Here is a 115,343-nt window from a genome sequence, read left to right on the forward strand (position 1 = left end):
CGAGAGGCGCATTATAGAGATCCAAACTGACAGCGCAACCCTTTATTTAATAAAAATGTTTGAATGCTGGTTTTATGTTCAATTTGAGCATTTTTAAGCCACTTCCACTATATAGCAGCTATATAAAGGTGTATTTTGTATAAAGGACTCATATGAAATTTATATATAGCGTCCTACCATTATCTTTATCTAGCGATCGTCACCTGTTTTATCATGACAAAATCTCAGTACTACTTAGGCTTGTTCGTTTTATCTGATCTGACTTGGCTTAGGTAATCCTAGATAGCGACGAAGTGTCCTGACCTCAAATCCTTTCAGCCAATAACAGTCCCTATTTAAGCGATCGTTAAATCACTTAAGATAATTCATCATAAGGATAATCCTTGCTGCCCCCCTTATATTAAGTGACTTACTAAAAGCATATTTAGATATACCTTTATAACGTTGCAGAATACTCGAGGTCCACACATCAGATCTTTAATGACCGCTATTACGCCATGGGCCAGTAACGGACGTAAATAAGCAATGAAAGTGACAACAACCTTTCAGTTGTATTGATTGATCTGAACCATTCGCAGCGCTACATATCTTAAACAGCCACGCTATTGAATATACCTCCAGCTAAGCGTCGAATATATTACCTGCGAACAGGGCTTATTAAGGTTTAGCCTATAACCTGTGTTTTCAGTCACGTTTAATGAAATATCATCAGTAACCAATTAGACTTTTTATATGCGGTTATAAATGAAATGCTTGCCAGCTAGGGTTTTATTTATCCAAATTCGACTAGGACTGCATTCAAGGGGGATATTTTGGTTCAGTTATATATTGGGCTATCAAAAACTGCATAACTGATATTCGGGAGAGATTTGCTATCAGGTCATATGCTCGACCTGATAGCAAGTAAACGTCGCTTACTTAACTGTCTTTATGTAGGCAGATTACTTTAGTGATTTACTGTTCTTTTTTAGGTGATTCTTCCGATTCTGTCGTTTTGTCTTCAGGATCCGTCTCGGTAGGTATAAAGTCCGCATCATTTTCATCAGCGTCACCTACCACATGTTCCAGTTTCACCTTATCAACACTGCGAAAGGTATTAATAGGTCCGGCTAACGCGTATAAGGCAAACACAACAAACAAAACCAATGCAGGCTCTGTGGCAACCACTACGAAAATCAGCATAATTAATAACAAAGCAACAAATGGTACTTTGCCATGCCAATTCACTTCTTTAAATGAATTGTACTTAAAATTACTGACCATCAATAACCCTGCGAAGCTGGTTACTAAAGCGACAATAACGCTATAGTCATCTCCGTCGACACCATATTCACCTCCGACCCAAACTAAACCTGCCACTAATGCAGCAGCAGCTGGACTGGCAAGGCCTTGAAAATAACGTTTGTCTGCCACACCCAATTGGGTATTAAAACGAGCAAGTCTTAGCGCTGCACCTGCTACATAGATAAAGGCGGCTAACCAACCAATTTTACCTAACCCACTCAATCCCCAGTTATAGGCAACAAGAGCTGGCGCCATGCCAAATGACACCATGTCGGCCATGGAGTCATACTCAGCACCGAACTCACTTTGGGTATTGGTCATTCGTGCAACACGACCATCAAGCCCGTCGAAAACCATCGCTACAAATATCGCTACTGCAGCGGCTTCAAAGTGCCCATTCATAGACGCAACAACAGCATAAAAACCCGAGAACAAGCCCGCGGTTGTTAATAAATTAGGTAAAAGATAAATACCTTTACGCTTAGATTCGGGCATAACAGCTCCTCTGATAAAATAACGGCGCCAAGATAACATAAACGGTAAGCTTTGGTTATCGGGCATCATAAAAAACACTAACCTAGGTTAACTCAACAATTTATCCCGTTGTATGAGCAACTATACCTATTATACCCATTTTCTAATATTGGCTAATACAAATAAGGTGTATAATTACGCCATTGTCGACAAATTGAGTCACCTGCTCTTGAAGTTGTCCATTTTTTTTACACCTTAGGTGTTAGTGTCAAAGCAGATGTTTTAAGTCGCTGTAATAGCTGATTTAATTTGATTTGGCACTTTTCTTGCTTTGTCAGAATACATAGTTAATTAGAAGACACACCATATTAAAAGGACAGGAAGATTAATATGAATAATTTATTTACTCTGCGCAACATAGCGCTAGCCGCTTCGCTAATGACATTTTCATTTGCCAGTTTGGCAACAGGCACCACCAATTGGGATTTTAGAACTTCTGGTGGTAACAGTTATGGAAGTGGTAGCAACACCAGTTCTTATGGTAATACGTTAAGTTTTAATTCGGCTGATACTGATTTAACGATTACAGCTTGGGCCGATACTAATGAACAGAATGGCCCAGACACCATTCAAAACGCCACAGCTGCTCAAAATGGTTACGGTTTGTTAAATTACAACCGCAATAATGATGGTCATTATGTCGATAACCGCGGCGATACTGACATGTTGTTGTTTACTTTTGATGATTTGGTAAGGATTACCGGAGTCAATATTGGCTATTACAGTACTGACTCAGATATATCAATCGCTGCTTTTGATACGCTACCAACATTACAAGGGCAAACTTGGGCTAGTGTTGCCAGCAATGCAAGTTTTAGTACAAGTTTTGCTAATATCGGCAGCGGCTGGAGCTCATTTACTAGTGCGACTGCTGATGTAGATGCTCAATATTGGATAGTTGGTGCTTACAATAGCTCATTCGGCCAATCTGGTGCAGGAGGTTTCGGGAGCAATAATGATTATCTGAAGATTGCCGGTATATCAACGATTGCTGGAGCAAGCCCTAAGCCACCGACATCTGACGTGGCTGAGCCTAGCTCATTAGCTATATTGGCATCTTTTGGTTTATTCGCTGCATGGCGTCGACGTAAATCAGCTTAAAGCTAATATGAATATCAAAAAACCTCACTTTGAAGTGAGGTTTTTTTTGCCTAAATTAATACTGAGGTATATTTACAGCAGTCAAATTCCACAAGCAAGAAAGGTAAAAGTAACGTAATATTTTATCTAAGCTTTCTAAGGAAAAGAGTCAATAATTACATGAAATTACCTTTATTTTCATCACTACTAACATCTATAGCCCTTTGCGTAATATTATCCCCCTTGGCTTTAGCTGATACCTCCGATAATTACGAAAAGGCATTATCTGCGTTTAACCAAAAATCGTTTCCAGAGTCATACATTCATCTTAAAAACGCCTTGCAAGAGTCACCTTCTCATTTACCGTCAAAACTACTTATGGGTCGAGTGTTATTAATTGATGGCTATGTGAAAGACGCGATAACTGAATTTGAAGAAGTAATGGCCGCGGGTGCCGATCTAAATTTAGTATTGGTTCCCTTAGCCAATGCCTATCTTATCAGCCGGGACTTAGACGCGCTTTTAGCATTGCCTATGCCGCGCAATTTATCTGCTCAGGTAAAACTGGATGTATTGCTGTTAAAAGCTGCTGCTCACGTACAGCGCAAAAACTTGCAGCAAGCACAGACTATTTATGAAAACGTTCGACTTGAATTTAAAAAAGATGTACGTGCACTAAATGGATTGGCGCAAATTGCTTTTTTAAATAAAGACTACGTATTAGCGAATCAGTACCTTGATACCGGGCTAGTTGAGCATAGCCAAAATCCACAAAGCTTATTTTTACGCGGTCTTGTGCTGCAAAGCCAAGGTAGAAGCGACGATGCAAGAGCGCAATTTGAACTTGCGCACAAATACGATAGCTTCGATCCAACGATTAAGCGCGCATTAGCCAATAGTTACGTTGAAGGGAATATGTTATCTGAAGCACAAGCGATGATAACGCAAATAGAGGAGCAAACCACAGGAGACCTACAAACTCAGTTGCTTAAAGCCCGTCTGTTAGCCATGCAAGAGAAAAATGGCGAAGCTGATGCGTTATTAGCAAGTCTGAGTCAAACCTTGAGCTTAGCCACTGACGAAAATAAAGATCAAACGGCTTGGATCAGCTTAGTCACAGGTATTACTGCTTATATTAATCAAAATTATGACGTTACCGTACGAGAGCTTTCACGCTATGTAAAAACGGAGTCTGCACCACCTGAGCTTTTAGGTCTGTTAGCTGAGGCTCACATTCGACAAGGCGCTCCCAAAAAAGCGGTGAAGCTTTTAGAGCTAAATGAAAGTAGCGTGTTGAAAAGTGTTCCAGTATCTTCATTGCTGTGCGACTTGTATCTCGCCAGCAACAAAGTCTTTAAATGCAATAGCATTGTTGAGGAGCTGAAAAAAACCGATGGCGACAATCACAGTGTCATTCTGTTAGAAGCAAAATTACTGGTGCGTCGTGACAAAGCAGAGCAAGCTATTGCACTTTTAAGCAATAGTGACCTCGACACCAATGCCGAAGATGTTTTGCTATTTAAAGCCTCATTAGAAGCCAACGAACAGCGCTACAGCGAGGCCTTATTATCAGCCAATAAACTTATCCTTTTGCAACCCGATAATTCTCACTATGCGAATTTGAGTGCAGATTTAAACATTCGTTTAGGTAATTTGAAGGACGCTGAGACGACCTTGCATAAAATTTTATTCAAAGATGCCGATAATATAGCTGCGCTGATGAATCTGACCCGTGTGGAATTTGCGCAAAATAAACTGTCAGCATCTCTGACTTCGATAGAAAAAGTTATCGCCCTAGCACCAACCAACACGGCTGCACTCGTTTTACATGCGCAAATATTAGTCAAGAAAAATGAATTAGACTCGGCAATTGAGAGTTTACTCACCGCCAAAGCGCTTGCGCCAGATAGTGCTGGGCCTCATGAATTACTTGTTAATATTTATCGCCAACAACAAAAGTACCCAATTGCACTAAATGAGATAAACGCCTTATTGAAAATCAATCGTTTTAATTCGGCTTATCTATTTGAAAAAGCCAATTTGTTGCTCACCCTTGATGAACCCAAAAAAGCGAAAAAACAGCTTGATATATTATTCAGTCAATGGTCGAACAACGCAGCACAATTAGTCGAGCTAAGCCGCAGTCAACTGCAAGCCAATGACATTGCGGGTGCGCAAATAAGCCTTGAACGCGCAATAGACATTGCTCCTGACTACGCCCTCGCAAAGTTAGAATATGGTCAATTATTATTAACGCAAAATAGGCTTAGCGAGGTAGACGCACTGCTCGCGAATATGCAGAAATCGTTTACTGATAACCCAAATGTATTCGTGCTACAAGGTCATTACTTCAAGGCCTTAGGCGACACACAACAAACATATCAAGCCTATACCCGTGCTTTAACTCTAGATCCTAATTTTACGCTGCCATTGATTGAGCTATATCAACTTGCCAGTCAAGGCGAGCATACAAATGAGTTTACCCAGTATCTCGTTGACTATTTGTCTATTCACAGCGACGCTCATTTTCAGCGTCACCTGCTGGCGGATCTTAATTTCATAGCTAACGATTATGCCAATGCTGAAGCACATTATCTAAAACTTATCGCCATCGATGATTTGCCTAATAAATCTAAGATTTACAATAATCTGGCTATTATCCAGATAGATTCTGACAATAAAAAAGGCTTAGACTACGCGGAAAAAGCGGTGAAACTAGCACCGAACTCGGCCGCTATATTAGATACTAAAGGATGGCTGTTGGTTAAGAATACTCAATACCAAGAAGCCTTAGAAATACTTAGATTAGCGTTTACATTGCGCTCCAATGATCCCTCTATCCGTTATCATTTGGCAGTTGCATTAAAAGAGTTAGGCCGCGCAGATCAGGCTGAAGTACAATTAAAGCAAGCCATTAATAGTGTGAAAGACTTTCCTGAAAAACCAGCCGCGATTGCCTTACTGCAAACTTTATAATATTCGCAGATTAAGCGTATTCGCCTATATCCTTTGTGATTCAACAATCCCCTAAAACAAAAACGGCTACCTAAGTAGCCGTTCTCTATTATCCAATGGATTATATAGTTAGTTACAACCCACGTTTACTCAATTACTTAGTTAATCAATGATTAAGCCATTTTCATCTGCATCAATACTGACGACACTATCTGCCATCAGTGTTCCAGATAAAATCTTCTGCGCTAATGGATTTTCAATTTCCATTTGAATAGCGCGTTTAAGTGGGCGTGCACCGTAAACCGGGTCATAACCAGCTTCTGCAATTTTATGCAACGCCGCATCGGTCAGTTCTAGTCCAATACCTTTTTCTTCTAAGCGTTTGCGCAAGAATTGCAGTTGCTTACTAGCGATAGAGGTTATTTGTTCTAATCCTAACGGATGGAATACCACGGTTTCGTCTACACGGTTTAAAAACTCAGGTCTAAAGTGAGTACTTAATACGTCAAGCACTGACTGCTTCATTTTTTCGTAATCATTTTCACTATGCTGCTCTTGAATAATATCAGAGCCCAAATTAGAGGTCATGATGATCACAGTGTTTTTGAAATCAACCGTACGCCCCTGCCCATCCGTTAAACGACCATCATCGAGTACCTGAAGCAAAATATTAAATACGTCAGGGTGTGCTTTTTCTATCTCATCGAGCAATATCACGGAATAAGGCTTACGACGTACAGCTTCAGTTAAGTAGCCGCCTTCTTCATATCCCACATAACCAGGAGGTGCTCCAACTAAGCGTGAAACTGAATGCTTCTCCATAAACTCAGACATATCTATCCGCACCATGGCGTCTTCAGTATCGAATAAGAAGCTAGCGAGGGTTTTACACAGTTCAGTTTTACCCACCCCTGTTGGGCCTAAAAACAAAAATGAACCAATCGGTTTATTTGGATCCGCTAAACCTGCACGTGAGCGTCGGATAGCATTTGATACTGCGGTGACCGCTTCACTTTGCCCCACCACACGTTCATGCAGTGCGCTTTCCATGCTCATGAGTTTATCTTTCTCACCTTCAAGCATTTTTGATACCGGAATACCAGTCCAACGAGAAAGTACGTCAGCAATCTCATTTTCTGTTACGCGACTTTTAAGAAGCTGATGCTCTGTGGTTTGCGACTCTGATTCTGTCGCTATCTCAAGCTTACTTTCAAGCTCAGGAATACGTCCATATTGCAGTTCAGACATACGACTTAAATCTGACGCACGGCGGGCTATTTCTAAATCTAATTTAGCTTGGTCAAGCTCTGCACGAATACTTTGTGTACCTTGCATGGCTAGTTTTTCAGACTTCCAGATCGTCTCTAATTCAGAAAATTTAAATTCCGCTTGCTCACGCTCAATTTCAATAAGCTCTAAACGTTTATGACTCGCATCGTCTTTCTCTTTTGCTAACGCTTGCTCTTCAAGTTTTAATTGAATGATACGTCGCTCAAGTTTGTCCATTTCCTCTGGTTTTGAGTCCATTTGCATGCGAATACTTGATGCAGCCTCATCGATTAGATCGATGGCTTTGTCTGGCAACTGTCTGTCGCTAATATAACGATGAGATAAAGAAGCTGCTGCAACGATAGCAGGGTCAGTTATTTCAACTGAATGGTGTAACTCATAACGCTCTTTCAAGCCACGCAATATCGCAATGGTATCTTCAACACTCGGCTCGTCCACCAGCACTTTTTGAAAGCGTCTTTCTAGTGCAGCGTCTTTTTCAATATATTGTCTGTATTCATCTAACGTGGTTGCGCCTACGCAATGTAATTCGCCACGGGCCAACGCGGGTTTAAGCATATTTCCGGCGTCCATCGCGCCTTCGCCTTTACCAGCACCCACCATGGTATGCAATTCGTCGATAAATAAAATAACTCGGCCTTCTTCTTTAGCCAACTCATTAAGCACTGCTTTCAAACGTTCTTCAAATTCACCTCGGTATTTAGCCCCAGCAATTAAGGCACCCATGTCCAAAGACAGAACACGTTTATTCTTTAAGCTTTCTGGTACTTCGGAATTAATGATTCGCTGAGCCAAGCCCTCTGCAATCGCAGTTTTACCTACGCCTGGCGCACCGATTAACACAGGGTTATTCTTTGTACGGCGCTGTAATACCTGAATAGTGCGGCGTATCTCATCATCTCGACCAATAACAGGATCAAGCTTGCCCTGCTCGGCTCGTTCGGTAAGGTCCGTGGTAAACTTCTCTAATGCTTGGCGAACATCTTCAGCATTCGGATCGTTTACCGTTTGTCCACCACGAATATCCTCGATTGCTTTTTCAATAGACGCTTCTGTGGCGCCAACCTGACGCAACAAATCACCCAGTTTGCCTTTGTCTTGCACTGCTGCCAGTACAAATATTTCTGAAGTTATATATTTGTCTTTACGCTTTTGAGCGATTTTATCACTCAGGTTCAGCAATACTACTGACTCTTTAGCCAATTGAACGTCGCCACCAACGCCTTCTACACGGGGAATATTATCTACTGCTTCGGCCAGAGCTGAACGTAACGAATTCACATTTACTTTGGCATTCTCGAATAACGCACGCACAGATCCGCCTTGCTGATTCAGCAAAGCCGTCATCACATGTACAGGTTCAATGTATTGATGATCACGCCCAAGCGCTATGGATTGAGCATCGGATATAGCAAGTTGAAACTTACTGGTGAAACTGTCTAAACGCATATACCACTCACTTATAATGGATTAATAATTAACCTATTAATGGTGTGATATTAAGAATATTCAAGCAAAGAATACGATTTTAGTAGACTAATATTGAGCTAGATCAAGTTGCTAAAACAACCTAAGGTTGAAGGTATATACCTGAAACCATTCGACCGGTTTTTGCTAATCCTTGATGGGTAGCACGGCGATGAGAAAAGAGCTGCTTGGCATTTGCATAAGTGCACAGGTCTGCAGTATAAACATTGCTTATCCCGACTGCCGTTAGCTTTTCAAGGGCTATAGTTTGTAAGTCTGCCTGATACTTCCCCCCAGTTTTCCCGCTAGTAAAGCAATGGGCGTATTGGTCAAAGTGACTTAAGACCGTTTCGTTTACTTCATAATTTGCCTGGCTAATGTGAGGACCAATCCACGCGAGTAAATTGTTTGGTTTGCTACGCATGACGTTGCAGCTATTTTCAATTACGCCGTCAGCTAGGCCTTTCCAGCCCGCATGCACAGCCGCGACTTCAGTGCCGTGCATATCACAGAGTAAAATAGGCAGGCAATCGGCTGTCATAACAGCACATACCAATCCCGAGTAAGTTGTTGTCGTCGCGTCAGCATCTTGGTTTTGCTCAGAGTCAGGCGTTACTAATATACAATCGTTACCATGCACTTGATTCAACCATTTCACATGTTGATAGCGAGGTAACCGTTGTCGATTAGCCAGCACAGCGGCATTGTCATCCCCAACATGGGCACCGACGTTAAAAGAGTCATAGGGAAACTGACTAACCCCACCGACTCGCAAAGTCGAAAATGCCTGTACCTTTTTTGGCGCAGGCCAATTAGGTGTTATGAATGATAATGCCGTCATTGTTTAAACCAGATCGTTTGGGTTTTGCGCAGTGTCTTCTTTTAATACCGCTAACAAATTAACAAAGTCGTCAGGCAATGGAGCTTGAAACGACATCCACTCACCAGTAATGGGATGTTCAAGTTCTAACTGAATAGCGTGCAACGCTTGGCGTTTAAAACCACGAATGGTGTCAATCATAATTTCACTTGCCGCTTTTGGTAAACGAGGACGGCCACCGTATGCTTGGTCACCGATTAACGGATGACGTAAATGCGCCATGTGCACACGAATTTGGTGTGTTCTGCCCGACTCAAGCTTTAAACGAAGATGTGTATGAGCACGAAATTTTTGCTTAACACGGTAATGCGTTAAAGCGGGTTTTCCCGATTGAACCACTGCCATGTTTGTGCGCTTAGTAGGATGACGACCGATCGGCTCGTCGACACTGCCACCAGCAATTAAGTTGCCATAAACAACCGCTTCATATTCGCGGCTAATTTCTCTTGCTTGAAGCTTCTCCACTAAATGTGTTTGAGCAGGAATAGTTTTAGCCACGACCATCAAACCGGTGGTGTCTTTATCTAAGCGGTGCACGATACCCGCACGTGGCACACTGCCAATATCAGGAACATGATTAAGCAGCGCATTTAAAATAGTACCGTTGGCATTACCTGCCCCAGGGTGCACGACCAAATTTGTTGGTTTGTTGATAACAAGAATATGCTCATCTTCGTATACGATATTCAAATCAATATTTTGAGCGCTGTGCCGTTCCTGTATTTCGATACTGGCATTAATTTCAATTAACTCTTCACCAAGTAACTTTTCTCTTGGTCTGTTCACTATCTGACCATCTACGGAGACTTGATCGGCTAAAATCCAATCTTTTATCCGTGATCGTGAATAATCAGGGAACATTTCGGCCAAAGCTTGATCTAAACGTTTACCTAACAACGTTTGTGGCACCGCGGCCTGTAGTTGTATTTTTTCATAGCTTGTAGACATGCAAAGGAGACCCTAGTAGTGTTTCGAACGATTTATATGTGCATAGCCCAATACGCTGGGTTAGAATATGCAGCTGTTATCGGTTCTATAAAACCCTATTCTAACGGATTTTTGCCAGCAATGAATCGACGAACGCTTATCGCAAGCATAAATAAGAGTAAATAAGATAAATATGATGAGAAAGTTATCGTTACCCAAGATTTTTCTAGCCGCAGCGATTATCGCGATAAGTGGCTGTTCGTCCTCTCCAGATGATGAAGAAGTAGTTGTAAATAATCGTAGCGCCGCATCTTTATATGAAGATGCGAAAGAAAAAATGGCAATTGGTAACTTCAATGCTGCCACTGCGACCCTTAGTGCATTAGATTCAAGATATCCATTTGGACCTTTATCAAATCAGGTTCAGTTAGATTTAATTTATGCTTACTATAAGTCAGGCAAAGTGAACGAAGCCATTTCAACTATCGATCGCTTCACCCGATTAAACCCAAACCATGCTGATGTTGACTACGCTCTATATATGCGCGGATTAACTAACATGGAATCAGATAAAAATTTATTTCAAGAATTAGTGGGTATTGACCGTTCAGACCGTGATCCCAGTAAATCTCGTGAAGCATTTGAAGATTTCAGACGTTTAATTGAGAAGTACCCTGATAGCAAATACGCCGCTGATGCGCAAAAACGTATGTTGCACATCAAAAGCCGTCTAGCAAAGTATGAAATTGCTATTGCACGTTTCTATATGCGTCGTGAAGCATACGTAGCTGCAGCTAACCGAGGCCGTTACGTGCTTGAGTACTATCCAGATACTGACCATGTGCAAGAAGCCTTAGAAATCATGGTGGAATGTTACGATCAGCTAAAGCTTGATGATTTGAAAAACAACGTGATGAAAACGCTTAAACTTAACTATCCACAAAGCAGTTTTATCAGCTAACGGGATAGATAGCTTAACCATTAAAAAACGCGCCTTGAGCGCGTTTTTTTATAAGTGAATTTTACGTGATACGTTATTTAAAAAACAACTGGCTGAAAGGGTTCAAAAGTCGCGCTAAACCCGAAGTAAAATGTAACGGCTTATCTACCATGGTAAAAACCAAACACCCTTCGTCGGCCTCAGAGAAAGGCATGTGTTTGTTACTGCTATCCATAATAGTAAAATCACCACAATCGTAGTCGGCTAATCCATCACTAAACTGCCCATCAATAACCAGTGTAAACTCAGAGCCTTTGTGGGTGTGCTCAGGTACACGACCGCCTTTTTCCATATAAATAAAGTTAGCTTGACCGTCCTGTCCTAAATCCACCGGTGCCTGCCATAATTTACCCACCAGACGAGACCAATTACCGGTTTTCTGAGTATATCTAGCCAAGGCTCTGGGCAGGGCGAATTGACGGCCGTCGAGTTCAAGTGGGCAATTGACCGGCTGGACGTCTATCGGTTCAAAATCAGTGCCCTGCATAATCTGTAACATCATATCGTTGAGATCTTTATTAACATCAACGCCGGGTGTTTGAATTGTCCGCGATAATTCTTTTACACTTATATCTTCTTGCGCTTGCATTGTTAATGCCTGACAACGAGGGCACATATCAACATGGGCTGAAATGATCAGGGCTAAATTAACTGGACATGTGCCTTCAGCAAAAGCTTGAATATGTGCCAATTCAGGATGGAAATTAATCATTATCTTTTAACATCTCTTTTAAACGCTGTAAGGCAAGGCGTGTTCGCGATTTGACGGTACCAAGGGGGATGGACAATTCGTCTGCCACTTCTTGTTGGGATTTACCTTCCACGTAAATAGCCTCGATCACAGCACGCTGTTTCTCTGGCAGTGCACCAAACAACTTACCGAGTTCTTGCAACGTGACTTGCTCGTCGAGGGGGACTTCGTTAACGTCTGCGGTTTGTTCACAAAGAACAGGCCATAAATCATCTGCGCATATATCTTCTTTACGGTTACGTTGTTTACGCAGCATATCGAAACGGATATTTCGAGCGATAGTAAAAATCCAAGTCGACGGCGCGCCTTTCTCTGAATTAAATAGGTGAGATTTCTGCCATACATTCGACATCGTGTCTTGCACCAACTCCATAGCAAGCGCCTCGTTACCCATTTGCTTAAGAGCGTACGAACGAAGTCGAGGGGCAAAATAATTAAACACTTCTGCAAAGGAGCGTTTACAGCGCATTTGCCCTACTAATTCAAGATATGCTGACATTTCGTTAGCACACTCTTTCGGTACAACTGCATTTGAATGTTTTGTTTCCAAAGGGATTCCGACAAGCATCACTTTTCACCTGTATTAACGATTACAGTTTATACACGCTTAGTTGTGAAAAAGATCATTTGACCAATTGTGTCAAAAAATCGATCGTTTTAACATAGTCCCTTTGCTGAATAAATTGCTGTTTTTGTTCGGCTGAAACAGGCAGAAGTTCTAGCCATCGATGAACCACCCAAATTGGATCGTCAAAATGAGTTTCTGGATACATCTCTTGAATCTCGGGGTACTTATTAAATATATCGACTAAGCGCTGCTGCACCAAAGAAATATCAGTTTCCGGTTCTAGCTGCCATGCAGGAAGCCATGAACATTGTCCGATCTGTAGGCCATCTTTTTCCGTTTCAATGTGTTGAATGGAAAAGCAACGATCACCTTCTACTGTTATCCCAAGTAAACCATCGTTCAATATATCAAAGTCAATAACCTTAACGTGGGTGCCAACATGATGAATGTGTTCATTTCGAGATTTATCCCCTTTGGCATTTAACATGCAAATACCGAAGCCCGACTGGGCAGCACATGCCTCTTTCACCATACGGATATAACGCGGTTCAAAAATGCGCAGTGCCATACGCCCTTGGGGTAAAATGTGTGCTGATAAAGGGAATAAAGGTAATGTAAACATATTCAAGTGTATTACTCAGGTGGTAGATATGGATTGGTACGTGATCATCACTATTTAGATCTGTGACCATTGGAAATCATTCAAATGATGATCTAAAAACCCGTTTATACGTTAAAAATCATAGTAACTTTATAATGACCGTCAACATATAACGAGTGCGACCCTATGGAAGCAGTAGAACGTTTCGTAAACTTTTATAAAAAACTAGATACCCAATCCCTTACAGAACTCGCGGATCTTTACAGCGCAGACATTGTTTTTGTCGACCCAGTAAAGGAACATCGAGGCTTACCAAATGTACGACATTACTTTGCTCAACTACTGGAAAATGTTAGTCAATGCTCGTTTGACATTCAACAAGTAGATGAATTTGATTCCCGCGCAGTGATTACGTGGGTAATGCATTTTAGTCATCCCAAGCTAAACGCGGGCAAAAACATCAGTGTGCAAGGCATTAGCCAAGTGGCGCTTACAGAGAATAAAATTTGTTATCAACGGGATTATTATGATTTAGGCAGCATGTGTTATGAACACATACCGCTTCTTGGCTCGGTTATCAGATACCTTAAAGGACGATTAGCGTCATGAAACAAATTTTAATCACTGGTGCAACGTCAGGTATCGGCGAAGGATTCGCCAAGCTTGCTGCTGATAGGCACTATAACGTCATTGCTTGCGGCCGCAATAAAGAAAAACTCACTGAGCTCGAAACTAGCCACTCGTTATCAACCCTTAATTTTGATGTCACCGACCAACAGCAAACTCTAGATGCATTAAGTAATGTGCAAGCTGATATATATGTTCTCAACGCTGGCGTTTGCGAATACGTTGATATTGATACATTTGATCCAGATATGTTTAAAAGAGTTTTTGAAGCGAACTTTTTTGGCGTTGTTAATTGTATCAATGCTTTATTACCTAATTTAGTAGCGGGTAACCAACTCGTTATCGTCGACAGTATGGCTAGGTTGCTACCCTTTACGCAGAGCCAAGTATATGGCGCCAGTAAAGCGGCTTTACATTACCTGACCAAAACAATGGAAGTTGATTTAGCCGCCAAAGGCATAATGGTGCAGAGTGTTTCACCGGGTTTTGTAGAAACGCCCTTGACCAATAAAAACGATTTCGATATGCCTATGCGAATTTCCGTTGATGAAGCAGTGGCGAGTTTACTTAAGGGCATTGAGAAGCGTTCGAAAAATATTTATTTCCCTATGATGTTTGGCGTAATACTTCGCGTGTTATCACGACTACCCAGCTCGATAAAAGTCGCGCTAAGTAAGAAAATGAAAAATAACAAACAGGAAGCGGACAAAGATGTCTAAGCGAATTGCCATTATTGGCAGCGGAATTTCAGGATTAACATGTGGCCACTTGCTGCACACGAAACACGACATTACCATTTTTGAAGCCAACGATTACATCGGTGGGCACACTGCCACAAAAGACGTCATGGTTAATGGCCGCGAATATGCTATCGATACGGGTTTTATCGTTTACAACGATTGGACGTACCCCAACTTTATAAAGTTGATGGACAGCCTAAAAGTGAAGAGTCAGCCCAGCGAAATGAGTTTCAGTGTCAAAAATACGGCTCTGAATTTAGAATATAACGGAAATACACTTAATAGTTTATTTGCTCAACGGCGCAATCTATTTCGACCTTTATTTTGGCGTATCGTAAAAGATATTTTACGTTTCAATAAGCTGTGTAAAGCACAAGACTTAGCCAACATAAACGCTCAGCAAACCTTGTTTGGCTTTCTAACCGAACATCATTTCAGCGACGCGTTTATTTATAATTATATATTACCGATGTGCGCGGCAATTTGGTCTACCAGTGTTGAAGACATAAAAGCATTCCCTTTTATATTTTTCTTACGATTCTTTAATAATCACGGTTTACTCAACATCACAGACCGTCCTCAATGGTATACCCTTATTGGCGGCTCAAGAGAGTATATTGCGCCCTTATCGAGAGGTTTTAACAATAAAATTCGCTTAAGCACGCCGGTTACACACGTAACGAAAATGGAGTCTGGCTATCAAGTGAATTGGCATGAGGGCAGTGAACAGTTCGATGAGATTATTTTTGCTTGCCATAGTGATCAGGCTCTAGGCATGCTTGATAACGCTAAAATTCCCCAGCGGGAGCTTGTAGCTAATATACTTGGCCAAATAAAATACATTCCTAATGACGTTATTTTGCACACTGACAGTAGTGTATTACCTAAACGTAAGCTCGCCTGGGCCAGTTGGAACTATTCGATCCCTAATGAACGCGAAGCCCATCACTCACCTGCGATACTGACTTACAATATGAATATCTTGCAGTGCCTTAAATCAGATACCACTTTTTGCGTAACACTCAATAATCGCAGAGGTATCGCCGAAGATGCAATATTAGGGACTTACCAATATGCCCATCCTCAATTTAATGAAGCCGCTATCAATGCGCAGTCTCGTCGACATGAAATTTCCGCTGTAGACGGACTGCATTTTTGTGGTGCATATTGGTATAACGGCTTCCATGAAGATGGTGTGCGTAGCGCATTAGACGTATGCCAGCATTTTGGTGAAACCTTGTAATGCAAAGTGCTATGTATAAAGGTCGGGTGTTTCACGCTCGCCACTACCCTAAAAAGAATTCGTTTAACTACGATATTTTTCTTATGTGGTTAAAACTTGATGAGTTGAGTGAAATTGAAAAAAAAGTGCGTTTTTTCTCATCCTCACATTGGGCCCCCTTGCGTTACAAACGCCAAGATTATCTGGGTGATAAAACGGAATCACTCGAGAAAAGTGTCCTCGCGCGGATGAGCGAATTAGCAGGAAAGCAACTTGCTGGTGACGTATACCTACTTGGGCAAGTACGCACGTTTGGTTTGTATTTTAGCCCCGTCAATTTCTATTACTTACGTCAACCAGACGGTCATTACAGCCATATGTTGGCTGAAGTCAGCAATACCCCGTGGAATGAACGGCATCACTACTTAGTAGACTTAAATGACCAACAGGATTCACAAAAAGCATTCCATGTTTCCCCCTTTAACCCCTTGGATATGCAGTATAAATGGGAGGTTATGCAACCGGGTAACAAACTCAAATTAACACTCAAATGTGTCAAAGAGATCACGCATTTAGACACAGGTTTGAATTTAACGCGTATTGAACTGAACTCTGGCTCAGTATTTCGCGTACTAGTATCAATCCCTAGCATGGCCATTAAGACCGTAATCGGTATTTATTGGCAGGCAATAAAACTATTTTTAAAACGTGTGCCCTTTTACGCGCACGCAACACAAGGTAAGAAGTAGTATGGTTAACAGCGAACAGACCCTCCAAGAAGTTAATTCACTTTCTTGGCAAGACAAAATCAGCCGCCAAATCATGTTGAAAATTTTTGCCAGTTTGCCCGAAGGCGAAATGGTCATAAAAGAAAATGGCGTGTTAGTCGATGTATTCGGCGAAAAAGGCTCTGACTTACATGCCGAAATCAACTTCCTAGACTTGCGTTCATACCGCCGTTTGCTATTTGGTGGCAGCGTCGCCTCAGGCGAAACATACAGCGAAGGTATGTGGATTACACCAAATCTAACCAATGTAATTCGAATTTTCGCCCGCAACTTGCCGATGCTTGACCGCTGGGAAGGTAAAATGGAGTGGTTAGCTTTGCCGCTTCGCAAGATCAGTCATTTTGCACGGCGTAACTCCACTAGCCAAGCAAAGAAGAATATTGCGGATCATTACGATTTGGGCAACAAGTTATATACCCGATTTTTAGATGACAGCATGATGTACTCATCGGCAATTTACCCGCACAAAGACGCCAACCTTAGCGAGGCACAGCAATATAAACTGAAAACCATATGTGACAAGTTGCAACTTACAGCAAACGATCATTTATTAGAAATAGGCACCGGATGGGGTGGGCTGGCGGTTTATGCGGCTAAAAATTATGGCTGCAAAGTGACCACAACCACGATTTCTGAAGAACAATACGCGTTTGCCCAACAGTGGGTTGAACGTGAAAACTTACAACAACAAATAACCCTTTTGAAAAAAGACTATCGGTTATTAGAAGGCCAATACGACAAGTTGGTTTCAATTGAGATGATTGAAGCGGTAGGTAAAGATTATTTGCCTACCTTTTTTCAGCAATGCTCTAAGCTCTTAAAGAAAGACGGCGTTATGTTGCTCCAGTCAATAACCATCAGTGATCAGCGCTTGAACAGTTATGCCAAAAGCGTTGATTTCATTCAAAAACATATATTCCCAGGTGGATTTTTACCGTCTCAGTTGTTGATCAATGAGCACCTTAAGAAACACACCGACATGATGATCCGCGATCTTCATGATATTGGATTAGACTATGCAAAAACCCTACAACATTGGCATCAAGCATTTAACAGTAACATTGATGTGCTAGCCCAAGATGGTTACGACGAACGCTTTAGTAATATGTGGCGCTACTATCTTAGCTACTGCGAAGGCGGTTTTTTAGAGCGTACCATTAGCACCGTGCAACTGGTACTAAGTAAACCTGCTTATTGCGCCCCGTTAAGCCGCTAACATGAAGCCAAGCATCCGCTGTATCGTATTGTTGTTAATTCTGTGCTCATCGGTAGCGCAAAGTTCGGCACTGACCCGGGAGATGCAGCCGATAGGAAGCGCCAAGTTATCGGTGTTTTTATGGGATATATATCACTCTACGTTATATAGCGCTGACGGTACTTATAGGGAGAATCAACGACCTCTGGCGCTACAAATTACTTATTTACGAGATATCGATGCAGACGATCTTTTAGCTTCAACCTCGGACGAATGGGACAAGCTCGGCATTGCCCGTGAAGTTTATCGGCCTTGGTTGACGCAACTCGCTCGTATATGGCCCGACATCAAGGAACAAGATGAGTTTTTATTTTTAATCAATGACGACCACAGTGGTGCGTTTTATGTAAATCAAAAACCGGTGGGTAGCATCACAGATAAAGATTTTTCAGCGAGTTTTATACGTATATGGTTAGACCCCAATGGTAGCTACCCAAAACTGCGCAAGCAATTAATCGGTCAGGCAAAATAGGACACAATTATGCACACCCTAAAAGCTCTTTCACTATCCGCTAGTGTAGTGTTGTTAAGCGCTTGTAGTACCGCTATTGATGAATATCGAGGCACGACACCGGCCTTTTCACTCAAAGACTACTTCGATGGCCAGTTATCAGCTTGGGGTATAGTTCAAGACTATTCAGGTAAACTCACTCGGCGATTCTGCGTCGATATCACAGCAACCTGGCAAGGCAATAATGGCCAGCTTGATGAATCATTTTATTTCAATGATGGTTCCCGTCAAACACGGATATGGAACGTCACTGTAGATGATAATGGCGCCGTAACAGGCAGTGCATCGGATGTAGTGGGTCAAGCGAGTGGCGCATCACAAGGCAGCGCCTTTAACTGGAAATACACCTTAACCGTTCCCATTGACGGCACCGAATACGACTTCGCGATTGATGACTGGATGTACGCTTTAGACGATAACCGTATGATGAATCGTTCATACATGAAAAAATTCGGTGTGACCGTTGCTGAATTTTCAATCTTTTTTGATAAGAGCGCAGATGTACCCTTATGCGGTTCTTAAATCTACTCTAGGCTTAGGGCCTAACGTACTGCGCAAAAAAAAGCGACCTGTGGGTCGCCTTGATTTTTGTCAATAAATAAGCGCTTATTCTAACACGGATATAGGCTCTGACACTTTCGCTTTACCCTGCTTAATGGCAATCTCGACACGCCTGTTACTGCTGCGCGCTTGTGCATTATCTTCGCCCAATAAGGGGGCCGTATCCGCTTTACCCACAACCGACATACGACTTTCATTAAAACCAGGCGCTTTGCGTAACTCTTCAGCCACGGCAACCGCACGTTGCGCCGACAAGTCCCAATTAGAACGATATAGCTCGTTAGAAATCACCATACTGTCGCTGTGACCTGATATTTCAATATCACCTGGCATATCAGCCAGTATGGTACCTATCTTACGCAGGATAGGTCGAAATTGAGGTTGTAAAAATGCTGAACCGGCAGAGAAAGAACCATTTTCGCGAATACGAATAATGAGCTGCTGCCCTAATGATTCCATTTCAATTGCTCCGTCGAGAATTTCTTTTTCCAGTTGCTGTGCAACCTTCTTCAATTTCTCGTTGGCTTCTTCTTGGCTTGCTTTACTTTTCGCGCTTGCTTCTTCGCTAGCGGTTTGCTGAGCGGCACCGCCTTTTTGTTCACCACGTTGCTTTTGACGTCCACCAGCCGAGTCTTCATTGCCGGCTTGAAACTCTAACATTTGCTGGGTCATTTCAATGGTTTGCTGCTGAATTGTCTCAATTGGCGTCGGATCTGGGCGCCCTGGTCTAAATTCCATGGCAATAACACTTGTACCTTTGGGAATGTCTTTCACTTCAATTTTGTTCTGCACACCAAAAGCAAACTTCATCGAACCGGCAATTTGCTTAAATTTTAGTACATCCATTTCTGAGAATGACAGCAGCAAAACGAAGAAACACATCAATAAAGACATTAAATCTGCAAATGTCCCCATCCATGCAGGTAGACCTTCGGGGGGACATTTTGGGCATTCGTCTTCCATGACTTATGCGTCTTCCGTGGCGCTGCCGCGTTTACTGGCAGCTAAATAACTTTTGAGTATTCCTTCGATAACTCTAGGGTTTTGCCCGTCCGCTATCCCAATTATTCCGTCTAGGATAAGACTTTGATTGAGCTTTTCTTCGACTGCACGATTACCCAGTTTTTCTGCAATGGGTAAACATACCACGTTCGCTAATACTGCCCCGTAAAGAGTGGTTAAAAGCGCAACGGCCATTGCCGGCCCGATTGATTTGGGATCATCCATGTTTGATAACATGGCAACCAAACCAATTAGCGTACCAATCATGCCCATTGCAGGCGCCACATCACCTAAGCCTTTAAAGATGGTAGCACCGAATTCGTGGCGCTCAGTCGTCATTGAAATATCTTTGCCTAATGTTGCCCGCACGACATCGACATCGTGCCCATCAACCAGCATATCGACACCTTTTTGCATAAATTCATTTTCAATTTGGGCTTCTTCTAACGCTAAGAAACCACCTTTGCGTGCTGCATCGGCCATTTCAACAATTTTTTCGATTTGAGATTCAGGTGATTCTATTTTGAACATAAAGGCTTTACCGGCAATTTTACCCGCACCAAAAAACTGCCCTAAGGTAAACTGAGATAACACCACGAATAAACTACCGCACACGACGATTAAAATAGAGGGTACGTTAAAAAACATCCCCAAATCACCGCCTAGCACCATGGCCATGATCACGAAACCAAACGCGCCGATCATGCCGATAAGGGTTGCTAAATCCACATTGTACTCCCATCAAAAAAGTGTGTTACGTGAAATAAAAAATGGCCTAGCTATAAAACGCCTGCTTTTAATTAGCAAATAACAGGATATATATTTAGCTTATTGACTTGGTTAATCATTTTATCGACTAAGTTGAAATAATCTATAGTCCTTAGGTACAAATCCTTTGTAGTGTAGCCTGAAATATCATCATCATGTTGAGATAAGTATTTAATCATAAGAGAAATAGTTTTAACGGTTCACGCTCTGAAGTATGAAAAAGGTTTGACCACTATTTACCCCTCAGGTAAGGTGCGCTCAACTCGTAAAAGAGCAATACACAATAGAAGCGGACACTATGACCAGTCGTAAAAAAACCGAAAACCTTAGCTTTGAAGAGTCGATGCAAGAGCTCGATAGTATCGTCAATCAAATGGAAGAAGGTGAGCTAAGTTTAGAAGATGCCCTAGGGCGTTTTGAGCGAGGCATTCAATTAGCCCGTCACAGCCAAAGTAAACTAAAACAAGCCGAACAGAAAGTTCAAATACTAATGGGTCAAGATGAGCAATCTATGCTGGTCGACTTCGATCCCTCCAATACCCAAGACTAATGACTTTTGAGACTCAACAAAAACGTGTTCATCAACACGTAGACGCCTTACTGCAAGCACAAATATCAGCTTTGGGAGACCACGCCCCAACGCTAAAAAATGCCATACAATATGCACTGCTGATGGGCGGCAAACGTATGCGACCGTTTTTGGTGTATGCCGTTGGCGAAGCTTTAGGAATTCAAGAAGCAGACTTAGATGCGCCCGCACTTGCACTGGAATGCATTCATGCCTATTCCCTAGTGCATGATGACTTACCAGCGATGGACGACGACGATTTGCGTCGCGGTCACCCAACCTGCCATATTCAATTTGACGAAGCCAACGCTATATTAGCGGGCGATGCCTTGCAAACATTAGCCTTTGAGATTATTAGCCACTATCCGTTGTCAGTATTTGCTAATCAACAACGTATTGAGTTGGTTAAAATACTCAGTCGTGCTTCTGGCTATTCAGGGATGTGCGGTGGGCAGGCAATTGATCTAGATTCAACTAATAAACGTATTAGCCAGTCACAGTTAGAATTATTACATAGCAAGAAAACCGGTGCGTTAATTTTAGCCGCCGTTGAAATGGCTTGTACGTTAAGTACTGATATAACTGATCAGAGCAAAGAATTGTTTCGTCAATATGCCCAAACCATAGGTCTAGCATTTCAAGTACAAGACGATATTTTAGATGTTATTGGTGATTCGGAAACCTTAGGTAAGCCCCAAGGTTCCGACCAAGAACAAAATAAAAGCACCTACCCTGCATTGCTTGGTATAGAAGGGGCTCAGCGTTATCTAAGTGAACTTCACCAAGAAGCGCTTCAAGCTTTGCTAGCTTTACCCTACAATACACAGGTGTTGAGATCCTTTACCGATTTCGTCATTCATCGTAATTACTGATTACGAACGATACATCATCATCAAATAATAATAGTAGAAACGAACCTAATGACCCTGGATTTAGCCCACTACCCTCTTCTGGCTTTGGCGGATACCCCCAAGCAATTGCGCGAGTTACCGCAAGACAAACTAAAGCAAGTTTCCAAAGAATTACGTCAATATTTACTTACCAGCGTAAGCCAAAGTAGTGGTCATTTTGCGTCCGGATTAGGCACAGTCGAATTAACTGTGGCGTTGCATTACGTTTACAACACCCCATTTGACCGTTTGATCTGGGATGTGGGCCATCAGGCTTATCCTCACAAGATTTTAACGGGACGTCGCGAGCGTATGCCTAGCATACGGCAGAAAAACGGCTTACACCCTTTCCCATGGCCAAATGAAAGTGAATACGACACCTTTGCTGTCGGTCACTCATCAACGTCTATCAGCGCAGCGGTAGGCATGGCTGTAGCCGCTGAGAAAGAAGCCTTAGGCCGAAAAGTAGTAGCGGTTATCGGCGATGGTGCAATGACAGCCGGAATGGCATTCGAAGCCCTTAATCATGGCGGTGACATAGACAAAGACATGTTGGTTATCTTAAACGATAACGAAATGTCGATTTCAGAAAACGTCGGGGCATTAAACAGCCATTTGGCTCGATTGCTAACAGGCAACTTCTTTAACTCTATTCGTGATGGCGGTAAAAAACTGCTCAGCACCGTTCCACCAATCAAAGAATTTGCTAGCCGAGCAGAAGAACATATTAAGGGCATGGTTGTGCCTGGCACCATCTTTGAAGAATTAGGTTTTAACTATATTGGCCCAATAGATGGCCATGATGTAAACGGCGTGGTCGAGACACTGAAAAACATGCGCAATATCAAAGGCGCTCAAATCCTGCACGTCGTGACCAAAAAAGGCAAAGGCTACGAACTGGCCGAAAAAGATCCTATTAAATTTCATGCCGTGCCTAAATTTAATCCATCGGCTGATGGATTGCCAAAAGCGGCACCGAGCGATCCGACTTACTCCAGCATATTTGGTCGTTGGTTGTGTGACATGGCACAGCAAGATCCTAATCTAATGGCAGTCACCCCAGCAATGCGCGAAGGTTCTGGCATGGTTGAGTTTTCGCAAAAATATCCTAAGCAATATTTTGATGTAGCCATCGCTGAACAACACGCGGTGACGTTTGCCGCCGGCCTTGCCAAAGAAGGTCAAAATGCCGTTGTGGCCATATATTCAACCTTTTTACAGCGTGCATATGACCAACTAATCCATGATGTTGCGTTACAGAATCTGCCTGTTTTGTTTGCAATTGACCGAGCGGGTTTAGTTGGTGCTGATGGCCCAACACACCAAGGCGCATTTGATATTCCATTTTTACGCTGCATACCTAATATGGTGATCATGGCTCCAGCTGATGAGAATGAATGTCGTCAAATGCTCTACACTGGTCACAAATTGAATAAGCCCGCAGCCGTTAGATACCCTCGAGGTTCAGGCACTGGGGTAAAACCAGACGTTGAGATGCATGCCTTAGAAATAGGCAAGAGTAGATCTATTCGTCAAGGACAAAAAATAGCGATTTTGAATTTTGGTGCATTACTTCCTTACGCGGAAAAAGCTGCTGAGGTACTAAACGCAACCGTTATCGATATGCGCTTTGTGAAACCGTTAGATACTGCCGCCGTTAGTCAGGCAGCAAAAGGCCATGAGCTGATTATGACCCTTGAAGATGGTGCCATAATGGGTGGCGCTGGCGGGGCGGTTGCCGAGTATCTGCTAAGCACAAAATACAGCTGCCGACTGTTGCAAATAGGCTTGCCTGATGAGTTTATTATGCAAGGTACGCAAACTGAGATGTATGCTGAATTAGGCATAGATGATGCGGGTATTATCGCCAAAGCTCAGGCATTTTTTAGCTAGGCGTTACGCACACCAACTGTCAACATCAAACAATCGTATCTAACGTTGCGCTAATAGCCTATCTAGGTTATTGGCGAACGCTTGTTTTTCTTTACTGCCGTAAGCACCTGGCCCACCTGTTTGTACGCCGCTGCTACGCATGGTGTCCATAAAATCACGAATATTCAATATGCTGCCAATACTCTCTTTGGTATATAGCTCACCCCTTGGATTTAGCGCCAAAGCACCTTTGGCTATCACTTCTGCTGCAAGGGGTATGTCAGCCGTAATGACCAAGTCATTGGCCACACATTGCTCAACAATATAATCATCTGCCACGTCAAAACCACTTTGTACTTGAATACTTGTAATATTCTTATCCGGTGGCACGGGTATATGTTGATTGGCCACTAGGGTCATTTCAATTTGTGTGCGCTGGGCGGCCTTAAATAAAATTTGTTTCACAAGAACCGGACAAGCGTCCGCATCAACCCAAATTTTCATGGTGTTCCTTAATCGAAATATAGATAGAGTTGGAATTCGTGCCGCTGTGTGAAATAAAGAATTTATCAGCGCTTTATTCCCATTGTGACAACAATACGCAATACAGCCGCACGCAATGTAAACCGATTACAACCAGCCAAAATAAAGCGTGAGATGCATCAAAATTAGCGCAAAAAAGCCTGCTAATACATCGTCAATCATAATGCCGAATCCGCCATGCACGCGCGCATCCAGATAACTGATTGGCCAAGGTTTAAGAATATCAAATAGCCGAAACAGCGCGAAGCCTAACAATAAACTCTGCCAGCTTAATGGCACAGCAATCATGGTGATAAGTAAACCGGCAATTTCGTCCCACACGATGGATGAATCATCATGCACCATCATGTCTTTCGCCGTTTTACCGCATAACCAAATACCCGCGATTGAGGCAACAAACGTAACCAGTAAATAACCGCTTAGTGAGGTGCTGTAGGCTAATAGGCAAACGAGTGGAATGGCCGCTAGGGTGCCAAATGTACCGGGGGCCTTGGGCGCTAAACCGCTACCAAAGCCCAATGCTAAAAAGTGCACTGGGTTAGCTAACGATACGCGTTTACGAATATGCCTGTCCATTATGCTCGCTTGGCGTTATTACATGGTTCTGACTCGCTAAAGTGCTCAAAACCGGTTTGATTATAGGCGTAGCTTTCGTCATCAATTTTCAAATCGACTTTGCCCACAGCCCCATTAATTTGACCGATGCAAGTAGCCGTTACATTGCTACACGCCAACACGCGATCAACACTGTTCTTCTGCTCTTCGCTGACGGTAAAGAGCAGCTCGTAGTCATCACCGGCACTTAATGCGTAGTGAAAAGCACTGTCTCTATCTACTGATTCTAGCATGGCGCTCGACAAAGGAAGTTTGTCCAGTTGCAAACACGCACCACACTGGGACGCATTTAGAATATGTTTGATATCAGCCAGCAAGCCATCGGATATATCAATACAGGCATTTGCTACGCGACGTAGGCTCGTTCCTGCGAAGACTCTAGCCGTTGGGTAATGTAAACGATTAAGCAAATATTCCCGGTGCTGGGGGTTTTCAACAGCGGTTTTATTTAACAGTATATCAAGTCCTAAACCGGCATCACCAAGGGTGCCTGTTACATACACAAAATCACCGGGCTGAGCGCCAGAGCGTTTTAGGGCTTGGCCAGCGGTAACAAAACCTTGCGCGGTAATCGTAATGGCCAGCGGGCCTTGTACGGTATCGCCGCCAATTAGTTGCACTGAATAGAACTCAGTTAATTCTTTAAAGCCATCAGAAAAAGCTTTCAGCCACTGCTCATCCACGTTCGGAATAGACAATGACAAACTTAACCAAGCTGGCTCAGCGCCCATGGCAGCCAAATCGCTTAAATTAACTGAAATCGCTTTTTGCGCGATCGCTCTAGGAGATGCATCAGGTAAAAAGTGCACACCGCTGATGAGGGTATCAGTTGTAGTAGCTAATGCTTGTCCAGCAGGTATCTGGGTAAGGGCACAATCATCGCCGATGCCCAACAACACATCCTTGCGCTGAAAACTAACATCACGAAAATAGGTATCGATTAACGAAAATTCTTTCACATTAATATTTTAAAAACTCTCAGATTTAAAGGGGCTCACAATTGTGCAACCCCTTCAAATATAACGCTCTTTTATGACAACTCGTGTTTACGAAGGGTCTTGATTGCTTTATCTAGTACGCCATTTACAAACTTATGGCTTTCTTCTGCACCAAACGATTTAGCCAGTTCAATGGCTTCATTGATAACAACCTTATAGGGTACATCAATGCGTTCAACCAGTTCATAAGTTGCCAGTCTTAAAATTGCTTTTTCAACGGGATCAAGCTCTTCAGGCAAACGCCCCAGGTAAGGCTTAATTTTAGCGTCTAACTCAGCCGTTTTACGCACTACGGCACGTAACAACTCTAGAAAATACTCAGTATCGACCTCTTTCATATCATTGCTAGTAACGATACTTAGCTCTATTTGGTCGAGTGGATTCTTAGACATCTGCCAAGAGTATACGGCTTGAACCGCAAGTTCTCTTGCTTTACGACGAGCTGCTGGTTTCACCTACTTTGCCCCTTCGATATTGGCCATTACGTTAACCATTTCCAGTGCACCTAATGCAGCTTCAGCGCCTTTGTTACCGGCTTTTGTACCAGAACGTTCAATTGCTTGCTCGATACTGTCGGTGGTAATAACACCAAAAGAAACAGGAATACCATACTCAAGTGAAACCTGAGCAAGACCTTTATTACACTCGCCAGCCACAAATTCAAAGTGTGGTGTGCCGCCTCGGATAACCGCGCCTAGCGCGATAATGGCATCAAACGTGCCTTTCTCAGCTAATTTTTTAGCGGCAATAGGTAACTCATAAGCACCAGGAACACGCACCAAAGTGATATCTTGGTCGTTGACCTCACCGTGACGCTCTAGAGTATCTAGTGCACCATCAACCAAACTTTCAACTACAAAACTGTTGAAACGTGACACAACTATCGCAAATTTTTTGCCTGTTGCGCGAATATTACCTTCAATGACATTCATGCTTAATGAGCCTTAACTATAAAAAATGGCGCGTATAATAGCACATAGCAATTTGATCCCAAACAGCTTAATGCAGTGATTATAAAAAGCCCATTTTTGTGTAATAAAAACAAACAACGCCTGACAGTCAGGCGTTGTTTAGTAAATGATTAACGTAAAAGAAGTTAATCGACGTATTCAACGACTTCTAGGCCGTAACCTGATAAAGCGTGATATTTCTTAGGTCGACTCAGCAAGCGCATTTCTTTCACCCCAAGGCTGGCCAAAATCTGACTCCCTACCCCGACAGTACGAGAAGTACCACTCCACGCTTCCCCAACGGGTTTTTCACCGTTATCTTCCGCTTGAAATTGCGTGACTTGGGTCAACAAATCTTCGTCTTTGCCCAGCAATACCAACACACCACCTTCGTCAGCAATACGCTTGAGTGCTTGAGGTAAGTCCATGCTGCGCTCTATGGCACGTTGTGAGCCTAGTAAATCACTTAACGTATTGTGCAAATGTACGCGGACCAAGGTGGGCTTATCAGAGTTAATTTCGCCTTTGCACAAAGCGAAGTGAACTAGATTGTCGATCGAGTCTTTATAGGTCACTAAGTCGAACTCACCATACTCAGTAGGTAGCTTGCACTTTGCTACCTGCTCGATGGTGGTTTCGTTTAAGTTACGATATTCAATCAAATCCGCGATAGTACCGATTTTAAGATCATGCTTTTTAGCAAACTCTTTTAGTTCGGGCCCCCGGGCCATAGTGCCATCTTCGTTTAGTATCTCGACAATAACAGAAGCGGGCTCTAAACCAGCTAACCGCGGTAAATCAACACCGGCTTCTGTATGCCCAGCGCGATTCAATACACCGCCTTCTTTAGCAATCAAGGGGAATATATGGCCAGGCTGTACAATATCATTTGCGGTGGCGTCGGTTGCAACAGCCGCCAAGATAGTACGCGCACGGTCCGCCGCAGATATTCCCGTGGTAACGCCTTCTCGGGCTTCAATAGACACGGTGAAATTAGTCGAGAACTGAGCACCGTTATTATCGACCATTAAGGGCAAATTTAAACGCTGACAACGCTCGGCGGTCATAGGTAAACACACCAAACCTCGCGCATGGGTCACCATAAAATTGATGTCTTGGGGGGTTACGTGCTCGGCGGCCATAATTAAATCGCCTTCGTTTTCACGGTCTTCGTCATCCATCAAGATAACCATTTTTCCAAGACGAATGTCTTCAATAATTTCTGCTGTTGTGTTCATTGACATAATATTGTGATTCTTTCTTGTTGATTCTTAGGGTTAAGCAGTTAACTGCGTATGTAATTGTGTGCTACAAACACACTACTTGTCCTTCAGCATGTTTGTTAACGCAAATAGCCATTCTCCGCTAAAAACGCCATGCTGATATCTGATTTTTGTTGACCTGATTCAGCGGCTTTGTCGCCAAGCATCAAGCGTTCAAGGTAACGCGCAACCACATCCACTTCTAAATTGATCTTGGTGCCTTTTTTGTAACCACCAATAATGGTTTCTTGCAGACTGTGAGGAATAAGCGTGATCAAGAATTTAGCGCCGTCGACTGCGTTAACGGTCAAGCTCACACCATCAACGGTTATTGAGCCTTTCTCTGCTAAATAGCGAGCTAACTCAGGAGGTGCTTGAACCCATATTTCAACGTAACGTCCAACAGGGTTGATTGATTGTACTTCGCCCACTCCATCAACGTGACCGCTGACGATATGCCCGCCAAAACGAGATGTCGGTAACATGGCTTTTTCCAAATTGACTTTACTGCCTGCTTTATAGCTGGCAAAACCGCTGCGCTTAATGGTCTCGTGAGATACATCCGCACTGAACCCGCTGGGGCTCATATCTACCACGGTCAAACATACACCGTTGTTGGAAATACTGTCGCCTAACACCACATCAGACATATCCAGTTTATTCACCCGAATACTGAGGCGAATATCATCGCCGGTTGGCGTTAAGGATTCAATGTGCCCAACATCTTCTATTATTCCGGTAAACATATTGTTTTTTCACTTATCTTAAATGTGCTACTTAACGTAAACATACCGATCATTCTAGCTAAACGCAGTCTCGTCGGTATGGGTGCAAATTTATTTGAAGTACGCCGTCAGCTTTAAATCAGGCCCCACTTGACGAACATCTTGCCATTGTAATGCAAAAGCTTGCTGCATTTGGGTTAATTCGTCCACCGCAAATAAATCACGGCCTTTATCCCCTAATAATTTGGGCGCTTGGTACAAAATCAATTCATCGATTAATTTATTCTGCAATAACGCCCCTGCTAGCTTGGCACCGGCCTCTACCCAAATATGGTTAAAACCACGCTGACCAAGGTGTTGCATCACATTATGTAAGTCGAGCTGAGCTCCATTTGATAGCGCCTGATATTGCTCCACATGGGCAGGAAACACACCCCTATTTGGCTGGCTATTTATAATCACAATGGGAGACGATAAGCTAAATAAATGTAAATCAGGGTGCATTTGATTGCGCCCGTCCAGCAAAATGCGGGTGGGCTGGCGAAGTTCGTCTGCTGAAATGTCCTTGCTGGCATAACCCAACTCGCTGTGACGTACATTTAACGAAGGATTATCCGCTAACACTGTGCCCGAGCCTGACAGAATAGCGCAGCTCTTAGCGCGATGTCGCTGCACGTCTTGGCGCGCCAACGGACCTGTTATCCATTGGCTTAGGCCATTATTAAGGGCGGTTTTTCCGTCCAGGCTGGATGCCAATTTAACAGTAATGTAGGGTTGCCCTGTTTGCATGCGCTTAATAAAGCCACGGTTAAGCGCTATAGCTGCGCTTTCAAGCAAACCACTGCTAACATCAACACCAGCGTCGCTTAACGTTTTAAGGCCACTACCTGCCACCAATGGATTCGGGTCAACCATGGCCGCAACAACACGTTTAATGCCGGCTTTTAATAATGCTTGGGAACAGGGACCTGTGCGGCCGTGATGATTACAAGGCTCTAACGTGACATACGCTGTAGCACCTTGTGACTTGTCGCCCGCTTGGGCAAGCGCATGAATTTCAGCATGCGGCGTTCCAGCTTTTTGATGCCAACCTTGGCCAATAATGTCGCCTTCAGGGCGGGTAATAACACACCCCACATTAGGGTTTGGCGACGTCGTATATTGGCCTTTTTCAGCCAAGCGTATGGCCAAAGCCATCATTTTCGCGTCATGGGCAGAGAACTGATTCACGCTAAAACCTTTTAAATTCAATCTACTAAAAGTGAATACTCACGTAGCGAGTTAGTCACCTAATCGGGCAATTTCTTCGCCGAACTCACGGATATCTTCGAACGAGCGATACACAGAGGCAAAGCGCACGTAAGCCACTTTATCTAGCTCTTTCAGTGCGTCCATAATCAAGTTACCAAGATACTCGCTGGTAATTTCACGCTCGCCCGTGGCACGCATAGATGACTTAAGCCGACTAATGCATTGCTCCACTTGCTCGGTGCTAACCGGACGTTTTTCAAGGGCGCGTTGTAGGCCAGCCCGCAGTTTGTCTTCGTTAAATGGCTCACGCGAACCATCACGCTTGACCACACGAGGCATCACCAACTCAGCCATTTCAAAGGTCGTAAAACGCTCTTTACATATAGTACATTCACGACGACGGCGCACTTGATGCCCGTCGGCGACTAAGCGAGAGTCAATCACCTTGGTTTCTTGGACAGAACAGAAGGGACAAAACATAACGTTCTCTTGTACGGTAAATTTCCCCGTAAACTAACAAAAAAACGCTTAAGTTGATAGGTTTAGGCGCAGTAAAAACAGGCTAAAGGTAAATCATCCTAGGGCAGCCTTGAGCTAAACAACCTTAATAAATTACGCTAAATCCGGTATTGTTACTCACAATGCAGTTTGCTCCCATTTTCTTCAGTACGATGCAACCCTGTTTAGCTTGTTGCTGTGAGGAATAATAGCCCGCCTTGATGCGATAAAATGTTACGCCGGATAACTCTACTTCTTGATAAATTGCCTGCATATCATCTAGCTCAGGTGAATAGGTCTTCTGCAATGTGCGCCAAGATTGTTTTATCTTACTCTTATCCGTCACAGCAGTAAGTTGAAGGGTGTACTGGCCCATCGCCGGGGTAACCGTGGGTTTCACCACGTTAGTATCTACCGCCGTAGTTACAACAGTCGGATTATCAATTTCGTCAACGTCAGTTTCAAATGTTGCATCGGTCATAGCATCGACCGTAAGCATTTTATTAGCAACTCCGTTCTTTGCTATCGCCATGTTAAGATCATCGGCATTAGATTCTACATTGTCCTCAGCAGCTAATGATATCTGTGATTCAGTGTCAGTCGTGGCGACATTTTGAGCTTCTTGCATTTCTGCAGCTTCAGCAATTTGGGTTAATTGTGAAATAAGGGCTTTTAACTCCGGTTCGAGTGCAGCAAGCCTTTGCAGACTCGGTTTCATCTGTTCAAACTCCGCCATTTTTGCGTGAAATTCTTCTGCGCTTAGGCCGCTTGGTGCCTCTGCGACCTTGGGTTGACTATGCGTAGCGCACCCACCTAGCAATAATATGCAAATACCGCCTAACAATATATTTTTTGCATTAAAACCAATTAACTTAATTATTTTCATTTTTGGTGTCTCTTAAAAAGCTTAAATATCAAACGTAAACGGCGCAACATTGCATGAAATATTCTTGGCAGCAAATCGTGCACAAACGGCATTGGCGTGGGCTTGCTTAGGATAAAAAGCAACATTTAGTGTGTATTTTTCATCACCCTCAGGTTTGTAATAAAATGGTTTAGGGTCAACGACATACACACCTTTTTTAATCAGTATCTGCCAAAATGCTTTAAGTATTTTAAGTGAATTAAACTCACCAATAGACACCACATACCCCTCTGCGGCTTCACGTTCTTGCAAGGTAAAATCAGCACCATTAACAATTTCACCCGCGCTAGCCAAGCTGACTTCGACGGCTTTACCCGCACGCAAATTCTTTTTGTCTAAATAGCTACCGTCAATACGCATTTTATAATCATCAGGCAATAAGTCGGTAAATAAATAATATCCATCAAATTCTGTCACCGTACTTTTTACTTCATTACCTTTGCTATCGAACAAGCGTATAGGCGCATAGGTGGCAACCTCTTCATCACCACTGGCATTGCTAACGTAAACAACGCCCTCTAACTCGCCTGACTGCACCACAGGAAAGTCCAGCACATCGAGGTGCCCAGCTCTAGGCGTAACCGATACGCCTGGAATCGCATTAACTAAGAAGGGATCTTCAAGGCTTCGCCTATCTAACACGATATCGGTTCGCACGTTATTGGTCATACTGCTAAGCATAGCGACACCTGTTTCGTCAGTAGTGCCATGTCGATAATTTTGCAGTGCTTTTATTTTCGCGTTCTCGATTAACGGTTCATCGGTATCAAACTGACCATTTAAGTTTAAATCTTCAAACACCCTCACCGCCATAGCGCCACTGCTTGCCATTGAACTGCGGTTCATAAAGAATTGCTCGCCAAGAGGGTCGTAACCGAAACTGAAGCGCATGTTTAAGCCAATCGACCAATCACCGTCTTTGTCATATTCAGTGTCGGCAGTGAAGTAAAACAAGTTATGCTGCCAGTTTAAGCCTAACTTTGCTCGGTAATCATCAAGCTGCGGATAGTAGATAATTTCAAGTTGGCTTTGCAGCTCAGTCGTCAACGGCATGTATAGTTCTGTGCTGACTTGCTCTAACTGAGACGTAGGTTTAACAGAATAAATTGCATTTAAGCGCGTAAAAACGCGGCCAAAGCTTTTTTGTAACCTCAAAGTACCGCTAAATACCTCGTCTGTAAGTCCCTCATCTTCGGTCTTAAGCCAATTCAGTTCATGAGACACATAAAGTAAGCGACTATTAATAGATAACTGATTAGAAAATAAATCGCTGCTTAAACCATCTTCGAGCGTGGTATGACGCCATTCATTTTGGTAGTTCACCCCAAAACTATTCGCTTTGTACAGCTCACCTGACATATTTAAAGCGAATTGCTGATATAACTGGGTATCATCTAAGTTGGTTTGTTCATCATGTATTTGCTTGTCTGTGAATAACACACTTCGTTCGTCCATGTAATAATCAGCGCTTAACGCAGTATCACCGATGCGAGTACGAGCGCCAAATTCAGCTTGAGTTTGTTGGTCTTGATTAATTTGCACGATGCCGTCGAGTAACACCCGATCAAACAGAGCTAAATTGGTGCCTAAAGAGAAGTATTGCTGATCTTCTCCTTCGTCTGCTAATAATGAAGACACACCGGCATTTAAGGAAAACCAATCGGTAATACCACGGTTATACACGCCCGAGAATAAGATGCCGGGGTCTTGTGCTGTGCTAACAGTAGAAATCCCAAACAGTGACTCCCCAACATCAGCAATTGAAAAGCGATATTGCCCCTCGCCTTGCTCTACCGAGTTAGTGGTAATAAAATATTGCTCAGTTTTACTTTCGATTTGCCCTTGCGGGCCGTACATAATTAATTCGAACTGGTTATCACCAAATAGTAGATCAACATCGTTAAACTCATAACGGCCGTTTTGTAGGCTCATTTGTTGATCAACTAATATGCCATTACGGTATAACTCAACGTCCCACCCCAATTGGATATCACCAGTTAAGTTAATAGTTTTATTGTCATTAATTTGCGCGAGCTTGCTATTTGTCAAACTAAAGCCACGACTTTGAGAAGCGGTAGCGCCTATACCGACATTTACAGGGGTGATATCACCAAATTGCACTTGGGTGGCATTTAGCGGACCGAGTAAATCCCCATCCAATGATTCCTTTGACAACGTTAAGCGTAGATCGCTGAGTTCGTCACTATCGCTGCCTGCGACAAAAAATTGACTGTTTAAGTATGCAAAATCATGACTACCTAAAACAGAGTATCGAGCGCTGTCCCGATCGGGAGCAATGGTAGTGGCTAGTTGCACATCAATTAACGGGGCGGTTATCGCTTGGTAATTTGATTCCAGCATAGGTAGCACAGCTTCACCTCGACCTGAGCTTTGATTCACGCGGCGGCTCTGGCGCGCTAGACGCTGTTCAATAGGTAACTTGGTATCTGAATCGATGAATAACTCTAAATTGGCAAAATCGAACTTAAATTCTAAGCCCATCCACTGGCTTATTGCAGCTGCTTCAACATAGATATCGCCATCATCGGTTAGGGTGTAATCTTGGCTACTAAGCTTATACTCTTGTCCATTTACTACGACTAAAATAGGTTTGCCTTGAGCTGAAGGCAGTTGTAAATCAAAGGTTTTGTCTTCGCGAATAAACCAACCTGACGCCCCTCCACTTTGGTCCGCGCTGTTTTCGGGCTCGACAAACTGAATAGCAAAATCAAGTGTCTCGAATAAGGTCATCAGGCTAACGTATGCTTGCTTGGCGCTTTTAATCGCGTACACATCAGCCAAATAAAGCTTACCAATGTTCAGCGACAGAAATAGCTCTTCACCTGGAGCAAAGCGCGACGACACAGCGCTCTTGTCCACTGTATTAAGTGCATTTGATTTGATTGGCTGCTGGTATTTTTTGTTTACGTCTTTGAGTAAAGCAATCAGCTTTTTATTCGACAGCGCCGAAGATAAGTTAGTCTTGCTCGTTGCTGAGGTTGTTTGGCTCAGTAGCGTAATCGCAATATAGGTAGATAAAACGCTAATAGCAGAGAAAGTACGTGGCATAAAGTTCCATTTCTAATTAACAGCAAATGGACTGCAAACAACGCGCCAAGTTATTCGTCGAATAATTGGCGCTTGATAAAATATTTCCTATCGAAAAAGTAGGAGGTAAAGCGGGAGATGAACTATCAATGTAAGGTAAGAGTTGAGATGCTCTCTTTGGAGACATTGAACTGCTGCGTAGCAAAGGTCTTACCGCGGTATTCAGTTTCCCCTTCATAGACTACAGTTAATACGCCATCTGATAACATAAATGGACTATTGAGCCATACCAAATCCACCTCAGAGCGCTGAGTCTCAGCATAAATGCTATGGGAGTTAACTCGAGCAATCATAGATTTCTGTCCATTATTACTGTTTGACCAGTACGCAAGCACATTGCCAAAGGTTGATTTTCCACCACTCTTATTCAGTACAACAGAAATTTTTCCTCGATGGCTTTCAGGGGAGTATTCAAACGAGTATTCAGAGATGTTGACGGCGCTAGTTTCTTTGCCTTCACGAATCATAACTGGCATTGAATAACTCATACGAACATTCAATGATAGCGACATTGCATTGTTCGTATCCTCTTGTCTTTTCGGGTTCGGTAAAGCTTTAAACAACAAATGAGAGCGATACTCACCGTTCTCTAAGTCTTTTGGCTTTCTTACAGCTATTTTAACGATTTGTTTTTCGCCTGGTTTTAGGCTCACTTGTTTTGGACTAAACCTAAGCATATCACTAGCAACTGGAAACTGGCTCAATTCTTCAGCAGTTAAATCTGCATATCCCCCTGAGGTCAGAGCTTTTTTTTGTTCCCAACCCAGTCGATAAGTCATAGTTTTGCTCCCTGAGTTGATCAACACTATCTGTTTAGATCTAGCTCTTTCATCAAACACAACTCTGGTGGGTGAAATCATTAAATCTGCCTGCACATGAGAAATAAACAGCATACACAGAATTAACCCAAATATTAGTGAACGTAAACTTATCATGTTTTCCCTCGTGCATTTTGTGCTAAAAATTAATAATTAATGGTAAAAATCAGCGGTAAATCGTATTTCGTGTCTAGATATCGACCTCCATTACCCGATGATTCAATTGTGGCTCCAACTAACAGATCTGCCTCACCATTTGAATCTGTAATCACTGAATCTGGTAGCTCAATGTTAGTCAAAGTGAATCGCTCTGTTTCACCCACAAAGACCGTCGATTGTTGTGGTAAGGCGGCATTTATAAAGAGACGGGTATGGGCAGGGAACTCTACTAACTTGAACTCGCCTGGTTGACCTGGCTGAATTACGTGAATGTGGTTAGTCGAGTACGTACGGTAATTAGTGGAGATAGTTAACTGACTGACCGAGGAGTTATTCGGAATAGCAAAAGTACCAAAAGAAAGCGCTACGTTAACTTCCATCGCTGCATGAGTCTTAGACGCTCCCCAAAAATAAAATATCATGGAAAAAACAAGTACGGTAAATTTCATACAAAAGGATAATAGGTGTGCGAAACTAACACACCTATATACTCAGTTAAGTTAATATTGAACGGTAATATCGTAATCACCTGAATATGCTAAATCAGTATAGGTGTCAGTCGTGCTAGGAACTGTCGTCAAAGTAGCCCCTAGGGTAAATGTCGCATCCCCAGAACCATCAACTTGAAAAGTGCCACTTGAACTTGTAAGAGTTATATCACCGGGCGTACCTGAAGTTTTATATGCTTCAAAACCATTCAGAACAAATGTAGCTACGCCTGTGGGACTTCCTGCTGCAGCTAGTGTCACGGCCCCATCAGCTGGAACGGTTAAGGTCAATGTTGAAAACCCAGAAACTCCCGAAACAGTATACTCTGCTGGAGCTCCTTCGATCAGTGACTGCAATACAGCAGCATTGGCAGTGCCATTGGTCGCTACTGAGCTTTCTGATGGATCAGCAGGGCGTCGCAAAGTGGCCGTTACGGGACTTGATGCAGCGTCATCATTCTGAGCTCGAAATGTTCCAAAATCCAAATCTGTGTCATTAGTCAATGTAAATGAATTTTGCACCGTACCAGACGCCGTCGTTGTAACAGTTTCTTGCGCTTGAGCTGCACTTACCAATAAAAGCGATGCTGCTAATCCGGCAGCTATTTTGTTCATTTTTGTCATAGTGGTTCCCTATCTCTGTATAAACGTAAAGTAATAGCGCCAAAATAAACACGCTTGTTTACTAAGGGCTAACTCATTTATCGGTGGGATTAGCTTTTTATTGAGTAAATAATACAACTTTTCTCTAAAAATCGTAAATTAACTTGTAAACCGAACCAATCAACCGCTTAAAGATCAACCAATTAACACCCATTATTTAATTTTTATTCAGTTACGGCTGTATCTGACGCAAAAGGCCTTTAGGCACGAAAGTACTGGCGGCGGCAATTACGCTGTTGTCCTTTACGGAAACCACGCGACTGTTTATTTTAACTCCTCGATGAGTAGCGACTAAGGTGCCGGTTAGCACATAATCCATTTCTGATTGCCCGTTCAATTTTTGCCCATCACGAGACAATGCTAAATCGCCCATGGAGGATACATCGATATATTTAGTTAGCTTAAAGTCCACTACATTAACACCGTATCTGGGCAATTCTGTGGCCAACGCCTCGGCAAATTGATTACCTAAACTGCTTGAGCTACGCAAGGTTTCATCAAAATCAACGAAACTCGCCACCCCCACACTTGCCCCTTCTAATGCGATGAACTTTGCAAGTTTACCGGCTAACTGCTGTGCATAATCCGCCAGATCAACTTTACTATTAGCGAAAATACCACCATTTCTCGTAATATAAGTAGACCCAGTCGCTAAGTTACTCGTCTCAGTATCGTTCGGATTATCATCACTTTGCTGTTGCACATTATCATTGAGCTTGTTGTAGCGCACCGTTCTGGCGAGTTTTTGAAGCTCATTCATCAATTGCGTTAACTCTTCTGGTGAGTCAGCTAATGACGCTAACGGGTTCAATGGTGGGTTTTGATTTGTGCTAACACTTTGCTTAGGGGCCATCTCTGAGTTCGTTGGCGCGATCATTTTTTTATTTGGGTCATTGACTGCAATACCTTTACCGTTACTTTGGCTTTCGGCGTACTGCGGTTGTCCTAACATATATTGCTCTAATGACGGTGACGAGCCGATAACCGATAGATTACTTAGTGCGTCAATCAGAAATGCTAAGTCTTCTTCGTTTTTAACCAATCTTTGCAGCGCAGGCTTTTGTGTTTCCCATTCTATTTTTTGTTGTTCAAGCATGCTTTTCAACTCAAGATATTGCGGGTCGCTTATATCTACTACGACTTCCTCTTGACGATTGAGCATTGAACACCCTGTTAGCCACACTAGCAGTGCATAGAGACTAACGTGCTTAAATATAGGGCGAGATAAACGAGCAAAAAACTGATTGAGTTGACTCACAATACACACCTAAAAATCTGATTAATTAACATAATAATTACCGCCGCTGATGAGACATGACTTAGCCTTGGTTTTATCTAACTTTTTTCACTTGCTTTGAATTTAAGACTGATGCCAGAATTACCATGGCTTCGGTGCAATGCATTCACCACGCTAGCAGGGATAAAGCCTTGAGCACTTGATAGTACTTTTTTAGTGTTAATCGATATCATACGTGCATTCACTATTACCCCGTCTTGATGTTTAACCATAGTCCCGCCCATAACGTACTGTACCGGCATATCAGGGTTTAATTCTTCGTAGTCTCGACTGAAGTTGAAATCGCCGGATGGAGTAACACGAATATAGTCTGAACTTTTAAAATCCAACACATTTAACCCAAACTGATGCAGCTCATGCATAAAGCTTTCAGATAGTTGATTGCCTAATAAATCGGTTTCGTCAAAATTACCATCTAAGTAAACGAAGCTCGTCACACCGATCTCCATACTGCTATCGGGTGTATCCATATTGGCAATCAATTCTTGCATGATTCCCTGAACGTAGTGATTTACATCACCGACTTCAACGCGCTTGTAAATATCAGAGATACGTTGATTATTAAAGCGGCTGCCTTGGTACATATTCTGTTCAACTGGGGCGGCAGCAGGCATTTCTGCTTCTGCCTCGTCACTCGAGAACATGCTTGAACACGATGTGCTGAATAAGCAAATTAGCGGCACGGTGAAAAGTTTTGTAGCTTTCATGATTAAACTCACTTTTATAATGACGAGCGATAAAGCTTGTTATGTTTCATTTGGATTTGATTGGCGTTCAATCCAATCACGCTATTCGGTATATTGTCAGACACAGCCGCTATGACTGTCCCCTCGCGCAGATCCAGTAATCGGGCATTGATCGTTGTTGTTTGATTGCCTTGCAATAGTGTTCCTACGACCATGTATCGCACATCGATGTCTTTACTGATATCCGCACTATCGCGGCTGAGTAGCTTTTCATAATCTTTGAATAATTGGACTTGATTGGCAGCCCGGATTTCAACCACGTTGAAACCACGCTGAGTGGAGACAGCAAGCATGCTTTCCTGCAATTGTAGCCCAAGCATATTAAGTGAATGATTAGCCTTTGAAAGCGCAAGTGTCTCAAGTTCGGTAAAACTGACTACTGCCAAATTGCCGTATTCGATAGGCGCGAGACTAGCAAACAAATTATTTGCCAGTCTCTCGGTGTGCATTAATAAAGGTTCTTCGGCCACTACCTGCCTAACTTCGGCATCTTCTTGCCACGAAGGTAGATGGGAACACCCCATTAAAGAAAGTAATAAAAGGCTTAATAAAATCTTCAAAATATTTGCTCCGCTTTCGGCGCTCATTACCCTTTAGGAATACTTCTAGCACCGCTTAATCATGGTCAAAGCGTCAATAAACGGCGCCTAAACTCTCTATATGGAAGGATTCAGCAAATTTCAGGCCAAAAAAAATCCGGTGAGATTAACCTCAACGGATTTTATCAATCTACACACCTTTATTCAGGGTGCTTAAGCCACGCTTTTAAACGCCAGCGATACCATTTTCGTTAACCGTAAACAGGAAACTCGCCGCAAAGGGCCAGTACTTCACCTTTAACGCGTTCGATGACTGATTCGTCTTCGATATTGTCGATAACATCACAGATCCACGTCGCGACTTGTTTCGCTTGAGCTTCTTTGAAGCCGCGGCGGGTAATCGCGGGGGAACCGATACGTAAACCACTGGTGACAAACGGTGAACGTGGGTCGTTTGGTACTGAGTTTTTGTTTACAGTGATATTTGCGCGGCCTAGAGCAGCGTCAGCATCTTTACCTGTTATGTCTTTCGCAATCAAATCAAGTAAGAACAAATGGTTCTCAGTGCCGCCAGATACGATGTTATAACCGCGTTCTTGCATTACGCTGACCATTGCTTTGGCGTTAAGTAATACCTGCTGTTGGTATTCTTTAAAGTCAGGCTGTAGGGCTTCTTTAAACGCCACTGCTTTAGCCGCGATAACGTGGCATAACGGGCCGCCTTGATTACCGGGGAAAACTGAACTGTTTAATTTTTTATAAATGGTTTCATCGCCACAAGCTGACAAAATCAAACCACCACGAGGACCCGCTAGGGTTTTATGGGTAGTCGTGGTGACAACGTGGGCATGAGGCAGTGGGTTTGGATACAAACCAGCCGCGACTAAACCAGCAACGTGTGCCATATCAACCAATAAGAATGCGCCCACTTTGTCAGCGATTTCACGGAAACGCTGCCAATCAACAATACCAGAGTACGCTGAGAAACCAGCAATAACCATTTTAGGCTTATGTTCTAAGGCTAATGCTTCAACCGCGTCATAGTCGATTTTACCCGTTTGCTCATCAATACCATATTGTACTGCGTGATAGGTTTTACCTGAAAAGCTAACGTGGGCGCCGTGCGTTAGGTGACCACCGTGAGCCAGACTCATACCTAATACGGTATCGCCCGCTTCAAGCAAGGCCATAAAGACCGCTGAGTTGGCTTGTGAGCCTGAATGAGGTTGTACGTTGGCGTAATCAGAACCAAAGAGTTGATTTGCCCGTGCGATGGCTAAGTCTTCAGCAACATCGACGTATTCGCAGCCGCCGTAGTAACGTTTGTGCGGATAGCCTTCAGCGTATTTATTGGTTAACTGTGAACCTTGGGCTTCAAGCACCCGGGGACTACAGTAGTTTTCAGAGGCGATCAGCTCAATGTGATCTTCTTGGCGCTGGGTTTCTTGCGCGATAGCTTGACTCAACTCGGGATCAAAATCGGCAATATTCATGTCACGTGATAACATCAGGTCTCCTCAGGGGCGCCCGCTACACTTGCTTAATAGAACTAGCTAAACCGTTACGCTGTGGCCTATCAAGAATCAACATTCTCAACAGACACTTAACGCCATGGCTGCAAATTCCATCAAACGCAATGCTACGCTGGCTATTTAAGTGCTTAAAAGAGCGCACATTCTAGTCATTTTGTACTTTTTGTACATAGCTTTAATGCAATGTTTTATAACTGAATAATGTAAAGATAGATCACCACTTATACTGCGGTGACCATCTCGCCCTAAACACGCTCTGCGTCAGGGCTAAATTCCAAGCCAATTTGGCGGCGAATTTCGTCCATGGTTTGCATCACAGCAAGGCTGTCGTCATGGGGCATAAATTGGCTGCACACACGCTTTTTATCGACCATTTTCATGGCTTCTTCGATTTGATATTCAAAGCCATTAACACGATGAGCAAACTCAATCACTTCGTCTTGGGCACCTTCTTGTTGCAAAATAGCCTTGTTACCGTTCCAGAACATATACGGCAAAACAATGCGCCCTTTGGTGCCCATTAACGTCATGGTATTACTCGCCTGTGCAGCAATGGTGCAGGTAAACTGGGCAAAACGCCCTGACGGGTAGCGCATACTAACCACGGTATTTTCATCTACTTCACGTTTGCCAAAGTGGCTCATTGCACTTATTTCGCTTGGGTGTTCCTGCATCAAATACTGACTAAGGGTAATGCTGTACACCCCTAAATCGAGTAATGCCCCGCCCCCTAAATTAGGATCGTGCAATCTATGCCCTTCTTTGTCACCAAAGGCAAAGCCAATATCCGAACAAATATATTGCAGATCACCAATACGGTCTTCATCTAACCACAACTTTACTTGCTCAAAACACGGCATAAAACGGCTCCATAGCCCTTCTTGCAGCAGTAAGTTCTTACTTTGCGCCAGCGCAATAAGTTTTTCAGTTTGCGCAGCATTGATGGTTAACGGCTTTTCCATCAATACATGTTTGCCCGCCTCTAAACACATTTTAGCTTGTTGATAATGCAAGCTTTGCGGCGTTGCAATGTACACGGCATTTACCTTGTCATCGTTAAGCAACTCTTGATAACTGCCGTAAGCCTTGGGTTTATGATTGTTCCCCCCTGAATCATTATCAGTGGCAGTGGCATCAACTGCCGCGTTACTCACTGAGTATTTGTCAGCAAAAGCTTGTGCCTTAGCTAAATTACGACTGGCTACCGCGTATAGTTTACCCCGCGTTGACGGCACTAACGCGTCAGCGAACATATCTGCAATTGAACCTGGGCCGATAATGCCCCAATTAAACGATTTCATATTCCTCCTTTGGCACTCTTAACATAGAGTGATTACAAACTAAGTGACTGGCGCTGACGACTGCCAACGAGCAAAGTGTTGCAAGCTGATCAACGTTAGTCACGTTATAGGCCCTTTGATTAGCATTAACAGCAGTAATGCTAATTTGGCTTAAGGTCTACTGTGTGTTCATTAGATGCACGACATCGTTACTTTATTAAGGATTAGATAAGCGATACATCAATACGGCCGTTTTCTCGATGTTTTGCTTAAAGGTGGTCATGTCAGCCACTTCATTTTTGGTATGTCCCCCATCGCCCATCAAGCCCAGCCCATCTATGGCCATTTTTACATGTCCCGCGGTAAATGATATATCGGCGGCACCCGCGTTACGTGGGTTAACAGCACTGACGGGACCATACCCTAAATCGACACTGACTTGGCTGTACTGGGCCAGTAATGACTTATTACCTTTAGTTTCTTTCATCGGTGGATAGCCATCATCAAATGTGAAGGTAGCGTTGGTTTGCGCAAGATGTTGGCTAACAATGTCTTGCATAATTTTTTGTGCTGCTATTAATTGCTCTTCAGAGGCTGCTCGTAACCCTCCTTTTACCGTGGCACTTTGCGCGACAACGTTGGTCTTACCAAAGGCAGTGACTTCGTCTCCGCCCTTATTCGGTGTTACTCGCGTGCCACCCGCAATGACGCCAGGGTTAAAACTAAGAAGTGGTAAATCAGCCAACTGCAAACGAAATGCTTGTAAAATACGGGCCATTTCAAAGATGGCTCCGGTACCCACTTTCTCAGTAAAAATTTGCGATGAATGCGCCGGATTGCCTGACGTGGTTACTTGCCACGTTGCCGCGCCGCGTCTAGCGGTTACCGCTGTGCGAATATCACCGTCGGCATCTTCAAACCCAAGCGCAACATCGGCCCACTTCGCCGCATCGATCAACGCTTTTTTTGATTTTGCCAATGGACGGCCACTCGACTCTTCATCGCCAGTTAGTACCACTTTAATATTTAAGCGTTGCAGCATATTTTGCGCTTTTAATGACTTAATCGCCGCTAACATGATCACGTTTCCGCCTTTCATATCAGAAATACCAGGGCCCGCTATATGCTCACTGTTTATTTCTTTGGCACGTTGAAAATTATCGTCTTTGGCAAACACCGTATCTAAATGGCCAATCAACAGTAACTTTGTTCCTGTGGGATGGGAGCTCGACTCATAGGTCGCCACTAAATGCCCTGCCCGGTTAAATTCGCTGCCATCGACCCACTCGGTTTTAAAACCTAGGGCATCGTATTCTTGGCGCATAATATCGCCCACTTCTTTAACCCCAGCAAAATTCATTGTGCCACTGTTAATATTGACCGTTTTAATCAGCAACGCTTTAGCGCTGTCTAACTCTTGACCAGCATGTTCAACCAATGCATTTTCAACTAAGCGACTAGCCAATACTGGTTGACAAAAGAGTCCCGCACAAATAACGAAAATAGTAGATTTTTTTAACATAGCACTCTCTTTTAATGTTTTAGCTTATGAATGTTGTGGTGTTTAATACTTGTCAGTGGAGCAAATACTACGCGAGTGACGAAGGCTATGCACTTCGAATTTTGTCAATGAATGTGTGCCAATGCTCAACAGCAAAAGGCTTAACCAAAACCGAACTAATCACCTTAATATCAATTGGATACATAAACCAATTTATCCATTGAAGTCATCACCAGCGTTAAATACAAAAATAGTCTCAGCTTATGCTTTCATCGCTTATGTCCAGTGTTTACAATAGGCCAAATTTTCTGGAGTAATTTACATCATGGCGCAATACGTATATAGCATGAATCGTGTGGGCAAAATCGTGCCCCCGAACAAGTTTATTCTTAAAGACATTTCCCTGAGTTTCTTCCACGGTGCCAAAATTGGCGTATTGGGTGTAAACGGTTCAGGTAAATCAACCTTGCTCAAAATTATGGCCGGTCTCGATAAAGACATCGAAGGCGAAGCGATTCCTCAAGCAGGCTTAAAAATTGGTTACTTACCCCAAGAACCCAAACTCGATGAAAGCAAAGATGTGCGCGGTAATATCGAAGAAGCCGTGGCCGATGTAGTTCACGCGTTAAAGCGCATTGAAGAAGTCTACGCAGCTTACGCCGAAGAAGATGCCGATTTTGACGCTCTGGCCAAAGAACAAGGTGAGCTAGAAGCGATTATTCAAAGTAAAGACGGCCACAACTTAGATAATGCCCTTGAACGCGCCGCCGATGCGCTGCGTTTGCCGCCTTGGGATGCAGATGTCAGCATATTATCAGGTGGTGAGCGCCGCCGAGTAGCACTGTGTCGTTTGTTGCTTGAAAAACCCGATATGCTATTACTCGATGAACCAACTAACCACTTAGATGCAGAATCTGTTGCGTGGTTAGAGCGTTTCTTACATGACTACGAAGGCACCGTTGTGGCCATTACCCATGACCGTTATTTCTTAGACAACGTAGCAGGATGGATTTTGGAGCTTGACCGTGGCCAAGGTATTCCATGGGAAGGCAACTACTCATCTTGGTTAGAGCAAAAAGATGCCCGTTTACAACAAGAAGAGAAAACCGAAAGTGCCCGCCAAAAATCGATTAAAACCGAATTAGAGTGGGTACGTTCAAACGCCAAAGGTCGCCAATCAAAAAGTAAAGCGCGTATGGCTCGTTTTGAGGAGCTAAGCACAGGTGACTATCAAAAACGTAATGAAACCAATGAATTGTTTATTCCACCGGGTGAGCGTTTAGGTGAGCAAGTTATCGAAGTTAACCACCTTCGTAAAAGCTACGGCGATCGTTTATTGATTGACGATTTAACCTTCGCCATGCCTAAAGGCGCCATCGTCGGTATCGTTGGGCCAAATGGTGCAGGTAAATCAACCTTATTCAGAATGTTAAGTGGTGAAGAAAAGGCAGATTCTGGCGAGGTTATTGTCGGCAAAACGGTGAAACTGGCCAGCGTCGATCAATTCCGCGATCATATGGACGGCAATAACACCGTTTATAAAGAGATTTCTGACGATTCAGACATTATTCGTATCGGCAACTTTGAATTAAATAGTCGTGCGTATTGCGGCCGTTTTAACTTTAAAGGTAACGACCAGCAAAAGTTTATTAAAGACTTGTCCGGCGGCGAACGTAACCGAGTACATTTGGCCAAGTTGCTAAAAGCCGGTGGTAATGTGCTTTTACTTGATGAGCCCACCAATGACTTGGACGTAGAAACGTTGCGGGCGCTAGAAAATGCGCTACTTGAATTTCCTGGCTGTGCCATGGTTATTTCCCATGATCGCTGGTTCCTCGACCGTATCGCTACGCACATCATGGATTACCGTGATGAAGGTAAAATTAACTTTTTTGCCGGTAACTACACCGAATACTCGACTTGGCTCAAAGAAACCCAAGGCAAAGATGTGGTTGAGCCCCATCGCTTGAAGTACAAAAGGATCAGTAAATAAACTATTTAGTAGGTCACTACGTAGACCTATTTGCTACTTCAAACAGCATAGCCGTTTAGGGTCAACCTAAACGGCTTTTTTATTTTTCAACTATGCTTGAAATAACTGCAGAACCGTGCAGAATCGCCAAATATTAAGAAGGGTAATCACTCCCTCTACCAACGGATTTACACGATGCAATTTCGCACCCAGCTGCATGACGTCTGCGGATACCTTACCGGTTATGTTTGGCCTTTTGTCGCATTTGCCTTAGCCACTTTATTGACGACGTTTGTGGTTAATACATTCGCCCCCGCTGAAGCACTGTGGTTATTTTTACCCGCCATACTGATGACGTCTATCCGTCAGAAAAAAACCGCCACCAGCTTGATTGCCATTGGTGCGATATGCGTTGTCAGTTATATTTTCCGTCATCAAATCCCCTATGCCTTTATTTCTGCGTTTACATTACAGGGGCTATGGTTTTTCTCACTTAGTATGATTGTAAGCGTATTGTTTACCAAATACGCTCGGCAACAGAACGAACTAGACTCATTTCGAGGTAATCACAAAATACTCGCCGCAGAGAATAACGGCAAAGTCGTAACCGACGTATTAGAACGTTTTGCCGTATTTATGGGCGTTATGACTCCTGACGGGATCCTGCGTGAGGCTAACAAAACAGCTTTGGTATCGGCATCTTTAAAAGAAAGCGAAGTCATTGGTTTACCTTTTGAAGAAACCTATTGGTGGTCCCACGATGCCAAAGTTCAGCAATTAATTCACCGAGCAATTAACAAAGCTAAACACGGCGTGCCATCGCGATTCGACACTGTTGCCAGACTTGGTGACAATACCTTTATTGATATTGATTTTATGTTGCACCCAATTTTTGACGAACATGGCAGCGTTATTCAGCTTATACCGTCTGGCATTGATATCACTAATCGTAAACGCACAGAGCTTAATTCAGCCATGCTCACCCAGATCAGCGCTGACTTACTCAGTCTCGGTAGTTTAGATAGAATCAAAACTACCATTACAGATAGTATCGTCAAACATTTGAATTTAAGCGCTTGCGTTTTTTGTGAAACGAATCCAATTTCTGAGCAACTAACGATTACCCATCACTGGCAGAGCGATCCTGATCTGGTATCTTTTCAGGTAAATGGCGATATCCCATTTGAAGTTGCCATGTGTCAGGCAGAAAATCTCACGTTGGTGGTCAACGATGTTTTAAGTGATTCTAGATACGCTGAAGGGGATTATCAGCAGCGTAGTATAGGTGCATTTATTTGTGTGCCGATTAGTTTGGACAAAAAAAACAATTTTGTATTGGCCGTGTATCGTAGCGCACCTTATTTATGGCGTGATGATGAAATAGATCTTGTTATTGAGTTTGCCAGGCGATTTTGGGTGCGAACCGAACACTTACGGATTTTGGATACCCTACGCGCCAGTAAAACCACACTGGACATTACTTTAGAAGCTGCACAGTTAGGTGACTGGGAGTTAGATCTGACTAACGGTAGAACACGGCGTTCACTGCACCACGACCGTTGTTTTGGCTACTCAGAAGGGATACCAGATGAATTATGGGGAGTATCCGGCTTCTTTAACCATGTGCACCCAGAGGATAGGGCCGAAATTAAACGGAAATTTAATAAGTCGTTAGATGAGGGCTGCGACTTTCGCGGTGAATATAGGGTTATTTGGCCAGACAAAAGCGTACATTGGCTAGCGGTACACGCCAGCCTTTTCAGCGATGGTGAAAACAACAGTAAGCCCACGCGCGTGCTAGGGATAGTCGCTAACATCAGTGAACGAAAACGCACTGAAGCCCTACAGGCCGCGCAAACCAATGCCCTAGAATTAATGGCGCAAGAAGCGCCCTTAGACGATGTCCTTGAAACATTGGTTTTATCCTTAGAAGAGCATTCAGTCAATGGCATGATGGGCAGTATCATGTTGCTTGATGCCCATAGCCAAACCCTTAAATTTACAGTGGGTCCTAGTCTTCCTGCATCGTATATTCAATATATAGACGGCTTGCCGATTGATGCAACTCACAATGCGTTTGGCGCGACAGCGGCTAGCAAACATGAAGTATTCGTGGCGGATATCGCCAGCGACCCTTTATGGAGTGAATGTAAGGACATCGCGCTTAAGCATAATTTGCGGGCGTGTTGGTCACTACCCATTCTCTCGGGCAAAGATCTACTGGGTATTTTTGCCATGTACTATCCCACGCCGCAATCACCTGACAGAGTGGATTACGATAACCTCGACATTATCATGCGTACTGCTGAGTTGGTCATCAAACGGCATCAAAATGAACAAGTCATGCATCTAAGCGAAGAGCGCTTTCGTGCCATGGCAGATAACATTCCCCAACTCGCTTGGATGGCGAATGCCGAAGGTGAAATTGAATGGTTTAATCAACGTTTGTTGTCCTACACGGGCACTACGTTTGAGCAAAACTTGCAAGACGGCTGGAGACAGCACCACCATCCAGATCATGAAGAGGCGGTATTCGCCAAATTTGCCGCTTGCTTAGCGCAAGGTATTGACTGGGAAGACACGTTTCCGCTAAAAGGCAGCGATGGAAATTATCGTTGGTTCCTATCACGTATGAACGCTATTCACGATCAAAACGGCAAGTTGGTGCGCTTTTTCGGTACCAATACAGATGTGACCGAACAGCGGGAAATGGCTGAAAAGCTCGCAAAAATAACCGATAAATTATCCACTGCAGATAAGCGAAAAGATGAGTTTTTAGCCACCCTTGCCCATGAGTTACGGAATCCATTGGCGCCCTTACTGAATTCCATGGAGCTTATTCGTAACCTGCAGTCTGAGCCAGCTATGGTGCAATCTGCCGTTATTACAATGGAACGGCAAGTGAAGCAGATGGTGCGCTTAATAGATGACTTACTGGATATCAGCCGAATCTCGAAAGACAAATTATCTTTAAAACGTAAGCAAGTAGATCTTGGCCAAATTATTGAACACGCGGTTGAAATGGCGATGCCTTACGTTAATCGTTTAGGGCATACATTACAGGTAAATTTACCCCCGCAAACAATTTATATGAAAGCAGACCCAGCCCGCTTGGCACAGGTGTTGGGAAATTTACTGAATAACGCCTGTAAGTACACTCCCAAGCGAGGCAAAATCACCCTAAGTGTCACGCAAGATGTCGAACAGGTACGGATAAGTGTAAAAGACAACGGTTTGGGGATAACAGAGAGCATGCGCACTCAAGTATTTGATCTATTTACCCAGATTGATCATCACTTAGAGCAATCAGAAGGTGGCTTAGGCATTGGGCTGTCGCTGGTAAAACGTTTGGTAGAAATGCATGGCGGGCACGTTGAATGTCGCAGTGAAGGTCTGGGGCATGGCAGCGAATTTATCGTGTATTTACCCTGTAAACCGGTTACAACCAACCCGAAAATAGTCAGCAAAAAACCAACAAAGCTGACACCTCTTGCTGCCCTAAATGTATTGATTGTGGATGATAACCAAGACAGTGCTGACAGCATGCAAATGTTACTTGATTTGCACAACCATAAAACACGGGTGGTTTATGATGGTGAACAGGCACTAATCGCCGCCGAGGAATATAGACCTGACGCAATACTGCTCGATATAGGTCTACCCATACTCGATGGCTATCAAGTGTGTAGCGCTATACGGAAACTCGATTGGGGTAAAGACATCACGATTATCGCGCTAACAGGCTGGGGGCAGGATGATGACAGACGCAAATCTAGTGAAGCAGGTTTTAATCATCATATGGTTAAGCCAATTACCTTAAGTGCGTTGCTGGCATTATTAGCCCAAGTTACCCCTCAAACTAAATAGCTTAAGGGTAACTTGGTCATCATTATTAAGTGGCGTTAACTAAGTATCACCAAAAAACTTGGGGGCAGTACTTGAAAGTCGAACGCCATCGCAACACTTAAAGCCGTGATGGTCAAAATTGAAAAGCCAAAGATTTGTCTGGCCCAGGCTACCAACTCGATATTTTTACGATAGCCCCGTAGCGCCATAACTAACCACCATAGACTCGTTACACAGGCCAGACTCATAAAGGTCAAGCCCGTGTACCCACTTAACGGCAGTAGCGCACTGACAAGAGCAAACACTGCAATGTATAACACGATATGTAACTTCGTTTTAGCGATCCCTTGGGCCACGGGCAAAACCGGAATATTAGCTTTGGCGTAGTCATCAAAACGAAAGATAGCAATGGCGTATGAGTGCGGCATTTGCCACAAACTAAACATCAACAGCAATATACCTGCACCCGCATCGAACTGGCCGCTAGCGGCGCAATAACCCACCACAGGCGGCACAGCACCAGATAAACTGCCCACCAGCGTGCCATAAACTGAACGGCGCTTCATATATAAGCTATATACACCTACATATACCACATACCCCAGCACAGCAAACCCCACGGCTATGCTATTGGTGTAGCGCATTAGTAGGCCAAACCCGACAACGGCCAACGCTACGCCAAATTGTAATGCCCGCGAAATAGACACGTCTCCGGTTACAGTAGCGCGCTTACACGTGCGCTGCATTTTGCCATCAATGTCTTTATCGATGCAGTTGTTGATCACGCAGCCTGAGGCCACCACGAGCGATAAACCTAACACTGTCATAATCATTAAGAGCGCATCAACGTCTCCTCGAGCGGCCAGTAAAAACCCACCGGCAACAGAGATAAGATTCCCCATGATAATGCCTGGTTTAGTAATATCGATATAACGTTTTATTTTCATGGTGACCTCTTTCTCTACATCATCATTGCGTTGGCGCTATAGATGATCCAAATGGATAACCCAACCACCATGACAATAATCAGTGCGGTAAACAAAAACGCAAAGGTGTTTAAACGACCACGAATTGAAAAATCTAGATGCAAAAAGTATTTTAAGTGCACCACGATCTGCACAACCGCTAACGCTATCACACTATAAAAAGTGGTGGCTTTACTGAAGCTTCCTGTCATGACTATCCAAAACGGAATAGCGGTTAGTACTACAGATAATACAAAACCTATTAAGTAAGATTTAACACTGCCGTGAGATTCGATTTCTGCTGAATGACTCATTACATTGCTCCTAATAAATATACAACGGTGAACACACAGACCCACACGATATCTAAGAAATGCCAGAACAAGCTTAAGCACCCTAAACGGGTAACCGTTTGTGTGCCTAACCCGCGCTTCAATACCTCAAGCACCATAACAATCATCCAAATCAAACCTGCAGTAACATGCAAGCCATGCATGCCGACTAACGCGAAAAACGAGCTTAAGAATGCACTACGATCTGGGCCATTTCCTTCAAGAATTAAGTGATGAAATTCATACACTTCCATAGAAATAAACACACAACCTAGGGCAATAGTGACCAGCAACCATAATAGTGTGCCGGCCTTTTGCTGTTTGTGAGCACATAGCAGCGCGAAACCGTACGTGATGCTACTGATTAATAACGCACCGGTTTCAACTGCCACAAAGTTAAGATCGAATATATCTTTGCCTGATACGCCGCCATCGGTGTTCATAAACAACACCGCGTAGGTAGCAAATACCGAAGCAAACAAAATACAGTCGGTCATTAAGTAGAGCCAAAAGCCAAACAAGGTGGTAGCGGATGTATCGTGATGCTCACCATGTCCGTCGTCATGACCGCCATTATGATCACCTGTTAAGCCTTGATCAGAGGCAAATTTTAGGGTTTCAGGTACCGCGCTCATACAAGTTCCTCCTTTACGGATGCCACGTTTGCAAGGTGCGCCTGTTCAATTTCGGCAATCTCTTGGGGTTCAACATAATAATCTACATTATTGGCGTAACAGCGGGCGATAAAGGCCACCACTATGCCCAATGCACCGACGATGGCTAACCACCAAATGTGCCAGATCAAAGCAAATCCGACTATGCCTGCTGCACCAGCTACTTGCATACCAGCAGCTGTATTACTTGGCATATGAATAGGCAAGTACTCATCAGGCGCTTGATATTCAATACCTTTTTCTTTCATATCGGTAAACGCATCTATGTCATGTACCTTGGGTAAAGTAGCAAAATTATAAAACTGCGGTGGTGACGCGGTTGACCATTCAAGCGTGTGACCATTCCACGGATCGCCGTCTAGATCTGGGTTTTGCTCACGATCACGTATACTCACGTATAACTGCACAAACTGTAGAATAATGCCCGCAAATATTATCACTGCGCCCAAAGCTGCAACGTATAGCCAGATATTCCAATCTGGGTTGTTGGTGTGATTCAAACGACGTGTCATGCCCAAAAAGCCCAACACATACAGCGGCATAAAGGCCACGTAGAAACCAATTTGCCAACACCAAAATGAATATTTACCCAAACGCTCGTTCAAATGGAAACCCGTTGCTTTAGGGAACCAAAACGCAAAGCCTGCCATGTAGCCAAATACCGCACCACCAATAATGGTGTTATGAAAGTGAGCCACTAAAAACAGACTGTTATGCAACACATAGTCGGCGCCAGGTATCGCTAATAACACACCTGTCATGCCCCCTATGCTAAAGGTAACCATAAAGCCTAGGGTCCACAGTACAGGCACGGTGATACGTAAACGACCGCGATACATAGTGAACAACCAGTTGAATAGCTTCACACCTGTGGGAATGGCGATAATCATGGTCATCACACCAAAAAAGGCGTTTACATCGGCACTAGAGCCCATTGTGAAGAAGTGATGTAACCACACCACAAAGCCTAAAATAGAAATGGCACCACTGGCCCAAACCATAGAGGTATAACCAAACAAGCGTTTACCAGTGAAGGTTGAAATAACTTCAGAGAAAATACCAAAAGCAGGTAACACTAAAATATATACTTCAGGATGTCCCCAAGCCCAAAACAAGTTGATATACATCATGGCGTTTCCGCCACCGTCATTAGTAAAGAAATGGAAATCCAAGTAACGATCTAAGGTCAGTAAACCTAGTACCGCGGTTAGAATAGGAAAAGACGCCACAATCAAAATGTTAGCCCATGTACAGGTCCACGTAAAAATAGGCATCTGCATTAGCTTCATACCCGGGGCGCGCATTTTAAACACAGTCGCTAAGAAATTAACCCCTGTGAGCAATGTCCCTATGCCGGATATCTGCAAGGCCCAAATATAATAATCGACCCCTACGCCTGGACTAAAAGACATCTCCGAAAGTGGCGGATACGCTAACCAGCCGGTTTTGGCAAATTCTCCTAACCCTAACGATATATTGATTAATACTGCGCCTGAGGCGGTAAACCAGAAGCTCAGATTGTTCATAAAGGGGAATGCCACATCACGAGCGCCAATTTGCAAAGGCAATACGATATTCATCAAACCAATCATAAAGGGCATGGCCATAAAGATGATCATGATAATGCCGTGAGCAGTAAATATCTGGTCGTAATGTTCTGGGGGCAAATACCCTTCGGAGCCATTGGTGGCGATAGCGAGTTGTGTACGCATCATAATGGCATCAGAGAAGCCACGAATAAGCATAACGAGCGCTAAAATGATGTACATAATACCGAGGCGTTTATGATCAACCGAGGTTAACCAGTTATGCCACAGCACACCCCACTTTTCATATTTTGTTATTAAGCCAACAACGGCTAAACCAATGACGCCAATCACGGCCAGCGTCACCATAATAATGGGTTCGTGGTACGGGATGGCATCGAGGGTAATATTTCCTAATAGCGACATAATTAGTCCTCCGCCTGCATAGACATATGAGCTGAATGCTCAGGTTGCTCGTGGTGTTTCATATTGCCCATAAACTGCATAACAACATGCTGGAACATCTCATTTTCCACAGTGCCGTAATAGTCCACAGGGTTATTTTCGCTCGGTTGCGCTAGTTGCGCGTAGCTACTATCAGTTAATGCAGCCGGACTGTGTTTAACGGCCTTGACCCAGTCCTCAAACGCTTGTTCTGACGGTTTAGCGATCGCTTTGAACTTCATACCAGTGAAACCTGCACCACTGTAATTAGCAGAAATACCGTCGAATTCTCCCGCTTCATTGGCAATCAAGTTAAGCCGAGTCGTCATGCCCGCCATAGAGTAGATTTGGCTGCCCAATTGGGGAATGAAAAATGAGTTCATGGTGGTATCAGACGTGATCTTAAACTCCACTGGTACATCTTTGGGGAACACCACTTCGTTAACCGTAGCGATACCTTGTTCTGGATAAATGAATAACCATTTCCAGTTTAAGGAAACCACTTGAATGGTGATGGGCTTATGTTCGTGATCAAGTGATTTGTAAGGGTCTAGCTTTTGGGTGGAATACCAAGTGAGGGCGCCTAAAATAGCGATAATAACAATCGGTATTAACCATACGACAGCTTCAACTTTATTGGAATGAGCCCACTTTGGGTCATAAATTTCATGCTCGCGCCCTTCACGGTAACGCCAAGCGAAATACAAGGTCATTCCAATAACGGGAACAACCACAAGCAACATCAATACAGTTGCTACTATAATTAAATATTTTTCATCGATGCCTACCTGACCTTTCGGATCAAGCACACCACCTTCACAGCCTGACAATAACAACAGGCTTGTCGCCAATGCTGAATAACCTAACTTACGGATTAACAAAGGAATTCCCCTACCCACAATATTTAGAGTACTGCCTTAAGTGAATTAGGCAGAATTAAACACCGGATAAACCGGATTTATCGCGTGAGCGGGCTCAAAGTAAAATAAGCAATAAAATTTATATATAACTAGTCTGGCTCACAGGTGACGTACGTAATGAACGACCAAACAATATAGATAACCAATAGGCTTATTTAGCGATTTGAGCCGCTATAAGAAAAAGGGGGAGCACGAGAGCCATGGGCGGTAGGCGCCTGACTAATAACATTGGGGACGGTAAATAACGGTTTAGGCTTAGCGGCTAGATGACGTAACACATAATCAGGCACTAAATTTAATAGCCACAAGTAATGTTGTGAAAAATAACTACTAATGGCTAATAAACACAACAAGGATGCAGCACTGAGCAGGTCGAAGGTAGAGAAATCGAGTGCTAAACCAATATACTCAGCACCTTCGTAAAATCCCCCTAAAAAAACCGTAAACGCGGAAAATAACCCAACAACACCGCCCACAAAGCACAACTTCCCTAGGAGCGAAGTATTATTGATACCCAAGCGCATATTGCGCCAAAGGGGTAAATTTTGTGAATGTGCAGTGTGCTGATTCAACGTTTGGTCCAGAGGGTTACACGAGTAAAGTGGCAAAACTTTGATCTGCGTCAAGCTTTGCTCATTTTTTGATTGGCGGATACTAGCAAAAGCGATTCAGCTGTACAAAGAGCAGTCTTGGCTAAATTGTAAATATTCATTATTAAAATCATTCATTTACAAAAAACAAACACATAAAAAACAATTAACCAACAAACTTAGGTGCGTTTTCATCATAGATTTATGAATGCGGTAGCAAATCCTCCATTTCATTACGTTTCATTACTATTAGTTTTGATAAGTGAAGATAATTCCGTGACTAAGGGAAAGTTATTAGCGATATCAATATGCCCTAAATTACGCCTTTTTTCCTCTCTTTGAAAAACAGAAATTGTCGTGAGTAATATGCAAATTGTTTTGAAACGCTTTTCTACGACGGACAAATTCTTACATTGCTGTTTTTAAACAAAAACGGCATGATCAAAACGGTAAACTCAGTATTTTCAGTGATATGTCGACGATATAAGAGAATGACTTAAAAATGGCGGCTTACCGTTTTACCCCAGCCAAACAACAACGTAGCCAAAACACTCAGCGAAATATTATGGATACCGCGCATGATTGTCTGCAAAGTACGTTTTGAGCTTCTCTTTAACTTTTGAGCATCTCTATAGCAAAGAATTGTGTGATTACATCACCTTATTACAGGATGGTAATGCACCTCCTAAGCGATACAGAACAACAGTTAGCACCTTACTAGCGAGTTGGCTGCGCCATTAATTTTAGCTGACTTTAATCAAACACTCATTTCACCCGAACAACTATTTAAAAAATGGTAGTGGTATGAAAATAACTAAAATAATGACCTTACTTGGCCCTGGAATCGTTTGGGCCGCCACCAGTATCGGCGTATCACATATCGTACAAGCAACCCGTGCTGGGGCTGACTTCGGCTTTGCACTGTTAGGATTTATTTTACTCGCCCATGTGGTGAAGTATCCCTTTTTCTTATTTGGCCCAAAATACGCCGGTTTGACCGGCAAAAGCTTACTTGATGGTTATCGTTCAGTGGGAAAATGGGCATTTTATCTATTTCTGGCATTAACCTTTATTACTATGTTCTTTATTCAGTCTGGGGTGACCATCGTGACAGCAGCCCTGGCCATGAATCTGTTTGGTGATGTGTTATCGCTTTCCCAGTGGGCGGCGCTAATTTTGGGTATTGTATGTGCGGTACTTTTGGTTGGCCATTACAAGGTACTCAATACCTTGCTTAAATGGATGATGTTAATCCTTGTTGTATGCAGCGTGATTGCTTGGTTTGCCGCCATAGGACGTTTAGGCTTAACCCCATCTGTAGATGCACCGGCGATTAATCTAGGCGGTGCTGCGAGTATTGCTTTTATTGTTGCTTTAATCGGCTGGATGCCGACCGCTGTAGAAGTGTCGGTTTGGCACTCATTGTGGATCTTATCTCGAGGCGCAAAGCCCGGACCGGAAAACGCTAAAAATGCCACCACTGATTTTAATATTGGGTATGCTGCAAGCTTGTTATTGGCCATTATATTTTTATGGTTAGGCGCCCTGCTTATGTTTGGTCAAGGTGATCGTTTTGCTGACGCCGCGGCCGCTTTTGCCGGGCAACTAGTCGGAATTTACAGTAATGCACTGGGGGATTGGAGCTGGCTGTTAATGGCTATCGTGACCTTTGTCGCTCTATTTTCGACCACATTTGCAGTCGCTGACGGGTTTCCACAGGTGTGGAAACGAGCTTATCAATTAACTCAAGCACAACAGCCGATAAATTCTGCACAAACGCCATCTGTAACTGAACAAGCAATAAGACAGAAAAGTCGCTCAGGCAACAAAGCGTACATCGTCTCACTGGCTATTTTAGCATTAGGGAGTTGGTGGATTATCACTGACTTTAGTGCTGATATTAAAGCCTTACTGGATTTTGTAACGACTGTGTCTTTTGTCAGCGCCCCCATATACGCATGGCTAAACTATAAAGTCATGATGGGTGCTGACGTCAGGCCTGAATATAAACCGCAAGGTGTATTTCGTATTTACACCCTATGCTGTTTAACTATTTTAACGCTGTTTAGTCTATTTTTTATATGTTGGAAAATCATTGGTTAAAGATTATAAAACATACAATAAGCACTTAGTTCTGGTACACATAATTTGAAGTCTTTACTGCAACAGCAAGTCTTATCTTCTTGCATTTATTTTTTATAATAAGGAAAAATATGAACATTACCGGTCGTTGCCACTGCGGCGAACTAGAATTCAGCGCGGTGGTCAATCCTGAAAAAGCCATGATCTGTCATTGTGTTGACTGCCAAGTATTGTCTGCCAGTGCCTTTCGCACCGTTGTGGTAACCGAAATTGACGGGTTAACGTTTACTAAAGGCGAACCTAAGGAATACGTAAAGGTCGCCCAAAGCGGAAATCATCGCGCCCAAGGTTTTTGTGGGCAATGTGGCACGGGAATTTATGCTTGCGCAGTAGGCAGTGAACCTAAGATATATAACCTACGTGTAGGTGCGATAGATCAGCGCCATGAGCTCCCTCCAAGAAGACAAATTTGGTCCAGCTCAGCACTTAAATGGTTGCCCGATATAAAAAATCTACCCAGCTTCGAACAAGGCCCTAGTTAACCTCGTAATAATATTATCTTAGCCATTAGATGGACTGTAAATATTACAGTCCATCTGGTAATTGTTACTTTTAATTCCCTCTACTAAGGTTCTTGATATCTGCTGTAATCGCCCCTAACTACTATACTGTAGGTGCTTGAAGCTTGCATTAATGCTGGCTTACTCTTTGCGTATATCTAAAGCATTAACTATTTTTGAATAGTCAGTGTGAATAATCCGTTTAGCACGTTGCATATAACCCAGCGAGGCGAGTACAACGGCTTAATGACGACTTTTCACTTGATTTATTCGCAGCTACTAGTCGGGAGAACAGCATGTTTGCAGGTTTACGAGACATTCAACGATTTACCATTGCAGCAACAGACGGTGATATCGGTATCATAAAAGATTTCTTATTTGATGATCGTGCATGGACAATACGTTACATGTACGTCGATACTCATAAATGGCTTCCCTTAGGTGAGAAAGTCCTTATTTCGCCTATTTCATTGAGAGAAATCGATACTGACGATGAAAAAATCCACGTTGCCCTAAGTAAACAACAAATTAAAGATAGCCCGTCCATTGATGAAGAAAAAACAGTCTCACGAGAATATGAAGAAATATTGTTCTCTTATTTAGGCTACGGCTACTACTGGACCGGGCCTGGCGCTTGGGGCGAATATGCCAATCCTACATCGCTGGTTAATCAACAAGCTTTAGAGCAAGCAAACACTGACCTAGAAGAGCACGACAAAAGCCACGCTAATCATTTGCGTTCTATTGACGAACTGCAAGGTTACGACGTTATTGCAGATGGAAAAACGGTTGGCCATATCCACGACCTGATTTTAGATACTGATAATTGGGAAGTGCCATTGATTATCATTGATACGCATGAATGGCTCCCAGGCGGTAAAAAACTACTGCTAGCGCCTAAGCACATAGATGATATTAATTGGTTAGAGCAACGAGTGCACTGCACATTACCCTCCACTGATATTGAATTTTGCCCAGAATGCGAACATGACTTATTAAATAACGAGGACTATAAACTCAAGGTGAAGCGCGAACTACAGAGCTTGCCCAAAATCAAATAATACACCTAGCTCGCGATACAATTTGCGGTACGAAAAGCAGTTAATTTTGCGTCACTGGTACCGCCTTACGTTATAACTACCGTAACCCTTAGTGAGAAACCTTCACACAGACGGAGAACATCATGCAGCAACCTTCCCCTTATTTAAAAACATTGACCGTAGACGGCGAGCAATTTTCGTATTACGCCTTAGACAGCCTAGAGGGCACCCACGATATCGCAAGACTGCCTTTCGCTGCCAAAATCCTACTTGAAAATCTGCTACGCCACAGCCAGGAAAATTTTGTTCAAGAAGAGGACATTAATAAACTCGCCACGTGGAATGTTGATGACAAGGCAACAACAGAGATAGCGTTCGTTCCCTCTCGAGTCGTGTTGCAAGATTTTACCGGTGTACCGGCGGTCGTTGATTTAGCGGCGATGCGCGATGCTATGGTTGATTTAGGCGGCGATCCGCAAAAAATTAATCCGTTGAAACCTGTAGAGCTAGTTATTGACCATTCGGTTATGGTTGATTTTTTTGCACAAGAGGACGCTTTTGATAAAAATACTGCTATGGAAGTCCAGCGTAATAAAGAACGCTATCAATTTTTACGTTGGGGTCAGCAAGCATTCGACAACTTTAAAGTCGTTCCTCCAGGGAAAGGTATAGTACATCAGGTTAATCTAGAATATTTAGCCCGAGTTACCTTCATCGAAAAACAAGGCGAGCAAACGTTCTTATACCCCGACACATTAGTGGGCACTGACTCGCACACGACCATGATCAATGGTTTAGGCGTGTTAGGCTGGGGCGTAGGTGGTATTGAGGCTGAAGCGGCTATGCTAGGTCAACCCGTTACCATGTTGATACCAGAAGTCGTCGGTATGGAGATAACAGGCGCATTACCACCTGGCACTACCGCCACGGATTTGGTCCTGACGATTACCCAAAAACTGCGTGAATTTGGCGTTGTGGGCAAATTTGTCGAATTTTATGGTGAAGGGGTTAAACATCTAACGATTGCTGATAGAGCAACCATCGCCAATATGGCTCCCGAGTACGGCGCAACCTGTGGTATTTTCCCGTTAGATGAACAAACCGAAACTTACTTGCGCTTAACTGGGCGAGAAGAGCGCAACATAAAAATCATCAAAGCTTACGCAAAAGTGCAAGGCATGTGGGGTTCAGAAACTCAGAAAAACGCTGTTTACCATGCGAACTTACACATTGACCTAGGTCAGGTTGTCACATCAATTGCTGGACCTAAACGTCCACAAGACAGAATCCCCCTAACCGAGGCTGCAGGTAAATTTAAAACATGGTTGTCAGAACAAGAGCAGCTTATTATCACCACTGAGGATCCTGAAAAAGGCCGTTTCGAATCAGAGGGGGGCCATGAGGCTCAAAGAACCGAAGATTCAAGTCAAGTGGAGTACAACGGACAAAAGTTCAGTTTAAACGATGGCGCAGTGGTGATAGCCGCCATTACCAGCTGTACCAACACATCAAACCCTTCCGTGTTAATTGCGGCTGGCTTGCTCGCTAAAAAAGCCAGTGAACTTGGCCTATCGGTTAAACCGTGGGTCAAAACTAGCTTTGCACCAGGCTCACAGGTCGTGACCGAATATATGGACAAGGCAAATCTTACTCATGAGCTAGAGAATCTAGGTTTCTATTTAGTGGGGTACGGCTGTACAACCTGTATTGGTAATTCAGGACCTCTGCCAGACCCTATCACCGCCGCAATTCGTAAAGAGAAACTGAATGTTACTTCTGTGCTTTCGGGCAATCGAAACTTTGAAGGGCGTATCCATTCAGATGTAAAAGCAAACTACCTTGCATCGCCACCATTGGTTATCGCATATGCGTTAGCGGGCAATATGAACATTGACCTGATGAAAGAACCGTTGGGCACGAGTAAAGACGGCAAGCCAGTTTATTTACGTGACATATGGCCCAGTAATGACGAGATCCAAGCCTTGGTGACTGATGTGGTTAAGAGTGAGATGTTTTCAGAGCGCTATAGTCATATTTTTGAAGGCGATGATTCGTGGAATAACCTAGAGATAGTCGACAGTGAGCAATATAACTGGCCTGAGTCTACTTATGTGAAAAAACCCACGTTCTTCGACGGTATTAAGCAACAGCCTGAGCCTATCAGTTCAATCGATGGGGCCCGTTGTTTATTGAAACTTGGGGATACGGTGACCACGGATCATATCTCTCCTGCGGGCAGCATTGCGCCCGACGGACCAGCCGCCCAGTATTTGCAGGCCCATGGCGTAGAGGAGCACGAGTTCAATTCATTTGGCTCGCGCAGGGGCAACCATGAGGTCATGATGCGTGGCACATTTGCTAACGTCAGACTTAAAAATCAATTAGCACCTGGTACCGAAGGCGGCTGGACACGTTTTCAACCATCAAAAGAACAAATGTCAGTATTCGACGCCGCCATGAAATATCAAGACCAAGGCACGCCAACGGTCATCATTGCAGGTAAAGAGTATGGTACAGGTAGCTCCAGAGATTGGGCAGCAAAAGGCCCCTTATTACTCGGTGTTAAGGCTGTTATTGCTGAAAGTTATGAACGAATTCATCGTTCAAACCTGATTGGTATGGGAATATTACCCTTACAGTTTAAAGTCGGCGAAACAGCCGCAAGCTTAAAACTAGATGGCACTGAGCAATATTCCATCAACGCTATTGAGAGCGGGCAGAAAGAAGTTTCTGTGGCTGTCAAAGGCGAACAAGGCGAGTTCACGTTCGAGGCACAAATTCGTATCGACACTCCCAACGAGTTCAGCTACTTCAGCGATGGAGGCATACTGCAATACGTATTACGCAGCTTAAACAAAAGCGCATAAAGCCGCATATTAACGCTGTAAATCAACCTTAAGCAAAAGCCGCGTAAATTATTACGCGGCTTTTTACGTTTATCTCTTTCATGTCATCAGCCTCGTATCATTAATTCTTATCTCGTCTTTAGGTAAAATTTATCCACATAAGTAGTAGGATTTACATCAGTTATTTAACCTTTCCATCATAAAAAGTTAACTCATTGATTTTATTTAACTTTATATTAACTAGTTGAGCTAGAAAAGTTGGCATGAGATTGGCTTACTAATAGTTACCCAACGAGTAAATACATTCATTAAAAGTGTGATAATTACTCAAATAAAAGGATACATATTATGAAAAGCAAACTTATAACTGCATTAAAAACATTGTTAAATACCAGCGCGTTGGTTGCTATTTTAGTGTTCACTTTGACCTCATGCGCCACTATTGACGGTGCTGGGCAGGATATTGAAAGCGCAGGTGAAGTCGTGCAAGATGCGGCCAACGAGTAGTCTATTTACATTGATACCCTCGGTCAGTAGATAGAGCTGATGGCAGCAATCAACCGACATACTGACAGAATGAAATTGATAATTATGTCTGGTAAAAGAGACAACAGTTAAATGCATATATAACCGGAGATGGAATATGACTCGTACTAAAAGCTCAACAAACCGTTTTGCGGATCACTTACGCCAGTTACAACTGTCTATGGAACGCTCTTACCAGCGCAGTGAATCAGTCAGTTTAAGCGCTAAAAATTGGTTACAAAAACTAAAACGAAATAATTAGTCAGGCGGTAATTTTCTCTTCAGTAGAGGGAGTTGAGGCTTGTCTAGCACTGATACCAAATAGATACTAGCTACAGATTGACCGAGCGCACTCGGTTGGGATCTATTATTTCTGGTTACCTAGGTGAAGGCGCAAATAGGCATCAGCATCATCTACTGATAATGGCTTGCTGTAGTAATACCCTTGAATAACATCACAGCCCATTTCTCTTAAGATATCGACTTGGAATTTTTCCTCAACGCATTCAGCCACTATGCTCAACCCTAGGCTTTTACCCAGCATGATTATGGATTTAAGTATACCGTGGTCACGGTTATGTTGGTCCCTCCCATTGCCTGCATCAGTAAGCTCTGGCGAGACGAGATCGTTTATAAACGTGCCATCAATTTTCAAGGTGTTAACGGGTAAGTCGCGCAAATAACTCATGCACGAGTAACCCGTACCAAAGTCATCAATTGCAACATTTACCCCTAATTCGTGCAATGCCGAGAGCACATTTACCGCTAACTCAGTAGACGCGATAAAAGTATTTTCGGTAATTTCGACCTCTAGAAATTCAGCCGCTAAACCAGATTGCTTTAGCGCATGTCTAATGAATTCAAGGCAATGAGGCCCCATTATAAATGAAGCGGGTAGATTTACAGCGACGGGGACAATATCGATACCTAAGCGCTGCCAATCGGCATTTTGTTGGCAAGCCTGATTTAACACCCATACACTAATCGATTCCATTAGCCCAATATCTTCCGCAATAGGCAAAAATACTGTTGGATGAACAGACTCTTGACCATTTTCCCATCTAATTAAGGCTTCTAACCCAACAAGGGTTGCATCACGAATATTGACTTTGGGTTGGTAAACCAATTCAAACTGTTGCTGTGCGGCGGCCTCACGTAACTGAGTTTCCAGGGTTAGGCGCCAAACAGAATCATTGAGCATCTCTTGGTCAAAAAAGCGAAACTGTCCAAGCCCGATTTCTTTCGCTTTATACATGCTGGTATCTGCATGTTTTAGCAAACTCGATGCGTCATCCCCGTCCTTTGGAAAACATGCAATTCCGATGCTAGTAGAAATATGTAATTGATGGCCCGCAACGATAAGTGGCAGACTCAGGCCCGCGATAATCTCTTTCGCCAACGCATCTACCGCGCTTATATCTTGTGGATTTTCGATCAGAATGACAAATTCATCTCCGCCCCAGCGACCGACCACGTCATCATTCTTTATTATCTGTTGGATTTTTTTGGTCACTTCAACTAACAACTTATCTCCCATAAAATGCCCAAGGCTGTCGTTAATAACTTTAAAACGGTCTAAGTCAAGAAACATCAATGCCAAATTGCTGCTCTTACCTTTGGCTCTTTCAATAGCCTGGGCTATTTTGTCGGTCAGAGAGTGTCGGTTAGGTAATTGGGTTAATGCATCAAAATTCGCACGCTCATAGAGCTGCTCTGTGCGAAGAGCAACTATCCCTTCAAGATGTTCGCTGTGTTCACTTAATTTAAATTGATGATCTTCAATGGTGTCCAACATCGAATTAACCCCATTCACTAATCGCCCTATTTCGTCCTCTCTACGGTTAAAAATACGTTGGTCGTACACCCCTTCTTTGGCCACATAGTCCACTAAACCGATTAAACGTTTTATAGGAGATTGCAGGCGTTTCTGCATACGCCAATTTAACAGGTACGCCAGCAACGTACCAAGTACAAAGACCCACAGTACCATTTGCCCATATCGACGTTGCTGAGCCTGTAACGACAAGGTGTCGGCTGATAAAATAATATAACCAAGGACATCTTGCTCTAGCGTTATCTCTTGGGTCAGATAAAGATTATTATTGGTAAAATAATACCCTGGTGTGGTGTCACTCAACGAAAAATCGTTACTCTGCCCTTCTCGAGTGTAAGTGGCAAAAATGGCTTTACGGCTATCGAGAATTTGTACGTAACGCACGGCTGGTATTTTTTCCAAAGACGCGAGGATAGTATGCCCAGCCCGTTCATCATTGAATAATAAGGCTGAACGGCTAGCAGCCGATAATAACGAAGCATGACTATCCATTGTTTTAATTAGATTATCTCGATAATCGTCAACAAAAGCGGAGTAAATGAGAAACGCAGCAATTCCTAAAATAAGCAAATTAGTGCCGATGATCGCAATAAGTTGCTTATGAAAAAAAGAGGCTCGCCTGATAGTCGAAAACATTATTTTTTCACTATTTTGGCAAGTTTTAGTAACTCAGAACTAGCGGTAACATGCGCCCTAGCCAATTGCGCTAAATCGAATTCAAAGCGCACTCTCTGTGCCTGGGTATAGAATCGAATAGCGCTATTAGCCTGTTGTACACCCTGTGATTCAAGCACGATAACAGCCTTTTCTAGCTGTAATAACGGCTGCTCGATAGGGGTTTGAAAATAAGCCATATGGCATAATTTTGCGTCTAAAATTTTGTTAATGGTAATACGTCGGTTGTTATTTCCTTGATTGTGGCGAGCGATGAGTGCCTGCATAAACTCATAGAATGGTGCATCACTATGTATGCAAAGATGAAAGCCCATTTGATGGACACTATTGTTACCTTTAGGCCAATTCATATATTTAGTAAAATTCAGCAAATACGCCGCTTTTAGCTTCCGCTCTTTTGCCAGCTCTTGAGAGGCCATCAACAGAGATGGAAATAGGACAAAAAATACTAGGCTACCTTTTACCCAATTGACATTGATTAAACCAGACACGTAATTAACCTTACATTAGACGCGAAAGTGTTAAACCGGTACGGTAGTTTTCTTTCGGTTGAGGGCCATTCAAGTGCTGATAAACAGGTTTTGAAAATTCAGCACGAAGGGCATAGGATTCACTAAACTGCCAGCGGATCCCTACTTGAGCACTGACTTTCTTGCCACCGTATAATTTAGGATTTGTAATACTCGCAGGATAAGGGAATAAACCGCTAAGCGTTATTTCATCGTCTTGTCCATGGATAGCACTACGATATTGATATTCCATCCCTAAGTAAGGTTTCAACTCGGGCGTGGCATGGAATTTATAGCGACCAGAAATGCTGTAACTATTGCCCAGTCGATAATCACGGTCGTTTTTCCCCGTGCGCACCATGGCCGACATACTTAAACTAAAATCATGCTCGCCTAGGCTTTTGTAACTGAACTCAACGGGAAAATCATAGGTACCTGAGCCGAGCTGCATTGTGTAAGGTAATTGTTGGTCACCAGCATCTCTGGGAGTATCCCCTACTTCATCTATTGATCCGGTAGGTAAACTCACGCCAAAGGTAAACCACCATACATCATCACTCGTCGCGACTAACCGATGACTGACTGACAATACGGCATCCCCAACTCCATCGGTATTTATAGTGAAGTGGTCGTAGTCATCCACAATGCTAATGTGATCGGTACTTTGGGTGATGTAGGGCACTGACACATGCATGCGCCAATCATCATTTACTCGGTAGCCCACAGAAAAAATCTGTACCTGCTGGTCTATGACAGTGGGCAATATTGGGAAGTTACTATCTGTTCTAGTAGTACCTTGTCCTTGCCACAATACGCTTGAATCGCTGCGCTTAGCATCCCCGTCCAAATAACCACGAAACTCCGCCAACTTAAAATTATAGGCAAAAGACCAGCGACTATCTGAAGGATTTTGCTCTGTCCCATCGGAGATATTCATATCGAATAACTGATCTAAACTGAGCTCAGCAAATTCGGATGGCGTACTTTGTGCCCAACAGACTTGCGCAAGACTTCCTAAAAGGACAGAAGCAGAAAAATAAAAGGGAAATAATTTACGCATAATATAAGGCCATTAAATAAGGTGAAAATAACGTCTTGGCTGCATATTAGCATGCCACGCCCCAATAATAAGTAATAATCCATTACTAAAAAAATCATGAGTATCAACAAATTAGACGTAAACCACTGATATTAGCGCGCTTTATTTACGTCTAAAACGGGTCCTTTAATTAGAGTACCTCAAGGGCTTCGCTAAGGCGAGACACACCGATAATTTCGATACCATTAATTTTCTGTTTGGGCACGTTCGCTTTTGGCACAATGGCGCGTTTAAAACCATGTTTTGCCGCTTCGCTGATGCGTTCAGATCCGTTGGGTACGGGCCGTATTTCACCAGCCAAACCCACTTCGCCGAACGCAATTAACTCAGAGTCTAATGTTTTATTGCGAAAACTCGACACAATTGATAACAAAAGCGCAAGATCTGCACTGGTTTCTGTGACTTTAACGCCACCGACCACGTTAGCAAATACATCTTGGTCGTTCATCTGTAAGTCACCATGGCGATGTAATACAGCAAGCAGCATAGCCATACGGTTTTGCTCTAGACCCACGGCAACCCGACGTGGATTAGCGGTCTGCGAATAATCCACCAACGCTTGTATTTCTACTAATAGCGGCCGAGTCCCCTCCCAAACCACCATCACAATACTACCGGGCGATTGCTGCTCGTCGCGACTTAAAAATATTGCCGAGGGATTGCTAACTTCTTTTAAACCGCGCTCGGTCATGCCAAACACACCAAGCTCGTTGACTGCACCAAAACGATTTTTCTGACTACGTAGCGTGCGATAACGACTATCACTTTCACCCTCAAGCATCATAGAGCAGTCAATACAGTGCTCGAGTACTTTAGGCCCAGCGAGGCTGCCATCTTTTGTGACGTGCCCTACAAGAAACATTGCAATATGATGCTGCTTTGCAAATCGTGTGAGATAAGCAGCGCTTTCACGTACCTGTGACACACTGCCTGGTGCTGACGCTACATCAGCAACGTGCACAACCTGAATAGAATCGATTACCATGATTTGTGGTTTAAGCGTCAAGGCTAATTCACAAATGGTTTCGACACTCGTCTCCGCCAGCATGCTTAGTTTATCATTCGGTAAGTTCAACCGTTTGGCTCGCATGGCCACCTGCTGTAAAGATTCTTCACCAGTGACGTATAACGCACTTCGTTGGGCAGCAAGGTGACACATAACCTGTAATAAAAGTGTACTTTTACCAGCACCAGGAGACCCGCCAATTAAAATAGCACTTCCTGGGACAATGCCCCCACCTAGTACCCTATCTAGCTCATTGAAATTAGACGTAAAACGCGGTAACGCCGCCAAATCAATATTGTTTAATGTTTCAATTTTTGCGACCGTTTGGCCTGCGTAACCTCGTAGATTACGCTCTGGTTGATTACGCGTAGGGCTTACCACAAATTCGGTAATTGTATTCCACGCGTTGCAATCGTTACATTGCCCTTGCCAGCGGGGATATTCTGCGCCACAGTCACTACAAACATAGGCAGTTTTGCGTTTAGCCATGTTACTCCACAATCAGATGTTATTGGTATATTGGTTGACGCGATAATGGCTCGACGTCCTGCTAACCTTGAGAAAAAGCGACCCATAGTAGGATAAGCTTGAACATATTGCATTATGAAAACGACTCATCTTGCCGATAAGTCTATATAGAGTCCGTCCTAAACAACTAAAATTAAGTACGCATTCATTATGAATCAAGATCTTGAGCAGTATCATGACATTATCGAACAACTAAAACCGATGATCAACGAGCCCGAATTTAATCAAATTTTGGCCCAGGTTGCGGGGTCAATTCCAAAGCAAAAGCGCTTTTTACTAAAAATGGAACTCAAGCGATTAGCAAGGCCATGCTCGCGCATAATTGACTTACGCGGTCACGTAGACGGCAAGTGCAAACTGTATGAATATGAGAACCAAACTCACTATTTAGATGATATGGCAATCGACGTTTTTGAGCGTCAAGTTCGCTCCTTCGGTGAATATACAGTAGGTGTCAACGAAGCGGTATTAAGCACAGAAAATAACTACCGAGTGATGCACAAGCGCCAACAGAAAGAAATGACACGAGCGGTTAAAAATGAAACCGTTGCAGCTCCTATCAGGCAAGACTATTTAGCCCCCATAATGCCCTTTGGCGAATTCTCCCAGCGCAACGAAGAGCGTATGAATTATGCTATGAGCGTAGAAATATTCACCGAAAACAATAAAAGTATGCTGGCCACCACGGTTGACGTTTCACTCGGTGGTTTGAAACTTAAAATAAGCAAAGAGCACAGATTCAAAATAGGTGACAGACTTTCCGTGCAATTTCGGGGGATTGAACATGAATACGTACTGGATAACCGTCAAGGGGTGCAATATGTTGTCGAAGGAATTAATCGCAATGTCGATGACCAGCGCCTGCACTTAAAGCGTTTGTTTGATATTTTAATGCCAAGTTTTGATCGTTTTCTAGAGCGCTTTATTCATGGCAACAAACGTCGTTATAAAGTTAATCTAGACAACACGTTCGATGCCATTCATAAGAAAACTTACGAACAATATTACATACCTAATTTTACTTCCGTTCCTGTGTATATTGAGTCCAAGGACGGGAATTATATCCCGCGTTACGCGTTAGCCAATGACTGTAACCGGCAAGATATTTTTTATTGGAATAATGAAATTAGTGACCTAAAACTAGGCTACTTGTTTAGCGATGCACGTATTAAGCAATGTCTGTCCTACGGTAAAAGTAAACAGGAAACCTATCTGTATTCTTTTAATCATATAAAAAATGACAAAATTTACTTCTATTCTGCGTCTCATGAAGAATTGCTCGCTAACCCTAGTTTAAAAGATTTATTTTTAGGTTACGGTTCGCGTAAAGTCAGTTGGCGGGTGTACAAATTACAAGTACAAGAAATGGAGCCTAAACAGAGCCATCGTCCACTGTCGATTGCAGATAGTATAAGTCAGTCTGTCAAACGCCAGAATCAGCCACCTACCCCTCGTTTGATGTCTCGATTACAACATTTGACTCATATCGCTTTACTCACTAATTTAACGGATAAATATAATACCGACTGTTTTCAAAAACTGCCTCTGGACCGGGCAAAATTACCTCGTTTAAAGGTATTTGGTCATCCCCGTAATCGTCCTCCTGAGAATATTCAAGTATTTCGATTTAAATACGCTAATCAACGTCGAGAAACACGTTTTATGTTGCGCAGCAAAGTGCAATTAACCGTCGAGGAAATGGTGTTAGAAGGGAATACCGATGACATATCGATAAATGGGATTAAGCTCGAGTTAAATACGTTTTTCCACAAAGCCGTTGACACGAAAGTACATGTCAGCTTTCCCCAGTTGCAAAAAGTAACCCGTAAATATGATCTTAAGGAACTGCCCTATACCGTTCGACAAATATCTGCAGAACGTAATATTCTGCATTTAAAGGTAGTGAATGACGAGCAAAGCACCAGTACGAAAGCTTTTTTTGAAGAACTCATTAAAAATAATCGTTCTAAACTCAAAGCATATAAAGATGAAGAAGATATCCCTGGCATCGGCGAAGCCCTACGGAATATATATGCTAACAACGTCCCTAATGTCGCTTTTTTTATTCGAAAAGAAGGCGCGAAATATGTGCCAGATGCCGTAGCAACTTGGTCTAATCAAATTCGTCTCACAACCCTATTGAGTTTCCAAGCCCCTCCCGGGAAATTTAATTTAACGGCATTATTCGAAGGTCAAAATGGGCCGATGGATTTCATTCGAAGTACGTTGAGCCGTATTAAGCCCCATCAACGGCCAGTGATGAATGAATTATTTGTGGCGTTTGATCCCAGTAAAGACGACCCGGCAGAGGCAATTAAAAGCTGCTTTGCTGATCAGTTCGCCACAGACGAACAACGACGTCAATTCATCTCACAGTCTATTGAAAAAGGACAATTTATAGCATTAAAGGTCTTTTTGGCGCGCACTGGTAGGCCTGATATTGACCATCTACAATCTGAAATTAATTATGTAGGTGTTTATGCTGTGCACAAGGCCAAACAACTCGAAGAAAAGCTTTGGAACGTCCACGGCGTAGGGGACTTATTGGATATAACCGATTTAGTAATGAGTCGTTATCAGTTTGACGCCATGACGATTTCCGATAACCAGGATAGCCAGCAACATCATCCGCAAAAAAGTTTGGAAATAGAACAGCTGCTTAACGCCGAATATTGACATCACTACGATGTCAATTTAAAAAGGTGGCACGTTAAAGGTGCCACCAAAAACTAACATATCAATCAATACGCAAACATTATGAACGGCCTATTACAAGGCTCGGCGCTGTCTATTGCTTGTCGACACTGGTATTGGGTGTTGAAGCCGCCAATACCCATAACAGCTTATCTAATCCACCATTGCGGATAGAAATATCTGCCTGTGCACGCACAACAGGCTTAGCATGAAACGCCACGCCTAATGCCGCCGCGTTCATCATCACCAAATCGTTTGCACCATCCCCCATGGCAATCGTTTGGCTGTCAGCAATATCAAACTCGTTTGCCAATTCTAATAATGTGGCCGCTTTGACTTGGGCATCAACAATATCCCCTTCAACCTCTCCAGTTAATTTTCCATCGACAATACCTAATCCATTAGCAATGGCGGCATCAAGCTCTAGCCTATCAGCTAAATAGTCGGCGAAATAACTGAAACCACCAGAAGCAATGGCAAGCTTCCACTGGTGTTGTTTTAAGAATTTAACCAAATTAAAGATCCCCGGCATCAGCGGTAATGCTCGGCGGACTTGCTGTAATATGTCTTCATTTGCGCCCGCAAGACAGCCAACTCGGCTACGTAGACTTTCAGCGAAATCTAATTTGCCTTGCATAGCTTGCTCAGTAACGCTGGACACCGCATCGCCCACCCCCGCAAGCTTGGCTATTTCATCAATGCATTCAATACTAATCACGGTACTGTCCATATCCATCAGCAATAAACCGGGCTCATCTAAGCGCGGCGCGCGCGCGAATAAACATATTTCAACGGCGTGTTTGTTCGCTATATTTTCAAGCAGTGGTCGTAAATCTTCTTTGCTCAGTCTTTCAACGCGTAAAACGATACCTACGCCGGTTAAAGGCACATCGCGTAATACCTCGTAACACAGCACATTAAGCTTGTCTGAAAACGCCATCGATACGGCAAATACTTTTGCTAAACTCAAACCTTCTGCAAAAATAACTAAACTACTGTGTTCAGTTTCAAGGTTAAACCCTGTCAGGCTAAGTTTACTTGGGGTGAAATTATCATGCGCAGTTTTGCTGACAATACGATCATTAATAAAATGAAACTGACCAAATGTAGGATCAGTAATCAATCTTTCAAGAAAAAGACTAGAAGCAAGTTGCTTCGGGTGTGGGCTAAATTCAAACACATGAATGACCAAAATAATGAATAGGGCTGAATGTTAACAAAGCCCAAGATAAAATCCAGCCCATTAAAAATCTCACTGATGGCGTTCTTGACCGAGTATTTACAAATACCCTTAGGCACAAGCCGAAATTATTTTTGAGATAACGCGCATTGGCGCTTACCATAGCCCCTTACCCATTAATTATGACTAAAAGTAGTGCTATGCCTAAGCAACACGAAATTAACTTACACCCTCTGGGGGTAATTCACACGCCTTACCAGCAAAAATTTGCGATTCCCAGACAACCCAATCTCGTGAATGCAGCCTATGGTGAAATTGTATTTGATGAAGGGTTTGACGATCCAAATATGTTGCGAGGCATAGAACAGTTCAGCCATTTATGGCTGCTATTTCAATTTCACAAAACAGTTGAGCAAGGTTGGTCACCGATGGTGCGACCACCGCGATTGGGCGGGAACAAAAAACAAGGTGTACTGGCCACTCGAAGCACATTCAGACCGAATGGTATAGGTATGTCTGTTGTCAAATTTGACTCAGTACAACATAAAAATGGTCGTCTGAGTTTATTGGTAAAAGGGGTAGATTTACTCGATGGTACCCCCATAATCGACATTAAGCCTTATGTTCCATGGGCTGACAGTATTCCCAGTGCGACCGGTGGCTTCGCTGATAAACCGCCCTCCACCATGGCCGTATATTTTGAAACCCAATGTACGAATCAGTTAACGCATTGGCAGAACCACTATCCACAGCTAACTGCGTTGATAGAACAGGTATTGGCGCAAGATCCTCGTCCAGCATACAAGGCCAAACAGGACAGTGATAAAGAATATGGCATGAACCTATTTGACTTGAATATTCGCTGGCGGGTAAGCGAGCATGCTAATTATGTAACCAGCATCGTTCATACCGCCGAGGATAAAGATTGTTAAGATTTCCCGTTTAGGGACTTTAGCCTAGCCTGCGTCACTGGTAGAATAGCCGCCGATTAATAACCTAGAACTAATTGAGAACCTCACGCCAATGCGCACAAGCCAATATTTATTATCTACCCAGAAAGAAACACCTGCAGATGCAGAAGTGATCAGCCACCAGCTAATGTTACGTGCAGGCTTGGTTCGCAAGCTTGCGTCCGGATTGTACACTTGGTTACCGACTGGCTTGCGTGTATTGAACAAAGTCGCCCAAATTGTGCGTGAAGAAATGGACCGAGCAGGCTCATTAGAAATATTGATGCCAGTGGTTCAACCAGCTGATTTATGGCAAGAATCTGGTCGTTGGGACGAATATGGGCCAGAACTTTTACGCATCAAAGATCGTAACTTCAGAGACTTCGTACTTGGGCCAACGCACGAAGAAGTTGTCACAGCTTTGGTTAAAAACGAAGTCAGTAGTTACAAACAACTGCCGTTAAATGTTTATCAGATTCAAACCAAATTTCGCGATGAGGTACGCCCTCGCTTTGGTGTAATGCGTGGCCGTGAATTCACCATGAAAGACGCTTACTCGTTTCATTTAAGTGACGAGTGTTTAACAAAAACATACGATGATATGTTTGCCGCTTATTGCCGAGTATTTGAACGTATCAATTTAGAATTTCGCCCAGTAATTGCTGATAATGGCTCGATTGGTGGAAACGCCTCACATGAATTCCACGTATTAGCAGATTCAGGCGAAGATGATATTGCTTTTAGCAACGCGTCTGATTATGCGGCAAATATCGAAAAAGCTGAAGCGCTTGCCCCGCAAACGGCTCGCCCAGCCCCCAGTGCAGAGCTAGCAAAAGTCGCGACGCCAAATGCTAAAACTATTGAACAAGTCAGTACGTTGTTAAATGTACCTGCCGAGCAGTCGGTTAAAACCTTAATTGTACTCGGTGAAATCGACGACACAGGCCGACAAGGTCTAGTGGCATTGGTATTGTGCGGTGACCATCAGTTAAATGAATTAAAAGCTGAAAAAATGGATGCTATTTTTGCTCCGTTGACGATGGCAAGTGAAACCCAAATTGAAGACAGCCTAGGTTGTAGCATAGGGTCAATTGGGCCAGTAGGGCTAACCATACCTGTTATTGTTGACCGCAGCGCAGCCGTTTTGGCTGACTTCGTATGCGGCGCAAATGAAAATGACGTCCATTATACAGGCGCCAACTGGGAACGTGACGCCAAAGACTTCCAAGTAGCTGACATTCGCAATGTAAAAGCCGGTGACCCATCACCTGATGGTAAAGGCACCATTGAAATCAAACGTGGTATTGAAGTTGGCCATATTTTCCAACTTGGCGATAAATATTCTCAAGCGTTGAACTGCGGAGTACTTGACGAAAATGGCAAACATCAACTACTAACAATGGGTTGTTACGGTATCGGTGTATCACGTATCGTGGCCGCAGCAATTGAACAGAACCATGATAAATACGGCATAATTTGGCCTGAAGCGATTGCACCATTTAAAGTAGCAATTGTGCCTATGAACATGCATAAATCTCAACGTATTCAACAATTAGCAGAAGACGTATATGCCCAGCTTAAAGCTCTCGGTGTGGAAGTATTATTCGATGACCGTAAAGAGCGCCCAGGCGTAATGTTTAACGATATGGAATTGATAGGTATACCGCATACAATTGTAATAGGCGAGCGTAACCTTGATGAACAAAAAGTAGAATATAAAAACCGTCGTACTGGCGAGAAGCAACTAATTGATATACCTAAATTAGTTGAGTTTATTTCTACGCTGTAACGTTACCGTGTATTAAATATGTTCTGGCTCAGCTGGCGCATAGAATCAAATAAAAAGCGCAATTTATTGCGCTTTTTTATGGGCATATATTTATATACATGCGCATATTATTAACGCTTATTGAATGACCCGTTTAGTGCTAACCTTAAATCCACTAATATCAGAGGTCGCTAACGGGTAACTCTGTAGCAACCGATAGTTGAGTTTATTGATGCAATTAACCTTTTATGGCGTACGTGGCTCGATACCGACGCCGGGGGCCAATTATATTAAGTTCGGTGGCAATACAGCCTGTGTGCATATTGCGTTAAACGACGGCAGCGACATCATCATAGATGCAGGCACCGGTATTCGAGAATTGGGTCAGAAACTCGTCACAAAAAACACAGACATTCATTTGCTATTGACACATAATCATTGGGATCACATCCAAGGTTTTCCATTTTTTGCGCCTATTTATCAACCTCAACGTAATATTTTTATTACCCCAGGGCAAACTACATTAGCCGAGCACGACAATATTCTAAAACAAATGAGTGGCAGCTATTTCCCGGTGCCTTTTGACACTTTACCATCGAACATCACCTTGCTAACTCGAGCTGATGAGATACTCCATTGGCACATTGGCAATGCACGGATTCAACGTCAGAAAATTAATCATCCAGGGGGAGGCAGCGCCTTCTGCATTGAAGCTGATGGTAGCAAAGTGGTTTATATTACCGACAACGAGTTATACCCCCCATATAAAAAGAATACTGATTTTCTGGATTGGGTAGAATTTGCTCGAGATGCAGATTTAGTGATTCACGATGCGCAATATATGTTAGCCGATATGCCGGCAAAATCAGGTTGGGGTCATTCAGTAGCCGAAGAAGCAGTGAAACTATCAATGGCATGCCGAGCTAAACGCTTAGCTTTGTATAGCCATGACCATACACGTACCGATGACAACATCGCTTCTGTAGAAGCTCAATGTCAGGAGCTGATTGCTATCGCCGAGGCAGATTTAGTTTTATTCGCCGCTGCCGAAGGCATGTGCATTAATTTTTAAGATTAAAGGTAGGACCCAAATTCAACATGCATAAACGTAATCAATATGCGCTGCTTTTATCAGGTGGTGGAGCCAGAGCTGCATATCAATTGGGCGTGCTAAAATCTATTAGTACTTTTTTACCTCGCAACAAAGGGATTCCGTTTCCCATAGTCTGCGGAAGCTCAGCAGGCGCAATTAACGCAACAGGGCTTGCTTGTTATGCATCTTGCTATCATTTGGGCATCCGTAAACTGGAACATGTATGGAAGAACTTCACTACCCGCCAAGTTTATGGAAGCGGCATACGAGATGTATACTCCCACTTAGCAAAAAGCTACTTTCAAAGTTTTCAATCGGTTTTGAATCAAAAACATCCCAGTAGTCTGCTTAACAACGAGCCCCTGCGTAAACTGATCCGAAAAAAGCTCGATTTCAAACGCATTGACAATAATGTTGCAAACGGCTATCTGCGGGCAATTAGTATCAGTGCTTCAAGCTATAGTACCCATGATTCTATTAGCTATTTTCAGGGTCACGAAACCATACAGCCATGGCACAGACAGCAACGCCGAGGAATTAAAACAGCTTTACACAGTGAGCACTTAATGGCGTCATCAGCGATCCCATTGGTCTTTCCTCCGGTAAAACTCGATGGTGAGTTTTTGGGAGACGGCTCGGTACATCAACTCTCCCCTTTAAGCCCTCCAATACATCTTGGAGCAGAAAAAATACTGGTCATTGGCGTGGAACAACCCGAAAGAGCGCCACGTTTTACCGATGTTATTCATTACCCAGGCGGTTTAGAGATTGCAGGACATTTGCTAGATACCATTTTTGCTGACACGTTACGCTCCGATTTAGAGCGTATGCAACGTATTAATCAAACGATTGCTCAACTCACTCCCGCTCAACGCCAGCAAAGTAAGTTAAAGACCATCGATTGCCTGATGATTAACCCGAGCATCACATTTAACGAGATAGCTGCACGTCATTTTCATCAGATGCCTTCGGGGATAAAATCGTTGCTGCGCATAATGGGTCTGCATGATAAAGAAGACTCATCCTTATTGAGTTATCTTATTTTTGAGCAAGAGTATTGTAAAGAATTGATAGAATTGGGCTTCAATGACGGACTAGCTAGAGCGGAAGAAATTCGTAGTTTTTTATCGATCTAGCCTATCAAGCGTCGACTAGGTTAATCCTCTTTGACGAAAATAATATCATAGGATCGTAACCCGCTTGTTACAGCCATAGTCGGTAAGTTGAGCGAGGGTCTTTTCAAAGTTCAACATCCCCTTTTGACGCATTTCACGGATGTTTTGCGCTAACATTGGCACCAGAGATTGGTGCTTGCGGTGAACATAGTGATATCCATAACGCACCAATGACTCTTCGAGCTTGAAAAAATATTGGCTTTGCTTAGCCTGACAAATAATCTGTTTTCCTTCAATCGTGGTGGCTAAAATAGCGTGTACTAATCCTTGCTCGAGTAATTTTGCTAACCCTTTAGCTGACGATACATACTTACAATTCAGCGAAAAATTCGTACATATATCAGTCGCCCTTACAAAGCCAACTAACATTGCAATTTTATGCGCTTCATCTATTTTACAGGCCGCTTGCTGCACACAGAAAAAACCTGTTTGGCCCACACCTACAGGCTCTATGACGCGAATAAGATTTTTATATTGACCGCCTACCGAAGCAAAACGAAACGCTTCGGCGTCTAGCTTGCCATTATTTACCATATTTAAACCGCGCTTAGAGGGGAAACTCACTAGCGTCGGGCTAATATTAAGGTTGGCATACAAATATTTAAAGAGTCTGGTAGTACTGACTTGTGGCTGCTCGCCATCGACTTCAGTTACGTTAATCATATAACGTGTGGTGACAGGCGCTGAATTTGACTTTGCTTGGGTAGATATAAACAAAGCTAGTAAGGACAAAATAAAAGTCAGTGGCATAGCGTTTTTCTTTTTTAGTATCTAATTACTCTAGCACGCCATTTCCGATATATCTTTTTTTTGCCCTCGAACTTTGGTCTTAGTGAGCTGCCATATAACAAGCACAGCCGCTCACTGACCTAACGATCAATCCTTTTGAGCTTCACCGCGTAATTTTAACTGTAAACCTTTTAAGAAATTACGTAAAAACTGGTCTTGGCACTCCCGGTAATGGCGATTACCTGGTTTGCGAAACAGCGCACTTAACTCATGCTTGGACAAACGAAAGTCGCTTGAATCCATAATGGCGAGGATATCTTCGGCTTGAAGATTAAGCGCTATTTTAAGCTTCATCAAAATAATATTGTTCGTTAACACGCGCTCAACCGGAGCAGGCTCGCCTTCTCGCTTGCCACGTTTTAAGTTAATTAAACCGTTTAAAAACAAAGCGAACTGCAAATCGGTAATGCGTACAAACTCTGGTTCTTCTTCTTTACGTAACCAACTATGCAGGTGTGCAATGGTTGCAGGGTATTCAGCTTGCGCAAACACTTCGAGCATTTGCTTATCATTAAAATCGAAAATATAGCGAATACGACGCATCACATCGTTATTAATCATGGGTTATTCCTATCAGTGTCCTGTACCCAATGGGATCATTGGGGGTTTCAATGGCGCTATCATACCCATATTGCCGATAAAGCACGATGAAAAACCGCCATTGGTTGCCAATCAATTAGTCGATAGGCAAATAGATATTAATAATACCGCTTTGTTCATCGACATCTGGAAAGCGTAGAACTCGCTGAATAAATTTTCGCAGTCTAGAGATAAGGATGTACTTAGCCAGACTTTGCCCCATGTAAAACGAAAAAGTCGCTGAAAAACGCCGCCCCCCCCCCTATATCTGCTAATTCGGTTAAGTACGTGTACTATCCAAATAGGATTGCACATAGCATATAACCTCATCTATGCGCGCTAAATGAATACGTTGGTTAATCGATAAGTTTTTTTCTGTCATTAATGAAACGCCCTGTTAATTACAAGCTTGAGCATGTACTAACAAAGCGAAAAATATTTGACTATTTATGCGCATTTTCTTGCTATTGAAATAATGTTTGTAGGATTATTTGCCGCGTATCGGCCGGATCGATTACCGCGTCAATTTCTAGCACACTTGCTACTTCAGTGGCTTGGCCATTGGCGTATTGCTTGGCCACCAGCTTTTCAAATAAAGCCTGGCGAGCGACCAAATCATCTTGAGCTGCGAGTTCTTTACTAAAACCAAGTTTAACGGCACCCTCGAGTCCCATACCACCAAACTCACCAGTGGGCCATGACACCATATAGTTTGGCTTCATAGTGCTTCCCCCAAGTAACGCTTGTGCCCCGAGGCCATAACATTTACGCAGTGCTACTGCCACCAACGGTACCTTTAGTTTGGCTCCAGAAGTGAACAGTTTTGATAATCGACGTACTGCTCCAAGTTTTTCATGAGCAGGACCCACCATAAAACCTGGTGTATCACACAGGCTCAGTAATGGAATATTAAACGCGCTACACATTTGCATAAACTCAGCTGCTTTTTCACCTGCGTCAACATCTATCGCGCCGCCAAGTACCTTACAATCACTTGCTAACACGCCAACTGGTTTGCCTTCTAGGCGCATGAATCCGGTAATAATCGCCCCACCAAATTTGCGCTGAAGCTCAGTAAAGCTATTGCTATCGGCCAGTATCGTTATCACTTTTCGCATGTCGTATACAAAACGTCGATCATCTGGCAATACCTCACGTAACAGTGTTTGTTGACTCAAACTTTCCGTGTGTTCAGTTTCTGTGTACCCGATTTCTCCTTGAAAGTACCCCAAGCAACGCTTCGCTAACTCCGTGGCATGCGCTTCATCATCAGCAACAATATCAACCACGCCGTTACTCGCTTGAATTTCAATTGGTCCTATATCCTTGGCATTAACCACCCCCAAACCTCCGCCCTCAATCATCGCAGGCCCAGCCATGCCTATCCAAGCCCGCTGAGTGGCAATACGTATATCAGCGGCTCCGAATAACGCAGCGTTACCCGCAAAACAATACCCATTCGTTACGGCAATGCGCGGCACAACGTAGCTTAATTGTGCCCAACTGGAAAATGATGCGCACTGCAAACCAGAGTTAACAATAGTAATATCAGTGTCTCCTGGGCGTCCTCCCCCCCCTTCTGTATACATAATGACAGGGAGACTCTGCTTTTCTGCAACAGCCAATATACGATCTAATTTTTGATGATGAAAAAAACCTTGGGTTCCCGCTAAGACACTATAATCGTTAATAACGATAGCGGTTTTAAAACGAGCCGATGAGCCTATTTGGCTGGCGGATTGTTGGTTATGAGCAATCTCGCTATTCACTAACCCAACCCCAGTAATAATACCGTCAGCGGCGGCTGCGCTTTTTAGCTCTTGGTAGTCTCGCCTTTGGCGCTGGGCAGCTACGGCAAATTGACCGTATTCCATAAAACTATCGGCATCACACAATTGAGTAAGATTCTGCCTAGCGCTACGATATCCCAATGCCTGGCGTTTCGTTAACTGCTGGCTTCTCTGTTCATCCAGCGTCAGTGCTTGGCGAGCATGAAATGCTAATAACGCACTTTCAACATTGGATATAACATGGTTAATTTCCAAGGAAGTATCGTCTTGCCCAAGATCAGCAATTTCTAACAACGGCTGTCCAGCCTCCACTTCATCATCAAGCTCTACTCGTATAAATGTAATCACCCCTGACGTTGGCGAAATTATAGGTAAATCCGTACCCATAAGATGCAATGTCATTAATAATTGGCCTTGTGTAATAGTTTGCCCTTGATTGACCTGAATTGCGGAAACAACGGCGATGGAACTTGCTGTAATGATGTTAGGATCAGACATAATACTTCTTCAATGTAGTGTGATGGATTAAGTACGTGGTTAAATCATGTACATATGATTGTTGTAAAACATTAGTGGCCTTCAAGCAGGTAGCGCTCAGCCCGCTCAACCCGTCTTGGTTTTCCCACTATGACTAGTACGTCCCCGGACTTTAAAATTGTCTCGGGTGGTGGACTTTCTAATTCGATGTTATCCCGGCGCAAGCCTTTTATTTTTATACCAGAACGTTGAATATCTAATTCAAGAAGTGACTTATGCGCCGCAAACGCATTCGGCGCGATAACAACCGCATGCATAAACTCTAATTTATCTTGCTTGGCATAACTCAATTCCGTGGTTTCACCTGGGAAGAAACCGTGCATATTACCGTAATGACCCTTTCGCTCTTTTCGTACCCGCTTTAGAATGCGCGACATGGGAATACCAGATAAATGTAAGACTTGCGACACCAACATTAAGCTTCCTTCGAGTATCTCAGGCACAACCTGACTGGCGCCAGCGCTGTATAGCTCGCTCATGCGATAGTCTTTTCGAGTACGAACAACTATGGGTAAATCAGGATACAAACTTGAGATTAGCTGTATAACGGCCATCGCTTTATTGTGTTCATCAAATGTAATCAAAACTAATTTAGCTCTTTCGATTCCAACCGCTTTAAGAATATCTTTGTGACGAACATCTCCGAAGTACACCGGTTGCCCTGCACTTTGACTTTCTTTCACCCGCCCCGGATCAGCATCGACCACCAAATAAGGTATGGCTTCACTTCTCAATAGGCGGCTAACTGATTGCCCCACACGACCGAATCCCATAATAATGACATGATCATGTACTAGTTGGTGCCTTGCGCTGATCGCTTCATTAGGCTCAAACTTAGGCGCGGGTTCATTGACAATACGTCGAGCAAAATCTGAACTTTTGGTCACCAACCATGGCGTCATTGCCATACTCAATATACCAATACTTAAAATAAGTGACCCTACTTGAGTCGATAAAATGCCGTGGTCAACTGCTAATGCTGCGATAACAAAACTAAATTCACCCATTTGGCATAGCTTAAAACCTGCCGCCCAAGCGTCTTCTTTAGGCACCCCAAATAACCCACCGGATATGCGAATAAGAACAACCTTAATGATTAACATACCGACTAAGCCAATTAATACCCAATGCCACTGCGCAACTAGACTGGGAATATTGAGTCGCATACCGATGGTGATGAAAAATAGCCCCATCAGAATATCCCGAAACGGCCTAATATCCGCCTCTAGCTGATATTTATATTGGCTTTCTCCCAGCATCATGCCCGCTAGAAATGCACCTAATGCCATAGATAAACCAAAAGAATACGTCAGACCTGCAGCCATCAACGCGACTAAAATAGTGGTTAATACAAATAACTCATCGGTACGAGTTTGGGCAACTTCGGTAAAGATTCTTGGCAATATCCACTTACCCACAGACATAAGTATCAATACCACCATGACACCTTTAATGATCGATAACCCAATAGCGATACTTAGGCTTTGCCCCCCATCTATTGCCAGTAAAGGCACGACAATAAGTAAAGGAACCACCGCTAAATCCTGAAATAACAAAATACTGACAGCCATTTGCGCACGTGTAGTATTCAAAATCCCCATATCGTTTGTTTGTTTAATCACGATTGCGGTAGATGATAAGGCAACGATACTGCCAACGATAATGGCCGCTGATAACCCTAAGCCGAATAACAGGCTAATCCCCATAAACACCAATGCCGTTAACAGCATTTGTCCCACACCAACACCGAACACCATTTGCCGCATGGCTATCATCTTAGGAAGCGAAAACTCTAAACCAAGAGAAAAAAGTAGAAATACAATTCCCAGTTCAGCAAAGGTTTGCATGTCTTCAGGGTGTTCAAATAAAGCGAGTAAATCAGGACCAGCGAGGATGCCGCAGAACAAGTAGGCCAAAATAGGCGGCAAGTTTATGCGCTTAAACAACCAGACACTGACAACAGCCACCGCCATTAAAATTAAGATGTTTGCAAAAATCCCATGCATTACAAGGGTTACCGCCTATCGTCTGATCTATTTTAATTTTTGGGCACGAATACTGCTTATATCGCTCAGCAATCGTAATCAGTGCTATTTCTAGCGATTTCGCCAATTTTTTGGCAGGAGTGTTTAGTGGAACAACTTAATCAACTTTATGAGCAACATGTAGGCGAAAACGTCTTTAATCCGGGTCATTATGCCCCTGTATTAAACCAACATGAACTCAGTACTTTCTTCCAAAAATGGTTAACCACTATTGATCTCGCTATTCTTGGCGAACTTTTTTTTGAGCAACTGGAAAATACGTTACCCCTGTGTGGTTTAAAAATCCAGTGCAATCACAGCGACTTTTGTTTCGGTTCACGCAGTAACAATCGGTATAACAAGCGCTTAGCGGTTATCCAGCATGATGAGCAAATCGCTATGATCCATTATACGTTTACCCGCACGCTAGTGGCACGTGAATGGCAAATATTGCAGCAGTTGCACATTCTTTTTCAAAACCCTCTTAAAAATGGTCTTGAGTACGAGCGGATAAAATTAGCCGCCACGCGAGATAACCTAACATCCTTAAGAAATCGCAGCAGTTTTGATGACACTATGCATCGCTTGTTTAGCCACGCGAAACGTCAACCAAGTCAGTTTGCTCTATTAGTCATAGACTTAGATAAATTTAAACAAGTAAATGATCAATATGGTCACTCTCAAGGCGATAAAATACTTGTAGCTTGTGCCGCAACTATTTCAGGATGCCTTCGCGACACTGATTTCGCCTTTCGCTTTGGCGGAGACGAATTTTGCTGTTTATTAACGGATACAAGTATAGATTCTTGCCAACAAATAACTCAGCGCATCCAACAAGCATTCAAAGAACAAGACCTATTAGCGCATCATGGAGTCAGTTGCAGCATCGGCAGTGCCATATATCAAAGCGATGACACAGAACATTGCCTTTTCATGCGCGCTGACGCCGCTATGTACCGTAATAAAAATTAACTTAACTCGCCTCTTATATAGACAACACCTATTATTAGTAAGCGTTGAGGCTTAATGACACAAGTTGACAATGTGAATAGTTATCTATATTCGAAAATTGATTGAGCTTATTCATCGTTCATTATAACGTGCTGCTTAAATGGCAATTATTTATGTGTATTAATAGATGGATTTAGTGTGATAAAGATACCTCCTCAGCTACCAGTCTCTGAACTAAATGTATTAGTGATTGACGGCCAAACACTCGTCCAAGATACCATTAAGTCTGCGTTTATGGAGATGGGTATCGAAAATGTACGCTGCGCCCAGAATGCTTTTTACGCCTTGCGACTATGCGAGCATATAAAATTCGATATCATATTAGTGGCCTTTGATGTCCGTAGCGACAAAGATGGGTTTAACCTATTGGAGGAAATGCGCTTTAAAGGATTCATAGCTAAAACGACCAGCGTGATATTTCTTAGCGCCGATACATCAGCAGGATTAGTCAATTGCGTCATTGAATTACAACCCGACGATTTTTGGGTAAAACCGTTAGACAAATCCCGGGTTACTCAACGCATCAACCATATTTTAAAGATAAAAAATCGCCTCTATCGATTAAATTATTGCTTTGATAAAGGGGAATACCCCAGCGCGATTTACCTAGCCGAGCGTCAATTAGAAGATGAGTCGTTAACGCAGTATCATCCACAAATCAATCGCATGATTGGTCGGTGTTTGCTGAGTTTACTTGAATATGCCGACGCTGAAATCTTCTACCGTACATTACTTGAAAAATACGACTATGGATGGGTTTCGGTAGGGCTAGCCACAACATTACTAAAACAAAATAAATTACCACAAGCACGAGCATTAACAGATGAACTACTCGAACGTGATGACACACGCTTTGCAACTTATGACGCGTTAACTGAATTCTATATTCACAGCGAGGATTATGAAAAAGGTTACGAACTTATAAAAGAAGCCAGCAAGTTGGCTCCACGTAATATAGAGCGTCACCGAAAAGCTTGGGATCTTGCTAGGCTCAATCATGACCCCATGGGACAATATTTAGCTACCCAAAATATGGCTAAGTATGCTAAAAACTCAATTCACGACCGCCCTGAATTAAGCTTAAATGTTATTCGTGCAGGAATAGATTTAGCCGCGACCGTATCTGAAACCCAAGCGAAAAGCTTATTGGCTGAAATAGAACGAAAGCTATCTGTGATTGAACAAGAATATGCTCACGTTAATGATTTCAAGAGTCAACTTGTCGTTATTCATGCGCGTTTATTGAGCTTACGTGATAATAAGAAACAAGCTGAAGAGCTTATGCTGAGCCAGACTCAGGTTAACAGTTGGCATTCAGTTGAAGATAATTTGGATAAGGTAAAAGCGTTGCATGAAATTGGACAACGTGAAGAAGCAATCGTCATTTTAGACCGTCTGAAAGAGCAGGTTGAAGGTAATTCATTTGCCAGCCAAGTTATGGCTGAATATATAGATCAGGAACGTAACGAGCGCAGCGAAATCCATCACACACCTAAAGAATTAGCTGAAATGGCGTCAATACATTATAAAAATAAACGTTTTACGCCCGCTTACAAATTACTAACCCAAGCATTACAGCTATCACCCAAAAACCCTAATATCGGCTTAAGTCTACTTAAAGTGCTAGCCAGATTAGCGCAAGATGACGGGTTAGATGAAGAGCAGCAAAGCGGATTAAAACATTGCAGAGCACTATTAAAAACAGCCGAATTAAGTGTGCAGCAAAAGCTCAAGCAAGCCCAATATATTGAAAGCATTAATCGAGGTCATTCCCCCCGCACTTAATCAGCCGTATGTATGCTATAGGAGGACGCGGCCAGTTGGGTGAGCATTCTATTAAGATCACGCCAGACTAGCCCCATTACCTAGCAAGTCTAATGCTTATCGAAAAAATCCTTATTGCGAATATATTTATGCATATAGTGATAAGAAATGGGGGAAATAAGCCAACTCGTTAACGTTTTGTATAAACGCACAGATGGGCGAATATTTTCGTAGATACGTTCATTATGCAGCCATAGATTACGACCCACATGAACGAAGATCCCTGGCAAAGGCGGTAAAAAAGTAATGATATCTAAGTCGCAACAAATTCGGTAAGTTCTGCGATGAAGGAGATAATACTTGTTAAAACTACGAAAACCAGTCGATGGTTGACCAAACGTGACAACACGTCTGACCGGAGCATCAAATCGACGCTCTAACCAATCTGCGGTCAATATTGCCATCGCCCCACCTGACGAATGTCCTGTTAAACTAATCCGTTTCCCATTGGCAATAAGAGGCTTTAATACACGTTCTATTTGTTGATAGATGCTCAGAGCTTCATCTGCTGGGCCTTCTCCTGCGACTTTCTGATTGAGTAATCGGTCGTAGCCATAGTGAACATAGTAAACGGTTCTATTAAAGCGTTTACGTTTGGGGAAAAAACATAGATTAGCTAACCAATCGCTCAGTATCTGTGAACCGCGGAACACCACTATCACTTCTTTTTTATTGTTCTGCCATAAAATACGCGCAAGCACATGTCCTCGACGATTTTTAATCGCCACATGGCCATCTTCCGAAAAGCCAAGAGCGACATGATCGAAGTCTTTTGGGTAAGACAATTTACACAATACTGCGTAACGTTCGTATTGGTAACGTTTAAGTTTTTTCAATTATCGTTGAGGTTTGCAGCGAGTCAATATTTGCAGGCTACCCATATTTTATGACACACACATGACGGAAGAATATGACCGCCTATTTATATGCTAATGATGTTTACTCGAGATTTGATTGATACTTAATAAAATAAGGTGTAACTGACTTAGCGCATTTTTGCGTATGGCCTACACGGGTGCTTTTGCTTGGATAAAACACCCCTTTTATCAGCAAACCAACAACGTTAGATTGCTGACAAATAATAACAACACTGCTTCGCTCCCATGGTGGAATACGCCAATGTTTAAACCACTGCTTTAGCGGTTTCGAATGATGAGCATCCTGCGGGGTGAAACGCCGAGAAAAACCACCAAATTCCACGCTAATAGGATACTGCTCAATATTCTCAACTGGTAGAACGTTGCTTTGCTTATGACTAACTTCATTTGTACAAAGGCTCAAAATACCAAATTTATTTGGCAACTCAATCGGCGATGATAACGTCAATGACCCTATATATGGGATAATCTCTTTTGTCAGTGGAATAACATACAGGCCATTTTCAAAACGCCTAAATTGCCAATTTTGCCAACGAATAATCGGGTTCGCATCATCTGCGGCGGTCAGCAATTGACTTGATAATTGTGTTAATATCGCTTGACTTGGACTGATGATATTCCTTTCATCCAACCACAAACGCACTACTTGTATACGCCAAGGCTCACTTAGTGCTAATAGCCCATTAATAGATAAGATGTCTTTTTGGGTACGCAAATTATCTAGCTTTTCACGGGTGGTTTCATCTAACAATAGTTGCTGTTGAGCACATAGGCGTGCACTACGAGACACAGATTTAGCGAAGTGAGGCCAACGCTGCATCAACATAGGGCTTATATTATGACGAATAAAATTACGCTCAAAATCGGTGTTTTGGTTTGAATCATCTTCATGCCAGCGTAATTGATGCTCTTGGGCGTATGCATGAATTTGCGCTTGAGTGATATCCAATAATGGCCTAAAAAAATGAACTTGTTGCTGACTACTTGCTGTTTTCGTCCGAGAAAAGTATTCAGCCATACCGCTTAGTCCTTTGGGCCCGGCACCGCGCTTTAACTGAAGTAAGACTGTTTCTAACTGATCGTCTTGGTGCTGCGCTAACATGATGACACTGCCGTGGGGCGCTAGCTCAACTAATTTAGCATATCGAACTTGTCTTGCTTGAGCTTCAAGGCCTTTGCCTGTCGATAAATCGACAGTTACCTTAGCCGTCTGAAAATCAACATCAAGGTCTGCACACACATCAGCACAATGCTGTTGCCAAATACTGGCGCTAACACTGAGTCCATGGTGGATATAAATGGCACTTAACTGAAATTCATGTCGTTCGCGTAATTGCCACAATGCGTGCAAAAGTACATGTGAGTCTATGCCTGCGCTGTATGCCACGACGATTTTAGAGGGAGACGAATGATAACGGGATAGCGTTGAAAGTTGCTGTTGTAAGTGAAGAAGTAGAGACATGTCGACCAGCGTTACGTAATCCAGCGCCAACCCACTAGCAAGACGCTAGAGAGCTGTGCGCCGACTACCTGAATACTCAGGCAGCGAATTTTATATTAACAGTAACCGAAAGACATCAGTCTCTCGTAGCGTTGATCAAGTAACTCTTCAACCGATAAACTTTTCAACTGGGCTAACTGTTGCTTAAGAGTCGCTTTAAGATTGGCCGCAGCAATATCATGATCGCGATGAGCACCACCCAACGGCTCCTCAACGATGCTATTGATCAACCCTAACTCTTTTATCTGTCCAGCCGCTACGCCCATTGCTTCTGCTGCTAATGGGGCTTTTTCGGCACTTTTCCAAAGAATAGATGCACATCCCTCAGGAGAGATAACTGAGTAGGTGCTGTATTGCAGCATGTTCACTCGGTCGCCAACGCCTATGGCTAATGCTCCACCTGAACCACCTTCACCAATAACGGTGCAGATAATAGGTACCTTAAGGCCAGCCATTACCTTTAGGTTTCGGGCAATCGCTTCACTTTGTCCACGTTCTTCTGCACCCACACCAGGATATGCCCCAGGAGTATCAATAAAGGTAATAATGGGTAAATTAAAACGCTCAGCCATTTCCATTAAACGCAGCGCTTTACGATAGCCTTCAGGCTTAGGCATACCGAAATTACGTTTAATTTTTTCTTTGGTATCCCGACCTTTTTGATGACCAATAACCATAATAGGCTGCTCATCTAAAAAGGCTAATCCACCGATAATTGCTTTATCATCAGCGAAAGCACGATCACCAGCCAATTCATCGAATTCGCTGAAGATACGCGGGATATAGTCCAAAGTATAAGGACGCATTGGATGGCGAGCAAGTTGTGAAACCTGCCATGCACCCAAGTCTGCGAAGACCTTTTTGCTCATTTCAGCGCTTTTCTCACGCAGTTTTGTGATTTCTTCTTCGATACTAATATCGAATTCACCGCCTTGATTAACCAAACGCAATCCTTCAATCTTTGCTTCAAGATCGGCGATTGGTTTTTCGAAATCCAAAAAGTTCAAGCTCATTCCACACCCAATTTGTTTATTTGTGAACAGATTTTGTATCTGCCAAAATCAATGAAACACCAGCTCTACGTGCTCTTTACCGAACTGCTGCTGTAAATCAAATAATAACTGGTCCTCAGGAGTAACATACCACTGAGCACCTAACGCCAACGTAACTTCCGCGTCCGGATGCACAACATTGGCTTGTACCGGACAGCTGCCGCCTTGATAAGGCGCTAATATTGCTTGTAGTTTAGCGAGAGTTGACGCATTACACCAGCTCGAATCAAACTGCATACTTAACCATTTGGCGTTCTTTTCTCTTGCCTGAACTATGTCCATGACATCTCGAGCGCCTATTGTATTGCCCCCAGAAAATTCATCAAAGCTGACCTGTCCACTTACAACCAATATTCGATCAGATTGCAGTATTTCTTCGTATTGTTCAAACAGATCGGGGAAAAATCGTACATCTATTCTAGCACTTTTATCATCTAAGGTAACAATACCCCATCGTCGACCACGTTTGTTAGTCATAACACGCACACTAAGAACTAAGCCTACCGCGTATGAAATCTGATCTTTGTTGGTCGGCTTAAGATCGACCAAGCGTCCGGTGCAATAGTGTTTTATCTCTTGGGCATACTGATTGATTGGATGCCCAGTCAAATACAAACCCAAGGTAACTTTCTCACCGTCTAACCAGACTTTTTCAGGCCATGGCGGGACTTTAGCAAACGCTTGATCAACCTGCTCAGGCTCGGTAGTCAATAAGCCAAACATATCGCTTTGCCCATGGGACTCCGCTTTTGCATGTTGATCAGCGGCCGCTATTGCTTCCGGTAAGGTAGCCATAATTGACGCTCGATGAGGACCGAGAGAGTCCAATGCCCCTGCGTATACAAGCTTTTCAAGCACACGTTTATTAATACGTTTTGTATCTACTTTGGCACAAAAATCGAATAAGTCCGTAAAGTGTTTATGTTTTACTCTGGCTTCAATAATAGCCGCTATAGGCCCCTCACCTACCCCTTTAATAGCACCTATACCATAAACAATACGCCCTTCACTATCGACGGTAAATTTATAACTACCGGCATTTACATCAGGTGGCAATAGGGTAATACCCATTCGCTGACATTCATCGACCAAGGTCACAATTTTATCTGTGTTGTCCATATCAGCGGACATAACCGCTGCCATAAATTCCGCCGGATAATGGGTCTTCAACCATAATGTTTGGTATGAAACCAAGGCATATGCAGCCGAGTGAGATTTATTGAACCCGTAACCCGCAAATTTTTCCACCAAATCGAAGATTTTTATCGCCAATTCTGGATCGATATTATTGTCTTTTGCGCCAGTTTCAAACGACTCACGCTGTTTGGCCATTTCCTCAGGCTTTTTCTTACCCATCGCACGGCGTAGTAAATCAGCGCCGCCCAGGCTGTATCCAGACATAACTTGGGCTATTTGCATAACCTGCTCTTGATACAAAATAATGCCGTAAGTCGGTTCTAGAATTTCTTTTAAACATTCATGTTGATAAGTCGCATCAGGGTAGGAAATAGCTTCGCGCCCATGCTTACGATCAATAAAGTTATCAACCATGCCCGATTGCAACGGACCAGGTCTAAACAAGGCTACCAATGCGATAATATCTTCAAAGGAGTCAGGCCTTAAGCGCTTAATCAAGTCCTTCATACCACGTGATTCCAGCTGAAATACAGCGGTCGTTTCAGAACGTTGCAACAACTTGAAGCACTTTTTATCGTCAGTAGGAATGGTGGTAATATCTATATCAACGCCTCGACCACTCGATATCATATCGATGGCCCACTGAATAATGGTCAATGTGCGCAGACCCAAAAAGTCAAACTTTACCAAGCCGGCGGTTTCAACGTCATTCTTATCGAATTGCGTAACTGGATTTTTGCCCTCATCATCACAATAAAGAGGAGCAAAATCGGTAATTTTGTCTGGCGCAATAACAACACCACCCGCATGCTTACCAGCATTACGTGTAACGCCTTCGAGGATTCGCGCCATATCGATAAGATCTTTGACCTCTTCATCGTAGGCGTATAATTCAGGTAACCGCGGCTCTTCTTCAAACGCTTTAGTGAGGGTCATGCCTGGTGTAGGCGGGATCAACTTAGAAATGCGATCAACAAAACCATAAGGGTGTCCCAATACACGGCCAACATCGCGCACCACAGCCTTAGCAGCCATTGTTCCAAAGGTGATAATCTGAGAAACCGCATCGCGCCCATAGAGTTCAGCAACGTGATCAATTACTTCGTCGCGTCTATCCATACAGAAATCCACATCGAAATCTGGCATCGATACTCGTTCGGGGTTTAAGAAACGTTCGAAAAGCAGATCAAACTCCAGCGGATCCAAATCTGTGATACTGAGTGCATACGCTACTAACGAACCAGCACCAGAACCTCGACCAGGCCCAACAGGAATACCGTTATCTTTACTCCACTGAATAAACTCCATAACAATCAAGAAATAACCAGGGAATCCCATTTGGTTAATCACGACAAGCTCAATTTTTAAACGTTCATCATATTCTGGACGTTTAGCAATTCGTTCGTCTTCGTCGGGAAATAAAAATTTAAGACGTTTTTCTAAACCTTCTTCAGATACTTTAACCAAGAAATCTGCGATCGACATATCCCCAGTGGGGAAATCAGGCAAAAAGTACGTACCCAGTAATACCGAAACATTGCAGCGCTTGGCTATTTCGACTGTGTTCTCTATAGCTTGAGGAATGTCAGCAAACAACTCACACATTTCCTCACTGGAACGCATATATTGTTGTTCGCTGTATAATTTAGGCCGACGAGGATCGTTTAACGTGTAGCCATCGTGTATCGCGACTCGGATCTCATGAGCATCAAAGTTATCAGCATAAAGAAAACACACTTCATTGGTGGCCACGACCGGTAAGTCATGTTCAGTCGCCCATTTTACCGCACGGTGAATATAGTCTTCTTCGCCTAATCGCCCAGTGCGGGTCAATTCCAAATAGAATCGGTCAGGGAAATACTGCTGATAAAATTGGGTGGTTTTTTCTGCAAGGGCGACGTTTCCTTTGGTCAGGTATACACCCAAATCGCCCATACGACCGCCAGAGAGAACAATCACACCTTCACAATGCTCGACTAACCATTCTTGGTCGATTACCGCCCTGTCTTGCACACTGCCCCGTAAATAGGCTTTGGATATGAGCAAGGTGATGTTTTTGTAGCCTTTATTATTCGCAGCTAATAGGGTTAGTCGAAAAATATGACCTTCAAGTGCGTCGGATTGCACCCAAAAGTCAGTACCAATAATAGGTTTAATACCATTTGAATGAGCCTGTTCATAAAACTTAACCAAGCCACACATATTCATCTGGTCGGTGAGTGCAACCGCTGGCATATTCAAGGATTTTACATGAGAAATCAGAGGTTTAACTTTATTTAAACCATCCAGCATTGAATAGTCACTGTGGACTCTCAGATGTACAAATTTACAATCAGACATTTAGTTTCCCGCCAATTGCCCGTCGCGCTGCAACAAAGACTGCTGCACCGGTTTAAAGCTCATTCGATATTGCGCTAAAGGGCCAAATTCAGCGAGCTTTTCTAAATGGGCTTTCGTAGGATAGCCCTTGTGTTGAGCAAAACCATATTCGGGATGTAACTTATCCAGCTCAGTCATTTCTGCGTCTCTGGTCACCTTGGCAATAATAGATGCGGCCGATATTTCAGCATGCAGACTATCGCCTTTCACAACCGATTCACATGGATAGTCCCATATTGGACAGCGATTTCCATCAACTCGAACAAAACTAGGGCGTATATTTAGGCCTTCAACTGCGCGAGTCATGGCAAGCATGGTGGCGTGCAAAATATTAAGCTCGTCAATTTCTTTTGGCGATGCTCTACCCACGCTAACCGCCAAAGAATTTTGCATAATTAAAGCAAACAACGCTAAACGCTTTTTTTCAGATAATTTCTTGGAGTCGGCTAAGCCAATGATAGGTTTGCTAGGATCTAAAATAACGGCAGCCGTTACCACATCCCCGACCAAGGGACCACGGCCAACTTCATCGACCCCTGCGATTAACGATGTCATTTACATGCTCTCTTATATAGTTTCTATTAATGACAGCACCGCGTTGGCTGCTTGAGCATCAGCGTCTTGTTTGAGCAAGATATGCAATTGGGTAAAACGCGCCACTAATGCTGCTCTGTCACTTTCTTCTTGGGTAAAATAGGGCAATAACTTAGCCACGATATTTTCCGGATTCACATCTTCTTGTAAAAGCTCTGGCACTAACTCTTCGTCAGCTAGAATATTCGGTAAAGCAAAATACTTGGCAATATATAATCGTTTCATCATTTGATGAGTCAACCACTTCAAACGGTATGCCACCACCATGGGCCGCTTACACAACATAGCTTCTAACGTTGCCGTTCCGGAGGCAAGTAACACGGCATCAGATGCAATCATCACTTCTCTAGCATGACCGATGACGATACGATAATTAACACTCACAGAATGCTCACGCATATAATCTTCAACCTGAAGCTTACGTTGTTTATTTACCACCGGAATTAACACACATAAACCAGCGACTTGCTCAGCGAGTAATTCAGCGCTGCGCATAAAAATATCTAACAGCATAGTAACTTCGCTATTGCGACTGCCAGGTAATAGCGCTAAAACACGTTCATCGGCGTGTATTTTTAAGGCACGCCTTGCAGCGTCTTTATCAGGATTGATATCAATACTGTCGGCCATGGTATGTCCGACAAATCGACAAGGGATATTATGTTTGTCGTAAACTTGTTTTTCAAAAGGAAACAAACTTAAAACAAGATCCGTCGCTTTTGCTATTTTGAACACTCTTTTTTCACGCCAAGCCCAAACCGTGGGACTGACGTAATGCACAGTTTTAATACCGGCCTTTTTAAGAGGAAGCTCCAAACGAAGATTAAAATCTGGTGCATCCACACCAACAAAGACATCAGGTGGGTTTGCCATAAAATGTTGATATAGGCTTTTGCGTATAAATAACAGGCGACGAATACGTGACAGTACTTCGACCAACCCCATTACCGATAACTCTTCCATATCAAAAATGGTTGTACAGCCTTCGGCCTGCATGCGTGGTCCGGCTATGCCTTCAAATACAGCATTCGGATATTGCTTTTTGATACTGCGGATTAGCCCAGCGGCTAGTATATCGCCGGAGGTTTCTCCGGCAACTATTCCTATTCTAATTATTTTTTCGCTCATGGCTTAGCGCACAATACCTCGTGAAGAGGTCGCCACAAAATCGGCCAAAATTTTAACTTCTGGCGTTAGGACGGCCATTTCGTTCAATAGCTCTACGGCTTCATCAGCACGATGCCCGTTACGATACAAAACTTTGTAAGCTCGGCGTAACTGCATGATCACGTCTTTATCAAAACCACGACGCTTGAGGCCCTCAGTGTTTATGCCGTGAGGTGTACTTTTATCACCACCAATCATCACATAAGGCGGCACGTCACGCAGGACAATTGCGCCACCGGCGACAAAACTATGAGAGCCAATATGGCAAAATTGATGAAAAGCAGTCATCCCCCCAAGGATCACGTGGTCACCAACGTGAACATGACCGGCCAGTGTAGCGTTATTCGCTAGAATAGTGTCATTACCGATGAGGCAATCGTGTGCTACATGGGCGTAAGCCATAAAAAGATTATTAGAACCAATCTGGGTAAGCGCTTTGTCTTGTGCTGTCCCGCGATGTACAGTTACCGATTCACGAAAGACATTATTATCGCCTACGATAAGACGAGTAGGCTCACCAGCATACTTTTTGTCCTGACAATCTTCACCGATCGAACCAAATTGAAAGAATCGATTATTCTTGCCAATTTTAGTATGCCCTTTCACCACCACATGAGATTCGAGTACCGAACCCGAGCCAATTTCAACATTGGCATCAATCAAACAGTACGGCCCAATTTTTACATCCTCGGCGATAATCGCCGTAGGATGAATAATAGCTGTAGGATGTATCACGTTATAGTTTCCGCATTGCGCACATAAATTCAGCTTCGCAGGCCGTTTTACCATCAACACTTGCGACACCGTGGAATTTCCAGATACCACGGCGCTCTTTAATCAGCCTAACGTCCATATCAAGACGATCTCCAGGCATAACGGGTAGCTTAAAGCGAGCCTTGTCTATACCTGCATACAGATACAAATCGTCGCTATTACCTGCTGTTTTAAAACCTAACACACCTGCTGCCTGAGCTAATGCTTCTAGAATTAATACCCCAGGAAAAATAGGTTTACCGGGAAAATGCCCCGTAAAACACGGTTCATTAAAGGTAATATTTTTATAAGCAGTAATCGATTCGCCTAATGTGTAGTCGGTAACACGATCAAGTAATAAAAATGGGTAGCGGTGGGGTAAAAGCTCAAGAATTTCTTCAATTCCAAGCTGATTGACATTATTAACCAACAGGTTATCTCCTCAATTAAGTCGCCTGATTAACTAGACGACTTATTTTAAATGCGACTTTTCGAGTGTTCTGACACGCTGATTGAGGGTGCTAAGATTACGCAACGCCACTGCATTTTTTCGCCACTCTCGGTTTTCAATAGCGGGCATTCCGGAAGAGTAAACGCCAGGTTTGTCTATGGCTTTTGTCACCATACTCATACCTGTAATATAAACGTTATCACAAATTTCCATGTGTCCATTAATTGCCACCATGCCACCAATTGTACAATTACGGCCGATGTTAGTACTACCAGCAACAACTGTGCATCCTGCGATAGCGGTATTATCACCGATAGTCACGTTGTGCGCCACTTGGCACTGATTATCAATAATAACACCATCGCCGATGATAGTGTCATCAAGTGCACCACGATCAATAGTACTGCTGGCGCCTACCTCGACACGATCACCAATGATAACCGTACCTAACTGAGGTATCTTGACCCAGCGGCCTTTGTCATTTGCATAACCAAAACCATCAGCACCAATAACCGTAGCTGACTGAATCAAACAATCTTGACCCAATACCACTCGGTGATACAGTGTCACGTTTGCCCACAATTTGCTATTGGCGCCAACGCTTGCGCCTTGACCGATAAAACAACCGGGTCCGATTTGTACGTTGTCTGCAAGCTTAACACCCGATTCAATTACAGCATGAGCTCCAATACTAACGTTTTCTCCAAGCTCAACATCTTCAGCAATCACCGCTAAAGGTGATATGCCGTTTGCCGAACGAGGGGTAGAGTCAAGTAGTTGTGCGGCGAGTGCAAACCCAACATAGGGGTTGTCCATCACTAATGCTGAGCACTCACAATGCGATAAATCTTCGGGTTTTAAAATAACGGCCTGTGCGGCCGTTTTTTCAAGTTGGCTACGATACCGACTATTAGACAAAAAGGAAATCTGACCATTGCCCGCAGACGCTAACGTCGACAATGAATGGATTGGCTCGTCAGCAGTATCATTGCCGGCCAAATGCAACGTCGCACCAATTTTATCAGCTAATTGCTGTAAGCTAACGGTATGATTCAAAGTCAGTCCTATTTATTTATCAAATGTCCCAAGGGACTTATTTAACTTTACTAACTTGCTCTAATACTTTCTTAGAGATGTCGTTATCAGGATTAATAAACGCCACTGCATTAGCATTTAAGATAACATCATATTTTTCTTTAGCGGCTACTACGTCGATAGATTGTTTAATAAAACCAAGCAATTTATTTTGCTCTTCTTTTAAACGTCCTTGCACTTCTTGTTGAAGTGGCTGAGCTTTTGCGCTGTACTCTTCGCGAAGCTCGTTAATTTTCTTCTCTAGTTCTTTCTTTTCTTTGCCGCTCATCGTCGCTGCATCACGCTGATTTTTTTCAATGTAATACTTAATGTCTTTCTCTAAGCGGCTAACTTCTTCAGTTTTGTCTTTAAATTCTGCCGCTAAGTCTTGCTGGATTGTGGCAGCTTGAGGCATAGACTGGAAAATACCCTGTACGTTAACCGCACCAATTTTTTGCTCTGCTAATGCTGCACTACTGAATGCTGCTGCGCTTATTAACGCCCCTGCTACAAGACTTTTAGTAAATGTTTTCAAAAGATACTCCTAATTTTTTAATCGTTATTTTCAGCACTAAACAATACTGGATTTAGAATGTTTGACCAATGTTAAAAGAGAAAAACTTCGTGTCATCTCCTTCTCTGGATTCAATCGCTTTAGAGAAGCTGAATACCATAGGTCCCATAGGCGATAACCATTGTACAGAAACACCGCCGGAAGCTCTATACAACTTATAGTCACTATAATCTTCCAACGGATCATTATTAAACTGGGTATTGAGCGTGAGATCTTTGTAACGATCATACCTGAACTCAGTATCCCATACGTTACCCACATCTACGAACAAGCTGGTTCGTACTGAGTTATCAAAATCGGCTTCCACAAACGGGGTCGGTACGATGAGTTCAACTCCCCCCAGAATCATGGCATTACCACCAAGCGAACGAGACGAAATAGTAACAGTGTCGTTTACCGAGCTACCGTAGATAATATTACCGTCGATGTCACGTATCGCTGAAGGCGTCAGCTGCACACCACGGGGGCCTACTGTATTATTTTCAAAACCGCGTAACGAATCACTACCACCTGCCCCAAAGTTTTGGTTAAACGGTAATATCTGATCAACACCGTTCGCGGTGCCATAACCATTACCATAACCCAATTTTAGACGTGCCAAGAATGACCAACGTTGATTACGGGATAATGGGAAGTAAAACTTGGTATCAACTTCAGTCTTGAAATAGTTAACATCAGAGTTCGGCGTCGTTATGCTAAAAGAGGCCCGCTGGGATGACCCTGCAGTTGGGAATACACCTCGGTTAAGGGTGGACCGGATCCACGCGACCGACGCTAAGAAACTGTCGTACTTAATAGAATCATCTGGGTTACTTTCATCAACAAACTGGTTATAAAAACGCGTTGTTTGTTCGTAGGACGTACTCTGAAATAACTCAACATTACTGTAAGTTAAACCAAAATTAATCCGATTAAATTCATCTATGGGGTAACCCACATTAGCGCCAACAGAATATTGTTTAGAGTTATACTGAATGAAACCGGCACTTTCGCCATCAAATTCACTGTAACCGACTGAACCACCTAAACTGATCCCATCAATAGTAAAATAGGGATCTGTATAAGAAATTTGCGCACTTTTCTGGTACGAAGTAGTACTTAGATTCAAGGCAATACGTTTACCCGTGCCTAAGAAGTTATCCTGTTGAATACCCGCTTGTAAGCTCAGCTTGGTTCTATCACCGTAACCGATACCCGCGTTAAACGAACCTGAAGCTTGCTCTTTAACACTGAAGTTAACGTCAACTTTGTCGTCTTCGCCTGGTAGACGCACGGTTTCAAAATCTACGCTCTCCATATAGGTTAAACGTGAAAGTGCATTCTTCGAAGACTCTAAAGTCGAGTTTGACAACCACGCGCCTTCCATTTGCGTCACTGATTGACGTAGTACTTCATCAGCGGTGCCAATGTTGCCTTCAAAATTAATACGACGCACGTAAATACGCTTACCAGGGTCAACCGACAGGGTCAACTTAACGGTTTTGTCTTCTTCGTTAATTTCTGGAATGGTTGCAACTGTTGGGTATGCATAGCCAAAGCGACCGAAATATTTGCTGATAAACTCTTCTGTGTAAGTCACCTCAGCTTGGTTATACAATTCGCCTGGTGTAATAGGTAATACTAATTTCAGATAATCTTCATGTCCCAATAACTCACCGACTAACTCGACTTCTGATACTTTATATTGCTCGCCTTCATCAATATTCAAGGTCACATAGATACCCGCTTTCTCGGGAGTCATCGAAACTTGAGTCGATTCAATATCGAATTTCAAATAGCCGCGGTCTTTATAGTAACTGGTAACAGTTTCCATATCACCGGTAAGAGTTTGCTTCTGGTATCTCGTCTCAGATAAAAAATCCCACCAAGGAGCATCGAATTTGAGCTCCATTTGTTCAAATAAAGTGGCATCATCAAAGATGCTATTACCAACGATATTGATTTGCTCAATCTTTGCCGCATCACCTTCTTCAAAAAGTAACTTTAGATCAACTCGATTACGCGGAAGTGGCGTAATGATGGCGCTCACATCTGCATTATATTTACCAATACTGTAGTAGAAATCTTTCAAGCCGTTTTCAATCGAAGTAAGAACCGTTTTGTCTAGCGGCTCCCCTAAGCGGATATTGCTACCATCTAAACTTTCTTGAAGTTGCTCATCTTTGATATCATCATTACCTTCAAGAATAATATTACTGATAGTCGGGCGTTCTTTAACCTTGACGACCAATACATCACCATCACGTAATACTTCAATACTCTCGAAATGCGTTGAGGCATACAATGATCGAATCGCTTGCGCGATACGGAAGCTGTTCATTTCATCGCCGACTTTGATAGGCAAGTAGGTTAATGCCGCACCAAGTGCCACACGTTGCAGGCCTTCTATTTTAATATCGGAGACGACAAATTCACTTTCTGGGGCCGACTTTGCCATTCCGGCAACGGATAACATCAATCCTGCAGCAACTAACTGTTTAAACTTCATTTATTAACATTCTTCCTAAGCGCACATATGTTTGTGCTTTAGACCAAACTGGCCGATAAAAATTATAAACGCGTAATGTCGTTAATAATGGCGATACTCATAAACAGGAGTAATAATAAGCCACCTATTTTAAAACCAATCTCTTGTACAGAGTCCGGCACGGGTCGACCACGTAAAAGCTCTATAAAGTAATAGAGTAAGTGGCCGCCATCAAGCACAGGAATGGGTAAAAGGTTAATAATTCCCAAATTGACGCTAATTAACGCTAAAAAGCTCAGAAAATACACTATTCCTGAACTCGCACTCATCCCAGCACCTTGGGCAATCGAAATCGGCCCACTAAGGTTATTAACCGACACATCACCCGTAATCAACTTGCCTAGCATCTCAATGCTAAGGGTCATAAGACGCCATGTTTTATCGCTCGCTTGAACGACAGCATCAATAGGACCATATTGGTGCGTAAACAATACCCCTTTGGGCCATGCTGCTAGTGTTGGGCTAACGCCCAAGTAACCAATTGTTTTGTCACCATCTTGGCGTGAGCCTAACATGCCATTTAATTCAACAACACGATCGTCTCTTAACACCTGAATGGAAACATCTGCATTGGGACGTTTTGCAACATAGCTCACTATTTGTTCCCAATTTAGCATGGTAGTTCCATCTACTTGCTGAATTTTATCGCCGACCTTCAATCCTAGCTGCTGTGCAGCAGACTCTTCAGCCACTAAACCTACGATGCTCAGTACATTGGGACGGTATACAGATAAGCCTAAACTATCGATTGCGGAGTCTTTCTCTGGATTAAATTGCCAAGTGCTTAAATCCAACACTCTTGTCTGTTCAATGGGGCTGTTGGGCAGTGACACAGTAATCGGTAAACTATCGTCCCCAATATATGAAATCAGCTCAAGATTCACCGCTTGCCAATCAATAGTTTCACGATCGCCTATCTTTTTAATCACCGAGCCAGAAATCAAGCCTGCTTGGCTAGCGATACTATCTTGCTTAATATCGCCGAGCATAGGCTTAATAGTCTGTACGCCAATCAAATACATCACAAACAGCGCAAATATAGCGAAAATAAAATTCGTCAGTGGCCCTGCTGCGATAATAGCGATTCGCTTTAATACATGTTGGCGATTAAAAGCATGGGGTAAGTCTTCTTCTGACACCTCATCTACACGCTCATCGAGCATCTTGACATAGCCGCCTAAAGGTATCGCGGCAATAACATATTCAGTCCCTAACTTGTCCGTGCGTCGCCAAAGCGCTTTACCAAATCCAACAGAAAAGCGTTCAACTTTTACCCCACAACGTCTAGCAACCCAAAAATGTCCCCATTCGTGTACGGCGACTAAAATACCCAACGCAACGATAAAAGAGCCTAAACTCCATAAAAAGCCCAACATTTAATTTGCCTCTCGTGCATATGAAGAAATGATCTGCTGTGTGGCACTACGACACTCATGATCCCATGCGACAATCGCATCTATATTATCGAGTTGGCACGCGCCCATTTGCGTAAGACATTGCTCATTTATCTGAGCTATTTGGGTAAAGCCTATATTGCCCGATAAAAATGCCGCCACAGCTACTTCATTAGCTGCATTAAGGGCTGTAGTTGCGGATTGCCCCGCGTTTGCGGCTTCAATTGCGAGGTAGAGATTAGGATAGCGTTTAGGCTCAGGAAGACTAAAACTAAAATTACTTACCGTTTGAAAATCAAGTGGCTGGACACCAGAATCGATACGTTTTGGATAGGCAAGCCCATGGGCGATTGGTGTGCGCATATCTGGATTTCCCATTTGAGCGAGCACTGAACCGTCTCGATATTGCACCATAGAATGAATGATACTCTGTGGATGCAGTACCACCTTGATGTCGCTGCTTTGTAAACCAAATAACCACCGAGCTTCAATAAACTCTAGGCCTTTGTTCATCATAGTCGCTGAATCAACTGATATTTTTTGTCCCATAACCCAATTAGGATGAGCACATGCCTGAGCAGGTGTAACATGGGTTAGTTCGCCAAAGGCAGTTTCACGAAAAGGCCCGCCTGAACCCGTTAGTAAAATACTGCTTATTCCCGATGACGCTAAGTCGCCGTATTGATAATCATGGGGTAAGCACTGAAAAATAGCGTTGTGTTCGCTGTCTATCGGCAATAACTGGGCGTTATGTTCTCTGGCTGCGTCCATAAAAAGTTCACCAGACATGACCAGCGATTCTTTATTGGCTAACAACACTTTTTTACCTGCTTTAACAGCCGCAATAGTGGGAAGTAAACCTGCACCACCGACAATAGCAGCCATCACCACATCCACATCATCTGCACTGGCGACATCAGCTAATGCTTGAGCACCTGATAACAACACACTTTTAATACCCGAATATAACAGTGCTTGCTTTGCTTGCTTGTATTGTCCAATATCAGATAAAACCAAATATTTTGGTTGGCACAACCTTGCCTGCTCAATTAATTTATCAATATTAGTGTGAGCGGTTAAGGCATAAACTTGATAGAGCTCGGGATGCCGTACTACTACGTCTATAGTGCTTTGTCCAATGGAGCCAGTAGCACCTAAAATACAAATATTTTGCATCAGGCCATCCAAGATACGTAACAAAACGCAAAGACAGGAAAGGCTGCGGTGAGACTATCGATACGGTCTAAAATACCACCATGACCGGGTAATAGATTACCACTATCTTTTATACCTGCGCAGCGTTTCAACATACTTTCGTTTAAATCACCCAGCGCAGATACGGCGACCGTCAAACCACCGATCAAAATGTTTATCCAGATACGACTAGGATCAACCGCATAGTGCAATGCAGCAAATGCAATAATAAGTGATGATGCTCCTACCCCACCCATTAAGCCTTCGAATGTTTTACCTGGGGATACTTTTGGACGTAACTTAGTACGACCAAATTTAACCCCAACAAAGAATGCGCCAATGTCGGCGGCCCAAACAATACCCAGTACGTAAAAGATAAGAGATGCACCGTAAAAACTATCTACGTCGTACAAACTGGTGCGTAATGACACTATCGCGACCCAAGTAGGTATAAGTGTTAACAGCCCAAATAAACCTTGAATACCTCTTCGTGTGCGCCAAAAAGAACTAAAACGAGGATAGGCAATTATCATTAATAACGAGATAAACCACCAAAGAGCAGCGGTACCTAAAATATAATGATAGAGACTATTCAATTGTCCCTGATACCAGATATTCTCTACATCAATGGCAAAGGTAAAGTAGCCACAAATCGCTACGATAATGAAGGTATAAACCGCTTTGGTTTGACGGGTAACAAAACCAGACATGTTGGCCCATTCCCAAGCCCCTAAACCGAGTACACCAATCATGGCAATTTCGAAACCAATCATGGGAAGAAATAAGATCGAACACAATACCAGCGGTGCTAACACCAGTGCGGTTAGAATACGTTCTCTCAACATAGTGAGCCCTCAGAAACAGAAGTGGCGATAACCACAAACATATTAGCCATTAACTAACCTGTTCGCCTGTCATCCCGTAACGACGTTGCCTATCTGCAAAATTGTCGATGGCAAGTTTAAATGCATCTTCGTTAAAATCCGGCCAATATGTATCAGTAAAATACAATTCTGCGTAGGCAACTTGCCATAAAAGAAAGTTACTAATACGCGTTTCACCGCCGGTACGAATTAATAAATCGAGTTCAGGTAAATCCGAACAACAGGTATATCCACTAAATAGATTTACATCGATGTCATTGCTATCGAGTGCACCTGCTTTTACTTGTTCAGCTATCGCTTTTGTTGCATTAATGATTTCCCAGCGCCCGCCGTAGTTGGCAGCAATGTTCAGCACTAAAGCGTCGTTATTTGCGGTTAAAAGCTCAGCATCACGAATTTGCTCAACCAATTTTTTGTCAAAACGACTGGTGTCACCGATAACACGAAGCCTAACATTATTCTTGTGCAGCTTTTTTACTTCGCTGCTCAACACCATTTTAAACAGTTCCATCAGCACACCCACTTCTTCTTGAGGGCGATTCCAATTTTCGCTGCTAAAGGCAAATAGCGTTAACACTTTGATATTATTTTTAAGAGAGAAAGACACGGATGCTCGCACACCTTTAACCCCAGCACGATGCCCGAAAGTACGGATTTTGCCTTTCTTTTTAGCCCACCGCCCGTTGCCATCCATAATGATAGCAACGTGCTGTGGCATGAGTTTATTAGTAGGTTGTGATTCTGAATTCATTTACCAGCGACCACTACACTTCCATTAACTCTGTTTCTTTCGCTGCCAATATTTCATCAATCTGTTTAACGAATTCATCAGTCAGCTTCTGGATGGCATCCTCACCGCGATGGGCGTCATCTTCACTAATTTCTTTTTCTTTCAATAATTCTTTAAGATCACCGTTAGCGTCACGACGGATATTACGCACGGCCACACGACCACCTTCAGCTTCACCGCGCACGACGCGTATTAAACTTTTACGACGTTCTTCTGTAAGCGCTGGCATAGGAATACGGATAACCGTCCCCGCACTCATAGGGTTTAAACCAAGATCAGATTGCATAATGGCTTTTTCAACAGCCTGGGCTGAGCTTTTATCAAAAACAGTTAGGGCTAAGGTACGAGAGTCTTCAGCAATGACGTTAGCAAGCTGTTTTAACGGCGTGGGGGCACCGTAATAAGGCACCATAATACTGTCTAGCAAACTAGGATGAGCACGACCGGTACGAATTTTGGCAAATTGTCCGCGCAGAGCAAGAATACTTTTTTCCATGCGCTCACGCGCATCTACATTGATTTCATCAATCATAAAATGACTTCCTAATTAATTATCTTATTTTTCTGGATGGCAAATTACGGTACCAACATCTTCACCAAGCACAACCGCTCGCAAGCAGCCGGGTTTATTCATGTTGAAAACACGGATTGGAATATTGTGATCACGGGCTAGCGTGAATGCCGCTAAATCCATCACTTTTAATTCTTTATCTAATACTTCTGTGTACGATAATCTGTCATACATAACGGCATTCGGGTTTTTTGCTGGGTCAGAATCATATACGCCATCGACTTTCGTGCCTTTTAGGACGGCGTCGGCTTCTATTTCAATACCACGTAAACAAGCAGCTGAATCAGTTGTAAAGAAGGGGTTGCCTGTACCCGCAGCAAAAATAACCACACGACCAGATTTCAACAAACTAATCGCTTCAGCCCAATTGTAGGCATCGCACACACCATTTAAAGGAATAGCTGACATCAAACGCGCGTTTACAAAAGCCCTGTGCAAAGCATCTCGCATAGCCAAGCCATTCATAACCGTAGCTAGCATACCCATGTGGTCGCCAACAACGCGATTCATGCCTGCTTTAGCAAGTCCTTCACCACGGAATAAGTTACCGCCGCCTATGACTAAGCCGACTTGGATGCCCAATTCAACTATTTCTTTTATTTCTTGAGCCATACGCTCAAGTACCTTGGGATCTATTCCAAAGCCTTCTTCGCCCATTAAGGCTTCGCCACTAAGTTTTAATAAAATTCTTCGATAGGTATGTTTAGGTGTTGTACTCATCGGCAGGCTATTCCTTGTTTAACGAATAATGGGGGTCAAAAAACACTCGATATAACAATGTACGATATGCCATATAGTCAGTAACTAAGGCGTTTCTACAATCTTATCGTTCAATACATTGTACAAAAATATTGGCATAAAAACGTATCTGTAGCTAATTTCATAGTACATGCCGTTATACAGTTTGTTCCACATATAAAAAGGCACCTCAATTTGAGGTGCCAGTAGTTTATATGACATTGGCTTTTCGCAAAAGCAAATGGCGCAATTATTTCTTAGCAGCGGCCATTTGTGCAGCTACTTCAGCAGCAAAATCTTCTTCTTTCTTCTCAATACCTTCGCCAACTTCGAAACGAACGAAGTTAATTACGTCTGCATTCTTAGCTTTAAGCAACTGAGCAACCGTCATTGAAGGATCTTTGATAAATGGTTGGCCCGTTAAGCTAACTTCTGAAGTAAACTTATTCATACGACCAGAAACCATTTTCTCAGCTATCTCAGCAGGCTTGCCTGACTGCATAGCGATATCAAGTTGAATTTCTTTCTCTTTTGCAACAACGTCAGCAGGCACATCAGTAGGTTTAACAAACTGAGGATTAGCTGCCGCTACGTGCATAGCTATGTCTTTCGCTAATTCTTCGTCGCCACCTTTAAGGATAGCAATAACGCCAATACGTGCACTGTGAACGTAAGCGCCAAGGTTTTCACCTTCGACCGAAACAACACGACGAGGAGAAATGTTTTCACCGATTTTAGCAACTAATGTGTCACGAGCATCGCTAACTTTAACGCCATTAACAATTGAGTTGTTCAATGTTTCGATATCGTTAACTTTGTTCGCTGAAGCGACTTCGATTAATTGGTTACCGAACGCGACGAAACCGTCATCACGTGCAACGAAATCAGTTTCACTGTTCAATTCGATCATAGTTGCAACGCCGTTTGCAACCTTGGTCAAAATAACGCCTTCAGCGGCGATACGACCTGCTTTTTTTGCGGCTTTTGCTTGACCGTTCTTGCGCATATTCTCGATCGCAAGTTCAATGTCACCGTCAGTTTCAACAAGTGCATTTTTACAATCTAACATACCTGCAGCGGTACGCTCGCGTAATTCTTTAACTAGGGCTGCTGTCACTGCCATTGTCGTTTCCTCAGCAATAATATGTACTAAATTAGGATTAAAAAACAGGGGCATCAGCCCCTGTTAAATTTTCGTGTCATGCACATGTGTGCATTAACAGACTGACTCAATAGGTATATTAAAGAGGCTGATTACTCAGCAGCTTCAACAAACTCACCTTCTTCAGCCTGTACTTCAATGTTTTTCTCACGACCTTCGATAACAGCGTCAGCAGCAGTGTTCAAATAAAGTTGAACTGCACGGATCGCATCATCGTTACCAGGAATGATGTAATCAACACCATCTGGATTTGAGTTAGTGTCGACGATTGAAACAACTGGAATACCAAGGTTACGCGCTTCGGTAATCGCAATATGCTCGTGGTCAGCATCAACAACGAAAAGACAGTCAGGAAGACCACCCATGTTTTTGATTCCGCCCAAGCTGTTTTCTAGCTTAGCCATTTCGCGTTGTAACATAAGCACTTCTTTTTTAGTGATTTTGTCGAACGTACCGTCTTGGCTTTGTTGCTCTAGATCTTTCAAGCGTTTGATTGATTGACGAACTGTTTTCCAGTTAGTCAACATGCCACCCAACCAACGTTTGTTAACGTAGAATTGGTCACATTTAACTGCTGCGTCACGAACGGCATCACTTGCTGCGCGTTTAGTACCAACAAAAAGGATTTTACCTTTCTTAGAAGCAACACCGCCAATGTAGTTCAACGCATTGTTGAACAACGGGACTGTTTTTTCTAAGTTAATGATGTGAACTTTGTTACGAGCGCCAAAGATGAAAGGTTTCATTTTTGGGTTCCAGTAACGTGTTTGGTGACCGAAGTGAACGCCGGCTTGAAGCATGTCGCGCATTGATACATTTGCCATTATATTAGTTTCCTTAATATGGGGTTAGGCCTCCATACATCCCAGCTCTCGATCTGTGCAGACGAATCTTGCACAAACACCCCGAAAACTGTGTCGATGTATGTGTGTTATTAACTATAGGTTAGTCGCTGTAAATAACCGTTTGATGATATGCTCAAAATGAGCAATACAACGAACAGCCGTTTCAGCGGGGCGCTTTATATCATGGTAACAGGATAAATTCAAGTTTACGTATACATGCTATACACCAGCGCCTTGAAAAGTTAAGATATAACCACATTATTTGCATACCCCAAAAATTAGGACATTGCTTTGCCTGCTACTATCAAAACCGCACAAGAAATTGAAAAAATGCGAGTTGCCGGACGACTTGCAGCTGATGTATTACAAATGATTGGCCCACATGTGAAAAAAGGTGTGACGACAGAGGAGCTTAATCGGCTTTGTCATGACTATATTGTCAATGAACAACAAGCCATCCCTGCCCCATTGAATTATGGTAATCCTCCTTTCCCCAAATCAATTTGTACATCAGTTAATCATGTTATTTGCCATGGTATTCCGGCTGATAAAAAATTAAAGGAAGGTGACAGTGTTAATATAGATGTAACTGTCATAAAAGATGGTTATCACGGTGATACATCCAAGATGTTTGTTGTGGGTAAACCCAGCATTATGACTGAACGTCTAATTCGGGTAACACAAGAAGCCCTTTATATCGGAATAAAAATGGTCAAACCCGGCGTGCGTTTGGGGGATATTGGCCATGCTATACAGCAACATGCTGAAGGCCATAATTACTCGATAGTCCGTGAATACTGCGGGCATGGTATTGGCGCTAATTTCCACGAAGAACCTCAGGTGGTTCATTACGGTCGCCCCAATACAGGTGAAGTTTTAGAAGCTGGTATGTGTTTCACCATAGAGCCGATGGTAAATGCAGGTAAACGTTATTCAAAGGTGTTGCCTGATGATTGGACCGTCGTAACGAAAGATCGCAGTTTAAGTGCGCAGTGGGAACATACCTTGCTCGTGACAGAAACAGGGGTTGAAATTCTTACCCTTCGAGACGATGAAGATATTGATCGCGTTATCAATCATTAAGCATTTCCCAGATAGAATTATCTAAGCTTATGATAAATAATTAGTTCTTGCTTGAATTAATTATTTGTCATGGCTTCGTAAATAGATAAACCTTAAGCGAGCACTATTCCAAATAACATTGTCATCACATTGAATAAAGGAACGTATCTTGTCTTTGCAAACCTTAATTGAAAAAATCCACCTTATTCAATCCACCGACAACATTCCAGCATTTAAAGCCTGTATTGGTGATAGTTACAGTTGGTTAGAAAATGAATTTACACGAGTCGATGTAGACATTTTGATAACAGGCCGAGCAACCTTTGTGGACGCATTATTGTGTCATGCATGGCAATTACTTGATCTTCACAAAGAAACCAAAATAGCCTTGGTCGCAGTAGGCGGATATGGTCGAGGGCAACTTCAGCCCTATTCTGATATTGATTTATTACTGCTCAGCCCTGGGTCTTTATCGAAAACTCAGCAAAACACCATTGGTCAGTTCATCACTTTTTTGTGGGATATCGGACTCGATATCGGGCAATCAGTACGTAGTATTAAAGAAACGGTTTCACTCGCTAGAGGTGATGTCACGATAGCTACCAACTTGGTTGAAGCGAGGTTACTCACCGGTAATCAAGATACCTTTTTAGCGCTTAATAAAAAATTACATGGGCGCGGCTACTGGACCAGCAAAGATTTTTTTATCGCCAAATCAAAAGAACAACAAATACGCCACTCAAAATTCAAAGGGACCTCGTACAACCTTGAGCCAAACGTTAAAGAAAGCCCCGGCTGCTTGCGGGACATTCAGAATATCGGCTGGATAGCCAAGAAACACTTCAAGGTGCTAAGAGGCACAGAGTTGGTTGAACGCGGCTATTTCACTGAACAAGAATTTCAGGAGTTACTTGAGTGTCGCTCTAACTTATGGCGTATACGGTTCGCACTTCACCTACAAGCGCAACGCAGTGAAAACCGCTTACTCTTTGATTATCAAAATGATGTTGCGAGCAGACTTGGCTACGGCGATGATGGTAAAGCATCCGTTGAACGCATGATGAAATCGTTTTTCAGAACCGTACGCAGAATAAGCGAACTCAATGAGATGCTGTTGCAGCGTTTTGGCCACGATGTGCTAAAAATAAAAGTTAAAAACAAGAATATCATCAACCCTAGTTTTGAAATCGATGACGGATTGCTTGCTACGCGTCATGACAATGTATTTAATGAACCCGAAGATATTCTGCAATGCTTATTGCTTATTGCTGATACACCACAGGTAGAAGGCCTACATTCTAGTGTGCTGCGTCAGTTACGTTATGCGCGGCGTAAATTTCATAGCCAATATTACTGCGAGAAACCTAGATGCCGCAGCTTGTTTATCGAGTTAATGCAGCATCCTAATTTTTTCGGTCTTGCATGGGATATCATGCACAAACACGGGATATTGCAATCTTACTTACCCCAATGGGATCACATTGTTGGCATGATGCAATTCGATTTATTCCATGCTTACACCGTTGATGAACACACTCATAGATTGGTTAAAAATATTCATCAATACAGTCAAGGAAATGCTGATTTTCCTCGTTGCAGTCGTATAGTACGCAACTTAGACAAACCTGAACTACTTTACATTGCTGCTATCTTTCACGACATCGGTAAAGGTCGTAATGGTGATCACTCAAAATTGGGTGCTCAAGATGTAATCGAGTTTTGTGCTATGCATGATATCAATGACAAAGACGCAGAGCTTATTGCTTGGCTAGTAGAAAGCCATTTAATGATGTCTGTCATTGCCCAGCGCAGAGATATATATGACCCGAGTGTTATCAATGAATTTACTAACAATGTGCGCACCCATAATCATCTAAATCACTTGTACGTTTTGACGTTAGCAGATATTCGCGCTACAAACGATAGCCTGTGGAACGACTGGAAAGCGACTTTACTACGAGAGTTATACTTGCTAACGCAAAAAGCACTAGATAACGGCCTAGAATGCAAGGTAGCTTTACAAGACCGAATTGATGCTCACCAAAGCAAAGCGAAAACACTCTTATTAGGACGAGGTGTTAATGAAAGCCAAGTCGAACAATTTTGGAAGCGCTTAAAAGAGGATTATTTTGTCCGCTTTAAACCAGATCAAATCGCTTGGCATGCGGGTGTTATTTTAGCAGCTCACCCTATGACGGATGATTTTCTATTGGTCGATGCAAATGAACATACCGCTAAATCTGGTACCGAGCTTTTAGTTTACGGCAAAGATAAAATTAATCTTTTTGCTCAAGTTGCATCCGTTTTAGATAGTAGAAATTGCTCTATTCACGATGCGCAGATAATGAAGACCAACGATGGTTATGTTTTCGATAGTTTCATTATCCTTGAACAAAATGGTGACAGAATAATGTCTCCTAGTCGCTTAACAAGCTTAAAAGAAGCTATAACTAACCAATTAAATAAACCAGGGATTGAGCACCAAAACCGCCGTAAAATGTCTCGTCAAATGAAACAATTAGATGTGCCGACCAAAGTGCGTTTTTACTCCAATCAACCCGACGTCACCTTAGTTGAGCTCGAAGCGTTGGATGCCCCAGGTCTTTTGGCAAAGGTAGGCAACTTATTGGTTGAAATGGAGTTCTCTTTGAGAATGGCGAAAATCGCTACTATAGGTGAACGAGCGGAAGATTTGTTTATTATTAGTAACAGTGAGAATAAAGCGTTAACCCAAAATCAAGAAGTCGAACTCAAAAAACGGTTAGCTGAAACGCTCGACTAGCCTCTTCATTAATGAGTGGGCTTTTGGTTCAGCCGAAGCCCACTGTCATCATAGTTTCAAATTACCGTCACGTTACTGTAAAGCGTTACTTTTAGCCTGAGTGTTAAACAGCTAAAGGTGAGTAATATGAGTAACGCTCTGATTTATCGCGCACATTACCGAACAGTGTGGCTATCTGATATTCATTTAGGAAGTAAAGATTGCAAAGCTGAGTACCTACTCGACTTTCTTAATCATTCTACTATTGAAACCCTATACTTGGTGGGTGACATCATCGACATGTGGGCGATGAGCAAGCAATTTCGCTGGCCAGATGCCCATAACCAAGTTCTCCATAAGCTGATGTGTTTATCTAAAGAGGACACGCGCGTCGTTTATTTACCCGGAAATCATGATGCGCCATTACAAAAATACGCTGGTATCACCTTCGGCGAGATAGAAATCACTAGAGAAATTATTCATACCACCGCCGATGGCAGAAAGCTACTTGTACTCCATGGTGATCAATTTGATCAAGAAGTCTGTTTTGGCCCACTACAATCTTGGATAGGCGACAAGGCTTACGATTTTCTGTTATTTATAAATCGCTGGTACAACGGTGCCAGAGCTGCTCTCAAGTTTCCTTATTGGTCCCTTGCCGGCTATTTAAAAAGCCATATCAAAGAAGCCAATAAAGCCATAACACGTTATAAGCATGCCTGCGTTAACCGCGCGGTGCAGATGAACTTGGACGGCGTTATTTGCGGACATATTCACCATCCCCAAGTAGATGATATCCATGGCATAAAATATTACAACGATGGCGATTGGATTGAGAATTGCTCAGCGTTAACTGAGCTACCCTGCGGTGATATGAAATTGGTCTATTGGACCCAGACCGCACATGCTAGCAACCTATTCAATCTAAGAATGAGCAAAGGCAAAAGTGAGAATAAAGCGGCTTAAGTTAATAGAGGAGTGTGTAATGAAATTGCCATACTACTGGCACTAAAGCGTCATATTGTGCGGCTAATATGGGGCCAAATAACATTAGGCAGGTTGCTCCCATGTTCACGGTTACTGACGTCTTACATAAACACTATCCTAAAGTCACGCAAAAACCTTGGTTATTTAAGTCAGTTAGCTTTGTATTGCGCCATTTACTCCATGAGCGAGAAATGCATGAGTTTGCCCAAAGTTATCCTCACCATCGGGGATTAGAATTTGTGGAGCAAGTCCTAGAGTATTTTAATGTCAGTTATTCAGTTCGTGATAATGAACGTGAACATATTCAAAGCCGAGGCCGTCTGATTATTATCGCTAACCATCCTATTGGATCATTAGATGCCTTAGCCCTAATCAAACTTGTCAGTGAAGTTAGAACGGATGTAAAAGTCGTTGCCAATCAGATGTTAATGACAATCGACCCGCTACACTGCATGTTATTGCCCGTTAATAATATGCATGGCGGCACAGCAAAAGATCATATCCTTAATATTCAACAACATCTGGAGGGAGAAGGAGCCTTATTAATATTTCCCGCTGGAGAGGTGTCACGCTTAAGACCTCAAGGCATTCGCGACACACATTGGAATAGTGGTTTCTTGCGTATTGCTCGCCAAGCCAAAGCCCCTATTGTCCCGGTATTTATTGACGCCAAAAATTCACCGTTATTTTACGGTATATCAATGTTATACAAGCCCCTCGCTAGCATGCTGTTAGTAACAGAAATGTTTAAACAAAAACGTAAGCATCTTCCTATGCGTATAGGCGAAATCATCCCGTTTGATTCCTACGCAAACGATAAAATTAACCGCTTACAACAAGTTCGACTATTGAAGAAACACTTGTATCGTATCGGCATGGGTAAATCTGGTATTTTTGCAACGCAAAAGGCCATTGCGCTGCCCGAAAATAGAACAGAACTTAGCCAATCGATCAAACGAGATTGTGAGTATTTAGGTAAGACTACAGACGAAAAAGCGATTTATTTATATCGCTATAACGGCAGCTCGCCAATCATGCGGGAAATTGGTCGGTTACGAGAAATAGCATTTCGAGCCGTTGGCGAAGGGAGTAATCGTCGCAGAGATATAGATCAATATGATATCCACTACTTTCATTTGATCCTCTGGGACGCTGACGATTTAGAAATTGCTGGCGCCTATCGTTTCGGTGACGCAAAAAAACTATTAAGTCAGTACGGAGTTGATGGGTTGTACTCAGCATCCTTGTTTAATTACGGAGACAAGATGCATCCCTATTTTGAACAGGGTTTAGAGCTAGGGCGCAGCTTTGTACAACCTCGTTATTGGGGTAAACGCAGTCTCGATTACTTGTGGTATGGCATAGGTGCGTTTTTAGAACGTCATCCTGATTATCGTTATTTGTTTGGTCCTGTCTCATTAAGCGATACATATCCCAAGGCTGCCAAAGACTTACTTGTTCAATTTTACCGCTTATACTTCACTCATACAGATGTTATAGCGACGTCAAAAACGCCATATTGCCTGCCCAGCGACTTAGCTGAGACCTTTATTGGCAGTGATTACAAGAAGGACTTTACCTTGCTCAAACACCTGTTAGCGAATATAGGGGTATCAGTGCCTACGCTTTATAAACAATACACTGAAACCTATGAAGACGGCGGGATCCACTTCTTAGACTTTAATATAGACGCAGACTTTGCGAATTGTATCGATGGTTTAGTGCTGGCTGATATTCATAAACTTAAAGCGAAGAAACGTGCTCGCTACATGCCTGAAAAAGAAAAAACTAAAAAGAAAGAACACAAAATTGAGAAAGAGTCACTCATAAGTGCACGTTAGCTGCTCATATGAAACGTGTTCGTTAGCTCTAGTCTGACAAGTAGTCGTTACCGCAGATAAATAGGCCCTACTACACATTGCTGCAAAAACACGAAAAGCGACGTTAAGTCGCTTTTCGTGTTGGCAATATCAAGGGGCTTTTAGTGAGTTTTAAACTACACTTCTGATTTACGCTTTCTTCTTTCCTAAGGCCACTACGTCCGCTTTCTCATCAGACAATACAGCCTTCGCTTCGGTACCTTTAAATAACTTAGCTAAAGCATCTTTATTTTTAGACAGCATGATCGCCAAATCTTCTAATACGTCAGGCTCAAACTTCATTCCCTTAGCTTCGATATATTCAGCCAAGTTATCCGCTACCTCCAGCATTTTATCGTACTTATCAGCCTCTTTTTTATCTGCGGTCACAAACTTTTCAACCCCTTTATGCTCAACGACGTATCTAGTAATAATGGCCATCTTTGTATCCTCAATTGCGTGTCTGTACAAAATATAACACAACACCTGTTTTTATGTACAGCATTATTCATACCCCCCAACACGACTATAAAAAAACCAGCTCGAGGCTGGTTTATTATTTATTAAATATCGCGTGGCACAATGTTAATGGCCTTCACTCACTTGATTGACGGTGTAGCGCGGTATTTCAACCACTAGATCTTCATCTTTAATAATAGCTTGGCAACCTAAGCGAGAGTCTGGCTCTAGTCCCCACGCTTTGTCTAACATATCATCTTCAAGCTCGTCACTTTCATCAAGTGATTCAAAACCTTCTCGAATAACGATATGGCACGTTGTGCATGCACAAGATTTCTCGCATGCATGTTCAATATCGATTCCATTTTTTAGCGCCACATCAAGCACAGTAGTACCACTTGGCGCTTCCAAAACGGCTCCATCAGGGCAAAGCTCAGCATGGGGTAAAAAAATTACTTGTGGCATCTTTGGTTTCCTCTAAATCGAAAATTTATGTTCTGACGCAATATAAGATTAAATACTATCAACCGTATGACCGGCTAACGCTTTTTTGATCGAATGATCCATACGTTTCTCAGCAAATACTTGGCTAGCTTCATCCGCTGCTTTAATTGCTAACTTAATGGCATCAATATCATCATTTTTACCAGCTTCATTAAGCACGTCTAAGCTAGCTTGAATCGTCTTAATCTCGCCAGTAGTTAATAGCTCAGCTCCATCAGCACCTAATGCAGCTTGAAGGGCTTCGTGTACTCGCGCAGCTTCCACTTGTTGCTCTTTGAGCATACGAGCTTGCATATCACCTGTGGCATTTTGCATTGACGCTTTTAACATGTCGCTAATTTGTGTTTCATCAAGCCCATACGACGGCTTAACTTGGATCTCAGCCTGCACACCACTGGATTTTTCCATGGCCATAACATTTAACAGGCCATCAGCATCGACTTGAAATGTTACCCGAATGTGCGCTGCACCAGCAGCCATAGGCGGAATACCACGCAAAGTAAATTTAGCCAGTGAACGACAATCATCTACGAGTTCTCGTTCGCCTTGAAGCACATGCACCATCATGGCTGTTTGGCCATCTTTGAAAGTGGTAAATTCTTGTGCTTTGGCCACAGGGA

General features: G+C 43.1%; 99 protein-coding genes (1 of these 99 running past the window's edge). 33 read left to right on the forward strand and 66 right to left on the reverse strand.

Annotated features, from left to right (window positions below; all coding sequences use genetic code 11):
- Positions 1-954 precede the first annotated feature (954 nt).
- Complete coding sequence (pssA, locus tag GQS54_RS10165) at positions 955-1,779, reverse strand: CDP-diacylglycerol--serine O-phosphatidyltransferase (protein ID WP_166423884.1); 825 nt, start codon at positions 1,777-1,779, stop codon at positions 955-957.
- 369 nt (positions 1,780-2,148) lie between these two features.
- On the opposite strand from pssA, the gene xdp1 reads away from it, so the two are divergent.
- Together xdp1 and prsT are read left to right on the forward strand one after the other, a co-directional pair.
- A complete protein-coding gene (xdp1, locus tag GQS54_RS10170) occupies positions 2,149-2,919 on the forward strand; it encodes an exosortase-dependent surface protein XDP1 (RefSeq protein WP_166423885.1) in 771 nt (256 codons plus the stop codon).
- Positions 2,920-3,078: 159 nt separating this feature from the next.
- A complete protein-coding gene (gene prsT, locus GQS54_RS10175) occupies positions 3,079-5,874 on the forward strand; it encodes an XrtA/PEP-CTERM system TPR-repeat protein PrsT (protein ID WP_166423886.1) in 2,796 nt (931 codons plus the stop codon).
- A 141-nt stretch (positions 5,875-6,015) separates the two neighbouring features.
- Here the strand turns inward: prsT and clpB are convergent, their stop codons facing one another.
- The 3 genes from clpB to rluD all read right to left on the reverse strand — a co-directional run bounded on the left by clpB (position 6,016) and on the right by rluD (position 10,438).
- Positions 6,016-8,592: an ATP-dependent chaperone ClpB gene (clpB, locus tag GQS54_RS10180; RefSeq protein WP_166423887.1), complete on the reverse strand. Its 2,577-nt coding sequence runs from the start codon at positions 8,590-8,592 to the stop codon at positions 6,016-6,018.
- Positions 8,593-8,713: 121 nt separating this feature from the next.
- The gene (gene pgeF, locus GQS54_RS10185; RefSeq protein ID WP_166423888.1) at positions 8,714-9,451 is read right to left on the reverse strand and encodes a peptidoglycan editing factor PgeF; all 738 of its coding nucleotides are present in this window, start codon (positions 9,449-9,451) and stop codon (positions 8,714-8,716) included.
- Between the two features lie 3 nt (positions 9,452-9,454).
- Entirely contained in the window at positions 9,455-10,438 is a 984-nt protein-coding gene (rluD, locus tag GQS54_RS10190; protein WP_166423889.1) for a 23S rRNA pseudouridine(1911/1915/1917) synthase RluD, read from the reverse strand.
- 172 nt (positions 10,439-10,610) lie between these two features.
- Between rluD and GQS54_RS10195 the strand changes: the two genes are divergently transcribed.
- Positions 10,611-11,378 carry an outer membrane protein assembly factor BamD gene (locus GQS54_RS10195; protein ID WP_205967710.1) on the forward strand — a complete coding sequence of 256 codons (768 nt, stop codon included), beginning with the start codon at positions 10,611-10,613 and terminating at the stop codon, positions 11,376-11,378.
- A 73-nt stretch (positions 11,379-11,451) separates the two neighbouring features.
- Here GQS54_RS10195 and GQS54_RS10200 read toward each other — a convergent pair whose 3' ends face one another.
- From GQS54_RS10200 to GQS54_RS10210, 3 genes are read right to left on the reverse strand one after another with little or no spacing between them, the layout of a single operon-like run.
- Complete coding sequence (locus GQS54_RS10200) at positions 11,452-12,129, reverse strand: ChrR family anti-sigma-E factor (protein ID WP_166423890.1); 678 nt, start codon at positions 12,127-12,129, stop codon at positions 11,452-11,454.
- Positions 12,122-12,736, reverse strand: a complete 615-nt coding sequence (locus GQS54_RS10205) for a sigma-70 family RNA polymerase sigma factor (protein ID WP_166423891.1) — start codon at positions 12,734-12,736, stop codon at positions 12,122-12,124. Before GQS54_RS10205 ends, GQS54_RS10200 begins: the two co-directional genes overlap by 8 nt.
- A 55-nt stretch (positions 12,737-12,791) precedes the next feature.
- Complete coding sequence (locus GQS54_RS10210) at positions 12,792-13,358, reverse strand: LON peptidase substrate-binding domain-containing protein (protein ID WP_166424010.1); 567 nt, start codon at positions 13,356-13,358, stop codon at positions 12,792-12,794.
- A gap of 165 nt (positions 13,359-13,523) precedes the next feature.
- Between GQS54_RS10210 and GQS54_RS10215 the strand changes: the two genes are divergently transcribed.
- The 7 genes from GQS54_RS10215 to GQS54_RS10245 are packed head-to-tail and all read left to right on the forward strand — an operon-like array spanning position 13,524 to position 19,002.
- On the forward strand, positions 13,524-13,946 hold the full coding sequence (locus GQS54_RS10215) for a nuclear transport factor 2 family protein (RefSeq protein ID WP_166423892.1): 423 nt from the start codon (positions 13,524-13,526) through the stop codon (positions 13,944-13,946).
- The gene (locus GQS54_RS10220) at positions 13,943-14,683 is read left to right on the forward strand and encodes an SDR family NAD(P)-dependent oxidoreductase (protein WP_166423893.1); all 741 of its coding nucleotides are present in this window, start codon (positions 13,943-13,945) and stop codon (positions 14,681-14,683) included. The genes GQS54_RS10215 and GQS54_RS10220 overlap by 4 nt, the downstream gene beginning before the upstream one ends.
- Positions 14,676-15,947, forward strand: coding sequence for an FAD-dependent oxidoreductase (locus GQS54_RS10225; protein WP_166423894.1), 1,272 nt, complete (start codon positions 14,676-14,678; stop codon positions 15,945-15,947). Before GQS54_RS10220 ends, GQS54_RS10225 begins: the two co-directional genes overlap by 8 nt.
- A complete protein-coding gene (locus GQS54_RS10230; protein ID WP_166423895.1) occupies positions 15,947-16,675 on the forward strand; it encodes a DUF1365 domain-containing protein in 729 nt (242 codons plus the stop codon). Before GQS54_RS10225 ends, GQS54_RS10230 begins: the two co-directional genes overlap by 1 nt.
- Position 16,676: 1 nt before the next feature.
- Positions 16,677-17,930 carry a cyclopropane-fatty-acyl-phospholipid synthase family protein gene (locus tag GQS54_RS10235; protein WP_166423896.1) on the forward strand — a complete coding sequence of 418 codons (1,254 nt, stop codon included), beginning with the start codon at positions 16,677-16,679 and terminating at the stop codon, positions 17,928-17,930.
- 1 nt (position 17,931) lies between these two features.
- Positions 17,932-18,441, forward strand: coding sequence for a chalcone isomerase family protein (locus GQS54_RS10240; protein ID WP_205967711.1), 510 nt, complete (start codon positions 17,932-17,934; stop codon positions 18,439-18,441).
- Positions 18,442-18,450: 9 nt separating this feature from the next.
- Positions 18,451-19,002 carry a DUF3833 domain-containing protein gene (locus GQS54_RS10245; protein WP_166423897.1) on the forward strand — a complete coding sequence of 184 codons (552 nt, stop codon included), beginning with the start codon at positions 18,451-18,453 and terminating at the stop codon, positions 19,000-19,002.
- 84 nt (positions 19,003-19,086) lie between these two features.
- Here the strand turns inward: GQS54_RS10245 and GQS54_RS10250 are convergent, their stop codons facing one another.
- Both GQS54_RS10250 and pomA read right to left on the reverse strand, forming a co-directional pair.
- Complete coding sequence (locus tag GQS54_RS10250) at positions 19,087-20,004, reverse strand: flagellar motor protein MotB (RefSeq protein ID WP_158769210.1); 918 nt, start codon at positions 20,002-20,004, stop codon at positions 19,087-19,089.
- Between the two features lie 3 nt (positions 20,005-20,007).
- Positions 20,008-20,772 (reverse strand): flagellar motor protein PomA, encoded by a 765-nt coding sequence (pomA, locus tag GQS54_RS10255; RefSeq protein WP_166423898.1) that lies wholly within the window; start codon positions 20,770-20,772, stop codon positions 20,008-20,010.
- Positions 20,773-21,109: 337 nt separating this feature from the next.
- Here pomA and xseB point away from each other — a divergent pair, with 337 nt between their 5' ends.
- From xseB to dxs, 3 genes are read left to right on the forward strand one after another with little or no spacing between them, the layout of a single operon-like run.
- Complete coding sequence (xseB, locus tag GQS54_RS10260; protein WP_166423899.1) at positions 21,110-21,361, forward strand: exodeoxyribonuclease VII small subunit; 252 nt, start codon at positions 21,110-21,112, stop codon at positions 21,359-21,361.
- The gene (gene ispA / locus GQS54_RS10265; protein WP_166423900.1) at positions 21,361-22,251 is read left to right on the forward strand and encodes a (2E,6E)-farnesyl diphosphate synthase; all 891 of its coding nucleotides are present in this window, start codon (positions 21,361-21,363) and stop codon (positions 22,249-22,251) included. The genes xseB and ispA overlap by 1 nt, the downstream gene beginning before the upstream one ends.
- A gap of 48 nt (positions 22,252-22,299) precedes the next feature.
- A complete protein-coding gene (gene dxs, locus GQS54_RS10270; protein WP_166423901.1) occupies positions 22,300-24,162 on the forward strand; it encodes a 1-deoxy-D-xylulose-5-phosphate synthase in 1,863 nt (620 codons plus the stop codon).
- A gap of 39 nt (positions 24,163-24,201) precedes the next feature.
- Here dxs and GQS54_RS10275 read toward each other — a convergent pair whose 3' ends face one another.
- The 20 genes from GQS54_RS10275 to GQS54_RS10370 all read right to left on the reverse strand — a co-directional run bounded on the left by GQS54_RS10275 (position 24,202) and on the right by GQS54_RS10370 (position 44,060).
- Positions 24,202-24,645, reverse strand: coding sequence for a YaiI/YqxD family protein (locus tag GQS54_RS10275; RefSeq protein ID WP_158769205.1), 444 nt, complete (start codon positions 24,643-24,645; stop codon positions 24,202-24,204).
- A 126-nt stretch (positions 24,646-24,771) separates the two neighbouring features.
- A complete protein-coding gene (locus GQS54_RS10280) occupies positions 24,772-25,260 on the reverse strand; it encodes a phosphatidylglycerophosphatase A (RefSeq protein ID WP_166423902.1) in 489 nt (162 codons plus the stop codon).
- On the reverse strand, positions 25,260-26,258 hold the full coding sequence (thiL, locus tag GQS54_RS10285) for a thiamine-phosphate kinase (protein ID WP_166423903.1): 999 nt from the start codon (positions 26,256-26,258) through the stop codon (positions 25,260-25,262). Before thiL ends, GQS54_RS10280 begins: the two co-directional genes overlap by 1 nt.
- Before the next feature lie 71 nt (positions 26,259-26,329).
- A complete protein-coding gene (gene nusB / locus GQS54_RS10290; protein WP_166423904.1) occupies positions 26,330-26,752 on the reverse strand; it encodes a transcription antitermination factor NusB in 423 nt (140 codons plus the stop codon).
- Positions 26,753-27,229 (reverse strand): 6,7-dimethyl-8-ribityllumazine synthase, encoded by a 477-nt coding sequence (gene ribE, locus GQS54_RS10295; protein ID WP_007107243.1) that lies wholly within the window; start codon positions 27,227-27,229, stop codon positions 26,753-26,755.
- Between the two features lie 164 nt (positions 27,230-27,393).
- The gene (ribBA, locus tag GQS54_RS10300) at positions 27,394-28,491 is read right to left on the reverse strand and encodes a bifunctional 3,4-dihydroxy-2-butanone-4-phosphate synthase/GTP cyclohydrolase II (protein ID WP_166423905.1); all 1,098 of its coding nucleotides are present in this window, start codon (positions 28,489-28,491) and stop codon (positions 27,394-27,396) included.
- A 98-nt stretch (positions 28,492-28,589) separates the two neighbouring features.
- Positions 28,590-29,255: a riboflavin synthase gene (locus GQS54_RS10305; protein WP_166423906.1), complete on the reverse strand. Its 666-nt coding sequence runs from the start codon at positions 29,253-29,255 to the stop codon at positions 28,590-28,592.
- Positions 29,256-29,345: 90 nt separating this feature from the next.
- Positions 29,346-30,464 (reverse strand): bifunctional diaminohydroxyphosphoribosylaminopyrimidine deaminase/5-amino-6-(5-phosphoribosylamino)uracil reductase RibD, encoded by a 1,119-nt coding sequence (ribD, locus tag GQS54_RS10310; protein WP_166423907.1) that lies wholly within the window; start codon positions 30,462-30,464, stop codon positions 29,346-29,348.
- 51 nt (positions 30,465-30,515) lie between these two features.
- A complete protein-coding gene (gene nrdR, locus GQS54_RS10315; RefSeq protein ID WP_166423908.1) occupies positions 30,516-30,965 on the reverse strand; it encodes a transcriptional regulator NrdR in 450 nt (149 codons plus the stop codon).
- A gap of 124 nt (positions 30,966-31,089) precedes the next feature.
- Complete coding sequence (locus GQS54_RS10320) at positions 31,090-31,869, reverse strand: SPOR domain-containing protein (protein WP_166423909.1); 780 nt, start codon at positions 31,867-31,869, stop codon at positions 31,090-31,092.
- 21 nt (positions 31,870-31,890) lie between these two features.
- Complete coding sequence (locus GQS54_RS10325; RefSeq protein ID WP_166423910.1) at positions 31,891-34,977, reverse strand: SPOR domain-containing protein; 3,087 nt, start codon at positions 34,975-34,977, stop codon at positions 31,891-31,893.
- A gap of 125 nt (positions 34,978-35,102) precedes the next feature.
- A complete protein-coding gene (locus GQS54_RS10330; protein WP_166423911.1) occupies positions 35,103-35,909 on the reverse strand; it encodes a fimbria/pilus periplasmic chaperone in 807 nt (268 codons plus the stop codon).
- 71 nt (positions 35,910-35,980) lie between these two features.
- Positions 35,981-36,442, reverse strand: coding sequence for a DUF4402 domain-containing protein (locus GQS54_RS10335; protein WP_205967712.1), 462 nt, complete (start codon positions 36,440-36,442; stop codon positions 35,981-35,983).
- Positions 36,443-36,493: 51 nt separating this feature from the next.
- The gene (locus tag GQS54_RS10340; RefSeq protein ID WP_166423913.1) at positions 36,494-37,105 is read right to left on the reverse strand and encodes a hypothetical protein; all 612 of its coding nucleotides are present in this window, start codon (positions 37,103-37,105) and stop codon (positions 36,494-36,496) included.
- 211 nt (positions 37,106-37,316) lie between these two features.
- Entirely contained in the window at positions 37,317-38,402 is a 1,086-nt protein-coding gene (locus GQS54_RS10345) for a FlgO family outer membrane protein (RefSeq protein ID WP_346766566.1), read from the reverse strand.
- 77 nt (positions 38,403-38,479) lie between these two features.
- Complete coding sequence (locus GQS54_RS10350) at positions 38,480-39,148, reverse strand: FlgO family outer membrane protein (protein WP_166423914.1); 669 nt, start codon at positions 39,146-39,148, stop codon at positions 38,480-38,482.
- Positions 39,149-39,162: 14 nt separating this feature from the next.
- A complete protein-coding gene (locus tag GQS54_RS10355; protein WP_166423915.1) occupies positions 39,163-39,747 on the reverse strand; it encodes a FlgO family outer membrane protein in 585 nt (194 codons plus the stop codon).
- A 230-nt stretch (positions 39,748-39,977) separates the two neighbouring features.
- Entirely contained in the window at positions 39,978-41,234 is a 1,257-nt protein-coding gene (glyA, locus tag GQS54_RS10360) for a serine hydroxymethyltransferase (RefSeq protein WP_158769189.1), read from the reverse strand.
- 269 nt (positions 41,235-41,503) lie between these two features.
- Positions 41,504-42,559, reverse strand: coding sequence for a Gfo/Idh/MocA family oxidoreductase (locus GQS54_RS10365; protein WP_166423916.1), 1,056 nt, complete (start codon positions 42,557-42,559; stop codon positions 41,504-41,506).
- A 196-nt stretch (positions 42,560-42,755) separates the two neighbouring features.
- Positions 42,756-44,060, reverse strand: coding sequence for a M20/M25/M40 family metallo-hydrolase (locus GQS54_RS10370; protein ID WP_166423917.1), 1,305 nt, complete (start codon positions 44,058-44,060; stop codon positions 42,756-42,758).
- A 304-nt stretch (positions 44,061-44,364) separates the two neighbouring features.
- Between GQS54_RS10370 and ettA the strand changes: the two genes are divergently transcribed.
- Both ettA and GQS54_RS10380 read left to right on the forward strand, forming a co-directional pair.
- The gene (ettA, locus tag GQS54_RS10375; RefSeq protein WP_158769186.1) at positions 44,365-46,032 is read left to right on the forward strand and encodes an energy-dependent translational throttle protein EttA; all 1,668 of its coding nucleotides are present in this window, start codon (positions 44,365-44,367) and stop codon (positions 46,030-46,032) included.
- A 174-nt stretch (positions 46,033-46,206) separates the two neighbouring features.
- The gene (locus tag GQS54_RS10380; protein WP_166423918.1) at positions 46,207-49,878 is read left to right on the forward strand and encodes a PAS domain-containing protein; all 3,672 of its coding nucleotides are present in this window, start codon (positions 46,207-46,209) and stop codon (positions 49,876-49,878) included.
- 35 nt (positions 49,879-49,913) lie between these two features.
- Here the strand turns inward: GQS54_RS10380 and cyoE are convergent, their stop codons facing one another.
- The 6 genes from cyoE to GQS54_RS10410 all read right to left on the reverse strand — a co-directional run bounded on the left by cyoE (position 49,914) and on the right by GQS54_RS10410 (position 55,344).
- Entirely contained in the window at positions 49,914-50,804 is an 891-nt protein-coding gene (cyoE, locus tag GQS54_RS10385) for a heme o synthase (RefSeq protein ID WP_166423919.1), read from the reverse strand.
- Positions 50,805-50,818: 14 nt separating this feature from the next.
- Complete coding sequence (cyoD, locus tag GQS54_RS10390) at positions 50,819-51,136, reverse strand: cytochrome o ubiquinol oxidase subunit IV (RefSeq protein WP_166423920.1); 318 nt, start codon at positions 51,134-51,136, stop codon at positions 50,819-50,821.
- Positions 51,136-51,789, reverse strand: coding sequence for a cytochrome o ubiquinol oxidase subunit III (cyoC, locus tag GQS54_RS10395; protein ID WP_166423921.1), 654 nt, complete (start codon positions 51,787-51,789; stop codon positions 51,136-51,138). The genes cyoD and cyoC overlap by 1 nt, the downstream gene beginning before the upstream one ends.
- Positions 51,786-53,780, reverse strand: a complete 1,995-nt coding sequence (cyoB, locus tag GQS54_RS10400; RefSeq protein WP_166423922.1) for a cytochrome o ubiquinol oxidase subunit I — start codon at positions 53,778-53,780, stop codon at positions 51,786-51,788. The genes cyoC and cyoB overlap by 4 nt, the downstream gene beginning before the upstream one ends.
- A gap of 2 nt (positions 53,781-53,782) precedes the next feature.
- Entirely contained in the window at positions 53,783-54,679 is an 897-nt protein-coding gene (gene cyoA, locus GQS54_RS10405) for a ubiquinol oxidase subunit II (protein ID WP_166423923.1), read from the reverse strand.
- 194 nt (positions 54,680-54,873) lie between these two features.
- Positions 54,874-55,344 (reverse strand): hypothetical protein, encoded by a 471-nt coding sequence (locus GQS54_RS10410; RefSeq protein ID WP_240919894.1) that lies wholly within the window; start codon positions 55,342-55,344, stop codon positions 54,874-54,876.
- A gap of 768 nt (positions 55,345-56,112) precedes the next feature.
- On the opposite strand from GQS54_RS10410, the gene GQS54_RS10415 reads away from it, so the two are divergent.
- The 6 genes from GQS54_RS10415 (at position 56,113) to GQS54_RS10440 (ending at position 62,623) form a co-directional block, all read left to right on the forward strand.
- The gene (locus tag GQS54_RS10415; protein ID WP_166423924.1) at positions 56,113-57,411 is read left to right on the forward strand and encodes a divalent metal cation transporter; all 1,299 of its coding nucleotides are present in this window, start codon (positions 56,113-56,115) and stop codon (positions 57,409-57,411) included.
- A 110-nt stretch (positions 57,412-57,521) separates the two neighbouring features.
- Positions 57,522-57,932 carry a GFA family protein gene (locus tag GQS54_RS10420; RefSeq protein WP_166423925.1) on the forward strand — a complete coding sequence of 137 codons (411 nt, stop codon included), beginning with the start codon at positions 57,522-57,524 and terminating at the stop codon, positions 57,930-57,932.
- A 314-nt stretch (positions 57,933-58,246) separates the two neighbouring features.
- A complete protein-coding gene (locus tag GQS54_RS10425; protein ID WP_166423926.1) occupies positions 58,247-59,011 on the forward strand; it encodes a PRC-barrel domain-containing protein in 765 nt (254 codons plus the stop codon).
- 122 nt (positions 59,012-59,133) lie between these two features.
- Positions 59,134-61,857 (forward strand): aconitate hydratase AcnA, encoded by a 2,724-nt coding sequence (gene acnA, locus GQS54_RS10430; protein ID WP_166423927.1) that lies wholly within the window; start codon positions 59,134-59,136, stop codon positions 61,855-61,857.
- Positions 61,858-62,184: 327 nt separating this feature from the next.
- Complete coding sequence (locus tag GQS54_RS10435; protein WP_158769174.1) at positions 62,185-62,343, forward strand: entericidin A/B family lipoprotein; 159 nt, start codon at positions 62,185-62,187, stop codon at positions 62,341-62,343.
- A gap of 136 nt (positions 62,344-62,479) precedes the next feature.
- A complete protein-coding gene (locus tag GQS54_RS10440) occupies positions 62,480-62,623 on the forward strand; it encodes a hypothetical protein (RefSeq protein WP_166423928.1) in 144 nt (47 codons plus the stop codon).
- A 105-nt stretch (positions 62,624-62,728) separates the two neighbouring features.
- On the opposite strand, the gene GQS54_RS10445 is transcribed toward GQS54_RS10440, so the two are convergent.
- From GQS54_RS10445 to radA, 4 genes are all read right to left on the reverse strand, one after another.
- Complete coding sequence (locus GQS54_RS10445; protein WP_166423929.1) at positions 62,729-64,831, reverse strand: EAL domain-containing protein; 2,103 nt, start codon at positions 64,829-64,831, stop codon at positions 62,729-62,731.
- Positions 64,831-65,361 (reverse strand): YfiR family protein, encoded by a 531-nt coding sequence (locus GQS54_RS10450; protein ID WP_346766567.1) that lies wholly within the window; start codon positions 65,359-65,361, stop codon positions 64,831-64,833. Before GQS54_RS10450 ends, GQS54_RS10445 begins: the two co-directional genes overlap by 1 nt.
- Before the next feature lie 10 nt (positions 65,362-65,371).
- The gene (locus GQS54_RS10455; protein ID WP_240919895.1) at positions 65,372-66,439 is read right to left on the reverse strand and encodes a hypothetical protein; all 1,068 of its coding nucleotides are present in this window, start codon (positions 66,437-66,439) and stop codon (positions 65,372-65,374) included.
- A 169-nt stretch (positions 66,440-66,608) separates the two neighbouring features.
- A complete protein-coding gene (radA, locus tag GQS54_RS10460; RefSeq protein WP_166423930.1) occupies positions 66,609-67,973 on the reverse strand; it encodes a DNA repair protein RadA in 1,365 nt (454 codons plus the stop codon).
- A gap of 189 nt (positions 67,974-68,162) precedes the next feature.
- Here radA and GQS54_RS10465 point away from each other — a divergent pair, with 189 nt between their 5' ends.
- On the forward strand, positions 68,163-70,688 hold the full coding sequence (locus GQS54_RS10465) for a PilZ domain-containing protein (RefSeq protein WP_166423931.1): 2,526 nt from the start codon (positions 68,163-68,165) through the stop codon (positions 70,686-70,688).
- Positions 70,689-70,800: 112 nt separating this feature from the next.
- Here the strand turns inward: GQS54_RS10465 and serB are convergent, their stop codons facing one another.
- Positions 70,801-71,886 (reverse strand): phosphoserine phosphatase SerB, encoded by a 1,086-nt coding sequence (gene serB, locus GQS54_RS10470; RefSeq protein WP_166423932.1) that lies wholly within the window; start codon positions 71,884-71,886, stop codon positions 70,801-70,803.
- Between the two features lie 182 nt (positions 71,887-72,068).
- Here serB and tsaA point away from each other — a divergent pair, with 182 nt between their 5' ends.
- From tsaA to GQS54_RS10490, 4 genes are all read left to right on the forward strand, one after another.
- The gene (tsaA, locus tag GQS54_RS10475; RefSeq protein ID WP_166423933.1) at positions 72,069-72,818 is read left to right on the forward strand and encodes a tRNA (N6-threonylcarbamoyladenosine(37)-N6)-methyltransferase TrmO; all 750 of its coding nucleotides are present in this window, start codon (positions 72,069-72,071) and stop codon (positions 72,816-72,818) included.
- Between the two features lie 91 nt (positions 72,819-72,909).
- Entirely contained in the window at positions 72,910-74,625 is a 1,716-nt protein-coding gene (locus GQS54_RS10480; protein WP_166423934.1) for a proline--tRNA ligase, read from the forward strand.
- Between the two features lie 211 nt (positions 74,626-74,836).
- Positions 74,837-75,676 carry an MBL fold metallo-hydrolase gene (locus GQS54_RS10485; protein WP_166423935.1) on the forward strand — a complete coding sequence of 280 codons (840 nt, stop codon included), beginning with the start codon at positions 74,837-74,839 and terminating at the stop codon, positions 75,674-75,676.
- Between the two features lie 26 nt (positions 75,677-75,702).
- Positions 75,703-76,833, forward strand: a complete 1,131-nt coding sequence (locus GQS54_RS10490) for a patatin-like phospholipase family protein (RefSeq protein ID WP_166423936.1) — start codon at positions 75,703-75,705, stop codon at positions 76,831-76,833.
- A gap of 45 nt (positions 76,834-76,878) precedes the next feature.
- On the opposite strand, the gene GQS54_RS10495 is transcribed toward GQS54_RS10490, so the two are convergent.
- Together GQS54_RS10495 and GQS54_RS10500 are read right to left on the reverse strand one after the other, a co-directional pair.
- Positions 76,879-77,622, reverse strand: coding sequence for a hypothetical protein (locus GQS54_RS10495; protein WP_166423937.1), 744 nt, complete (start codon positions 77,620-77,622; stop codon positions 76,879-76,881).
- 126 nt (positions 77,623-77,748) lie between these two features.
- Positions 77,749-78,222 carry a DUF1456 family protein gene (locus GQS54_RS10500; RefSeq protein WP_166423938.1) on the reverse strand — a complete coding sequence of 158 codons (474 nt, stop codon included), beginning with the start codon at positions 78,220-78,222 and terminating at the stop codon, positions 77,749-77,751.
- Here GQS54_RS10500 and GQS54_RS10505 point away from each other — a divergent pair.
- Positions 78,221-78,400 (forward strand): hypothetical protein, encoded by a 180-nt coding sequence (locus tag GQS54_RS10505; RefSeq protein WP_166423939.1) that lies wholly within the window; start codon positions 78,221-78,223, stop codon positions 78,398-78,400. The two genes, GQS54_RS10500 and GQS54_RS10505, sit on opposite strands and share 2 nt — an antisense overlap.
- Before the next feature lie 304 nt (positions 78,401-78,704).
- On the opposite strand, the gene GQS54_RS10510 is transcribed toward GQS54_RS10505, so the two are convergent.
- Positions 78,705-80,528 (reverse strand): carboxyl transferase domain-containing protein, encoded by a 1,824-nt coding sequence (locus GQS54_RS10510; RefSeq protein WP_166423940.1) that lies wholly within the window; start codon positions 80,526-80,528, stop codon positions 78,705-78,707.
- 71 nt (positions 80,529-80,599) lie between these two features.
- Positions 80,600-82,573: a cation:proton antiporter gene (locus GQS54_RS10515; protein ID WP_166423941.1), complete on the reverse strand. Its 1,974-nt coding sequence runs from the start codon at positions 82,571-82,573 to the stop codon at positions 80,600-80,602.
- 126 nt (positions 82,574-82,699) lie between these two features.
- Here GQS54_RS10515 and GQS54_RS23265 point away from each other — a divergent pair, with 126 nt between their 5' ends.
- Positions 82,700-83,563 (forward strand): GGDEF domain-containing protein, encoded by an 864-nt coding sequence (locus GQS54_RS23265; protein WP_166423942.1) that lies wholly within the window; start codon positions 82,700-82,702, stop codon positions 83,561-83,563.
- A gap of 177 nt (positions 83,564-83,740) precedes the next feature.
- The gene (locus GQS54_RS10525; RefSeq protein ID WP_166423943.1) at positions 83,741-85,387 is read left to right on the forward strand and encodes a response regulator; all 1,647 of its coding nucleotides are present in this window, start codon (positions 83,741-83,743) and stop codon (positions 85,385-85,387) included.
- Positions 85,388-85,476: 89 nt separating this feature from the next.
- On the opposite strand, the gene GQS54_RS10530 is transcribed toward GQS54_RS10525, so the two are convergent.
- From GQS54_RS10530 to rpsB, 19 genes are all read right to left on the reverse strand, one after another.
- Positions 85,477-86,262, reverse strand: a complete 786-nt coding sequence (locus GQS54_RS10530) for a DUF2974 domain-containing protein (RefSeq protein ID WP_166423944.1) — start codon at positions 86,260-86,262, stop codon at positions 85,477-85,479.
- A 103-nt stretch (positions 86,263-86,365) separates the two neighbouring features.
- Positions 86,366-87,766 (reverse strand): tRNA lysidine(34) synthetase TilS, encoded by a 1,401-nt coding sequence (gene tilS, locus GQS54_RS10535; RefSeq protein ID WP_166423945.1) that lies wholly within the window; start codon positions 87,764-87,766, stop codon positions 86,366-86,368.
- Positions 87,767-87,861: 95 nt separating this feature from the next.
- A complete protein-coding gene (gene accA / locus GQS54_RS10540; protein ID WP_166423946.1) occupies positions 87,862-88,818 on the reverse strand; it encodes an acetyl-CoA carboxylase carboxyl transferase subunit alpha in 957 nt (318 codons plus the stop codon).
- Between the two features lie 48 nt (positions 88,819-88,866).
- A complete protein-coding gene (gene dnaE / locus GQS54_RS10545) occupies positions 88,867-92,334 on the reverse strand; it encodes a DNA polymerase III subunit alpha (RefSeq protein ID WP_166423947.1) in 3,468 nt (1,155 codons plus the stop codon).
- Positions 92,335-92,928 (reverse strand): ribonuclease HII, encoded by a 594-nt coding sequence (gene rnhB, locus GQS54_RS10550; RefSeq protein WP_166423948.1) that lies wholly within the window; start codon positions 92,926-92,928, stop codon positions 92,335-92,337.
- 12 nt (positions 92,929-92,940) lie between these two features.
- Positions 92,941-94,095: a lipid-A-disaccharide synthase gene (lpxB, locus tag GQS54_RS10555; protein WP_166423949.1), complete on the reverse strand. Its 1,155-nt coding sequence runs from the start codon at positions 94,093-94,095 to the stop codon at positions 92,941-92,943.
- Positions 94,096-94,098: 3 nt separating this feature from the next.
- Entirely contained in the window at positions 94,099-94,869 is a 771-nt protein-coding gene (gene lpxA, locus GQS54_RS10560) for an acyl-ACP--UDP-N-acetylglucosamine O-acyltransferase (protein WP_166423950.1), read from the reverse strand.
- Position 94,870: 1 nt separating this feature from the next.
- Positions 94,871-95,317, reverse strand: coding sequence for a 3-hydroxyacyl-ACP dehydratase FabZ (gene fabZ / locus GQS54_RS10565; protein WP_166423951.1), 447 nt, complete (start codon positions 95,315-95,317; stop codon positions 94,871-94,873).
- Between the two features lie 42 nt (positions 95,318-95,359).
- Positions 95,360-96,394: a UDP-3-O-(3-hydroxymyristoyl)glucosamine N-acyltransferase gene (gene lpxD / locus GQS54_RS10570; protein WP_166423952.1), complete on the reverse strand. Its 1,035-nt coding sequence runs from the start codon at positions 96,392-96,394 to the stop codon at positions 95,360-95,362.
- Between the two features lie 37 nt (positions 96,395-96,431).
- Positions 96,432-96,947 carry an OmpH family outer membrane protein gene (locus GQS54_RS10575; protein ID WP_166423953.1) on the reverse strand — a complete coding sequence of 172 codons (516 nt, stop codon included), beginning with the start codon at positions 96,945-96,947 and terminating at the stop codon, positions 96,432-96,434.
- A gap of 52 nt (positions 96,948-96,999) precedes the next feature.
- Positions 97,000-99,474 carry an outer membrane protein assembly factor BamA gene (gene bamA / locus GQS54_RS10580; RefSeq protein WP_166423954.1) on the reverse strand — a complete coding sequence of 825 codons (2,475 nt, stop codon included), beginning with the start codon at positions 99,472-99,474 and terminating at the stop codon, positions 97,000-97,002.
- Between the two features lie 62 nt (positions 99,475-99,536).
- Complete coding sequence (gene rseP, locus GQS54_RS10585; protein WP_166423955.1) at positions 99,537-100,889, reverse strand: sigma E protease regulator RseP; 1,353 nt, start codon at positions 100,887-100,889, stop codon at positions 99,537-99,539.
- Positions 100,890-102,083 (reverse strand): 1-deoxy-D-xylulose-5-phosphate reductoisomerase, encoded by a 1,194-nt coding sequence (ispC, locus tag GQS54_RS10590; protein WP_166423956.1) that lies wholly within the window; start codon positions 102,081-102,083, stop codon positions 100,890-100,892. It abuts the gene before it with no gap.
- A complete protein-coding gene (locus GQS54_RS10595) occupies positions 102,083-102,946 on the reverse strand; it encodes a phosphatidate cytidylyltransferase (RefSeq protein WP_166423957.1) in 864 nt (287 codons plus the stop codon). Before GQS54_RS10595 ends, ispC begins: the two co-directional genes overlap by 1 nt.
- 49 nt (positions 102,947-102,995) lie before the next feature.
- Positions 102,996-103,736: a polyprenyl diphosphate synthase gene (gene uppS, locus GQS54_RS10600; RefSeq protein ID WP_166423958.1), complete on the reverse strand. Its 741-nt coding sequence runs from the start codon at positions 103,734-103,736 to the stop codon at positions 102,996-102,998.
- 13 nt (positions 103,737-103,749) lie between these two features.
- Positions 103,750-104,307 carry a ribosome recycling factor gene (gene frr, locus GQS54_RS10605; RefSeq protein WP_166423959.1) on the reverse strand — a complete coding sequence of 186 codons (558 nt, stop codon included), beginning with the start codon at positions 104,305-104,307 and terminating at the stop codon, positions 103,750-103,752.
- A 24-nt stretch (positions 104,308-104,331) separates the two neighbouring features.
- Positions 104,332-105,066, reverse strand: a complete 735-nt coding sequence (pyrH, locus tag GQS54_RS10610; protein WP_158769143.1) for a UMP kinase — start codon at positions 105,064-105,066, stop codon at positions 104,332-104,334.
- A gap of 268 nt (positions 105,067-105,334) precedes the next feature.
- The gene (tsf, locus tag GQS54_RS10615) at positions 105,335-106,207 is read right to left on the reverse strand and encodes a translation elongation factor Ts (protein WP_166423960.1); all 873 of its coding nucleotides are present in this window, start codon (positions 106,205-106,207) and stop codon (positions 105,335-105,337) included.
- 131 nt (positions 106,208-106,338) lie between these two features.
- Positions 106,339-107,070: a 30S ribosomal protein S2 gene (gene rpsB / locus GQS54_RS10620; protein ID WP_158769141.1), complete on the reverse strand. Its 732-nt coding sequence runs from the start codon at positions 107,068-107,070 to the stop codon at positions 106,339-106,341.
- 312 nt (positions 107,071-107,382) lie between these two features.
- Here rpsB and map point away from each other — a divergent pair, with 312 nt between their 5' ends.
- The 4 genes from map to GQS54_RS10640 all read left to right on the forward strand — a co-directional run bounded on the left by map (position 107,383) and on the right by GQS54_RS10640 (position 113,742).
- Positions 107,383-108,174: a type I methionyl aminopeptidase gene (gene map / locus GQS54_RS10625; RefSeq protein ID WP_166423961.1), complete on the forward strand. Its 792-nt coding sequence runs from the start codon at positions 107,383-107,385 to the stop codon at positions 108,172-108,174.
- A gap of 148 nt (positions 108,175-108,322) precedes the next feature.
- The gene (gene glnD / locus GQS54_RS10630; protein ID WP_166423962.1) at positions 108,323-110,935 is read left to right on the forward strand and encodes a [protein-PII] uridylyltransferase; all 2,613 of its coding nucleotides are present in this window, start codon (positions 108,323-108,325) and stop codon (positions 110,933-110,935) included.
- Between the two features lie 126 nt (positions 110,936-111,061).
- The gene (locus GQS54_RS10635; RefSeq protein ID WP_166423963.1) at positions 111,062-111,880 is read left to right on the forward strand and encodes a UDP-2,3-diacylglucosamine diphosphatase; all 819 of its coding nucleotides are present in this window, start codon (positions 111,062-111,064) and stop codon (positions 111,878-111,880) included.
- 101 nt (positions 111,881-111,981) lie between these two features.
- Entirely contained in the window at positions 111,982-113,742 is a 1,761-nt protein-coding gene (locus tag GQS54_RS10640) for a lysophospholipid acyltransferase family protein (RefSeq protein ID WP_166423964.1), read from the forward strand.
- A 168-nt stretch (positions 113,743-113,910) separates the two neighbouring features.
- Here the strand turns inward: GQS54_RS10640 and GQS54_RS10645 are convergent, their stop codons facing one another.
- The 3 genes from GQS54_RS10645 to hscA form a co-directional block, all read right to left on the reverse strand.
- Positions 113,911-114,201: a YebG family protein gene (locus GQS54_RS10645; protein ID WP_166423965.1), complete on the reverse strand. Its 291-nt coding sequence runs from the start codon at positions 114,199-114,201 to the stop codon at positions 113,911-113,913.
- A gap of 144 nt (positions 114,202-114,345) precedes the next feature.
- Positions 114,346-114,684, reverse strand: a complete 339-nt coding sequence (fdx, locus tag GQS54_RS10650; RefSeq protein ID WP_166423966.1) for an ISC system 2Fe-2S type ferredoxin — start codon at positions 114,682-114,684, stop codon at positions 114,346-114,348.
- Positions 114,685-114,732: 48 nt separating this feature from the next.
- On the reverse strand, positions 114,733-115,343 hold the 3' end of the coding sequence (hscA, locus tag GQS54_RS10655; RefSeq protein ID WP_166423967.1) for a Fe-S protein assembly chaperone HscA. The gene runs 1,258 nt beyond the window's last position; 611 of the gene's 1,869 nt are visible here — the last part of the coding sequence; the start codon falls outside the window, past its right edge — the gene reads right to left on this strand; the stop codon is at positions 114,733-114,735.

The sequence above is a fragment of the Paraglaciecola sp. 20A4 genome, assembly GCF_011378905.1.
Taxonomy (GTDB): domain Bacteria; phylum Pseudomonadota; class Gammaproteobacteria; order Enterobacterales; family Alteromonadaceae; genus Paraglaciecola.

What these genes read in the sequence shown, in the direction of transcription:
- pssA (WP_166423884.1), bottom strand. Translation starts at nt 1,779, where the DNA reads ATGCCCGAATCTAAGCGTAAAGGTATTTATCTTTTACCTAATTTATTA.
- xdp1 (WP_166423885.1), top strand. Translation starts at nt 2,149, where the DNA reads ATGAATAATTTATTTACTCTGCGCAACATAGCGCTAGCCGCTTCGCTA.
- prsT (WP_166423886.1), top strand. Translation starts at nt 3,079, where the DNA reads ATGAAATTACCTTTATTTTCATCACTACTAACATCTATAGCCCTTTGC.
- clpB (WP_166423887.1), bottom strand. Translation starts at nt 8,592, where the DNA reads ATGCGTTTAGACAGTTTCACCAGTAAGTTTCAACTTGCTATATCCGAT.
- pgeF (WP_166423888.1), bottom strand. Translation starts at nt 9,451, where the DNA reads ATGACGGCATTATCATTCATAACACCTAATTGGCCTGCGCCAAAAAAG.
- rluD (WP_166423889.1), bottom strand. Translation starts at nt 10,438, where the DNA reads ATGTCTACAAGCTATGAAAAAATACAACTACAGGCCGCGGTGCCACAA.
- GQS54_RS10195 (WP_205967710.1), top strand. Translation starts at nt 10,611, where the DNA reads ATGATGAGAAAGTTATCGTTACCCAAGATTTTTCTAGCCGCAGCGATT.
- GQS54_RS10200 (WP_166423890.1), bottom strand. Translation starts at nt 12,129, where the DNA reads ATGATTAATTTCCATCCTGAATTGGCACATATTCAAGCTTTTGCTGAA.
- GQS54_RS10205 (WP_166423891.1), bottom strand. Translation starts at nt 12,736, where the DNA reads ATGCTTGTCGGAATCCCTTTGGAAACAAAACATTCAAATGCAGTTGTA.
- GQS54_RS10210 (WP_166424010.1), bottom strand. Translation starts at nt 13,358, where the DNA reads ATGTTTACATTACCTTTATTCCCTTTATCAGCACACATTTTACCCCAA.
- GQS54_RS10215 (WP_166423892.1), top strand. Translation starts at nt 13,524, where the DNA reads ATGGAAGCAGTAGAACGTTTCGTAAACTTTTATAAAAAACTAGATACC.
- GQS54_RS10220 (WP_166423893.1), top strand. Translation starts at nt 13,943, where the DNA reads ATGAAACAAATTTTAATCACTGGTGCAACGTCAGGTATCGGCGAAGGA.
- GQS54_RS10225 (WP_166423894.1), top strand. Translation starts at nt 14,676, where the DNA reads ATGTCTAAGCGAATTGCCATTATTGGCAGCGGAATTTCAGGATTAACA.
- GQS54_RS10230 (WP_166423895.1), top strand. Translation starts at nt 15,947, where the DNA reads ATGCAAAGTGCTATGTATAAAGGTCGGGTGTTTCACGCTCGCCACTAC.
- GQS54_RS10235 (WP_166423896.1), top strand. Translation starts at nt 16,677, where the DNA reads ATGGTTAACAGCGAACAGACCCTCCAAGAAGTTAATTCACTTTCTTGG.
- GQS54_RS10240 (WP_205967711.1), top strand. Translation starts at nt 17,932, where the DNA reads ATGAAGCCAAGCATCCGCTGTATCGTATTGTTGTTAATTCTGTGCTCA.
- GQS54_RS10245 (WP_166423897.1), top strand. Translation starts at nt 18,451, where the DNA reads ATGCACACCCTAAAAGCTCTTTCACTATCCGCTAGTGTAGTGTTGTTA.
- GQS54_RS10250 (WP_158769210.1), bottom strand. Translation starts at nt 20,004, where the DNA reads ATGGAAGACGAATGCCCAAAATGTCCCCCCGAAGGTCTACCTGCATGG.
- xseB (WP_166423899.1), top strand. Translation starts at nt 21,110, where the DNA reads ATGACCAGTCGTAAAAAAACCGAAAACCTTAGCTTTGAAGAGTCGATG.
- ispA (WP_166423900.1), top strand. Translation starts at nt 21,361, where the DNA reads ATGACTTTTGAGACTCAACAAAAACGTGTTCATCAACACGTAGACGCC.
- dxs (WP_166423901.1), top strand. Translation starts at nt 22,300, where the DNA reads ATGACCCTGGATTTAGCCCACTACCCTCTTCTGGCTTTGGCGGATACC.
- GQS54_RS10275 (WP_158769205.1), bottom strand. Translation starts at nt 24,645, where the DNA reads ATGAAAATTTGGGTTGATGCGGACGCTTGTCCGGTTCTTGTGAAACAA.
- GQS54_RS10280 (WP_166423902.1), bottom strand. Translation starts at nt 25,260, where the DNA reads ATGGACAGGCATATTCGTAAACGCGTATCGTTAGCTAACCCAGTGCAC.
- ribE (WP_007107243.1), bottom strand. Translation starts at nt 27,229, where the DNA reads ATGAATGTCATTGAAGGTAATATTCGCGCAACAGGCAAAAAATTTGCG.
- ribBA (WP_166423905.1), bottom strand. Translation starts at nt 28,491, where the DNA reads ATGTCAATGAACACAACAGCAGAAATTATTGAAGACATTCGTCTTGGA.
- GQS54_RS10305 (WP_166423906.1), bottom strand. Translation starts at nt 29,255, where the DNA reads ATGTTTACCGGAATAATAGAAGATGTTGGGCACATTGAATCCTTAACG.
- nrdR (WP_166423908.1), bottom strand. Translation starts at nt 30,965, where the DNA reads ATGTTTTGTCCCTTCTGTTCTGTCCAAGAAACCAAGGTGATTGACTCT.
- GQS54_RS10320 (WP_166423909.1), bottom strand. Translation starts at nt 31,869, where the DNA reads ATGAAAATAATTAAGTTAATTGGTTTTAATGCAAAAAATATATTGTTA.
- GQS54_RS10325 (WP_166423910.1), bottom strand. Translation starts at nt 34,977, where the DNA reads ATGCCACGTACTTTCTCTGCTATTAGCGTTTTATCTACCTATATTGCG.
- GQS54_RS10330 (WP_166423911.1), bottom strand. Translation starts at nt 35,909, where the DNA reads ATGCTGTTTATTTCTCATGTGCAGGCAGATTTAATGATTTCACCCACC.
- GQS54_RS10335 (WP_205967712.1), bottom strand. Translation starts at nt 36,442, where the DNA reads ATGAAATTTACCGTACTTGTTTTTTCCATGATATTTTATTTTTGGGGA.
- GQS54_RS10340 (WP_166423913.1), bottom strand. Translation starts at nt 37,105, where the DNA reads ATGACAAAAATGAACAAAATAGCTGCCGGATTAGCAGCATCGCTTTTA.
- GQS54_RS10350 (WP_166423914.1), bottom strand. Translation starts at nt 39,148, where the DNA reads ATGAAAGCTACAAAACTTTTCACCGTGCCGCTAATTTGCTTATTCAGC.
- glyA (WP_158769189.1), bottom strand. Translation starts at nt 41,234, where the DNA reads ATGTTATCACGTGACATGAATATTGCCGATTTTGATCCCGAGTTGAGT.
- GQS54_RS10365 (WP_166423916.1), bottom strand. Translation starts at nt 42,559, where the DNA reads ATGAAATCGTTTAATTGGGGCATTATCGGCCCAGGTTCAATTGCAGAT.
- GQS54_RS10370 (WP_166423917.1), bottom strand. Translation starts at nt 44,060, where the DNA reads ATGTTAAAAAAATCTACTATTTTCGTTATTTGTGCGGGACTCTTTTGT.
- ettA (WP_158769186.1), top strand. Translation starts at nt 44,365, where the DNA reads ATGGCGCAATACGTATATAGCATGAATCGTGTGGGCAAAATCGTGCCC.
- GQS54_RS10380 (WP_166423918.1), top strand. Translation starts at nt 46,207, where the DNA reads ATGCAATTTCGCACCCAGCTGCATGACGTCTGCGGATACCTTACCGGT.
- cyoE (WP_166423919.1), bottom strand. Translation starts at nt 50,804, where the DNA reads ATGAAAATAAAACGTTATATCGATATTACTAAACCAGGCATTATCATG.
- cyoD (WP_166423920.1), bottom strand. Translation starts at nt 51,136, where the DNA reads ATGAGTCATTCAGCAGAAATCGAATCTCACGGCAGTGTTAAATCTTAC.
- cyoC (WP_166423921.1), bottom strand. Translation starts at nt 51,789, where the DNA reads ATGAGCGCGGTACCTGAAACCCTAAAATTTGCCTCTGATCAAGGCTTA.
- cyoB (WP_166423922.1), bottom strand. Translation starts at nt 53,780, where the DNA reads ATGTCGCTATTAGGAAATATTACCCTCGATGCCATCCCGTACCACGAA.
- GQS54_RS10415 (WP_166423924.1), top strand. Translation starts at nt 56,113, where the DNA reads ATGAAAATAACTAAAATAATGACCTTACTTGGCCCTGGAATCGTTTGG.
- GQS54_RS10420 (WP_166423925.1), top strand. Translation starts at nt 57,522, where the DNA reads ATGAACATTACCGGTCGTTGCCACTGCGGCGAACTAGAATTCAGCGCG.
- GQS54_RS10425 (WP_166423926.1), top strand. Translation starts at nt 58,247, where the DNA reads ATGTTTGCAGGTTTACGAGACATTCAACGATTTACCATTGCAGCAACA.
- acnA (WP_166423927.1), top strand. Translation starts at nt 59,134, where the DNA reads ATGCAGCAACCTTCCCCTTATTTAAAAACATTGACCGTAGACGGCGAG.
- GQS54_RS10435 (WP_158769174.1), top strand. Translation starts at nt 62,185, where the DNA reads ATGAAAAGCAAACTTATAACTGCATTAAAAACATTGTTAAATACCAGC.
- GQS54_RS10440 (WP_166423928.1), top strand. Translation starts at nt 62,480, where the DNA reads ATGACTCGTACTAAAAGCTCAACAAACCGTTTTGCGGATCACTTACGC.
- GQS54_RS10445 (WP_166423929.1), bottom strand. Translation starts at nt 64,831, where the DNA reads ATGTTTTCGACTATCAGGCGAGCCTCTTTTTTTCATAAGCAACTTATT.
- GQS54_RS10455 (WP_240919895.1), bottom strand. Translation starts at nt 66,439, where the DNA reads ATGCGTAAATTATTTCCCTTTTATTTTTCTGCTTCTGTCCTTTTAGGA.
- radA (WP_166423930.1), bottom strand. Translation starts at nt 67,973, where the DNA reads ATGGCTAAACGCAAAACTGCCTATGTTTGTAGTGACTGTGGCGCAGAA.
- GQS54_RS10465 (WP_166423931.1), top strand. Translation starts at nt 68,163, where the DNA reads ATGAATCAAGATCTTGAGCAGTATCATGACATTATCGAACAACTAAAA.
- tsaA (WP_166423933.1), top strand. Translation starts at nt 72,069, where the DNA reads ATGACTAAAAGTAGTGCTATGCCTAAGCAACACGAAATTAACTTACAC.
- GQS54_RS10480 (WP_166423934.1), top strand. Translation starts at nt 72,910, where the DNA reads ATGCGCACAAGCCAATATTTATTATCTACCCAGAAAGAAACACCTGCA.
- GQS54_RS10485 (WP_166423935.1), top strand. Translation starts at nt 74,837, where the DNA reads ATGCAATTAACCTTTTATGGCGTACGTGGCTCGATACCGACGCCGGGG.
- GQS54_RS10490 (WP_166423936.1), top strand. Translation starts at nt 75,703, where the DNA reads ATGCATAAACGTAATCAATATGCGCTGCTTTTATCAGGTGGTGGAGCC.
- GQS54_RS10495 (WP_166423937.1), bottom strand. Translation starts at nt 77,622, where the DNA reads ATGCCACTGACTTTTATTTTGTCCTTACTAGCTTTGTTTATATCTACC.
- GQS54_RS10505 (WP_166423939.1), top strand. Translation starts at nt 78,221, where the DNA reads ATGGGTTATTCCTATCAGTGTCCTGTACCCAATGGGATCATTGGGGGT.
- GQS54_RS10500 (WP_166423938.1), bottom strand. Translation starts at nt 78,222, where the DNA reads ATGATTAATAACGATGTGATGCGTCGTATTCGCTATATTTTCGATTTT.
- GQS54_RS10510 (WP_166423940.1), bottom strand. Translation starts at nt 80,528, where the DNA reads ATGTCTGATCCTAACATCATTACAGCAAGTTCCATCGCCGTTGTTTCC.
- GQS54_RS10515 (WP_166423941.1), bottom strand. Translation starts at nt 82,573, where the DNA reads ATGCATGGGATTTTTGCAAACATCTTAATTTTAATGGCGGTGGCTGTT.
- tilS (WP_166423945.1), bottom strand. Translation starts at nt 87,766, where the DNA reads ATGTCTCTACTTCTTCACTTACAACAGCAACTTTCAACGCTATCCCGT.
- accA (WP_166423946.1), bottom strand. Translation starts at nt 88,818, where the DNA reads ATGAGCTTGAACTTTTTGGATTTCGAAAAACCAATCGCCGATCTTGAA.
- dnaE (WP_166423947.1), bottom strand. Translation starts at nt 92,334, where the DNA reads ATGTCTGATTGTAAATTTGTACATCTGAGAGTCCACAGTGACTATTCA.
- rnhB (WP_166423948.1), bottom strand. Translation starts at nt 92,928, where the DNA reads ATGACATCGTTAATCGCAGGGGTCGATGAAGTTGGCCGTGGTCCCTTG.
- lpxB (WP_166423949.1), bottom strand. Translation starts at nt 94,095, where the DNA reads ATGAGCGAAAAAATAATTAGAATAGGAATAGTTGCCGGAGAAACCTCC.
- bamA (WP_166423954.1), bottom strand. Translation starts at nt 99,474, where the DNA reads ATGAAGTTTAAACAGTTAGTTGCTGCAGGATTGATGTTATCCGTTGCC.
- rseP (WP_166423955.1), bottom strand. Translation starts at nt 100,889, where the DNA reads ATGTTGGGCTTTTTATGGAGTTTAGGCTCTTTTATCGTTGCGTTGGGT.
- ispC (WP_166423956.1), bottom strand. Translation starts at nt 102,083, where the DNA reads ATGCAAAATATTTGTATTTTAGGTGCTACTGGCTCCATTGGACAAAGC.
- GQS54_RS10595 (WP_166423957.1), bottom strand. Translation starts at nt 102,946, where the DNA reads ATGTTGAGAGAACGTATTCTAACCGCACTGGTGTTAGCACCGCTGGTA.
- uppS (WP_166423958.1), bottom strand. Translation starts at nt 103,736, where the DNA reads ATGAATTCAGAATCACAACCTACTAATAAACTCATGCCACAGCACGTT.
- frr (WP_166423959.1), bottom strand. Translation starts at nt 104,307, where the DNA reads ATGATTGATGAAATCAATGTAGATGCGCGTGAGCGCATGGAAAAAAGT.
- pyrH (WP_158769143.1), bottom strand. Translation starts at nt 105,066, where the DNA reads ATGAGTACAACACCTAAACATACCTATCGAAGAATTTTATTAAAACTT.
- tsf (WP_166423960.1), bottom strand. Translation starts at nt 106,207, where the DNA reads ATGGCAGTGACAGCAGCCCTAGTTAAAGAATTACGCGAGCGTACCGCT.
- rpsB (WP_158769141.1), bottom strand. Translation starts at nt 107,070, where the DNA reads ATGGCAAATGTATCAATGCGCGACATGCTTCAAGCCGGCGTTCACTTC.
- GQS54_RS10635 (WP_166423963.1), top strand. Translation starts at nt 111,062, where the DNA reads ATGAGTAACGCTCTGATTTATCGCGCACATTACCGAACAGTGTGGCTA.
- GQS54_RS10640 (WP_166423964.1), top strand. Translation starts at nt 111,982, where the DNA reads ATGTTCACGGTTACTGACGTCTTACATAAACACTATCCTAAAGTCACG.
- GQS54_RS10645 (WP_166423965.1), bottom strand. Translation starts at nt 114,201, where the DNA reads ATGGCCATTATTACTAGATACGTCGTTGAGCATAAAGGGGTTGAAAAG.
- fdx (WP_166423966.1), bottom strand. Translation starts at nt 114,684, where the DNA reads ATGCCACAAGTAATTTTTTTACCCCATGCTGAGCTTTGCCCTGATGGA.